General features: G+C 66.9%; 105 protein-coding genes, 6 tRNA genes, 1 other RNA gene and 1 pseudogene (1 of these 113 cut by a window edge). 46 read left to right on the top strand and 67 right to left on the bottom strand.

All coding sequences use genetic code 11. The features are described 5' to 3' along the window. Positions 1-490: 490 nt before the first annotated feature. Positions 491-883: a hypothetical protein gene (locus tag ACYQ26_RS04635; protein WP_459807505.1), complete on the bottom strand. Its 393-nt coding sequence runs from the start codon at positions 881-883 to the stop codon at positions 491-493. Between the two features lie 181 nt (positions 884-1,064). Continuing rightward, positions 1,065-4,139, bottom strand: a complete 3,075-nt coding sequence (locus tag ACYQ26_RS04630) for an FAD-binding and (Fe-S)-binding domain-containing protein (protein WP_459807503.1) — start codon at positions 4,137-4,139, stop codon at positions 1,065-1,067. Positions 4,140-4,492: 353 nt separating this feature from the next. Between ACYQ26_RS04630 and ACYQ26_RS04625 the strand changes: the two genes are divergently transcribed. Beyond that, entirely contained in the window at positions 4,493-5,686 is a 1,194-nt protein-coding gene (locus ACYQ26_RS04625; protein WP_459807501.1) for an acyl-CoA dehydrogenase family protein, read from the top strand. A gap of 57 nt (positions 5,687-5,743) precedes the next feature. On the opposite strand, the gene ACYQ26_RS04620 is transcribed toward ACYQ26_RS04625, so the two are convergent. Both ACYQ26_RS04620 and ACYQ26_RS04615 read right to left on the bottom strand, forming a co-directional pair. After that, entirely contained in the window at positions 5,744-6,205 is a 462-nt protein-coding gene (locus ACYQ26_RS04620) for an SHOCT domain-containing protein (RefSeq protein ID WP_459807499.1), read from the bottom strand. 139 nt (positions 6,206-6,344) lie between these two features. Then, positions 6,345-8,333: an archaea-specific SMC-related protein gene (locus ACYQ26_RS04615; RefSeq protein WP_459807498.1), complete on the bottom strand. Its 1,989-nt coding sequence runs from the start codon at positions 8,331-8,333 to the stop codon at positions 6,345-6,347. A 204-nt stretch (positions 8,334-8,537) separates the two neighbouring features. Between ACYQ26_RS04615 and ACYQ26_RS04610 the strand changes: the two genes are divergently transcribed. Further along, positions 8,538-8,963: a hypothetical protein gene (locus ACYQ26_RS04610; protein WP_459807496.1), complete on the top strand. Its 426-nt coding sequence runs from the start codon at positions 8,538-8,540 to the stop codon at positions 8,961-8,963. 39 nt (positions 8,964-9,002) lie between these two features. Here the strand turns inward: ACYQ26_RS04610 and ACYQ26_RS04605 are convergent, their stop codons facing one another. After that, positions 9,003-9,980: a succinylglutamate desuccinylase/aspartoacylase family protein gene (locus ACYQ26_RS04605; protein ID WP_459807494.1), complete on the bottom strand. Its 978-nt coding sequence runs from the start codon at positions 9,978-9,980 to the stop codon at positions 9,003-9,005. Between the two features lie 128 nt (positions 9,981-10,108). On the opposite strand from ACYQ26_RS04605, the gene ACYQ26_RS04600 reads away from it, so the two are divergent. The 5 genes from ACYQ26_RS04600 to ACYQ26_RS04580 all read left to right on the top strand — a co-directional run bounded on the left by ACYQ26_RS04600 (position 10,109) and on the right by ACYQ26_RS04580 (position 16,650). After that, complete coding sequence (locus tag ACYQ26_RS04600) at positions 10,109-10,627, top strand: peptidylprolyl isomerase (RefSeq protein WP_459807492.1); 519 nt, start codon at positions 10,109-10,111, stop codon at positions 10,625-10,627. 128 nt (positions 10,628-10,755) lie between these two features. Then, positions 10,756-15,003, top strand: coding sequence for a PAS domain S-box protein (locus ACYQ26_RS04595; RefSeq protein WP_459807491.1), 4,248 nt, complete (start codon positions 10,756-10,758; stop codon positions 15,001-15,003). A 49-nt stretch (positions 15,004-15,052) separates the two neighbouring features. After that, entirely contained in the window at positions 15,053-16,045 is a 993-nt protein-coding gene (locus ACYQ26_RS04590; protein WP_459807490.1) for an oxidoreductase, read from the top strand. Positions 16,046-16,136: 91 nt separating this feature from the next. Further along, the gene (locus ACYQ26_RS04585) at positions 16,137-16,484 is read left to right on the top strand and encodes a ferredoxin (protein ID WP_459807488.1); all 348 of its coding nucleotides are present in this window, start codon (positions 16,137-16,139) and stop codon (positions 16,482-16,484) included. Between the two features lie 82 nt (positions 16,485-16,566). Further along, a tRNA-Leu gene (locus ACYQ26_RS04580) sits at positions 16,567-16,650 on the top strand. A 252-nt stretch (positions 16,651-16,902) separates the two neighbouring features. Here the strand turns inward: ACYQ26_RS04580 and ACYQ26_RS04575 are convergent. From ACYQ26_RS04575 to nadA, 5 genes are all read right to left on the bottom strand, one after another. Then, the gene (locus ACYQ26_RS04575) at positions 16,903-17,337 is read right to left on the bottom strand and encodes a hypothetical protein (RefSeq protein ID WP_459807486.1); all 435 of its coding nucleotides are present in this window, start codon (positions 17,335-17,337) and stop codon (positions 16,903-16,905) included. Between the two features lie 140 nt (positions 17,338-17,477). Continuing rightward, on the bottom strand, positions 17,478-18,170 hold the full coding sequence (locus tag ACYQ26_RS04570; protein WP_459807485.1) for an RNA 2'-phosphotransferase: 693 nt from the start codon (positions 18,168-18,170) through the stop codon (positions 17,478-17,480). Positions 18,171-18,284: 114 nt separating this feature from the next. Beyond that, a complete protein-coding gene (nadC, locus tag ACYQ26_RS04565) occupies positions 18,285-19,100 on the bottom strand; it encodes a carboxylating nicotinate-nucleotide diphosphorylase (protein WP_459807483.1) in 816 nt (271 codons plus the stop codon). 6 nt (positions 19,101-19,106) lie between these two features. Further along, entirely contained in the window at positions 19,107-20,642 is a 1,536-nt protein-coding gene (locus ACYQ26_RS04560; protein ID WP_459807481.1) for an L-aspartate oxidase, read from the bottom strand. Positions 20,643-20,657: 15 nt separating this feature from the next. After that, on the bottom strand, positions 20,658-21,791 hold the full coding sequence (gene nadA, locus ACYQ26_RS04555; RefSeq protein WP_459807479.1) for a quinolinate synthase NadA: 1,134 nt from the start codon (positions 21,789-21,791) through the stop codon (positions 20,658-20,660). A gap of 204 nt (positions 21,792-21,995) precedes the next feature. Here nadA and gfo6 point away from each other — a divergent pair, with 204 nt between their 5' ends. Further along, the gene (gene gfo6 / locus ACYQ26_RS04550; RefSeq protein ID WP_459807478.1) at positions 21,996-23,066 is read left to right on the top strand and encodes a D-xylose 1-dehydrogenase Gfo6; all 1,071 of its coding nucleotides are present in this window, start codon (positions 21,996-21,998) and stop codon (positions 23,064-23,066) included. A 62-nt stretch (positions 23,067-23,128) separates the two neighbouring features. Next, on the top strand, positions 23,129-23,704 hold the full coding sequence (locus ACYQ26_RS04545) for a lamin tail domain-containing protein (protein WP_459807476.1): 576 nt from the start codon (positions 23,129-23,131) through the stop codon (positions 23,702-23,704). 66 nt (positions 23,705-23,770) lie between these two features. Here ACYQ26_RS04545 and ACYQ26_RS04540 read toward each other — a convergent pair whose 3' ends face one another. From ACYQ26_RS04540 to ACYQ26_RS04525, 4 genes are all read right to left on the bottom strand, one after another. Then, the gene (locus ACYQ26_RS04540; protein WP_459807474.1) at positions 23,771-24,235 is read right to left on the bottom strand and encodes a DUF2267 domain-containing protein; all 465 of its coding nucleotides are present in this window, start codon (positions 24,233-24,235) and stop codon (positions 23,771-23,773) included. Between the two features lie 95 nt (positions 24,236-24,330). Then, positions 24,331-24,726, bottom strand: coding sequence for a HalOD1 output domain-containing protein (locus ACYQ26_RS04535; RefSeq protein WP_459807472.1), 396 nt, complete (start codon positions 24,724-24,726; stop codon positions 24,331-24,333). Positions 24,727-24,830: 104 nt separating this feature from the next. Beyond that, positions 24,831-25,490, bottom strand: coding sequence for a helix-turn-helix domain-containing protein (locus tag ACYQ26_RS04530; protein ID WP_459807470.1), 660 nt, complete (start codon positions 25,488-25,490; stop codon positions 24,831-24,833). 122 nt (positions 25,491-25,612) lie between these two features. After that, complete coding sequence (locus ACYQ26_RS04525) at positions 25,613-27,175, bottom strand: amidohydrolase (protein ID WP_459807469.1); 1,563 nt, start codon at positions 27,173-27,175, stop codon at positions 25,613-25,615. A gap of 136 nt (positions 27,176-27,311) precedes the next feature. On the opposite strand from ACYQ26_RS04525, the gene ACYQ26_RS04520 reads away from it, so the two are divergent. Continuing rightward, the gene (locus ACYQ26_RS04520; protein ID WP_459807467.1) at positions 27,312-27,731 is read left to right on the top strand and encodes a hypothetical protein; all 420 of its coding nucleotides are present in this window, start codon (positions 27,312-27,314) and stop codon (positions 27,729-27,731) included. A gap of 87 nt (positions 27,732-27,818) precedes the next feature. Next, on the top strand, positions 27,819-29,069 hold the full coding sequence (gene hmgA, locus ACYQ26_RS04515; protein WP_459807465.1) for a hydroxymethylglutaryl-CoA reductase (NADPH): 1,251 nt from the start codon (positions 27,819-27,821) through the stop codon (positions 29,067-29,069). A 664-nt stretch (positions 29,070-29,733) separates the two neighbouring features. Here hmgA and ACYQ26_RS04510 read toward each other — a convergent pair. Continuing rightward, positions 29,734-30,258: a DUF5817 domain-containing protein gene (locus ACYQ26_RS04510; RefSeq protein ID WP_459807463.1), complete on the bottom strand. Its 525-nt coding sequence runs from the start codon at positions 30,256-30,258 to the stop codon at positions 29,734-29,736. Positions 30,259-30,398: 140 nt separating this feature from the next. On the opposite strand from ACYQ26_RS04510, the gene ACYQ26_RS04505 reads away from it, so the two are divergent. After that, the gene (locus tag ACYQ26_RS04505) at positions 30,399-30,740 is read left to right on the top strand and encodes a cupin domain-containing protein (protein WP_459807461.1); all 342 of its coding nucleotides are present in this window, start codon (positions 30,399-30,401) and stop codon (positions 30,738-30,740) included. Between the two features lie 201 nt (positions 30,741-30,941). Further along, positions 30,942-32,324, top strand: a complete 1,383-nt coding sequence (locus ACYQ26_RS04500; RefSeq protein WP_459807459.1) for an NRAMP family divalent metal transporter — start codon at positions 30,942-30,944, stop codon at positions 32,322-32,324. A gap of 67 nt (positions 32,325-32,391) precedes the next feature. On the opposite strand, the gene ACYQ26_RS04495 is transcribed toward ACYQ26_RS04500, so the two are convergent. From ACYQ26_RS04495 to ACYQ26_RS04485, 3 genes are all read right to left on the bottom strand, one after another. Continuing rightward, on the bottom strand, positions 32,392-32,844 hold the full coding sequence (locus tag ACYQ26_RS04495) for a GNAT family N-acetyltransferase (protein WP_459807456.1): 453 nt from the start codon (positions 32,842-32,844) through the stop codon (positions 32,392-32,394). A 136-nt stretch (positions 32,845-32,980) separates the two neighbouring features. Continuing rightward, positions 32,981-34,258 (bottom strand): isocitrate dehydrogenase (NADP(+)), encoded by a 1,278-nt coding sequence (gene icd, locus ACYQ26_RS04490; protein ID WP_459807453.1) that lies wholly within the window; start codon positions 34,256-34,258, stop codon positions 32,981-32,983. Between the two features lie 263 nt (positions 34,259-34,521). Continuing rightward, positions 34,522-34,830 (bottom strand): hypothetical protein, encoded by a 309-nt coding sequence (locus tag ACYQ26_RS04485; RefSeq protein ID WP_459807450.1) that lies wholly within the window; start codon positions 34,828-34,830, stop codon positions 34,522-34,524. A gap of 92 nt (positions 34,831-34,922) precedes the next feature. On the opposite strand from ACYQ26_RS04485, the gene ACYQ26_RS04480 reads away from it, so the two are divergent. Both ACYQ26_RS04480 and map read left to right on the top strand, forming a co-directional pair. After that, on the top strand, positions 34,923-35,849 hold the full coding sequence (locus ACYQ26_RS04480; RefSeq protein ID WP_459807448.1) for an isoaspartyl peptidase/L-asparaginase: 927 nt from the start codon (positions 34,923-34,925) through the stop codon (positions 35,847-35,849). Positions 35,850-36,158: 309 nt separating this feature from the next. Next, positions 36,159-37,067, top strand: a complete 909-nt coding sequence (gene map, locus ACYQ26_RS04475) for a type II methionyl aminopeptidase (protein WP_459807445.1) — start codon at positions 36,159-36,161, stop codon at positions 37,065-37,067. Positions 37,068-37,180: 113 nt separating this feature from the next. Here the strand turns inward: map and ACYQ26_RS04470 are convergent, their stop codons facing one another. After that, a complete protein-coding gene (locus ACYQ26_RS04470; protein ID WP_459807442.1) occupies positions 37,181-37,381 on the bottom strand; it encodes a DUF7835 family putative zinc beta-ribbon protein in 201 nt (66 codons plus the stop codon). Between the two features lie 277 nt (positions 37,382-37,658). On the opposite strand from ACYQ26_RS04470, the gene ACYQ26_RS04465 reads away from it, so the two are divergent. Further along, positions 37,659-38,198 carry an HIT family protein gene (locus tag ACYQ26_RS04465; RefSeq protein ID WP_459807439.1) on the top strand — a complete coding sequence of 180 codons (540 nt, stop codon included), beginning with the start codon at positions 37,659-37,661 and terminating at the stop codon, positions 38,196-38,198. Positions 38,199-38,325: 127 nt separating this feature from the next. Here ACYQ26_RS04465 and ACYQ26_RS04460 read toward each other — a convergent pair whose 3' ends face one another. Next, on the bottom strand, positions 38,326-38,562 hold the full coding sequence (locus ACYQ26_RS04460) for a glutaredoxin family protein (protein ID WP_459807436.1): 237 nt from the start codon (positions 38,560-38,562) through the stop codon (positions 38,326-38,328). Positions 38,563-39,020: 458 nt separating this feature from the next. Here ACYQ26_RS04460 and ACYQ26_RS04455 point away from each other — a divergent pair, with 458 nt between their 5' ends. Together ACYQ26_RS04455 and ACYQ26_RS04450 are read left to right on the top strand one after the other, a co-directional pair. Continuing rightward, positions 39,021-39,965, top strand: a complete 945-nt coding sequence (locus ACYQ26_RS04455; protein WP_459807433.1) for a nucleotidyltransferase domain-containing protein — start codon at positions 39,021-39,023, stop codon at positions 39,963-39,965. Between the two features lie 620 nt (positions 39,966-40,585). Then, positions 40,586-41,401, top strand: a complete 816-nt coding sequence (locus tag ACYQ26_RS04450) for a DNA-directed RNA polymerase subunit epsilon (protein ID WP_459807430.1) — start codon at positions 40,586-40,588, stop codon at positions 41,399-41,401. Between the two features lie 18 nt (positions 41,402-41,419). Here the strand turns inward: ACYQ26_RS04450 and ACYQ26_RS04445 are convergent, their stop codons facing one another. Further along, a complete protein-coding gene (locus ACYQ26_RS04445) occupies positions 41,420-42,901 on the bottom strand; it encodes a M28 family peptidase (protein WP_459807428.1) in 1,482 nt (493 codons plus the stop codon). A gap of 101 nt (positions 42,902-43,002) precedes the next feature. On the opposite strand from ACYQ26_RS04445, the gene pepF reads away from it, so the two are divergent. From pepF to ACYQ26_RS04425, 4 genes are all read left to right on the top strand, one after another. Beyond that, positions 43,003-44,796, top strand: coding sequence for an oligoendopeptidase F (gene pepF, locus ACYQ26_RS04440; protein WP_459807425.1), 1,794 nt, complete (start codon positions 43,003-43,005; stop codon positions 44,794-44,796). Between the two features lie 214 nt (positions 44,797-45,010). After that, positions 45,011-46,243: a proteasome-activating nucleotidase Pan2 gene (gene pan2 / locus ACYQ26_RS04435; RefSeq protein ID WP_459807422.1), complete on the top strand. Its 1,233-nt coding sequence runs from the start codon at positions 45,011-45,013 to the stop codon at positions 46,241-46,243. Positions 46,244-46,535: 292 nt separating this feature from the next. Next, positions 46,536-47,021 (top strand): pyruvoyl-dependent arginine decarboxylase, encoded by a 486-nt coding sequence (locus tag ACYQ26_RS04430; RefSeq protein WP_459807420.1) that lies wholly within the window; start codon positions 46,536-46,538, stop codon positions 47,019-47,021. A 95-nt stretch (positions 47,022-47,116) separates the two neighbouring features. Then, positions 47,117-47,515, top strand: a complete 399-nt coding sequence (locus ACYQ26_RS04425; RefSeq protein WP_459807417.1) for a DUF5811 family protein — start codon at positions 47,117-47,119, stop codon at positions 47,513-47,515. 161 nt (positions 47,516-47,676) lie between these two features. Here the strand turns inward: ACYQ26_RS04425 and ACYQ26_RS04420 are convergent, their stop codons facing one another. The 3 genes from ACYQ26_RS04420 to ACYQ26_RS04410 all read right to left on the bottom strand — a co-directional run bounded on the left by ACYQ26_RS04420 (position 47,677) and on the right by ACYQ26_RS04410 (position 49,237). Then, positions 47,677-48,099, bottom strand: a complete 423-nt coding sequence (locus ACYQ26_RS04420; RefSeq protein ID WP_459807414.1) for a DUF6276 family protein — start codon at positions 48,097-48,099, stop codon at positions 47,677-47,679. A 98-nt stretch (positions 48,100-48,197) separates the two neighbouring features. Then, positions 48,198-48,947, bottom strand: a complete 750-nt coding sequence (locus ACYQ26_RS04415) for a V-type ATP synthase subunit D (RefSeq protein WP_459807413.1) — start codon at positions 48,945-48,947, stop codon at positions 48,198-48,200. Positions 48,948-49,033: 86 nt separating this feature from the next. Further along, positions 49,034-49,237 carry a zinc ribbon domain-containing protein gene (locus tag ACYQ26_RS04410; RefSeq protein ID WP_459807411.1) on the bottom strand — a complete coding sequence of 68 codons (204 nt, stop codon included), beginning with the start codon at positions 49,235-49,237 and terminating at the stop codon, positions 49,034-49,036. Between the two features lie 58 nt (positions 49,238-49,295). Between ACYQ26_RS04410 and ACYQ26_RS04405 the strand changes: the two genes are divergently transcribed. Further along, positions 49,296-49,643, top strand: a complete 348-nt coding sequence (locus ACYQ26_RS04405) for a DUF8143 family protein (RefSeq protein WP_459807409.1) — start codon at positions 49,296-49,298, stop codon at positions 49,641-49,643. A gap of 130 nt (positions 49,644-49,773) precedes the next feature. Here the strand turns inward: ACYQ26_RS04405 and ACYQ26_RS04400 are convergent, their stop codons facing one another. Genes ACYQ26_RS04400 through ahaH form a run of 8 tightly spaced genes read right to left on the bottom strand, consistent with a single transcriptional unit; the run spans position 49,774 to position 57,790 of the window. Further along, complete coding sequence (locus ACYQ26_RS04400) at positions 49,774-51,183, bottom strand: ATP synthase subunit B (protein WP_459807407.1); 1,410 nt, start codon at positions 51,181-51,183, stop codon at positions 49,774-49,776. A gap of 2 nt (positions 51,184-51,185) precedes the next feature. After that, positions 51,186-52,949, bottom strand: coding sequence for an ATP synthase subunit A (locus ACYQ26_RS04395; RefSeq protein WP_459807405.1), 1,764 nt, complete (start codon positions 52,947-52,949; stop codon positions 51,186-51,188). A 3-nt stretch (positions 52,950-52,952) separates the two neighbouring features. Continuing rightward, positions 52,953-53,291: a V-type ATP synthase subunit F gene (locus ACYQ26_RS04390; protein WP_459807404.1), complete on the bottom strand. Its 339-nt coding sequence runs from the start codon at positions 53,289-53,291 to the stop codon at positions 52,953-52,955. Further along, positions 53,288-54,340 carry a V-type ATP synthase subunit C gene (locus tag ACYQ26_RS04385; RefSeq protein ID WP_459807401.1) on the bottom strand — a complete coding sequence of 351 codons (1,053 nt, stop codon included), beginning with the start codon at positions 54,338-54,340 and terminating at the stop codon, positions 53,288-53,290. The genes ACYQ26_RS04390 and ACYQ26_RS04385 overlap by 4 nt, the downstream gene beginning before the upstream one ends. Next, entirely contained in the window at positions 54,337-54,918 is a 582-nt protein-coding gene (locus tag ACYQ26_RS04380) for a V-type ATP synthase subunit E (RefSeq protein ID WP_459807398.1), read from the bottom strand. The genes ACYQ26_RS04385 and ACYQ26_RS04380 overlap by 4 nt, the downstream gene beginning before the upstream one ends. A gap of 24 nt (positions 54,919-54,942) precedes the next feature. After that, entirely contained in the window at positions 54,943-55,212 is a 270-nt protein-coding gene (locus ACYQ26_RS04375) for a hypothetical protein (RefSeq protein ID WP_459807395.1), read from the bottom strand. A gap of 3 nt (positions 55,213-55,215) precedes the next feature. Further along, positions 55,216-57,453 carry a V-type ATP synthase subunit I gene (locus ACYQ26_RS04370; RefSeq protein WP_459807392.1) on the bottom strand — a complete coding sequence of 746 codons (2,238 nt, stop codon included), beginning with the start codon at positions 57,451-57,453 and terminating at the stop codon, positions 55,216-55,218. A gap of 4 nt (positions 57,454-57,457) precedes the next feature. Continuing rightward, positions 57,458-57,790 (bottom strand): ATP synthase archaeal subunit H, encoded by a 333-nt coding sequence (gene ahaH, locus ACYQ26_RS04365; RefSeq protein ID WP_459807389.1) that lies wholly within the window; start codon positions 57,788-57,790, stop codon positions 57,458-57,460. Between the two features lie 160 nt (positions 57,791-57,950). Between ahaH and ACYQ26_RS04360 the strand changes: the two genes are divergently transcribed. Next, complete coding sequence (locus ACYQ26_RS04360) at positions 57,951-58,574, top strand: methyltransferase domain-containing protein (RefSeq protein ID WP_459807386.1); 624 nt, start codon at positions 57,951-57,953, stop codon at positions 58,572-58,574. Position 58,575: 1 nt separating this feature from the next. On the opposite strand, the gene ACYQ26_RS04355 is transcribed toward ACYQ26_RS04360, so the two are convergent. Both ACYQ26_RS04355 and ACYQ26_RS04350 read right to left on the bottom strand, forming a co-directional pair. Next, complete coding sequence (locus tag ACYQ26_RS04355; RefSeq protein ID WP_459807383.1) at positions 58,576-59,070, bottom strand: type IV pilin N-terminal domain-containing protein; 495 nt, start codon at positions 59,068-59,070, stop codon at positions 58,576-58,578. 110 nt (positions 59,071-59,180) lie between these two features. Next, positions 59,181-60,437, bottom strand: a complete 1,257-nt coding sequence (locus ACYQ26_RS04350; RefSeq protein ID WP_459807380.1) for a DUF7096 domain-containing protein — start codon at positions 60,435-60,437, stop codon at positions 59,181-59,183. Between the two features lie 392 nt (positions 60,438-60,829). Between ACYQ26_RS04350 and ACYQ26_RS04345 the strand changes: the two genes are divergently transcribed. After that, the gene (locus tag ACYQ26_RS04345; protein ID WP_459807377.1) at positions 60,830-61,966 is read left to right on the top strand and encodes a helix-turn-helix transcriptional regulator; all 1,137 of its coding nucleotides are present in this window, start codon (positions 60,830-60,832) and stop codon (positions 61,964-61,966) included. 142 nt (positions 61,967-62,108) lie between these two features. On the opposite strand, the gene ACYQ26_RS04340 is transcribed toward ACYQ26_RS04345, so the two are convergent. After that, the gene (locus tag ACYQ26_RS04340; RefSeq protein ID WP_459807374.1) at positions 62,109-63,104 is read right to left on the bottom strand and encodes a radical SAM protein; all 996 of its coding nucleotides are present in this window, start codon (positions 63,102-63,104) and stop codon (positions 62,109-62,111) included. A 246-nt stretch (positions 63,105-63,350) separates the two neighbouring features. Between ACYQ26_RS04340 and ACYQ26_RS04335 the strand changes: the two genes are divergently transcribed. Next, positions 63,351-64,487, top strand: coding sequence for a DUF373 family protein (locus ACYQ26_RS04335; RefSeq protein WP_459807372.1), 1,137 nt, complete (start codon positions 63,351-63,353; stop codon positions 64,485-64,487). Positions 64,488-64,507: 20 nt separating this feature from the next. On the opposite strand, the gene ACYQ26_RS04330 is transcribed toward ACYQ26_RS04335, so the two are convergent. From ACYQ26_RS04330 to ACYQ26_RS04315, 4 genes and pseudogenes are all read right to left on the bottom strand, one after another. Continuing rightward, positions 64,508-65,350, bottom strand: coding sequence for a polyprenyl synthetase family protein (locus ACYQ26_RS04330; protein ID WP_459807370.1), 843 nt, complete (start codon positions 65,348-65,350; stop codon positions 64,508-64,510). Between the two features lie 516 nt (positions 65,351-65,866). Beyond that, positions 65,867-67,216, bottom strand: a pseudogene (locus ACYQ26_RS04325) (methyl-accepting chemotaxis protein); the annotation flags it as partial. A 399-nt stretch (positions 67,217-67,615) separates the two neighbouring features. After that, a complete protein-coding gene (locus ACYQ26_RS04320; RefSeq protein ID WP_459807367.1) occupies positions 67,616-68,572 on the bottom strand; it encodes an electron transfer flavoprotein subunit alpha/FixB family protein in 957 nt (318 codons plus the stop codon). Then, positions 68,569-69,360, bottom strand: a complete 792-nt coding sequence (locus tag ACYQ26_RS04315) for an electron transfer flavoprotein subunit beta/FixA family protein (protein ID WP_459807364.1) — start codon at positions 69,358-69,360, stop codon at positions 68,569-68,571. The genes ACYQ26_RS04320 and ACYQ26_RS04315 overlap by 4 nt, the downstream gene beginning before the upstream one ends. 297 nt (positions 69,361-69,657) lie before the next feature. Here ACYQ26_RS04315 and ACYQ26_RS04310 point away from each other — a divergent pair, with 297 nt between their 5' ends. Beyond that, a complete protein-coding gene (locus ACYQ26_RS04310; protein ID WP_459807361.1) occupies positions 69,658-70,143 on the top strand; it encodes a TRAM domain-containing protein in 486 nt (161 codons plus the stop codon). 257 nt (positions 70,144-70,400) lie between these two features. Then, positions 70,401-70,859 carry a Tfx family DNA-binding protein gene (locus tag ACYQ26_RS04305; protein ID WP_459807761.1) on the top strand — a complete coding sequence of 153 codons (459 nt, stop codon included), beginning with the start codon at positions 70,401-70,403 and terminating at the stop codon, positions 70,857-70,859. A 196-nt stretch (positions 70,860-71,055) separates the two neighbouring features. On the opposite strand, the gene ACYQ26_RS04300 is transcribed toward ACYQ26_RS04305, so the two are convergent. Both ACYQ26_RS04300 and ACYQ26_RS04295 read right to left on the bottom strand, forming a co-directional pair. After that, positions 71,056-71,331, bottom strand: coding sequence for a PadR family transcriptional regulator (locus ACYQ26_RS04300; protein ID WP_013879332.1), 276 nt, complete (start codon positions 71,329-71,331; stop codon positions 71,056-71,058). 262 nt (positions 71,332-71,593) lie between these two features. Beyond that, positions 71,594-71,788, bottom strand: coding sequence for a cold-shock protein (locus tag ACYQ26_RS04295; RefSeq protein ID WP_013879331.1), 195 nt, complete (start codon positions 71,786-71,788; stop codon positions 71,594-71,596). Positions 71,789-72,264: 476 nt separating this feature from the next. Here ACYQ26_RS04295 and ACYQ26_RS04290 point away from each other — a divergent pair, with 476 nt between their 5' ends. The 3 genes from ACYQ26_RS04290 (at position 72,265) to ACYQ26_RS04280 (ending at position 75,171) form a co-directional block, all read left to right on the top strand. Next, entirely contained in the window at positions 72,265-72,990 is a 726-nt protein-coding gene (locus ACYQ26_RS04290; protein WP_459807356.1) for a queuosine precursor transporter, read from the top strand. A gap of 88 nt (positions 72,991-73,078) precedes the next feature. Continuing rightward, positions 73,079-74,176, top strand: coding sequence for an aminopeptidase (locus tag ACYQ26_RS04285; RefSeq protein ID WP_459807353.1), 1,098 nt, complete (start codon positions 73,079-73,081; stop codon positions 74,174-74,176). Between the two features lie 380 nt (positions 74,177-74,556). After that, the gene (locus ACYQ26_RS04280; protein ID WP_459807350.1) at positions 74,557-75,171 is read left to right on the top strand and encodes a DUF309 domain-containing protein; all 615 of its coding nucleotides are present in this window, start codon (positions 74,557-74,559) and stop codon (positions 75,169-75,171) included. Between the two features lie 307 nt (positions 75,172-75,478). Here the strand turns inward: ACYQ26_RS04280 and ACYQ26_RS04275 are convergent, their stop codons facing one another. Both ACYQ26_RS04275 and azf read right to left on the bottom strand, forming a co-directional pair. Then, a complete protein-coding gene (locus ACYQ26_RS04275) occupies positions 75,479-75,682 on the bottom strand; it encodes a DUF7333 family protein (RefSeq protein ID WP_459807347.1) in 204 nt (67 codons plus the stop codon). A 53-nt stretch (positions 75,683-75,735) separates the two neighbouring features. After that, positions 75,736-76,479: an NAD-dependent glucose-6-phosphate dehydrogenase Azf gene (azf, locus tag ACYQ26_RS04270; protein WP_459807344.1), complete on the bottom strand. Its 744-nt coding sequence runs from the start codon at positions 76,477-76,479 to the stop codon at positions 75,736-75,738. 138 nt (positions 76,480-76,617) lie between these two features. Here azf and ACYQ26_RS04265 point away from each other — a divergent pair, with 138 nt between their 5' ends. Both ACYQ26_RS04265 and ACYQ26_RS04260 read left to right on the top strand, forming a co-directional pair. Then, the gene (locus ACYQ26_RS04265) at positions 76,618-76,992 is read left to right on the top strand and encodes a dihydroneopterin aldolase family protein (RefSeq protein WP_459807343.1); all 375 of its coding nucleotides are present in this window, start codon (positions 76,618-76,620) and stop codon (positions 76,990-76,992) included. A gap of 167 nt (positions 76,993-77,159) precedes the next feature. Further along, a complete protein-coding gene (locus ACYQ26_RS04260; RefSeq protein ID WP_459807340.1) occupies positions 77,160-77,618 on the top strand; it encodes a DUF5790 family protein in 459 nt (152 codons plus the stop codon). Between the two features lie 97 nt (positions 77,619-77,715). On the opposite strand, the gene ACYQ26_RS04255 is transcribed toward ACYQ26_RS04260, so the two are convergent. Next, the gene (locus tag ACYQ26_RS04255) at positions 77,716-78,459 is read right to left on the bottom strand and encodes a creatininase family protein (RefSeq protein ID WP_459807337.1); all 744 of its coding nucleotides are present in this window, start codon (positions 78,457-78,459) and stop codon (positions 77,716-77,718) included. Between the two features lie 147 nt (positions 78,460-78,606). Between ACYQ26_RS04255 and ACYQ26_RS04250 the strand changes: the two genes are divergently transcribed. Next, on the top strand, positions 78,607-78,954 hold the full coding sequence (locus ACYQ26_RS04250; protein ID WP_459807335.1) for a DUF5789 family protein: 348 nt from the start codon (positions 78,607-78,609) through the stop codon (positions 78,952-78,954). Between the two features lie 30 nt (positions 78,955-78,984). Here the strand turns inward: ACYQ26_RS04250 and ACYQ26_RS04245 are convergent, their stop codons facing one another. Both ACYQ26_RS04245 and ACYQ26_RS04240 read right to left on the bottom strand, forming a co-directional pair. After that, on the bottom strand, positions 78,985-80,949 hold the full coding sequence (locus tag ACYQ26_RS04245; protein ID WP_459807332.1) for an ABC transporter ATP-binding protein: 1,965 nt from the start codon (positions 80,947-80,949) through the stop codon (positions 78,985-78,987). A gap of 75 nt (positions 80,950-81,024) precedes the next feature. Further along, positions 81,025-81,516: a DUF192 domain-containing protein gene (locus tag ACYQ26_RS04240; RefSeq protein WP_459807331.1), complete on the bottom strand. Its 492-nt coding sequence runs from the start codon at positions 81,514-81,516 to the stop codon at positions 81,025-81,027. A 60-nt stretch (positions 81,517-81,576) separates the two neighbouring features. Between ACYQ26_RS04240 and ACYQ26_RS04235 the strand changes: the two genes are divergently transcribed. Then, positions 81,577-81,650 (top strand) — tRNA-Val (locus tag ACYQ26_RS04235). 600 nt (positions 81,651-82,250) lie between these two features. Here ACYQ26_RS04235 and ACYQ26_RS04230 read toward each other — a convergent pair. Then, entirely contained in the window at positions 82,251-82,697 is a 447-nt protein-coding gene (locus ACYQ26_RS04230) for a DUF7344 domain-containing protein (RefSeq protein ID WP_459807330.1), read from the bottom strand. A 226-nt stretch (positions 82,698-82,923) separates the two neighbouring features. On the opposite strand from ACYQ26_RS04230, the gene ACYQ26_RS04225 reads away from it, so the two are divergent. Continuing rightward, positions 82,924-82,997 (top strand) — tRNA-Phe (locus ACYQ26_RS04225). 242 nt (positions 82,998-83,239) lie between these two features. On the opposite strand, the gene ACYQ26_RS04220 is transcribed toward ACYQ26_RS04225, so the two are convergent. Continuing rightward, positions 83,240-85,225, bottom strand: coding sequence for an ABC transporter ATP-binding protein (locus ACYQ26_RS04220; RefSeq protein WP_459807328.1), 1,986 nt, complete (start codon positions 85,223-85,225; stop codon positions 83,240-83,242). A 326-nt stretch (positions 85,226-85,551) separates the two neighbouring features. Here ACYQ26_RS04220 and ACYQ26_RS04215 point away from each other — a divergent pair, with 326 nt between their 5' ends. Then, positions 85,552-86,412, top strand: a complete 861-nt coding sequence (locus ACYQ26_RS04215) for an aldo/keto reductase (protein ID WP_459807326.1) — start codon at positions 85,552-85,554, stop codon at positions 86,410-86,412. 5 nt (positions 86,413-86,417) lie between these two features. Here ACYQ26_RS04215 and ACYQ26_RS04210 read toward each other — a convergent pair whose 3' ends face one another. Then, positions 86,418-87,707, bottom strand: a complete 1,290-nt coding sequence (locus ACYQ26_RS04210) for a DUF2238 domain-containing protein (RefSeq protein ID WP_459807324.1) — start codon at positions 87,705-87,707, stop codon at positions 86,418-86,420. Positions 87,708-87,995: 288 nt separating this feature from the next. Then, positions 87,996-88,067, bottom strand: a tRNA-His gene (locus ACYQ26_RS04205). 174 nt (positions 88,068-88,241) lie between these two features. Between ACYQ26_RS04205 and ACYQ26_RS04200 the strand changes: the two genes are divergently transcribed. Beyond that, entirely contained in the window at positions 88,242-88,697 is a 456-nt protein-coding gene (locus ACYQ26_RS04200) for a DUF5814 domain-containing protein (protein ID WP_459807322.1), read from the top strand. A gap of 8 nt (positions 88,698-88,705) precedes the next feature. Here the strand turns inward: ACYQ26_RS04200 and ACYQ26_RS04195 are convergent, their stop codons facing one another. Further along, positions 88,706-89,128, bottom strand: a complete 423-nt coding sequence (locus ACYQ26_RS04195) for a DUF8146 domain-containing protein (protein ID WP_459807321.1) — start codon at positions 89,126-89,128, stop codon at positions 88,706-88,708. Positions 89,129-89,272: 144 nt separating this feature from the next. Here ACYQ26_RS04195 and ACYQ26_RS04190 point away from each other — a divergent pair, with 144 nt between their 5' ends. Further along, entirely contained in the window at positions 89,273-90,247 is a 975-nt protein-coding gene (locus ACYQ26_RS04190; RefSeq protein WP_459807319.1) for a VOC family protein, read from the top strand. 3 nt (positions 90,248-90,250) lie between these two features. Further along, positions 90,251-90,958: an alpha/beta hydrolase gene (locus ACYQ26_RS04185; RefSeq protein ID WP_459807317.1), complete on the top strand. Its 708-nt coding sequence runs from the start codon at positions 90,251-90,253 to the stop codon at positions 90,956-90,958. Between the two features lie 51 nt (positions 90,959-91,009). Here ACYQ26_RS04185 and ACYQ26_RS04180 read toward each other — a convergent pair whose 3' ends face one another. From ACYQ26_RS04180 to ACYQ26_RS04165, 4 genes are all read right to left on the bottom strand, one after another. Beyond that, positions 91,010-91,645 (bottom strand): RPA family protein, encoded by a 636-nt coding sequence (locus tag ACYQ26_RS04180; protein WP_459807315.1) that lies wholly within the window; start codon positions 91,643-91,645, stop codon positions 91,010-91,012. A gap of 1 nt (position 91,646) precedes the next feature. Next, positions 91,647-92,576, bottom strand: coding sequence for a replication factor A (locus tag ACYQ26_RS04175; protein WP_459807313.1), 930 nt, complete (start codon positions 92,574-92,576; stop codon positions 91,647-91,649). 137 nt (positions 92,577-92,713) lie between these two features. Further along, entirely contained in the window at positions 92,714-93,307 is a 594-nt protein-coding gene (locus ACYQ26_RS04170; protein ID WP_459807312.1) for a MogA/MoaB family molybdenum cofactor biosynthesis protein, read from the bottom strand. Between the two features lie 175 nt (positions 93,308-93,482). Beyond that, positions 93,483-93,555, bottom strand: a tRNA-Asn gene (locus ACYQ26_RS04165). A gap of 126 nt (positions 93,556-93,681) precedes the next feature. Between ACYQ26_RS04165 and cca the strand changes: the two genes are divergently transcribed. Continuing rightward, entirely contained in the window at positions 93,682-95,055 is a 1,374-nt protein-coding gene (gene cca, locus ACYQ26_RS04160) for a CCA tRNA nucleotidyltransferase (protein WP_459807310.1), read from the top strand. 42 nt (positions 95,056-95,097) lie between these two features. On the opposite strand, the gene ACYQ26_RS04155 is transcribed toward cca, so the two are convergent. The 3 genes from ACYQ26_RS04155 to ACYQ26_RS04145 form a co-directional block, all read right to left on the bottom strand. After that, positions 95,098-96,126: a histone deacetylase family protein gene (locus tag ACYQ26_RS04155; RefSeq protein ID WP_459807308.1), complete on the bottom strand. Its 1,029-nt coding sequence runs from the start codon at positions 96,124-96,126 to the stop codon at positions 95,098-95,100. A gap of 7 nt (positions 96,127-96,133) precedes the next feature. Beyond that, the gene (locus tag ACYQ26_RS04150; RefSeq protein WP_459807306.1) at positions 96,134-96,565 is read right to left on the bottom strand and encodes a histone; all 432 of its coding nucleotides are present in this window, start codon (positions 96,563-96,565) and stop codon (positions 96,134-96,136) included. Positions 96,566-96,631: 66 nt separating this feature from the next. Beyond that, the gene (locus ACYQ26_RS04145; RefSeq protein ID WP_459807304.1) at positions 96,632-98,092 is read right to left on the bottom strand and encodes a single-stranded DNA binding protein; all 1,461 of its coding nucleotides are present in this window, start codon (positions 98,090-98,092) and stop codon (positions 96,632-96,634) included. Between the two features lie 381 nt (positions 98,093-98,473). On the opposite strand from ACYQ26_RS04145, the gene ACYQ26_RS04140 reads away from it, so the two are divergent. Beyond that, a tRNA-Arg gene (locus tag ACYQ26_RS04140) sits at positions 98,474-98,546 on the top strand. 223 nt (positions 98,547-98,769) lie between these two features. Here the strand turns inward: ACYQ26_RS04140 and ACYQ26_RS04135 are convergent. The 3 genes from ACYQ26_RS04135 to ddfA (ACYQ26_RS04125) form a co-directional block, all read right to left on the bottom strand. Then, positions 98,770-99,105 carry a DUF7344 domain-containing protein gene (locus tag ACYQ26_RS04135; protein ID WP_459807302.1) on the bottom strand — a complete coding sequence of 112 codons (336 nt, stop codon included), beginning with the start codon at positions 99,103-99,105 and terminating at the stop codon, positions 98,770-98,772. A 105-nt stretch (positions 99,106-99,210) separates the two neighbouring features. After that, complete coding sequence (locus ACYQ26_RS04130; protein WP_459807301.1) at positions 99,211-99,882, bottom strand: helix-turn-helix domain-containing protein; 672 nt, start codon at positions 99,880-99,882, stop codon at positions 99,211-99,213. Positions 99,883-99,931: 49 nt separating this feature from the next. Then, positions 99,932-100,303 carry a DdfA family disk-determining factor gene (gene ddfA, locus ACYQ26_RS04125; RefSeq protein WP_459807299.1) on the bottom strand — a complete coding sequence of 124 codons (372 nt, stop codon included), beginning with the start codon at positions 100,301-100,303 and terminating at the stop codon, positions 99,932-99,934. A gap of 294 nt (positions 100,304-100,597) precedes the next feature. Between ddfA (ACYQ26_RS04125) and ddfA (ACYQ26_RS04120) the strand changes: the two genes are divergently transcribed. Then, positions 100,598-100,903: a DdfA family disk-determining factor gene (ddfA, locus tag ACYQ26_RS04120; protein WP_459807297.1), complete on the top strand. Its 306-nt coding sequence runs from the start codon at positions 100,598-100,600 to the stop codon at positions 100,901-100,903. A gap of 4 nt (positions 100,904-100,907) precedes the next feature. Here ddfA (ACYQ26_RS04120) and ACYQ26_RS04115 read toward each other — a convergent pair whose 3' ends face one another. Beyond that, positions 100,908-101,240, bottom strand: coding sequence for a DUF7344 domain-containing protein (locus ACYQ26_RS04115; RefSeq protein WP_459807295.1), 333 nt, complete (start codon positions 101,238-101,240; stop codon positions 100,908-100,910). A 133-nt stretch (positions 101,241-101,373) separates the two neighbouring features. After that, an RNA gene (gene rnpB, locus ACYQ26_RS04110) (RNase P RNA component) lies at positions 101,374-101,887 on the bottom strand. Positions 101,888-101,992: 105 nt separating this feature from the next. Here rnpB and ACYQ26_RS04105 point away from each other — a divergent pair. Beyond that, positions 101,993-102,592: a TIGR00296 family protein gene (locus ACYQ26_RS04105; protein WP_459807293.1), complete on the top strand. Its 600-nt coding sequence runs from the start codon at positions 101,993-101,995 to the stop codon at positions 102,590-102,592. A gap of 207 nt (positions 102,593-102,799) precedes the next feature. On the opposite strand, the gene ACYQ26_RS04100 is transcribed toward ACYQ26_RS04105, so the two are convergent. From ACYQ26_RS04100 to ACYQ26_RS04090, 3 genes are all read right to left on the bottom strand, one after another. Beyond that, the gene (locus ACYQ26_RS04100) at positions 102,800-103,954 is read right to left on the bottom strand and encodes a nicotinate phosphoribosyltransferase (RefSeq protein WP_459807292.1); all 1,155 of its coding nucleotides are present in this window, start codon (positions 103,952-103,954) and stop codon (positions 102,800-102,802) included. 95 nt (positions 103,955-104,049) lie between these two features. Continuing rightward, positions 104,050-105,597 (bottom strand): Hvo_1808 family surface protein, encoded by a 1,548-nt coding sequence (locus ACYQ26_RS04095; protein WP_459807290.1) that lies wholly within the window; start codon positions 105,595-105,597, stop codon positions 104,050-104,052. A gap of 7 nt (positions 105,598-105,604) precedes the next feature. Beyond that, positions 105,605-107,419 carry an Hvo_1808 family surface protein gene (locus tag ACYQ26_RS04090; protein ID WP_459807288.1) on the bottom strand — a complete coding sequence of 605 codons (1,815 nt, stop codon included), beginning with the start codon at positions 107,417-107,419 and terminating at the stop codon, positions 105,605-105,607. 162 nt (positions 107,420-107,581) lie between these two features. On the opposite strand from ACYQ26_RS04090, the gene ACYQ26_RS04085 reads away from it, so the two are divergent. Both ACYQ26_RS04085 and ACYQ26_RS04080 read left to right on the top strand, forming a co-directional pair. Continuing rightward, positions 107,582-108,160: a cysteine hydrolase family protein gene (locus ACYQ26_RS04085; protein ID WP_459807287.1), complete on the top strand. Its 579-nt coding sequence runs from the start codon at positions 107,582-107,584 to the stop codon at positions 108,158-108,160. 146 nt (positions 108,161-108,306) lie between these two features. Continuing rightward, positions 108,307-108,468, top strand: coding sequence for a hypothetical protein (locus ACYQ26_RS04080; RefSeq protein WP_459807285.1), 162 nt, complete (start codon positions 108,307-108,309; stop codon positions 108,466-108,468). 19 nt (positions 108,469-108,487) lie between these two features. On the opposite strand, the gene ACYQ26_RS04075 is transcribed toward ACYQ26_RS04080, so the two are convergent. Next, on the bottom strand, positions 108,488-108,597 hold the final stretch of the coding sequence (locus tag ACYQ26_RS04075; RefSeq protein ID WP_459807283.1) for a nitrous oxide reductase accessory protein NosL. The gene runs 460 nt beyond the window's last position; the window shows 110 of its 570 coding nt (coding positions 461-570); its start codon lies off the right edge, out of view; the stop codon is at positions 108,488-108,490.

The following is a 108,597-nucleotide window of genomic DNA, read 5'->3' as shown; positions in this document are numbered from 1 at the left end:
TAGTCGGACGAGGGCGGAAACGAGCGTCGGACGACGGTACAGCGATTCTACACGGTTTGGAACGGGAGCGCAGAACCGGCGCAGCGTCGTTTGGAGAAGGTCGCGAGAGCGAGATCCAGGGTACTGCAACTCTGGGTCGCCGGTCACCGGATCGGCGCTCCGATATATGTATTCTACTATACTAATCTCCACTCTTATCAGTTTAAATACTATCTGGTCGAATTACGAGAACCGCGGCGGAGCCACTGCCGGTCGAGTACGAACGGCCGGTGGTGGATCGATTCTCGTCCGCCGCCGTGCGATACTGGGGACTCGAGCGGCCACTCGCCGAACTCCCGCGTCGTCTGCGTCACGTCCGGCGGTTCGACGCGCGTCGCAAAAGGGTTCCGTCCGGCGACGCATCGGACGTTCGATACGCCTGCTGTACGAGTCCGCGGACGGTAAACCGAGAAAACGAGGAAACGAGGATTTCAGTTCCGAATCGGTCCCATCAGTTCCGCGCCCAGTCCATCCCTTCGTCGAAGGTGTTCGCCGTGTTCGTCTCGAGCCCTTCCACGTCGCCGACCTGGCTCTCCAGCGCCATGTGCTTGATCCCGTCGGAGACCATCACCCACTTGGTGATGTCGTACTCGAGGCCGATCGCCGCGGCCTCTTGGGCCTTCTCGAAGACGTCGGCGTTCAGCGCGGAGTCCATCTTCAGCCACGAGAGGTGCGCGTGGACGTTCGGTCGCGCGGCCAGGGTTTCGAATCGCTCGTTGACCTTCTCGTACTCGGATCGTTCCGAGGGCATTCCCTCGGGGAACTCGGCGATGAGGACGCCGTCTTCGACGTAGAGACTCCAGTCGGATTGCGAACCGTCTCGACCGCGGTCGGATTTCGACATGGATAGCTCGTTTCGGTGGTGCACTCTTAACCGGTCTGGCCAACAGTGCACACCGGCCCGTTAGAGCCGCTCGTTGCGACGTGCTGTAGCCGCTTAGTGACCGCCGCCTACGTCTGACCCGCCTGTTGATATGCGACGCGGTCGGCGACTGGCCGATTAGTATCTTTTCGGGATCGAGGCGTTACTCGAGCGCCGCGGCGACGGCCTCGATCGGCGTCGGGGGCTTCTCGTCGGCGCCCGGTCGACCCTCGAGTTGGGTGCGACACGAGGCGCCGGGGGCGACGACGCGGTCGCCGTCGCTCTCGGCCACCTGCTCGTAGAGGATGTCGGCGATCGCGTCGCTCATCGAGGCGTGTTCGGCCTCGTACCCGAAGCTCCCGGCCATACCGCAACAGCCCGAATCGAGCGGATCGACGGCGTACCCCGCGCGCCGGAGGACGCCGACGGCGTGGTGGTCCTTCGCCGTCGACTTCTGGTGGCAGTGGCCGTGGTAGGTCAGCGTCTCCGCGGGCGCGTCGAACTCGATTTCCTCGTCCAGCCGGAAGGTATCGAGGTACTCGCAGACCCCGTAGGTTCCGCTCGCGAGGGTGTCGGCGGCCTCGTCGTCGAGCAGATCCAGGTAGTCAGACTGGAACATGACCGCGTCCGAGGGCTCGACGACGACGACGTCCCAGCCGTCGGCGACCCGCGGCGCGAGCGCCTCGACGTTCTCCGCGGCCGTCTCGCGGGCCCGCTCGAGGAACCCCTTCGAGAACGCCGGACGGCCGGTGTCGCCGAGGTCCGGATCGTCGGGAACGGCCACGTGGACGCCCGCGGCCTCGAGCACCCTGACCGCGGCCTTGCCGGCCTCGGGGTAGCTGTAGTTGGTGTACGTGTCGGGGTAGAGGATCGCCTTGCGGTCGGCCTCGGCCGCCGGAACCCGCGAGCCGCCGCGCTCGGCGAACCAGTCGCGGAACGTCGTCGACCGGAACTCGGGCAGCGGACGCTCAGAGTCGATCCCGACGGTCGCCTCGAGGAGTTTGCGCGCGCCCGGCACCTTCGAAGCGAGGTTCGAGAGCGGCGCGAACCGACTCCCCAGTTTCGAGAGCGTCGCGACGTTGGCGAACAGCCGATCCCGGAGCGTCGCGCCGTTTCGCTGATGGTACTCGTGGGTCACTTCGGCCTTGAGTTTCGCCATGTCGACCTCGCTCGGGCAGTCGATCGAACACCCCTTGCAGCCGATACAGAGGTCCATCACCTCCTCGACGAACTCGTCGCTGAACGCCTCCTCGGGCTCCAAGCTGCCGCTCATGGCCTGCCGGAGCGCGTTGGCCCGCCCGCGGGTAGCGGTGATCTCCTCCTGGCTCGCCCGGTAGGTGGGACACATCACGCCGCCGGTGGTGGACTGCTCGCCGCGACAGCCGCCGCAGCCGTGACAGAGTTCGACCATTCCCTGAAAGCCGTTGTCGTTGTCCCACTCGAGCGCGGGTTCAAAGTCGGCCTCGAACTCGTAGTCGGGGTCGAACCGGAGGTGCTCGCGAAGGTCGGTCGGGTTCTCCTCGCGGAAGACGACCTGACCTGGGTTCAGGATCCAGTCGGGGTCGAACGCGGTTTTAAGGTCCTGGAAGGTCGCCCAGAGCTCCTCGCCGTAGAGCTTGCGGTTCCACTGCGTGCGCGCGCGGCCGTCGCCGTGCTCGCCCGAGACGCTGCCGCCCAGTTCGACCACGAGGTCAGTTACGCCGTCGGCGATCCCGTGGAGCTGCTCGAGGCCCACGTCGGTCTTCGTGTTCACGAGCGGCCGGACGTGGAGCACGCCGGGACCGGCGTGGGCGTAGAAGCTGGCGTAGGTGTCGTGTTCCTCCAGGATTTCCTCGAACCCTTCGACGAACTCGGGGAGCTTCTCGGGGGGGATCGCGGTGTCCTCGATGAAGGAGATGTGCTTCTCGTCGGTCGTCCGCGAGAGCAAGATTGGGAGGCCGGACTTACGTAGCTTCCAGAGCTTCGCGCGCTCGGCGTCGTCGTAGGCCTCGAGGGCGTCGATCGCGAGCGTCTCGGCGTCGGTTCGGGGCGCGTCGGCGGCCGGTTCGCCCTCGGCGGTCGCGTCCGGACAGCGGTCCGCGAGCAGCCCGGCGACCTGCTCGCGGCCGTGATCGGCGTCCTCGGCGTAGAATTCCACGAGGAGGACGGCGTTGGTGCCGTCGGGTAGGATCTCGGTGACGGGCCCGAACTCCGCGGTGTCGCGCGCGAGGTCGATCAGCACGTCGTCTAACACTTCGACCGCCGCGGGGTCGTGCTCGAGGATCGCCGTGACGTCTTCCATCGCCTCGTGGAGATCGCGGTAGCAGAGCAGCGAGACGGCCTTCGTCTCGGGCACCGGTTCGAGGGAGACGGTGACCTCGGTGACGATCGCCAGCGTGCCCTCGCTGCCGGCCAGCAGGCGCGCGAGGTTGACGGTGCCGGGCTCGCCCGCGTCTTCACCGCCCGGCAGTTCCGCCCCTCGAGCCTCCGCGACGAGGCGATCTAGGTTGTATCCCGACACGTTTCGCTTGAGATCGGGATACGTTTCCTCGATCAGGTCGGCCTCCTCCTCGAGAATGCGGTTCACCTCGGCGTAGATCCGCCCCTCGAGGTCGCCGTCGGGGTCGGCGCGGGCCTCGATCTCCTCGAGGGTCACTTCGCCGAACTCGGTGACGGTTCCGTCCGCGAGGACGACTTCGGCTTCCTCGATGTAGGCGTCGGTCTTGCCGTACTTCAGCGAGTGCGATCCCGTCGAGTTGTTTCCGATGGCGCCGCCGATGGCGCTCTTGTCCCCCCATGCGGGGTCGGGCGCGAACTTGAGGTCGTGGGGGGAAAGCGCCTCGTTTAACGTCCCGAGGATGGTCCCGGGCTGGACCGTCGCCGTCCGGCCGTCGGGATCGATCTCGAGGATCGCGTCCATGTGGCGGGTGAAATCGAGCACGACGGCGCGGTTGACCGTCTGGCCCGCGAGGCTCGTTCCCCCGCCTCGGGGAAGCACCGGAATCCGTCGCTCGGCGCAGTACTTGACGATGCCGGCGACGTCGGCCGTCGACTCGGGGAAGGCGACGGCGATCGGCGTCACCTCGTAGGGACTCGCGTCGGTCGCGTACAACTGACGCGAGTACGAGTCGGCCCGTACCTCGCAGTCGACGAGTCGTTCCAGATCGTCGACCAGCGCCGGACGATCGACGTCGTCGCTCTGATAATCGTAGTTCGCGCGTCGATCTGCGGCGGGGTCGACGCTCGGCTCCAGCGACATATCGGCCCCTTAGGCGCGGAGGGTAAAAGCATCGCCCCTCTCGGGCTCGCACGAAGGTAGGGGCGGCGGCGACCGACGGGGGAATCGGTCGCCGACGAACGCCGGTGGGCAACGCCTACACGAGGATTCCCCGACGAATACCATGTGTGACCGCGGGGTCGGGGTGCCGTCCGCCGGTGCGGACGGTGACGAGCGATAACACGTGCCGAGACTCAAGCGGCATGCCTAACAGGTTGGGTGGAATCGGGCTCGCCGGCACACGAGCCGAGAGCGGCTTCGGGCGACCGCGACCCTTCCCGTAGGCCGGTCGGGACGACCGCAATCCCTATGCCGACGGTTGGAGACGACCACGTATGCTCGATTTCGTCGACCTCGAGGCCGACCTCGACGAGGAGGAGCGGCTGATCCGGGACACGGCGCGGGAGTTCGTCGCCGACCGGGTCAAACCGGAGATCGCCGACCACTTCGAGGCGGGAACCTTTCCGACCGACCTCGTCCCCGAGATGGGCGAGCTCGGGTTTTACGCGCCCAACCTCGAGGGGTACGGCTCGCCGAACGTCTCCGAGACGGCCTACGGACTGCTGATGCAGGAGCTCGAGGCCGGCGACTCGGGGCTACGGTCGATGGCCTCGGTGCAGGGGGCGCTCGTGATGTACCCGATCCACGCCTACGGCAGCGAGGCCCAGAAGGAGCGGTGGCTCCCCCCACTTGGCGAGGGCGAGGCCGTCGGCTGCTTCGGGCTGACCGAACCCGAGCACGGCTCGAATCCGGCGGGCATGGAGACGACCGCGTCTCGAGACGGGGACGGCTACGTCCTCAACGGCTCGAAGACGTGGATCACGAACGCGCCGATCGCCGATCTGGCCGTCATTTGGGCGCGGGAGCGCTCGAGCGACGAGAGCGGCCAGAGCACCGAGAGCAACGGCGACGGTCCAGTCCGTGGCTTCCTCGTCGAAACCGACCGCGACGGCGTGACCACGACCGAGATCGACGGCAAGCTCTCGATGCGGGCCTCGATCACCGGCGAGATCGGGCTGAACGACGTCTACGTTCCCGCGGAGAACGTCCTGCCGAACGTTTCGGGGATGAAGGGGCCGCTGTCCTGTCTCACGCAGGCCCGCTACGGCATCGCCTGGGGCGCCGTCGGCGCCGCCCGCGATTGCTTCGAGGACGCCCGCGAGTACGCCCTCGAGCGCGAGCAGTTCGGCGGGCCGATCGGCCGGTTCCAGCTCCAACAGGAGAAACTCGCCGAGATGGCGACCCAGATCACGCTCGCGCAGTTGCTCGCCTACCGCCTCGCCGATCTCAAGGAACGCGGCGACCTGCGGCCCCAACACGTCTCGATGGCCAAGCGGAACAACGTCCGGATGGCCCGCGAGCAGTCCAGGGTCGCCCGGGAGATGCTGGGGGGCAACGGCATCACGGCCGACTACTCCCCGATGCGCCACATGGCGAACATGGAGACGGTCTACACCTACGAGGGGACCCACGACATCCACACGCTGATCCTCGGCGAGGAGCTGACCGGGTTGCAGGCGTACCGCTGACGCCGCCGTCGATCGGCCGACGCCGGCGCGATCCCGCGACGCGTCAGCCGTCTCGAGCTACGCTCGATCGTACGTTTCCTCGGTCTCGGATGACGGTTCGTCGTCCGACCGTCGCCGATCAGGCCGGCCGATCCCGCTCTCGCCGCCCGAGCGTCCGGTACCGCCGTGGTCGAAGACTCCCTCGAGCGCGTCGTCGACCGCGACCAGGCGCTCGAGTCGGCGCTCGAACTCCGCGTCGTCGATCTTCCCTTCGGCGTAGCGGCGTTTCAGTTCCTCGATCGCGTCGCCGTCACGCCCTCGCTCGGCCGCGGCCGGTTCCCGATCGGTGAGCGTCCAGTCGGCGATCTCGTCCCCCCAAAAGAGGAAGATTGGGGTCAGCAGAAACCAGCCGACGATCGTGATCGCGGCCGCGAGCGCCTCGAATCCGGCGGCGCCGACGAGGCTCACGAGAGCGAACGTGACGATCGCGATCAGGAGCCACAGGTCGTCGGCGACGAATTCCTGACGACTCAGTGCCATATTTCACCAACGATCGGCGACGGGTATAATGGTTCGTCCGCCGTCGCCGGACTCGATCCGACACAGAACCGTTGAGGCTCGGCGTCGGGCCGGTTCGAGATTCCACGGCGTCCGGCCTCGGCTCGAGTTCCGCGTGACTTCAGATACTCCTGATCCGCTCGTGGCGGTCGTCGATCGCCTGGGCGTCCTCGGGGAGCAGGGCGACCACCAGGAAGTCGGTGTACTCCTCGAAGTACTCGACCAGCGCCGCGATCCGCTCGGAATCGATCGCCTCGAGGGAGTCGAGCAGCATGAACGGGACGTCCTCGTAGACCTCGTGGACGAGATACCCCGCCAGCGCGAAGATCAACCCCGTCACCTCGCGTTCGCTCTCGCTCAAGTGGTCGATCGTGTCCTCGTAGGTGCTCCCCTCCTCCGTACTCCGGACGATGTGGAGGTCGAAGGCCGTCTGCTCGACCTTCCGGCGGCCTTCCCGGACCGTCTGACCGACGCGTTCGATCCAGATCCGATCGATGTTCTCGTACTCGAGGATCTCGAGGACGGTGTCCATGTGGTCGTTGAAGGAGTCGACGGCCTCGCGCTCGATCCGATCGATCCGCGTGCGCAGCTCCTCGAGTTCCTCGCGGATCTCCTCTCGGCGAGCCTCGAGGTCGTCCTGCTCCTCGAGGGCAGATTCGATCTCCTCGATCTCCTCGGTCGTCGTCTCCAGTTCTCGCTCGAGGCGTCCCAGCGAAAACTCGAGTTCGTTGGCGCGCTGGTTGAGCTCCAGCAGGCTCTCCCCGTCGTCGTCCGCGTCTTCCTCCGGGTCGGCCTCGGCTTCCAGCTCCGCCGCCTCCTCCTCGAGGGCGTCGATCTCACTTTCCAGTTCCGCCTGCCGTTCACTGAGTTCCTCGAGGCGGTCCTCGCGGCGGTCGATCTCGTTTTTGACGTCGGCCAGCCGCTCGCGCAGCTGGCGGCGCTCGCGTTCGGTCTGTTCGATCTCCCGGCGGTCGGCCCGCAGCGATTCGATCCGCTCCTCGAGGTCGGTGCGCTCGCTGCGTTTCTCCTCCTGGAGCGAGCGCAGGCGCTCGATCGTCCCCTCGATCTCGCTGCGCTGGACCTCGCTCCCGCAGGTCCAGCACCGCACCGTCTCCTCGTCCTCGAGCAGCGCGTCGGTGACCGTGCCGTCAGAACTGGCCCCGTTGTCGCCCTCGGCCAGCAGCTCCCGGATCTCGGGATGGGAGCCCTCGAGCATCTCCTCGTTGAACTGGACGATGCTCTGGAGCTGGTTGACGACGGCGTCGATCGACTGGGACTGGCGCTGCAGGCGGTCGATTTCCTCGTCGATCGCGTCGGGATCCGTCGCGTCGGGTTCGGGGAGGGCGTCGCGCTCGGCCTCGATCTCCTCGCGTTCCTCGCGCAGCGCCGCCAGGCTCTCCCGTTCGGTCTCGAGGTCGAAGCGGACGTCTTCGAGTTCGGAGCGGCGCTCGCGCAGTTCCTCGAGTTTCTCCTCGAGTTCGTCGGACTGGGCCTGCTGGTCGTCGGCCTCGTCCTCGGCGGCCTCGATTGCGGCCTTGACGTCCTCGAGTTCGGCGCGCTTTTCCTCGATCTGGGTTTGGATGTCGGTGCGCTGGCGCTCGAGGTCGGGGAGGTCGCGTTTGAGCGACTCGAGGCGCTCGAGTTCGTCGGTGATCTGGTCTTTTTCGGCGGTTAGCCGGGAGATTTCGGCTTCGATCTGGTCGGTGTCGACCGGCCGAAGGATGATCTCGCGGAGGTCGTCCTGCGTCGTCACCGCCCGACGCGCCGGATTCGACTCGAGCAGGAAAGCGAAGAGCTCGGCCAGTTCCGGATCCTCGAGGTAAGGGTCGCCGTCTGTGACGACGGTGTTGCCGGCCCGCCGCAGCTGGCGGGTGTACGTGTCACCGTCGAGCTCGAGTTCGACTTCGCCTTCGTCGGCGTCGGCTTTGAGCGAGGCCGATTCGCCCCCGAGGGCGGCCATAAACGCCTGCAAGAGCGAGGTCCGGTTCGTCGCGTTCTGCCCCGCCAACACCGTGACCCCCGACTCGAGTTCGACCGTCGTTTCGTCGATCCCGCCGATGTTTCGGGCCCATAACCGGGCCTCGCGTGGTACGGACTCCTGAGTAGCCATTGTTAGTTACTTTCCTATCCGGGTGATAAACCTTTGGTGAAAGGCGAAGCCGACGCCTTCGTGCGATACTCTCACGAGCGAATTCGCGTGAACCGGGCCTATGCTTATCCCCGGAATAAGAAAGGTCGCCGGCGGTCGGTACGCCGATCGGGTGCCGCGGATCCGGTGCTGCCGTTTATATAGGACCGCGCGGCCAAGCGCGGTATGACGATTCGTCACCGACGGTCGCGGCGAACGACGCTACGGACGATCGGCTCGCTCGGCACCGCGGCGCTCGGCCTCGGCGGTTCTGCGGGCGTGAGCGTCGGCTCGAGCGCCACCGGAGACAGCTGTGATGTCGACGGTGCCGGCGACGGCGACGGTGCGGACGATGGTGAGAATGGTGACGCCGGCACTGGCGACGACCTCCCAGACGGCGCAACGCGATACGCGGCCGTCGTCGATCGGATCGTCGACGGCGAACGGGTCGTCCTCCTGCTCGAGAAGGACGACGAACCGGTCGACCAACTCGTGGTTTCGGTCGACGAGTTCGACGACGTCGCGGAGGGTGACCGACTGACCGTCGACGCGAGAGACAGCGAGTTGCTCGACTACTGCCACGTCGACGAGCGGCCGCCGGGCGGCGTGTGAGCGGACGCGTACGAGCGGTCGTATGCGTGACGGGACGGGCTACGCCTCGCGCACCAGCGCGACGCTCGCCAGCTGGTCGCCGGCCACGACGGTCGCCTCGCGCGTGAGCGCGTAGAGGATCCCGTCGCGGTCCGCGACCGCCTCCTGCAGCGGCTCGTAGGTCGTCGGATGGTACACCGTTCCGAGGGCCGTTCCCTCCGTCACCCGGTCGCCGACTGCGAGCGACGAGTTCGGCCGGAACAGGCCGGAGTCGGCGGCGGACACCTGCCCGAGGTGGTTGCGCGCGAGCGTCTGGTCGCGGTCGGGGACCTCGCCCGGCAGCATCTCGAGGGACCGAAGCACGTCGAGCAGTCCCTCGACGCCCTCCTCGACGACGTCGTCGAGAATCTGCTTGTTGTAGGCGAGTTCGGGCGTGATCGAGGGAATGTCTTCGTTCGAGGCGGCGACCCGAAGTTTCCCCGCGAAGTTCCGCCGGTGCCACTCGTCGTCGGCGTCCTCGTCGGCCTGCTCGCCGAGCAGGAGGTCGGTGCCGAACGCCTCGGCGAGCCGGCGGGAGCGCTCGTCGCCCTCGCGGAAGACCACGTGGGGGTGCATGTCCGGGCTGCCAGTGTGGAGGTCGACGATGGCGTCGGCCCGGCCGGCGTACTCCCAGAGGCGGGCGGCCATCCGCTGGTGGAGGCTGCCGTCGGCGTCGCCGGGCCAGACGCGGTTCATGTTGGGGTTGACGCTGTCGAGGATCTCGGGAGTCGTGTAGGAGACGCGGTCGAACGTGAGGGGATTGGCGACGGGAACGGCGATGACGGTTCCCGAGAGCGACTCGAGCGGGAGGCGCTCGTGAAAGCGCCGGAGGACCTCGGTGCCGTTGATTTCGCGGCCGTGCTGGGCGGCCTGAACGTAGAGGGTCGGTTCGGCGGCCGATTCGTCGCCGCGGTAGGTGTGGACGGTCGTCTCGAGTTCGACGCCGGAGGGGAGTCGCGCGAGCGTCACCGTCTCGGACGTGTGCGTCCCGGTTCCCATATCGATCCTTTGCGATCCGGCGGTATGTAGCTGCGGGGGCCGCTCGCCGGCAGGGACGGGGACAGTCCGCCGAGCCGTCGAACCGCGAGACCACTACCGTTTTCAGGCCCGCTGCCGTCCCGGTGGGTATGGGAGACCTTACTGCAACCCTGCACACGAGCAAGGGCGACATCGACGTCGAACTGTACGACGAGCGCGCACCGCGGACCGTCGAGAACTTCGTCGGCCTCGCGACCGGCGAGCGGACCTGGACCGACCCCGAGACGGGCGAGGAGGTCGACGGCGAGCCGCTGTACGACGACGTCCTCTTTCACCGGATCATCGAGGGCTTCATGATCCAGACTGGCGACCCGACCGGCACCGGGCGGGGCGGCCCCGGCTACCAGTTCGACGACGAGTTCCACGACGAACTGCGCCACGACGACGCGGGCATCCTCTCGATGGCCAACTCCGGCCCGAACACCAACGGCTCGCAGTTCTTCATCACGCTGGACGCCCAGCCCCACCTCGACGACCGCCACGCCGTCTTCGGCAAGGTGACCGACGGCATGGACGTCGTCCGCGAGATCGGCAGCGTCGACACCGACGCCAACGACCGCCCGAACGAGGAGGTCCTCCTCGAGTCGGTCACCGTCCACGACGAGTAAGACGCACTTCTCGTACCGACGGCCGCGACGGCGCGCCCGCTCTCGGCGGTCCGGCGTCCGTTCCGATCGTTCCGGCCGACCGTGAGAGACAAAGACGTTTTACCGTCTGCACCGCTGTATATCGGTGAATGGGATCGCCGTCCACCGACGCGGACCACCGCGCGCAACTTCGTCGTCAGGAGGCTATCGCGGACCTCAGTCAGCAGGCGCTCGAGACGGGAGCAGCGGCCGTCGATCGGTTGTTGGACGACGCGACGCGCACCGTCGCGGAGACGCTGGACCTCGAGTGCTGTACGATCGTCGAGGCGCGAGGCGACGGGGACGCCGTCCGCCGAGCCGAAAGCGGCCTCGAGACGGACCGTCTCGGATCGCCCGCGACCGCGGGTGAGCGGGCGCGGATCGAACGCGCCCTTCGTTCCGAATCGCCGGTCGTCGACGAGTTCACCGAGGGTGAGGGCGTCCCGGCGCCGCTAGCCGGGTCCGGCGTCGTCGACGGCGTCGCCGTACGGATCGGCCCGCTCGACGACCCGTGGGGCGTCCTGAGCGCGTACGCGACCGATCGGCGCGCGTTCGACGATGACGACCTCACGTTTCTCGAGCGCGTCGCGGCCGTCCTCGCCTCGGCGGTCGACAACGCCGACACGCGGCGCGACCTCGAGCGGACGGAGCGGCGCTTCGAGGCGATTTTCGAGGATCCGAACATCCTCGTCGGCCTGCTCGAGCCCGACGGGACGGTGATCGACATCAACGGGACGGCGATGGAGTACGTCGCCGCCGATCTCGCGGACGTGACCGGCGAACCGTTCTGGGAAACGCCGTGGTGGGGCGACGGCGACGAGATCCGGGCCGACGTTCGGGAGTGGACCGAGCGCGCGGCCGCGGGCGAGTACGTGACCTTTGAGGCGGACCTCGTCCAGCCGAACGGGGACCGGTACGCAATCGAGGGTGCGTTCCGCCCGGTGACGGACGACGATGGCAACGTGACGTCGATCGTCGTCTCCGACCGCGACGTCACCGAGCGCAAGGAGCGCGAGCGCCGGCTCTCGACGCTGATGGACAACGTTCCCGGGATGGTCTATCGCTCCGAAACCGAACGCGAGCCAATGGCGTTCGTCAGCGACGCCTGCGCGACGCTGACCGGCTACGAGCCGGAGGCGTTCGAGCGCGGCGATGTCGATTGGGGCGAGGACGTGATGGTACAGGCGGACCGCGAGGAACTCTGGGAGACGGTCCGGGGGAAGACGGCCAACGCTGGCGAGAACACGTTCTCCGAGACCTACCGCATCGAGACGGCCGACGGCGACCGGCGCTGGGTCAGAGACTACGGGCGGGGAATTTTCGACGACGACGGCGATCTGGTGGCCATCGAGGGGATCGTCGCCGATATCACGGAGCGAAAGCGATTGGAAGCCGACCTCGCGGAGAGCGAGCAACGGTACCGGACCCTGGTCGAACACTTCCCGAACGGTGCGGTGGCGCTCGTGGACGAGGACCTCACCTACCGGACCGTCGGCGGTCGATCGACCGACACGGCCGGCGCTACGCCCGACGAGATCGAGGGGAAACCGGTCGGCGAAGCCATTCCCCGGTGGCTGGCGGACGACCTCGTGCCCCGCTACGAAGCGGCCCTCGAGGGCGAGGCGAGCGCGTTCGAGGCGGAAATCGACGGTCGCATCTTCGACTTCAGAACCGTGCCGGTGCGCGACGACGACGGCGAGGTGGTCGCCGCGCTCGGCATGTCGCAGGACGTCACCGAGCGCTACGAGTACGAGCGGGAACTCGAGGACGCCAAATCCCGCCTCGAGGCGGCGACCGAAGCGGGCGCGGTCGGCACCTGGGAGTGGGACGTCCGCGAGGATCGGATGGTCGTCAGTACGACGTTCGCCGAGACGTTCGGTATCGACCCGGCGGCAGCGCGCGACGGCGTGTCGCTCGATCGATTCCTCGAGGCGATCCACGAGGACGACCGCGATCGGGTCGAACGCCAGATCGAGGCGGCCCTCGAGTCCTGCGGCGACTACGAGGCCGAGTACCGCGTTCGCAACGCCGACGGCGAACGCCGCTGGCTGGTCGCCCGCGGTCGCGTCGAATGCGACGCGGACGGCGAACCGGTTCGGTTCCCCGGCGCAGTCACGGACATCACGGAGCGCAAACGCGCACAGCTGCAACTCGAGCGCACCAACGAGCAACTCGAGACGCTGTTCGACGTCCTGCCGGTCGGCGTCTTAGTCGCCGACGCCGACGGCGAGATCCTGCAGGCCAACGACACCGCCACGGACATCTGGGGCGTCGAGTTAGCCGCTGACTCGATCGACGAGTACGAGACGTACCCGGTCTGGTGGGCCGACTCGGGCGAGCGGGTCGCGCCCGAGGAGATGACCCTCGCGCGCGTCCTCGACGGCGAGGAGGTGACCGAACCCGACGTCTTCGAAATCGAAACCGGCGACGGCGAGCGACGGATCATCCGTGCGGAAGGGATGCCGGTCCGGAACGAGCGCGGCGACGTCGTCCGCGGGGTCGCCACCATCACCGACATCACCGAGCGCAAGGAGCGCGAGCAGAAACTGCGCGAGCGCGAGCGGCGCCTCGAGCAGTACAAGGAGTACACCGACGCGATCCTGAACGCGATCGACGACGTGTTCTACGTCGTCGGCGAGGGCGGTGACCTCCAGCGGTGGAACCACAGCGTGACAGCGGTGACCGGCTACGCGGACGAAGAGATCGACGCGATGGGACCGGCCGGGCTCATCGCCGAGGACGACCACGACGCGATGTTCGAGGCGATACGGCGGGGGTTCGAGACGGGGACGACCAGTGCGGAGCTGACGGTCCGGACTAACGACGGCGAACGCATCCCCTTCGAGTTCAACGCCTCGCGGCTCGAGGATCCCTGGGGCAACACCGTGATCGCAGGCATCGGACGCGACATCTCGGATCGGCTCGAGCGCGAGCGCCACCTCGAGCGCTACGAGACGATCGTCGAGGTGGTCGACGACGGCGTCTACGTCGTCGACGAGGACGGCCGCTTCAGGATGGTCAACGAGACCTACGCCGAGATGCTCGGCTACGAGCGGGACGAACTCGTCGGGGAACACGTCTCGCTGGTCGCCGACGACGACGTGGCCGACCGTATCGCCGAACTGGAAGCGACGGCGGCGAGCGGCGACGAGTGGCCGACGGTGGAGGCCGAACTTCGGACCGCCGACGGCGACACGATCCCGGTCGAGGCGAACTTCGCGATGCTCCCCGAGGACGACGGCGACTGGTACCGGGTCGGTATCGCCCGCGACATCAGCGAGCGGAAGGAACGAGAGCGCCAACTCGAGGAGTCCGAGCGCCGCTACCGGACGCTCGTCGAGAACTTCCCCGACGGCGCGGTCGGGCTGTACGACGAGAACCTCGAGTACCTCGTCGCCGGCGGCGAAGCGTTCGACCAACTCGGCGTCGAGGAGTCGGACGTCACCGGATCGACCCTTCAGGAGCGGTTTTCCGACGACCTCGTCGCGGAGATCGAGCCGTACTTCCGGGCCGCCCTCGAGGGCGAATCGAACACCTTCGAGTACCAGGCCCACGGGCGAGACGTCTGGGCCCACACGCTGCCCGTCCGAAACGAGGAGGACGAAATCTTCGCCGGGATGATCATGGCTCAGGACGTCACCGAACGGCGGGAGTACCAGCGCAAGCTCGAGCAGTCCAACGAGCGCCTCGAGCGGTTCGCCTACGCCGCCTCCCACGACTTACAGGAGCCGCTGCGGATGGTGACGAGCTACCTGCAACTGCTCGAGAAGCGGTACGCCGACGCCTTCGACGAGGACGGCCAGGAGTTTCTCGAGTTCGCCGTCGACGGCGCCGAGCGGATGCGCGAGATGATCGACGGTCTGCTCGAGTACTCGCGGGTCGAGACGCGGGGCGATTCGTTCGAGCCGACGGACCTGAACGCGGTCGTCGAGGAGGTGCTCGCCGATCTGCAGTTCAGCATCGAGGAGAGCGACGCCGAGATCGCGGTCGAGGACCTGCCGCAGCTCGAGGCCGACGCTAGTCAGCTGCGGCAGGTGTTCCAGAACCTGCTGTCGAACGCCATCACCTACAGCGGCGACGAGCCGCCCCAAATTCGGATCGCGGCCGACCGACGGGGCAACGAGTGGGTTATTTCGGTCGAAGACCGGGGGATCGGTATCGACCCCGACGATCAGGACCGCGTGTTCACGATCTTCGACCGGCTCCACAGTCGCGCCGAGTACGACGGGACCGGGATCGGGCTGGCGCTGTGCGAACGGATCGTCGAGCGCCACGGCGGCGAGATCTGGGTCGACTCTGAACCCGGCGAGGGGTCGACGTTCTCCTTCACGCTCCCCGCGTCGCGCGAACACCGGTAACGACTCGAGCTACCCCATCAGTTTACTCGAGCCGGGTCGTACTGGACGTATGGGCTGGACTGCCGACGACATCCCCGATCAGAGCGGACGCACCTTCGTCGTCACCGGCGCGAACAGCGGCATCGGCCTCGAGGCGACCCGCGAACTCGCGCGCAACGGCGGCCGCGTCGTCATGGCCTGCCGGAGCGTCGAGCGCGGCGAAGACGCGGCGGCGGACGTCCGCGACGACGTTCCCGACGCCGACCTCCGCGTCGAGGAGCTGGATCTCGCGGATCTCGAGTCGGTGCACGCGTTCGCGGATCGGCTGAAAGACGAGGACGTGACGATCGACGTGCTGATCAACAACGCCGGGGTCATGGCGATTCCGCGTAGCGAGACCGCGGACGGGTTCGAGACGCAGTTCGGCGTCAACCACCTCGGTCACTTCGCGCTCACCGGACTCGTGCTCGAGCAGTTGGCGACCGGGAGCGAGGGCGGTGATGCCGACGGCGACGCCCGCGTCGTGACCGTCTCGAGCGGCGTCCACGAGCGCGGCGAGATCGACTTCGAGGACCTGCAGGGCGACCGGACCTACGACGAGTGGGACGCCTACGCGCAGTCGAAGCTGGCCAACGTCCTGTTCGCGTACGAACTCGAGCGGCGCTTCCTCACGGGCGACGTCGCCGCCAAGAGCATCGCGGTGCATCCGGGCTACGCGGACACGCAGTTGCAGACCCGCGGCCCCGAGCAGCGCGGCGATCGGGTCCGCGAAGCGACGATGCGGCTCATGAACGCGCTGTTCGCCCAGTCGGCGGCGATGGGCGCCCTGCCGACGCTGTACGCCGCGACGTCGCCCGAGGCCGAGGGCGGCGCGTACTACGGCCCGGGCGGCCTCATGAACATGCACGGGACGCCCGAGCGGCAGGCCTCCTCGGACCGCTCCTACAACGAGGCGACCGCCCGGCGGCTGTGGGCCGTCTCCGAGGAGCTGACCGGCGTCACCTACGACCTGCCGCGCCCGAAGGGGAGCGACGACCTCGAGGCGGCCGTCGCGACGTCGTAGTGTGGGCCCTGGCGCGCTCGAGCGTCGCCGCAGGGACGCGACGTTCGCCCCGACCGTAACGCGAAAGGCCGCGCGCTCGAACGGACGGATAATGACCGACGACAGCGAGCGGGGAATCCAGCGCGCCAGCGACGTCGGCTCGTCGGACGCACCGCCGGTCGAGGAGAAGCCCTACAAGATCATCTTCGAGGCCAACAAGTGCTTCGGCGCGGGCAAGTGTGCCGAGGTCAGCGACAACTGGGAGATGTCGATCGCCTCCGGAATGGCCCAGCCGAAGGAGTACTTCATCGGGGAGGAGGACCTCGCGCACAACGTCCGCGCGGCGGAGGTCTGCCCGGCCAAGAAGGACGACGGCTGCATTCACGTCGTCGACCGGCGGACGGACGAGGAGATCGCGCCGGATCCTCACGGGGACGGCACGCTGAGCGTCGACTGGTAGGACGGGGGCGCGACGATCGACTCGCTCGAGACACACCGAAACGCACATCCCGACCCGGCGTCAACGCCCGACTGCGTTCTGCGCGAGGGTAGCCAAGCAGGCCAACGGCGGTGGGCTTAAGACCCGCTCCCGTAGGGGTCCTTGGGTTCAAATCCCAACCCTCGCATACCGACTCGAACGACCGTGAGAGTCGCGTATACGAGACGCGGGATTTGAACGAGAGGAGTCGCAGTCCGGACGTGAGCGAACGCGAACGTTCTGACCGTCTTCGCGTTGTTCAAATCCCACCCCTCGCATGTCCCGCAAACGAATCGTCAGCGGCGACCGCGTTCTCGAGAGTGATAGGCGACCTCATTCCTGGCAGCGCCCTCGAGTCGATTCGAACTCGCGGAAACGGACGGCGAGGCGCCCTCGAGCGTCACGGTACCTGTGCGTTCGGCAGGGCGAATCCGCCGACGAGGTAGACGGCGGCGGCCGCGGCCAGCGCCGCCGGCAGGCCGACGGCGAGTCCGACCTCGGCGAAGCCGGTCGCGAGCAACACGATCCCTGCACTCGAGAGGCCGAAGCCGGCGGCGAGGCGGTGAAACGCCCGGAGCGGCGCGCCGTCGTCGACCGGCGCCAGCTCCTCGAGCGCCCCGTCTTCGTCGACGTGCATGAACAGCGGGAGGAAACAGAAGACGCCGGCCCCGACCAGAAGGCCGGCGATCCCGCCGATCGCGATGTCGTCCAGCGCGAGGTACCCGACCGTCGCGAAGACGACGACGTCCATCACGGCCGCCGCCGCGGCGATTCGCGTCGGCGTTACGGGGCTGTCCTCGAACGAGTCCGTCCCGGTTTCCTGCGTCGATCCCATACGCCACTTGTAAACGAGATGTAATTTATATCTACCTATTACTTCGGCGCGGAAATATCGCGCGGCGTCGGCGGGTCGACGCATGTCCCGTCGCAACGGTCGAAGGGAGGGGAGGCACTCGCTCGCCGGGTTTCGAGTCCTCAGCGTCCGCTCGCGTCCGCGGGGACCTCGAGGTATTCGGGCGGCACCGCGTCGGTCGTGTACGTTTCGTTGCCGCGTTTGGTGATCCGATGGCCGTCTGCGACCATCGCCGCGGCGTCGACGACTAACACGACCGGGTCGGCGGCGTGGCGCCGTCCGACTCGCCGGGCCGCCTCGCGGCTCTCCGAGAGGTGGACCTGCTGGCGCGACATCGGTTTGAGCCCCGCCGCGCGGATCGACTCGAGGTTCTCGGGCGCGGTGCCGTGGTAGAGGGCGTCAGGTACCGGCGCGTCGGTCGGCTCGAGGTCGACGTCGACGGAGTGACCGTAGGCGGCACGGACGCGGTCCGAATCACCCGCGCCTGCGCCGGTCCCGTCGTCGCTGCCGGTCCGCTCGAACCGCCCCTTCGGATCCGTCGCGATCACCGCCGCGACGTGCCGTTCGTCGGCCCAGTCGTACTTGCGCTCGACCGCCGCGACGAGGTCCTCGTAGGCGGTCCAGCCGCGCTCGTCGAGGTCGATGCCCGCGTCGTCCGGGAAGTGCCGGAGCGCGCCGCTCATGAACTTCGAGAATCGCCGGCGGCGCTCGCTCGAGAGCAGGACGGATCCGGCGTCGCCGCAGGCGGGACAGCCGTCGCCGTCGTCGGCGGAAAACGGTCCGTGCGTCGGGCAGGTGCGAATCGGTGCCGTCACGGGTATCCGGAGGTGCGCGCTCGAGCGGAAAAGGTCGCTTGGTCGCCGGCGTCGTCAGCGGTCGCCGTTCGGCGGTCGGCGTTCGCGTTCGACGCCGCTCGGGATTTACCGTCGCTACTCGCCGGTCCGAAACGACAGATCCAGCGCCGGCGCCGAGTGGGTCAGCGATCCCATCGAGACGACGTCGACGCCCGTCGCGGCGTAGTCGGCGACCGTCTCGAGCGTAATGCCGCCGCTGGCCTCCGCGAGCACGCCCTCGTACTCGGCGAGGGCGTCGACGGCCTCGCGCGTCTCCGCGGGCGTCATGTTGTCCAGCAGGACGATGTCGGCGCCCGCCGCCGCGGCCCGCGGCGCGTCCGCGACCGACTCCACCTCGACGTCGATCTTCGTCGCGAACGACGTCCGGTCCCGGAAGTGGTCGATCGCGTCCTCGAGGCCCATCTCGGCGACGTGGTTGTCCTTGACCATCGCCATGTGCGAGAGGTCGAGCCGATGAGTGTCGCCGCCGCCGGCGACGACCGCGCGCTTCTCTATGCCCCGCAGACCGGGCGTGGTCTTCCGGGTCGCGGCGATGCGGACATCGTCGGACTCCGCGCGAGCGGCCTCGACCGCCCGTCGGGTCCGCGTCGCGATTCCGGCGGCGTGGCCCGCGAGGTTGACGGCGACCCGTTCGCCCCGCAGCACGTCGCGGGCGGCGCCCTCGACCGCGAGTAGCTCGTCACCCACATCGACTCGCGTGCCGTCCTCGAGGCGGTCGACCACATGGACGCCGAGATAGTCGAAGACGGCCGCCGCGGCCTCGAGACCGGCGACGACGCCGGATTCTTTCGCGACGAGCCGCCCGTCGGTTTCGCCGGGGAGCTCGTTCGTGACGTCGTGGTGGCCGACGTCCTCGCGGAGCCAGCGGTCGATCTGTGCGTCCGTAATCATGGCAGGTTAGTCGTCCGCCGGCTGCTCCGCGGTCGGCTCATCGCCATCGTCGACGACGTAGTGACACCCCCGCGACTCGGTGTTCTCGCTCGCGGCCCGGGCGATCAGCAGTGCGACGACGCTGGCGTTTCGGAGTTCGTAGAGGTCCCGCGACGTCCGCGTCCGGATGTACGCGTCGACCTCGCCCTTGAGCCGCCGGAGGACGCCGCTCGCGCGGGCGATCTCGTCCGGATCGCGCTCGAGGCCGAGGTACTCGTCCATCGTCGCCTGCAGGCGGGTGAACTTCTCGGCGGCGAACCGCTCGGGGAGGTCGGGATCGCGGTTGAGGAGGTCGGGCGCTTCGACGACCTTAGGCGCGGCGTCTGCGGCGGCCGCATCCTCGCCCGCTCGCAGCCCCCAGACGAGCCCCTCGAGCAGGCTCGTGCTCGCTAGCCGGTTCGCGCCGTGGACGCCGGTCCGGGCGCACTCGCCGACGGCGTAGAGCCGGTCGAGCGTCGCGCGGCCGCGGTCATCGACATCGATTCCGCCGCAGCAGAAGTGCTCGCAGGGCGCGACCGGAATCTCGTCGCCCTCGAGGCCGCGCTCGCGGCACTTCTCCGCGAGGTCGGGGAAGTCGGTCTCGAATGCGAGGGGGCTGACGTCCAGCACGACCTCGCCGGTTTCCGCGCGTTCGGTCGCGACCGCGCGGGCGACGACGTCGCGGGGCGCGAGTTCGGCGTCGGGGTGGTAGTCGGGCATGAACCGTTCGCCCGCAGCATTTCGGAGGACGGCGCCCTCGCCGCGCAGGGCTTCCGAGAGCAGGAACGGATCGTCCCCCACGTAAGCGGTCGGGTGGAACTGCACGTACTCCATGTCCGCCACGTCGGCCCCTGCAAGCGCGGCCATCGCGATCCCGTCGCCGGTCGCGTCGTCGGGGTTGGTCGACCGCGAGTAAAGGGCACCGATGCCGCCGGTCGCCAGTACCGTCGCGCCGGCGTAGATCGGGTGGCCGTCGGGCTCCTCGTCGCTGACGACGCCGTGGACCCGTCCCTCGTGGGTGATGAGCTCGAGCGCCGCGGTGTCCTGCCGGACCGCGATGCGCACGTGGTCGTCGACGTAGTTGAGGAACGGCCGCAGGATGTGCGAGCCCGTCGAGGCGTCGACGTGGAGGATGCGCTTTTCGGAGTGGGCGGCCTCGCGGGCGTAGTCGAACTCGTCGTCGCCCTCGGCCTCGTCAAAATCGATTCCCAGCGTATCGATGAGGACGTCCTCGACCGCATCGTCGGCGTGGTCGACGAGCACGTCAACTGCCTCGGGGTCGGCGGTGCCGTCGCTGGCCGCGATGATGTCCCGCTTGAGCGATTCGGGGTCGCCCCGCGTCGTCGAGATGCCGCCCTGTGCCCAGTCGGTGCTGGCGTCGTCGGGGCGTTCGGCCTTGGTCAGGAGTAGTACGTCGGCACCCTCACGAGCGGCGGCGAGCGCGGCCGCGCAGCCGGCGATGCCGCTGCCGACGACGAGGACGTCCGTCGTTTCGGGTTCGCGAGTTTGAATAGTATCAGTCATCGATCTCCGGTGTCGTTAGATCTCGAGCATTCGATCGAGCGCCACTTCGGCCAGTTCCTTCTCCTCGGGGGCGACCTCGATCACGTTGCGTTCCCGGCCCTCGACGAGCTCCTCGAGCACCCACGCGAGGTAGTTGGGATCGATCTGGCGCATGGCGTTGCAGTCCATGCAAGCCTCGCCGCAGAGCGGCAGCACCTCGACCTCGGGGTGCCAGCGCTGGAGGTGGTTGGTGAGGTGGATCTCGGTGCCGATGGCCCACGTTTCGCCGGGAGCAGCGGTTTCGACGGTCTCGCAGATGGTGCTGGTCGAGCCGACGACGTCGGCGGCTTCGACGACCTCGCGGCGGCACTCGGGGTGGACGACGACGTTCGCGTCGGGGTGGTCCTCGCGGATCTGTTCGATGTGATCCTCGCGGAAGCGCTCGTGGACCTGGCAGTAGCCGTCCCAGAGGATGATGTCGCTCTCGGCGACTTCCTCGGCGTCTTTCCCCTCGGGATCCCACGGGTCCCACTCGGCGATTTCGTCCTCCATACCGAGTCGGTGCGCGGTGTTCTCCCCGAGGTGCTTGTCGGGCAGAAAGAGGACTTTGTCGCCCTTCTCGAAGGCGTACTCGAAGGCCTTGTGTGCGTTCGAGGACGTGCAGACGAGTCCGCCCTGACTCGCACAGAAGGCCTTCAGGTCGGCGTAGGAGTTCATGTAGGTGATCGGGACGATGTCGGCGTCGGGTGCGGCCGCGGTGATCTCGGCCCACGCGCTGTCGACCTGCAGGGCTTCGGCCATCCCGGCCATCGGACACGACGCCTCCATCGACGGGAGGATCACCGTCTGGTCGTCGTCCGTGATGATGTCGGCGCTCTCGGCCATGAACGTCACGCCGCCGAAGACCACGTACTCGGCGTCGGCCTCGGCGGCCTGCTTCGAGAGCTGGTAGGAGTCGCCGACGAAATCGGCGTGCTCGACGATCTCCCGGCGCTGGTAGTTATGTCCCAGCACGACGACGTCGTCGCCCAACTCCTCGAGCGCCGCTTCGATACGGTCCGTTCGCTCGTCCTCCTCGAGCTCGCGATAGCGGGGCGGTAACTGCTCGAGGTTGTCGTATTTGAACAGACTCAGATCGGTCTCCAGTTCCGTCGTTTCCATTGTGACCATCGTGCGACACCTGTGGGTACTCTCACCTCACAGGCCACTATTGAATAATTTTTTCCTTCGATACCCGATTCCGGGAGATTACCACCGGCTAGTTTCGGTACCGAAGCGTAGAATGTCGTCTTTCGCGCCGAGAGATAGGTTCTCGAGCCGGATTGTCCGGCCGTCGTGGATTGGCGTCTTTTCGATCCAGTTCCTAGCGGGGGTATGGGACTCGAGGACGCGTTCGATCACTTCACGCGCCGCGACTGGGAGCAGAAAGACGTCGACGGCACGGTTCGGCTCGCCGTCGTCGGAATCGGCGGCTTCGCTCGCAACCGCGCGATCCCCGGCATCGCCGACGGCCGGTACTGCGAGACGACGGCGCTGGTCACGGGATCGCCGGACCGAGCGCGGACGCTCGCCGAGCGGTTCGACGTCGAACACGTCATCGATTACGACGCGTTTCGAACCGGCGATCACGCGGAGACGTACGACGCAGTCTACGTCGCGACGCCGAACGCGACCCACGGCGAGTACGCGATCGCCGCCGCCGAGCACGGGAAACACGTCATCTGCGAGAAACCCCTCGAGACGACGGTCGACCGCGCCGAGGAGATCGTCGACGCCTGCCGGGACGAGGGCGTGACGCTGATGACGGCCTACCGACTCCAGACGGAGCCGGTGGTCCGCCGGACCCGCGAGTGCGTCCGCGACGGCGTCATCGGCGACGTCGTGCAGGTCCACGGCGGATTCGCGCATCCGCTGTTGGACCACGCCGGCCCCGACACGTGGCGGCTCGACCCCGACCTCGCCGGCGGCGGGGCGCTGGTCGACCTCGGCGTCTACCCGCTGAACACCACGCGATACATCCTCGAGTGCGATCCGACGGCCGCCTACGCGACGACCCACTCGAGCGGCGGCCCGTTCGCGGACGTCGACGAACACGTCGCCTTCCAACTGGAGTTCCCGACGGGGGCGACGGCCTCGTGTACGGCGAGTTTCGACGCCCACGCCAGCAGCCAGCTCGAGCTGGTCGGCACCGACGGGAAGATCGCGATCTCGTCGCCGTTTGGCGGCGTCGTTCCACAGGACATCGTCGTCGAGAGCGGCGAGATGCGAACGGAGTACACCGGGCCGCCGGTCGACGAGGTCCGCGAGGAGTTCGACTACTTCGGCTACTGCGTGCTCACGGACACCGAGCCGGAACCGGACGGTGTCGACGGCCTCGCAGATCTGCGCGCGATCGAAGCCGCCTACGAGTCGGCCGAGACGAGACGGCGGGTCGCCCTCGAGTGATCAGTTGAAATCGCAATTTAACCTTGGACCAGGGCTTTAGTCTGACCCAACGAGAACTACCCGTGAACCGACGCGAACTCCTCGCGGCGAGCGCCTCCGGGGTCGCCGTCGGCCTCTGTGGCTGCCTCGAGACGGTCAGGAGCCGGAACCAGTCGGCCGGGACCGACGGCGGCCTTCGCGTCGCCGGCGTCTACGCGGCCGACGCGGATCGCGAGTTCATCGACGGCCCGTACGTCGTCCTCGAGAACGACGCCGACGAACCCCGGAACGTCTCGGGATACGTCCTCGAGTACCCCGCCGATCGGCGGTACCGGATTACGGACCTGACGCTCGAGGCCGGTGCGCAACTCGCGGTCGTCCGCGGCGGCGGGGACGATTCGACCCTCCTGTCGAGTCCGCCGGTCTACCTCCGGTACGCGGGCGGCGGAACCAAGGGTGGTGCGGCCGGAACCGCCCTGGAGCCGAACGGAACCGTCCGCGTCAGGGACGCGACCGGCGCCGTCGTGGCCGCGGCTCGCTACGAGGGGTTCGGCTGCGACGGCGGGACCGTGACGACCGGCGCGGGTGACGACATCGAGTGTTTGCACGGAGCGTCGGATCGCGCTCCGCGCCGTGGCAGCGGGAGCCGAGAACGGTAACGGATCGGGACGGAATCAGAAACGAGGGCGCTGCTCGAGGTCGACGCCGCCGTCGCGCGCGACCCGCTATCCCTGCTGCTCCCAGGGCGTCGTCTCGGCGTCGACGAGTTCGAACAGCTCCCCGTACTCCCCGGGCAGTTGATCCTCGACGTTTGCCATCTCGTCGCCGGGCACCTGCTCGCTCAGCAGCGCGACGACCGCCTTGGCCCGGTACACCGCATCGGACTCGTCGACGCCCGAGGGCTGACCGTACCCCGTCTCGAGGTCCAGATCCTCGTAGTTCAACCGCTCGTGGACCCGCGTGACGAACTCGTCGAAGTCGAACTGCTGGCCGTGATCGACCTCGAGCAGGTACCGGTCGATCTCCATCGGCAGCGGGCTCGCGACGTCCGTCGCGGCGCCCTCCTCGATGCGTTCGCCGAGCGTCTCGAGGACGGCCCGGGTCGTGCGGACGGCTTCGGCCTGCCTGCCGGCCTCGATTCGGTGCTGTACCTCGCCCACGAAGTCGGTGTAGCTCGTATCGGACGCCATAGTAGATCGGTGACGCTCGACACTGAGGACGGCACCCGGGAAAGCCGCTCTACCGGAATGCGCAAGCGGAAGCGGCCGACGTGACGGGAGCGCCCTCAGTCGCTTTCGGTGTCGGCGTCGGCGTCGGTGTTGGACCCCGACTCGCACGCCGCTTCGGACCCGGACGGTGACGACTGCGGCAACGCGGGCGCCGCGACGGCATCCTCCCCCGGACGATCGTACACCAGAATTCGACCGTCGGAGCGCACCCGAACGTCTAGTCCTTCGACGATGGCGGTCGCCTCGATCGGAGACCCGGTTCGCCGTGCGTGGTCGATCAGCGCCCCGAGCGCGCCGAAATCGGCCGTTTCGGCCAGCGGCGGAATCGAGGCGGGGTCGCGGTCGGCGACGGTCGCGACCGCGGTGACGACGGCGTCCAGCAGCTGGTCGGGCGCGGACGGATCGAAGTGCGTGCGATGGACGGGTGACCGATCGGCGAGGACGGAGCGCATGAGAAGTGTACGCGCGTCGAACGATTGAATCGGCGTGCGGCATATGCCCGGCTTTATGTGCCGACCCCGTCCCGAAACCCGCGGCGATCGCCGGCGAACCGGCGTCACCGGCGGAGCGTATTTTCGATGAGTACGCGCATCCCCCGGCGGAGTCGGCTGCTGACCGCGGACGACGAGACGTCGAGCCGTTCCGCGAGGTCGTCGATCGAGGCGTCCCGCGGTTCGTTGAAGTAGCCGGCGTCGTACGCGGCCGCGAGGGTTTCCCCCTGAACCGGCGTCAGCCCGTAGGCGCCGCCCGATTTCGGGCCGGTATCGTCGGCGTGATAGAGCCGGTCGACGATAACGTCGACGTCCTTCGCCCGGCAGTGATCTCGAAACGCACGCAAGTCGTCGAGATCGGGCACCTCGAGCGTCGCCGCCCAGCCGCCGGGGGCGCTCTCCGCGCGGAGGACGCGCATGCCGAGTTCGGCGGCGCGGGGCAAGACGAGTCGCTCCCTCGACGTCAGGCGCATCCGGTACACGCGGAAGTCACCGCCGTCGATGATGATCGACGGCTCCGACACCGTCGGATCGTCGGCAAGCGCCCGGTCGAAGCGATCGAAATCGCCCCCGTGGACTTCGAAGAAGAGGTAGTACTCGCCCGGCCCGGCGATCGTCTGGTACTCGAGTTCGGCGGTCACCTCGGGCACGGCCTCGATCGTCGGCGCGAGCACGAGCTCCGGATGGGCGAGCGTGAGTTCGGCGATGACGCGCGAGGCGCTCATACCTCGAGGTTGTCCGCCGGGGGCAATGAGGCTTGGTACCGGTTCTGACACCGAACGGTCTACTCGGTTCTGGCGCTCACGCTCTCGACTGGAGAACTCGCCCCGCCACGCCGCGGGACCCGCTACCCGTCGCGACCGTCGAAGACCGGCTCCCCGTCGACGACGGTCATCGCCACGTCGATCTCGTCGATTCGGTCGGCGTGCTCCCACGGCGATTCCTCGAGCACGACCAGATCCGCCCGCTTGCCGACCTCGAGGGTACCGACCCGGTCCTCGTCGAAGCCGGCGTAGGCGGCGCCGCGCGTGTACGCGCGCAGCGCCTCGGTGACGGACAGCCGCTGAGCCTCGGTCGGCGCGTTGACCGCGTGGTGGACGCCAAGCAGGGGATCCAGCGGCATGCAGTCCGAGCCGAACGCGAGGGGAGCACCCGCCTCGAACGCGCGTCGGAAGCGATTCGTCCGCTTGCGCCGCTCCTCCCCGAGTCGCTGATCGTAGAGACCGCCGTCGTCCGCCCAGCGGTGGAAATTCGGCTGCATGGAGGCGACGATGCCTGCCTCGGCCATGCGCTCGAACTGCTCGTCGGTCGCGAGTTCGGCGTGCTCGATCCGGTGGCGGCTTCCGGCGGGATCGGCGGTCTCCTCAAGTCGCGTCAGCGTCTCCTCGATGGCCTCGTCGCCGATGGCGTGGACGGTGAGCTGGAAGTCCTCCTCGTCGGCGCGCTCGACGAGGGCGGCGAGGTCGTCGGGGTCGACGACCCACTGGCCGCGCTCCGCTCCGTCGTCGGCGTCCGCGTACGGCTCCCGGAGCTTCGCCGTCTGGCTCCCCAGGCTGCCGTCCGAGAAGGACTTGATCGCCCCCGTCTGCACCAGGTCGCCGCCGGCGTTGGTGGTCAGTCCGACATCGACCAAGTTCTCGAGGTGGTCGCTCCAGTAGTCGATCCGCACGCGTAGCGGGAGGTCGCCGTCGGCGGCCAGTTCGCGGTAGACGCGGGGCGCCTTGGAATTGCGGACCTTATCGTGGACGCCGGTGACCCCGAGTTCCACCGCGCGTTCAGTCGCCGCCGTAAGCACCTCGCGCATCGCCTCGCGATCGGCCGTCAGCTCTCGGCGGACGGCTTCGGCGGCGTCCTCGACGGCGACGCCGGTCGGCTCGCCGTCCTCGTAGTGGAGGTCCGACTCCGGCAGGTCGTCCGCGAGTCGCTCGAGGGCGACCGAATTCAAGGAGGCGGTGTGCAGGTCGACCCGCAGGGCGGCGACCGGCCGCTCCTCGCTGACCGCGTCGAGGTCGGCGCGGGTGAGCCGGCTCGAGCGGTCGCCCCACTCGCTTTCGTCGTAGCCGAAGCCGAGGATCCAGTCGGTGGCCGAGTCGTCGGCGGTGCGCTCCGCCTCCGCGGCGAGCAACTCGAGACACTCGTCGACGCCGTCGGCCTGCGAGAGGTCCGCGTGGACCAGATGCTGGCCAAGTTGTTCCATATGCGTGTGGGCGTCGATGAATCCGGGGAGGACGACCCGTCCGCCGCAGTCGATCACCTCGGTCTCGACGCCCGCGAGGAACTCGACTTCGTAGGCGTCCGCGAGGCGGACGATTTCGCCGTCGCGGACGGCCATCGCTTCGTAGACGGTATCGGGCTCCGTCAGCGAGTGGATCTCCGCGTTCGTAAACAGGCGGTCAGCGGCCTCGGTCATGCTTGCAAGCGCGCGTGCGAGGCGCAAAACGGTTGTGAAGGCGGCCGTTCGCTCGCGGTAGCACGAGAATCAAGAGGTACGTGTCTATCGGTAGACAAAAAGCAACGTTGATAGTTCCGCGCCCCGATTCGTTCGTATGGTCTCCTGCGAGAACCGCGTCATCGCCGGTTCGTTCGTCCTCTTCGTGCTCGCGGTCGTCGGACTGCTCGTCCTCGAGAACGCGATCGGAGTCCCAGTCAGCAACAACCCGCTCGTCACGTTTCTCGTCGTCTACGGACTGCCGGTCGTCCTCCCGCAGTTGTACCTCGCGGCCGCCGGCGACGGGGATGTGTCACCGCGGACGCGAGTGCGGTTCGCCGTCGCCTTCTGCGGCGTGTTCGCACTCGTAAGCGTCGGTAGCGCTGACGTCCACTGGTCGTGGACGACCGCGTTCGCCGACCTCGAGATGCTCCAGTACACACTGCTCGGCGCGATCGGCATCGCTGCAGTCGTAGGCCTGTTCTGTTACGAAGTGCTAGAGGGATACCGCTCGAGTATGGCGGATACTGCGCCGTGAGCGGGACCGGCGCCCAAGCAGTATCACCGCGTCGACCCAACGCTGAAATCAGCAATCCTTAGGACCGGGCGGCCGCTCCTCTGACTCATGACTAGCGATTCGGACACCGATCCGGACCCGTCAACCCTCGCCGACCGGGTGCAGGACGGCGACCTCCGCATCCACGAACTCGAGGAGCACGCCGACTACGACGTCGCGGCCGAAGCGCGCCGGCGGCTCGTCGAGCGGGAGACGGACGCCGACCTCGAGGCGGTCGGCGATTACACGTTCGACGCCGAGCGGGCCGACCCGAACATCGAGAACATGATCGGCGCGGCGCAGGTGCCAATGGGCGTCGTCGGTCCCGTCCCCATCGAGGGGGGTGCAGCCGACGGCGAGCACTACCTCCCGCTCGCGACGACCGAAGGCGCGCTGTTGGCCTCGGTCAATCGCGGACTCTCGGTGATCCGCTCTGCGGGCGGCGCCGACGCGCGGGTGACGAAAAACGGCATGACCCGCGCCCCGGTCTTCCGGGTCGAGGGCGTCGCCGAGGCCGCCGAGACGGTCGAGTGGGTCGATGACAACGTCGAGGCGCTGCGCGAGGCCGCCGAGTCCACGACGAGCCACGGCGAACTGATCGACGTCGAACCCTACGTCGTCGGCGACTCGGTCTACCTGCGGTTCGCCTACGACACCAAGGACGCGATGGGGATGAACATGGCCACGATCGCGACCGGCGAGGCCTGCGAGGTCGTCGAGAACGAGACGCCGGCCGACCTCGTCGCGCTCTCCGGAAACCTCTGCTCGGACAAGAAACCCGCCGCGGTCAACGCCGTCGAGGGCCGCGGTCGCTCCGTGACGGCCGACGTCGTCATCCCCGGCGAACTCGTCGAGGAGCGCCTGCACACGACCGCCGAGGCCATCGTCGAGGCAAACACCCGGAAGAACCTCACAGGCAGCGCCAAGGCCGGCAGCCTCGGTTTCAACGCCCACGCCGCCAACGTCGTCGCCGCGGCCTTCCTCGCGACCGGTCAGGACGAGGCCCAGGTCGTCGAGGGCGCGAACGCGATCACGACGATGGACACGCGCGACTCAGACGGCGACGGCCCCGCAGACCTCTACGCCAGCGTCTCGCTGGCCTCCCTCGAGGTCGGCACCGTCGGCGGCGGCACCAAACTGCCGACGCAGGCCGAGGCGCTGGACATCCTCGGCCTGCGGGGCGGCGGCGATCCGCCGGGCTCGAACGCCGACGCGCTGGCCGAGATCATCGCGGTCGGCGCGCTGGCCGGCGAACTCTCCTTGCTCGCGGCGCTCTCGTCGCGACATCTGGCGAGCGCACACGAGGATCTCGGGCGGTAGCGACTTCGATACTGCACCCGTCTCGAGGGCAATGTGATATGGAAATGACGCGATAGAATCAGGAGAACGGCGAGTCAACACTGCATCGAACCCATATACTGATTTAGAGCCAACTGTTCGCCGTCGTACCGAATTTCCAGACGGGGACACACCGCCTCGACACCCTCCTCCTCCGCGGGATCCACGACCGGACTCGCGCTGTTCGCGCGGTCGTTGACTACGGCGTGGAGCGTAAACGGACCGTGCGCTTCGGCTTCAGAGGGAGACACCGTCAGTTGCTCCTCCGAACCTCCCGGTACCGTCCGAGAGTGCCAGTCCCCGAGGCCAATCGCCGTTTCGATGGCCAGGTGGAAGACGTGCGATTCGTCGCTCCAGTTATCGAGCGTAACGGTCACCTCCGGAATTGGTATCGAATTGTCCGTTTGGAACCCCAGACAGCCGGCGACCAGCGACCCGAAGACGGTCCCGCCGAAAGCAATCGCTTTGCGCCGCGTCAGCCGTCGCGGACGAGACTCGAGCGCTCGCGAAGCGCGCGTCTCAGTTTCCGGATGCAATCTCCATCACCTTCGCGAAACCAGTGGCTGTTAATACTAATTACCTTTTTGATAGGTCGCAACCCACCGACGCAGAATAACAGACAGCTCTCGAGTCTACCGTGATAGGATTACAGTAGTCGGTACCGGCCCCGACTCTCGCTCACGTCGCCGCGCCGGGCGAGTTTCTCAAGGCCCTTCCGAACGTCCTCGGCCGAGACGCCGCGCTCGCCGGCGTACTCGATTACCTCGTCTTCGGTCGGCCGCTCGAGTTCCCGCAGCGCGTCCCGGATGATCTCCTTCTTGCTGCCGCTGCGGGTCGGCCCGCGCGGATCGCGGTCGCCGGCGGCTTCGACCTCGTCGACATCCAGTCCGGACTGCTTGAGGTACTCCTCGTCGTCGACGACGCCGTCGGCGACCTCGTCCTCCAGGGCGTCGAAGGAGTCGAGTTCGGCGAAGGCGTCGCCCTCGCCCTGGCGGTTCGCGAGCATCGAGGCGCGCACGTCGCGGGCGTGGCTCGCGTCGTCGGTCTCGACGAACTTCTTGCGCTTCTCGTAGGCCTTCCGGGCGCCGCAGCGGGGACACTGGGTCGTCTCCGAACGGCCCTCGATGATCCAGAGGTTCGAACACTCGCTACAGCCGACGACGGCGTACATGCTCGTCTCGAGGTGGGTGCGGGCGGTAGTTGAACCTTCGGTACGCGCGGCGGAAGTGGTTCCCACTGCTTCCGATTGGACCGACACCGACGCCACCGGGACCCGAGGAACTATGTCCGAGACCGTCGCTGCTAGCCGGTATGGAACGCGTCTCACTCGACGACCTCGAGGCGACGGAAGCCGCTGACGGCGTCAACCTGGCGCTGCTGGCCGGCACCGAGTCGATGAACGTCCAGCACTTCGAGATCGAACCGGGCGCAACCGTCGAGGAGCACAGCCACCCGCACGAACAGACCGGTTTCATCTACGAAGGTGAACTGACCTTCCTGACCGACGGCGAGGAGCTCACCTGCGGTCCGGGCGACTCCTACGCGATCCCGGGCGACCAGCCCCACGCGGCCGAGAACCGCGGCGACGAACCGGTCCGCGGCGTCGACATCTTCAGCCCACCGCGAGAGAATCCGAGTTGGCAGGACGAGTAGAGCGCGAACAGCGGTGCTTGCAGCCTTCTTTTCGCGGGCCGCACGCTCGAGTGCGGTCGTTGTACTCGCCGACAGTGAACGGTTTGATCGCGGTGGACCGCTGGTTCGACTCGAGTCGGACGAATCCACTCGGCCTGTGATCAACCCCATACCACGTCCAAATACTATCCAGTTATATAGCTCAGTTCGCAAGTACTGGCGATGGAAACCGAGACGCAGACGGAGGGATGGACGCTCGGACGGATCGGACGGTTTTGCAGACGACTGGGGCCGACCTGGCTCGCCGGCGCGATCGCGGCCGGGCCGGCGACGATGGCCAGTCTGGTCGTCGCGGGGGCGAGTTACGGCTACGCGCTGCTGTGGGTCGTCCTCCTCTCGGCGGTGTTGGGCGCGACCGGCCAGTACCTCGCGATGCGGCTGGGACTGCTGACCGAGCGGGGCATCGTCGCGGTCGTCGAGGAGCACCTCGGCTCGTTCTGGGCGTGGGCCCTCGTGATCGACGCCGTCCTCGCGGCGGGACTGGCCCAGCTCGCGATCATGCTGACGCTGGCGGACGTCAGCGCGACGATCGTCGGCAGCGCGGGAATCGGAATCGCCGCGCTGTCCGATCCGCGGTTCTGGGGGATCGCGTGGGCCGTGATCCTCGCACTCGGCCTCGCGGGCGGCGGCTATCGCATCGCCGAACTGGGCGCCAAGGTGCTCGTCTCGCTGGTGGTCCTCGCCTTCATCGCGTCGGCGCTCGTTGCGCCGATCGATCCCGCGGCGGCGGCGGCGACCGGGCTCGTCCCCGAAATTCCGGGCTCGGGTCTCGGCGGCGCGGCCGTCGCGGCCGGCATCCTCGGCGGCGCGGTCCACATCACGCTGCTGACGATGCAGAGCTACACGATGGGCGCCCGCGGTTGGACCGAGCGCGACCGCGACATCGCGACCTTCGACGTCGTCAGTTCGATGCTGGTCGCGTTCGGCGTCTTCAGCCTGGCCGTCTTCCTCGTCGCGGCGAGTATCCTCCCCGAGGCCGGCGTCGATCCGGCCTCGGTCGACGAGATTCAGGCCGCTCAGGCGCTCGAGCCGGTCGCCGGCGAGTACGCGATGTGGCTCTTCCTGCTCGGCCTCTGGGGCGCCGCGGTGTCGACGCTCGGCGGCAACACGATCGTCCCGCCGTACCTGCTTGCCGACAAACTCGGCTGGGACCGATCCGTCGAGGACCCGCGCTACCGCGGCGCGGTGGTCGCCGTCGCGCTCGCGTCGGCCGCCGGGGCGTTCCTGCAGGGCGCGTTTCTGCAGGTGCTCGTCCTCGTGCTGGCGTTCGGCCTCGTCGGGACGCCGTTCGCGCTGGCCGTCATCCTCTACCTGCTGAACGATTCCGACGTCGTCCCCGAGCATAAAACGAACTCGCTCCTCGAGAACCTCGGCGGCCTCGTGCTGTTCGGCGTCGCAGCCGTCCTCGCCGGTGAGTTCGTCCTCGAGGAACTCGGGACGGCGACCGAGCCGGCTTCGGCGTTCGTGATCGTCTTCGCGGCCGCGATGGCGCTGGCGATCGTCGGGCTCGTCGGGAAGTACGCTCGAGCGCAGCTATCGGAGTGAAGAAGACACCGTCGAACGCTCACGACCGACCCTACTGCGCTATCGCGCGGTCGGTTCCGTTCCCGATTCAGTCGAGCGACTTGTGCATCTCGACGTGTGGAATGCCGGCTTCTTCGAACTCCTCGCCGCGACTTTCGTATCCGAGCGAACGGTAGAATCCCTCGACTCGCGTCTGAGCGTGGAGTTTAATCTCCCCGAATCCCCGTTCTCGAGCCGCCGTCTCAGTAGCATCCATTAGTTCGCGGCCGACGCCGGCCTCGCGGTGGGACTCGAGGACGGCGACGCGTTCGACTTTGCCGACGACGTCGCCGTCGTCGGTCTCGTACTCACGCAGCCGCGCGGCCCCGACCGGCTGGCCGCCGGCGTAGGCGACGAAGTGGACCGCGTCCGCGTCCGGTTCGTCGTGCTCGTCGTACTCGAGGTCCTCGTCGACGCCCTGTTCCTCGACGAAGACGGTTTGGCGGACGGCGAAGGCGTCCGTCCGTTGCTCGTCGTCGTCGACGACGTATACGTCGGTCATCGCGACGGGGTAGGGAGTCGCGTCGTGAGAACGTTACGACACGGCTCGAGCGGTGCCGGAGCGCACAACGCTCTCAGCAGACGGGAGAGCGATAAAGACGAAATAGAGTGATGACTGCGGTCGTCGGTGGCGCGACTTACGACAGCTTCTGAATGTTGTCGACGACTTCAGCCGTGTACTCGCTGGTCGCGAGCTTCTCGGCGTCCTCGCGCTGGCGGGCGAGGTCGTAGGTGACCTTGCCCGAGGAGATGGTCTCCTCGACGGCGTCGCGTACGAGGTCGGCGGCGTCGTCCCAGCCGAGGTAGTCGAACATCAGGCGACCGGAGAGGATCATCGCAGTCGGGTTGGCCATGTCCTGGCCGGCGCGCTTGGGCGCGGAGCCGTGGACGGGCTCGGCGAGCATGCGACCCTTGCCGAAGTTGCCACCAGGTGCGATGCCGAGGCCGCCGATCTGGGCGCCCGCGGCGTCGGAGAGATAGTCACCGTTGAGGTTCGGCATGGCGAGCACGTCGAACTCGTCGGTGCGCAGCTGCATCCACTGGAGCATCGCGTCGGCCAGTCGCTCCTCGACCATGACGGCGCCCTCGGGGATGTCGATGTCGTCCTGCTCCTCCCACAGCGAGTCGGGTGCGGCGAAGACCTCGTCGTCGGGGTACTCCTCGTCGGCGACCTCCATGCCCCACTCGGAGAACTGCCCCTCGGTGAACTTCATGATGTTACCCTTGTGAACGAGCGTGACCTTGTCGCGGTCGTGCTCGAGGGCGTAGTCGATGGCCTCGCGGACCAGTCGCTTCGAGCCCTTCTCGGTGATCGGCTTGATGCCGATGCCGACGGGGCCTTCGTGGATGGTCGAGTCGAAGCCCATCTCGTTCTCGATGAAGTCCCGGACCTTCTCGACTTCCTCGGTGCCTTCCTCCCACTCGATGCCGGCGTAGACGTCCTCGGTGTTCTCCCGGAAGGTCACCATGTCCATCTGCTCGGGCTCGGACATCGGCGACGGGACGCCCTCGAGGTAGTAGGTCGGCCGGACGTTCGCGTACAGGTCGAGCGTCTGGCGCAGCGCGACGTTCAGCGAGCGGAAGCCGGCGCCGACGGGCGTCGTCAGCGGGCCCTTGATCGCGACGCGGTGTTCCTTGATGGCTTCGACCGTCTCGTCGGGGAGGTTGACGTCTTCCCCGTACTTCTCGCGCGCGGACTCGCCGGCGTAGACGCGCATCCAGTTGATCTCGCGGCCGGTGGCCTCCGCGGCGGCCTCGAGGACCTCCTGTGCGGCGGGGCCGACGTCCTTGCCGATCCCGTCGCCGTGGATGATCGGGATGATCGGGTTGTCGGGCACCTCGAGTTCGTCCTCGGAACCCTCTTTCAGCGTGATCTTCTCCCCGTCGTCAGGGACCTCGATCTTGTCGTAGCTCATCTCGTCTGCACGGTGTCCCGATGGGGGTAAAAGACCTACCATTTCTCTCGCGGTCCGTAAACGTCGTTCGTCGATTAGCAGGGGTCGTATTCGTCGATAACGGTGGGAGACAGCGCGTATCGGCGCGAAAATCCCGTCGGAGGTCGGATCACCGCATTATAAACATTCGTTGTATGACGGGTGCGTTGAAACTGAAAATCCCAATTTCAGACCGGCGGGAATCGCCGGAGAACGGCGGTAGAACGGCGCACATCCGTATTCTATTATCGTGAAGATTTGTCTCGATCGCACCGCGGTCCCCTTCCGACGACGGCGTCGTTCCAGGACCGAACGATCCTCGCGACGCCGAGACCGATCGCCGTCGCCCCGAGGATCGCGACGGCGCTTCCTTCGACGGCCGTCAGCCAGGATTCGAGGATACCGATCCACAGCGCGCTCCCGATCGTGATCCCGACGGTGACCAGCGCCGTCCCGACGTCGATCGGATCGCGGGTCTCGCCGAGCACCGCTCGGCCGAGCGCGATCGCCGACATGGCGGCGCAGAACGCGACGAGCAGGGCGACCGGCGTCATCGTCGCCGTCGGTTCACAAGCCGCCGTCGTAAGTGTGGGGGTTTTGGTACGATCCCCGAAAACCGTTAGTCCGGGCGTCCGTCGGACCGCGTATGCAGGTACTCGTTCACGGCGGCGCCGGCGGCAATCCCGACGAGCCGGAACCCAGAGCGGCGGTCCTCGAGCGCGCAGCGGAAACCGGCGCGGAGCGGTCGACGGCGGTCGAGGCGGTCGAGGAGGCTGTACGGGTCCTCGAGTCCTCGCCGCGGTTCAACGCCGGCGTCGGAAGCGCCGTCCAGAGCGACGGCGAGATCCGGACGGACGCGGGGATCATGACCGACGACCGATCGGTCGGCGCGGCCTGCTCGATGCCCGGCGTCGAGCGCGCGGTCAGCGTCGCCCGCGTCGTCATGGAGGAAACGCCCCACGGCTTCGTCTCGGGCGAGCACGCCGTCTCGCTGGCCGAGGCGTTCGATATCGAAACCGGCGTCGACCTCTGGACGGACCGCACGCGCGAGCAGTGGGCCGCCCTCGAGCCCCCGACCGGCGGGACCCTGGCGGAACTCGAGTGGATCCGCGAGCGGTACGGCCGGTCGGAATTGGACCCCGACGGCCGCGATCAGGACGACGGACGAGGGCCGACGAGCAACGATCCGACGGCTCACGACACCGTCGGCGCGGTCGCGACCGACGGCGACGCCCTCGCGGCGGCGACCTCGACCGGCGGCCGCTGGCTCGCGCTCGCCGGACGCGTCGGCGACGTCCCGCAGGTCGGCGCCGGCTTCTACTGTTCGCCCGCCGCGGCCGTGAGCGCGACGGGCGCGGGCGAGGACATCGCTCGAGTCACCCTCTCGCGTCGGGTCGCGGGCCACGTCGAACGCGACCTCGAGGCGCAGACGGCGGCCGAAACCGCGATCGAGGAGTTCGCCGAACTGACCGGCTCGAGCGCCGGCGTCATCGCCGTCGACGCGGACGGGAGACTTGGCTCGGCGTACAACAGCGAGGCGATGCAAACGGCGCGAGCAAACCGCCGGCGTTGATCGTCCGCGCTCCGAATCCGAACGGATCCGCCTCGAGACCGCGAACGGGCCCACCTGCGGACGGACGAGGACGAGGACGACCGGCGGTCTCGAGGCGTCCGATTCACGATCACGACGCTCGTCGTAACTGATCGCCCGGGGGACTGGCGCTCTCGCGCCGTCCGGGAGGACGGTGCCGTGCGGCATAATTCGTCGCGACCGTTTCGTCACGTTCCGGTCGGTTTACGCCACGCTAGCGGCGCAAACGACGGCATTCTCCGGCCGGTCGGAGGCGGAACCTCTTTTTGTCGACCGGTCCAACCCGGGAACATGGCCGAATCCGACGCAGACGTGGACCTCGAGTCCGAGAAGTACGAGAAACACCGCGAAGCGGGCGAGATCCTCGCGCAGGTTCGCCAGGAGGCGGCCGAACGCGTCGAGGTCGGTGCGAGCCACCTCGAGGTCGCCGAGTTCGCCGAGGAGCGCATCCGCGAGCTCGGCGGCGAGCCGGCGTTCCCCGTCAACATCTCGATCGACGAGGAGGCCGCCCACGCCACGCCGTCGATCGACGACGAGACCACCTTCGGCGAGGAGATGGTCAACCTGGACATCGGCGTCCACGTCGACGGCTGGCTCGCCGACACCGCAATCACCGTCGACCTCTCGGGGAACCCCGAACTGGCCGAAGCCTCCGAACAGGCCCTGGAGGCCGCCCTCGAGGTCGTCGAACCCGGCGTCGAGACCGGCGAGATCGGCGCCGAGATCGAGGACGTCATCGACGGCTACGGCTACAACCCCGTCGTCAACCTCACCGGCCACGGGCTGGGCCACTGGGAACAGCACACCGGCCCCAACATCCCCAACCGCGCCGTCTCGCAGGGGGCGACCCTCGAGGTCGGCGACGTCGTCGCCATCGAACCCTTTGCGACCGACGGCGGCGGCAAGGTCACCGAGGGCGCCAGCGAGGAGATCTTCGCGCTCGAGCACGAGGGCACCGTCCGGAACCGACAGGCCCGCGAGGCGCTCGACCAGATCACCGAGCAGTTCCGGACGCTGCCGTTCGCGACGCGCTGGCTCGAGACGGACCGGCCGGAGATGGCGCTGCGCCGCCTCAAGCGCAACGACATCGTCCACGGCTACCCCGTGCTCCAGGAGGACGACGGCTACCTCGTCAGTCAGAAGGAGCACACGATCATCGTGACCGAGGACGGCTGTGAAGTAACGACGAAGGGCCAGTAACCCAGCGTCACGGTTCCCAACCGGTGCGCCCCCGCGGGCGGCGACCTGGAGTACTGAAGCGGAGAGAGATCAGGGTCGACAGTTCGGTTTTGATTCGGTACGGCGCCGCCGGCTCAGGCGTTGTTCATCCGCTGGCTCGTGCGATTGCCACAGCGCTGGCACTCGCTGACGCGGTAGGGCTCGCGGGAGAACTGCGAGTTCTCCTCCTTGAGGCTCTCCGTTCGGATCTGGACGGACACTTCGTGTAGCGTCTCCAGGTCGCAGTCATCACAGTATTCGGTCATCCCATTGAATGAGTCATCTGTCGTTGCCATTACCGGTTTACTTGCGTTAGTCTTAGCTTAAAGGCCCGCTTCATTTCGAGTCGTGAGTCGAAACGGGCCGGAGCAGGCCGCTCCGGCACGAAACGCGCTGAGATAGTTCGATATCGTTTATGTGTGTTTCTCAGCGCGTATGTAACGCAGACAGGAATTTCCTGAAATAGTAGTAATTTGCTATTACCGGCGGCCGCCGGCGGCAGTTCTTGCCACCGCTCGCCCCACGGCGCGCTCGTGCGCAACCAGTATAGGGTCGGCGCGAATGCCCCCGCGTATGGAGCAGGTGTTCGCACCGTGGCGGATCGAGTGGATCAGACGCGACGATCAAAACCCCGACGTTGAGGACTGCGTCTTCTGCGAGCTGCCCGAGCAGGAGACCGATCGGGAGAACCTGCTCGTCGCGCGCAGCGAGCACGCCTTCGTCATGCTGAACAACTACCCCTACAACCCGGGGCACGCGATGGTCATCCCCCGGGCGCACACGGGTGACTACGGCGAACTCGACGACGAGCAACTGCTCGACCACGCGCGACTGAAACAGCGCACCTTCGACGCGCTCGAGACGGCGCTCGAGCCCGACGGGTTCAACGCCGGGCTGAACCTCGGCGACGGCGCCGGCGGCTCGATCGACGATCACCTGCACACCCACGTCGTGCCCCGCTGGGAGGGGGACACGAACTTCATGCCGGTCATCAGCGACACGACGGTCATCGTCGAGGCGCTCGAGGACACGTACGACGAGCTCCGCGAGGCGTTCGCCGCACAGGACGGGGCGACCGTCCCCGACGAGAACGGCGCGGTCGTCTTCGAGTAACTGTCGTCCCGAGACGGCCAGAGTCAGGCTCGGACAGGCGGCTCCGCAGGCGCTCGAGGTGGCGGTCGGCGGGGGTCCGACTCCGGGTGCGGAGTCGGCGTCGGACACGGAATCGGACGCGACGTAATCAGACGTAGCTCGTCTCGAGGAAGTCGAGAATGCGCTCGGATTCGGCCATCGTGACGCCGTGCTCCTCGTCGACGATGACCGGTACCTGCCGCTGGCCGGAGACGCGCTTGACCTCGTCGCGCTCGGAGTGGAGCGCGTCGACCCAGACGCTCTCGTAGTCGACGTCGAGTTCCTCGAGCCGGTCGGCGACCGCCTCGCAGTACGGACAGCCGTCGAGCTGGTACAGCGTTACCATGGTCGGGCGTTCGCGTCGAATCGACAAAAGGGTGGGTGCCAACTTGGACGTGGGCCCGGACGCGGACCGCGATTGACCGGCGAACGCGCACTCCGTCTCGGACCGGTGAGCAACCTCGCTCCGCTTTAAGTGGTTTTGGTCACAAGGTGGAGCTATGACGGGAGATCACCGCTTCTCGAGACAGGGTTCGTTTCCAGTGTCGACTCTCGAGTTCGACGGCCCATCGCACCGGAACTCGCGTCGCTTTCCGTGTCTCTGCTCGCAAGGGGAAGATGCGACGGACTGCATCCGGCCGAATTTTCGTCTCCGAATCTCCGTCGCTACCGATGACGCTCGAGCACCGGCCATCCTACTGAGTCGGTCTTCCTTTAAGTGATTCTGGTCACAAGGTGGAGCTACGAAGGGAGATTCTCCCAGTCCTCGCTGTCCTTTCCGCAGCACAGTATCCCGATCAGCCGATGGTACCCGTTCCGGACCGCGTCCGCAAGCGGATCGACGAGCGACTCACCGCCCTCGAGCGGCGCCGCGAGATTACCGTCGCGTTCGCGGTCGCCCGCGGGAGCCACGCCTGGGGCGCCGCGAGCCCGGCAAGCGACTACGACGTCGGCTTCGTCTACGTCCCCGACGACCTCCGGACCTACGCACATCTCGAGGGTGCGAGCGAGACGATCGCCGACGGCGCTGGCGACGTCGAGTTCCAGGGGCTGAACGTCCGCAAGTTCGCGGAGTTGCTCGCCGACTCCAACGAGAGCGCGATCGAGCTCCTGCGGAGTCCGATTCGGTACCGCGTCGCCTACGATCCCGACGACCTGGCGAAGTACATCACGCGCGCGTACAACCCGATCGACTGCTACCACGACTGGCGGGCGATCGCCGCGAACAACTACCGGAAGTACCTCTCCGATCACCTGGTCCGCAGCGACGACGTCGTCTTCCCGATCCTCGAGCGGACCGCGAACGGGTATCTCGTCGAAGCGGCCGAGAGCGACGGCGGAACGCGGACGATCGCGGCCGACGACGACCGATTCGAGGAAACGCAGACCCGGCGAACGGTCAAACGGAACCTCACGGTGTGCCGCGCGGCGATGTACGCCCGCTACCTGACGGCGACCGGCGAACGGGGCGCGCACGAGCTGTCGGCGATCGATTTCGAGGAGTTCCTGACCGAACAGGCGCCGGCGGTCTTCGACGCCGATCGAATCGAGCGAGCGAAGGCGCTCCTCGAGCGGAAACGGCGGGGAGAAGGCGGCGTCCGCGTCGGCGATCAGGTCGGACGCGAGTTCGCCCACCCGCCGAAGCGAATCGATCCCGCAGTGCACGCGCGGGACGGACCCGATCGCGAGCGGCTGAACGCGTTCATCGACGACGTAATCGCGGCGGTGGGACGATCGGACTCGTCGTAACGTGACAGTCGGTCGCTGATCGTCGACGCTCCTTTAAGTCACTCTGGTCACAAGGTGGTGCTATGACGGGAAGCGTTCTACAGTACCCTGTTCTCAGCAGTGATATCGCTCAAGCGAGGGTATCCGCCGGCTGCTAGCAACTCCTGACAGCACCAACGGCCGTGCTGCTGATTGCGAGCCGAACGGCGTCGCTCGCTTAAGTGGTTCTGGTCACAAGGTAGAGCTATGACGAGAGGTCGTCGCTTCTCGAGTTCCGAATTCGATAGCGACGGCCGTCTCTCTGCATCTCGTCTCGAGCCGTCCCGTTCCCCGCGGCCCTTTAAGTCGTTCTCGACACAAGGTAGAGATACGAAGGGCATTCTCGGGAATCCGATCCGTCCGAGCCGCCGGCTCGTCGCTGCCGCGACGTCGGACGGATCGAGTCCGAACTCGATCCCGTTCTCCGCAGTTCTTTAAGTGCCTCTGGTCACAAGGTGAAGCTACGAAGGGCTTCTCGCGACGGCGACACCGATCGATCAGCGACGGCGCTGACTCGCTCGCGGACGATTATTATCAGACTCGTAATACTGGACGGAAACGAGCGAGCCTTTTTCCGTCTCCCTGTCTGAGCGAATACCAAGATGAGAGACGACGGTTCCGAACCTGGCCCGGGCGGTCCAGACGGTGTCGGCCGCGACGCGGCCGTCGCCGACGAGTACGGCGACGCGTCGTACGGAGCGTCCGGCACCGGCGTCGACCCCGACCCCGAACGCCGCCTCGAGACCCGCCCCGGGTCCGGATCGCTCTCCCGCGCGGACGTCCAGCGCGACTCGACAGTCCGCCAGTGGGGCGTCGTCACGCCCAGCGCGACCGTCATCGGTCGCGCGGAGTCCCCCGACGCGGACCTCTCCGAGAGCGTCCGCCGCCTCCACGACGAACAGCACGCGGCGACGCCGGGCTACAGCGAGCGCGCCCACCGGCTGGACCGCCTGCGAACCACGCAGGCGCTGTGTAACGCGCTCGAGGTGACGCCGTGGCAACGGGACCTCGCGCTCGGCGTCATGGACGAGATCGACCTGACGGAGTTCGGCAGCCAGCGCGCGATCGAGAAGGTCGCGCTGGTCGTGATCCGCCATGTGGTCGACGTCGACCGGCGGTCGTACTTCGGGCTGGACGACATCGACGCGCAGGCGCTGTCTGCCGACCGCATGGAGGAACTGTTCGCGCAGTATCGGGCCCACGACATCACCGAGGAGGAGACGTTCAAGCGGCTCGCCTCGAAGTACGGGCTCGATACGACGAGCCTGAACCGGCTCCGGCGCGTGCTGAAGGAGCAACTGGACGACGACCTCCCGGCCTACGGCCGCAACCCGTACCGCGACCCAAACCTGCCGGGCGTGACCGACCGCAACGAGTCCCCGAACGCGGCGGACGAGGCCGACAGCGAACCCGCGTAAGCGGTCCGAACGTCGCGCTCAGTCCCACGCCGGCGGCCAAATTTCTGCAGCCCGCATCCCCGGCTCGTACTCCTGTTCTCGAAGCCGCTCGCGCAATTCGTCCTCGTCGATTCGCGGCACCGACCGGTGCGTTAACTCGCGTACCAGCAACGCCGTCAGCATGGCGTGCTCGCGCAGGTTCCGCCGATCGACTTTGTCCCGCGTGTCCGCGGTCGTGTGACCCCAGCCGCGACCCCGTTCGCGTCCCTCGGACGGTTCGCTGTGAAGTTGCAGCGACGGAACGCCCGCGCGCAGGAACGGCCAGTGATCGCTGAACGGGTGCGGATCGGGTTCGCGAACGATCGGCTGTCCCGCCTCGCTCGCGACCGCCTCGGCGAGATCGGCGAGCGGCTCGGAGCCGTGGGCGAGCGCCCGCAGATTGCGGAACCGACCCGCGCCGTCGACGTTGACAACGGCCCGCACCGACTCGAGGTCCAGCCGGTCGGCCAGCGCCTCGGCTCCCAGCAGGCCGATCTCCTCGCAACCGACGCCGACGATCCGGACCGTGCACTCGAGGTCGTCCTCGACGTCGGCCAGGATCTCGCTCGCGGCGGCGACGGTCGCGATGCCGCAGCCGTTGTCCAGCGCGCCCTCGGTGATGTCGTGGGCGTCGTAGTGGGCGACGACGACGATTTCTTCCTCGGTTTCCGGGCCGAGTTTCCCGTGAACGTTCTGGCTCGAGCCGGCCTCGATCCGCGCGTCGACGCGGACCCGGACGCGGGTGCCGCGCTCGGCGTACTCCGAGAGCCAGTCGCCCGTTTCGGCGCTGACGCCGATCCCGGGGACGGCCGCCTCGGCGTTGAACTTCAACGCGCCCGTCGGCGGGAGCTGTCCGGGAACGTGGTTGGCGAACACGAACGCCTCGGCGCCCGCGTCGACGGCGTGGCCGAACTTCTCCATGCGGTGGACGAACCGCTGGCCCTGCGGCGTGGTCGTGCTCGCGAGGGCGATCGCGCCCCCCAGATCGGCGTCCTCGATCTCCGCGGGCGTTCCATGGCCGACGTCGACGAGCGGCCCCTCGACTTCAGCGGGCGGCGAGTACGGGAGCGCGAGCGCCTCGAACGAGCGCTCGACCCGACCTGCGTCGGTCGCGTCGCCGTCCGATCGTCCGTTCTGGTCGCTTTGCCCGTCGTCGGTCGTCGGACTGCCGCCTAAAACGGCGAACTCCGTCGTGCCACGTTCCCACCGCTGCATCGGAAACTCCTCGAGCCGGACGTCCGCGAGCCCGGCCGCCGAAAACGTCTCGCGGACGATTTCGGCTGCGCGGCGCTCGCCCACGGAGCCGCCCATCCGGTGGGGGAGTTCGGTCAATCGCGTCAGCAGCTCCCAGGCTCGATCGTCGATCCACGCGCGACCGAGCGCGCGCTCGAGCGTCGCAATCGTCTCGCCGTCGCGATCGCCATTCGGCTCTCGGTCCCGGTCAGACTCCTGATCGCCGTCGGTGTCGTCCGCCCCGTCCATACGAACGCATACCGCCTCGAGCGGCAAAAGCCACCGGCGCGCACCGGTTGCGTTTGTGGGGCTTCGACACGCTTTACCACCTTCGTTCCGAAACGGAGGCTATGAGTTCCGTACCCGAACGCTCCGAGATCGACGAGGAGTACACCTGGGATCTCGAGAGCATCTACGCGACCGACGAGGACTGGGAGGCGGCCTACGAGGCCGTCGCCGAGCGCGTCGAGGAGCTACAGACCTACGAGGGGCAGGTCACCGACGACGCCGAGACGCTGCTTGCAGTGCTCCAGCTGCGCGACGAGATCATGCGGGAGGTGTCGACGGTGTCGGCCTACGCTCGGATGCGCCGTGACGAGGACACGACGAACCAGCAGTACCAGGCGCTGACCGCCCGGGCCCAGTCGCTGGCGGCCGACGCCCAGTCGGCGGCCTCCTTCATCGACCCCGAAATCCAGGAACTCACCCGCGAGGAGTTCGACGAGATGGTCGAGGCGGAGCCGGAGCTCGAGACCTACGACCACTACGTCGACGACGTCCTCCGGATGAAACCTCACACCCGCTCCGCGGAGGTCGAGGAAGTCCTCGCGGAACTGAGCGAGGTCACCGGCGCGACGGGCGAGGTGTACAACATGCTCTCGAACGCGGACATGGAGTTCCCGACCGTCGAGGATCCCGAGGGGGACGCGGTCGAGATCACCCAGAGCAACTTCACGAACCTGCTCAAGCGGCCCGACCGGGACTTCCGCCGGCGCGTCTACGAGGGCTACTTCGACGAGTGGGAGTCCGTCCGAAATACGGTCGCCGCCGCCTACAAGAACAGCGTCAAGGCGGACGTGAAGACCGCTCGGGCCCGAAACTACGACACCGCGCGAGAGGCCGCGCTGGACGGCCCGAACGTCCCCGTCGAGGTCTACGACACCCTCGTCGACACCGTCCACGATAACCTCGACAAGCTCCACCACCACACCGAACTCAAGCGCGAGGCGCTGGACGTCGACGAGTTGCAGATGTGGGACCTCTACATGCCCCTGACCGGCGACGAGGGTCCCGACGTGGAGTACGACCAGGCGACGGAGTACGTCGTCGATTCGCTCGCACCGCTGGGTGAGGAGTACCAGTCCCGCGTCGCCGAGGGGCTCGACTCGCGCTGGGTCGACGTCTACGAGAACGAGGGCAAGCAGTCCGGCGCGTACTCGGGCGGCACCTACGACACCCAGCCGTTCATCCTGATGAACTACCAGGACGACATCACCTCGATGTACACGCTGGCCCACGAACTGGGCCACTCGATGCACTCGGAACTGACGAAGGAGGAACAGCCCTTCGTCTACTCGAGCTACGAGATTTTCGTCGCCGAGGTCGCCAGCACCGTCAACGAGGCGCTGCTGACCAAGCACCTCCTCGAGACCGTCGAGGATCCCGAGTTCAAGAAACACGTCCTCAACGAGTTCCTCGAGCGCGTGCGCTCGACGCTCTACCGGCAGACGCTGTTCGCCGAGTTCGAACACGAGGCCCACCGCCTCGAGGAGGAAGGCGAGGCGCTTACCGCCGACCGACTCGACGAACTCTACCGCGAACTCAAGGCCCAGTACTACGAACCCGCCGCCATCGATGACCGGATCGCGCGCGAGTGGATGCGCATCCCGCACTTCTACCGGGCCTTCTACGTCTACCAGTACGCGACCGGCATCTCGGCCGCGCTCGCGATCACGGACCGCATCTTCGACGAGGGCGAGCGCGCCGCCGCGGACTACCTCGAGTTCCTCCAGCAGGGCTCCCGCGAGTACCCCCTCGAACTGCTGCGCATCGCCGGCGTCGACATGAGCAGTTCCGAGCCGATCGACCGCGCGCTCGAGACCTACGGCGACCGGCTGGACGAACTCGACGCCCTGCTCGAGTAACGGGGTCGGTCCGACGCGTCCGAGCCGCGGACCGCGGACCGCAGACCGCGAACCGCGAACGGTCCGGGCCCGCCCGCCGAGTCGCCACCCGCTCCGTCACCCCCGGGATCAGTCCGACGCCGTCATTTGCAGGCTCCGCACACGCCCCTAACCCGAAATCCGTCCGCGACCCAAAGGCACATTTATCGCCGGGGACTTATCCGTGTACGTCAAGATGTCTCGAAGCCCCTCTCTTCCCGAACGACCCCATCGCGATATCGACCCCGATCTGCCCGACGACGAGCGGCTCGAGGCGCTGCGCGATCATTTCGAGGATATCGTCGACGTCCACGAACAGCTGTCCGAACAGCTCGACGAAGCCGAACAGCGGCGCGAGCAACTGCGCGAGAAAGTCGACCGCGTCGAGCGCGAGAACGAGACGCTCAAGAGCTCCTCGCTGTACATCGCGACCGTCGAGGACGTGATGGCCGACGACGAGGTCGTCGTCAAGCAACACGGCAACAACCAGGAGGTCCTCACCGAGGTCTCCCCGCGCGTCGCGGACCGCGTCGAACCCGGCGACCGCGTCGCCGTCAACGACTCCTTCGCGATCCAGACCGTGCTGGACGCCGAGACCGACGCGCGCGCCCAGTCGATGGAGATCACCGCGAAGCCCGACGTCGGCTACGAGGACATCGGCGGCATCGACGAGCAGGTCCGCGAGGTCCGCGAGGCCGTCGAGCAGCCCCTCTCCGAGCCCGAAGTCTTCGACGAGGTCGGTATCGAACCCCCGAGCGGGGTCCTCCTGTACGGCCCGCCGGGCACCGGGAAGACGATGCTCGCGAAGGCCGTCGCCAACAAGACCGACGCCACCTTCATCAAGATGGCCGGCTCCGAACTCGTCCGCAAGTTCATCGGCGAGGGCTCGCGGCTCGTCCGCGACCTCTTCGAGATGGCCCGCGAGCGCGAGCCAGCCATCATCTTCATCGACGAGATCGACGCCATCGCGACGACCCGCTCCGAGTCCAAGACCTCCGGCGACGCCGAGGTCCAGCGGACGATGATGCAACTCCTCAGCGAAATGGACGGCTTCGAGGCACGCGGCGAAATCCGCATCATCGCCGCCACCAACCGCTTCGACATGCTCGATCGCGCCATCCTGCGCCCCGGTCGGTTCGACCGCCTCATCGAGGTCCCCGAACCCGACCGCGACGGCCGCGAGCAGATCCTCGAGATCCACACCCGCGACATGAACGTCGCCGATGGGGTCGACTTCGACGCCCTCGCCGACGAGACCAAGGGCTACTCCGGGGCCGACATCGAGAGCCTCGCCACCGAGGCCGGCATGTTCGCCATCCGCAACGAGCGCAACGAGGTCATCCACCAGGACTTCGTCGACGCCTTAGAGAAGATCGAGGACGACGACTCGAGCGACGTGGTCTCCTCGGCGGGCTACTTCTACCAGTAACGAACTTTTCCGCTGCGGGTGCGCCTGCGGCGCACCCTCGGGAAAATCTCGATGAAAAGCACTCTTCCTTCCTCTCCGCTCGCTGCGCTCGCTTCGAGTCAGTCGTCGGCCCGCTCGCTCCCTCCGGTCGCTCGCGGTTGATTTCGGTGTGAGAGCCTGCCCTTCCCCGGCTCGCAGCGGCCTCGGTTCTTCGGCCGCTACTCGCGGCCGCGGGTTCGGTTTCCCGTCTCGAGCCCATCTCGAGTTGCCCTCAAATCGCAAGCCCTTACGCCGCTCGTCTCCGAACACGGATATGACCTCGAGTACGATCCGCGTCGTCTGGGGGACCGCCTCGGCGCCCACGGCGATGGCCTCCTACGACGCCGCGCTGGCGGAAGCCGGCGTCGAGAACTACAATCTCGTCTCGGTCTCCTCCGTGATCCCGGCCGGCGTCGACGTCGAGGCCGTCGGCACCGCGCCCGACCTCGGGCCTGCCGGGGAGCGGCTGACCGTCGTCGAGGCCCGGGCCACCTCCGCGGGACCGGGTCGGGTGAGCGCGGCGCTGGCCTGGTCCCAGTCGGTCGACGACGGACCGGGGCTGTTCTACGAGACGGCCGGCGAGATGGACCGCGAGGACGTCGAACGACGCGTCCGCGAGGGGCTTGCCGCGGGTCAGGAGCTTCGCGACTGGGAGTTTACCGAGCCGCGAGTCGCAGTCGAGAGCAGCCGGGCCGACTCGGGAACGTACACGACGGCACTGGTGCTGGCCGTCTACGGCGAGAGCGAGCCGATCCTCTGACGCCGCGGGCGACGGGCGCCTCGATCGCGGCTCGAGACTGTGCGAAGCCGAACCCTTTTGATCCGTCGGCACCATGATATCCATACACACTTCTCATGAACGGAAATACGCCGTACGCAGGGTTGCCGGGGGAGACGGCCGCAGGGCAGCGCGCCGCAGCGGACGTTCCGGACATCTCGAGCGCACAGAAACGGCTGCTCCACCGCGACGTCTCCCGGATCGCGGCCCGAACGCGGGAGTACCTCCCCGACGAGTACGTCGTCGACTCGCGGATCTCGACCGGCGCGACCGGGCCGCAGGTGACCGTCGCCGTTCGCCCGCCGGTCGGTCACGCCGTCAGCGCCGGCTTTACGCCGACTTTCGACGAAGATACGTCCGAGGACGAGGTCATCGATCCGGACGAACGCGACGAAGTCGCCCGCGGCCTGGCCGCCAGCGCCGCGCTCCAGATGAAGCAGGCGATGAACGATAACGTCGAGCCGACCGCGAAGTAGCCGTAGCGCCGGCCGCCGCTCTGCGTCCGCGTCGCCTTCTTACTCTCACGTCGACCGTCAACCGCTTCCGACCGTCCTACCTGTCGTCTCGCCGCCAGTCTCCCCTCGCCCGTCACCCGGCGGCACCGCTTCTCTATCGCGCCACGAGTCGAAAACGAGCGTCAGTACAACAGTTGCTCGAGCTGGTGCTGGCGTCGGTCGAGATCGACCGCCGGATCGATCGACGGATCGGCCCGAAGGCGGTCGATCACGAGGAGCGGATCCGCACCGGCCCGTTCGACCGCGCGGAGCAGCGACTCGATCGCCGAGCGGTTCGTCGCCAGCGACGAGCACAGCCCCAGCGCGAGCGCGAGCGGGATCGCCCGCTCCGAGCGGGTGGGAAAGGCGTCGCCGACTTGGCGAAAGTCGGGGTCGGAGTCGTGATCGGCCGGGACGTCGTCGGACTCGAGGGGAGCAAGCGTGAGACAGTGCGGACAGAACGCGACGGCCGGCGCGTCGTCGGGCGCGTGCTCGCGGTACTCGTCGGGCACCGAGAATCGAATCGTCTCGGAACTACACTCGGGACAGGAACAGGATCGAGCCATCGGAAGTGGAAGTGAAACTGTCGCGGACCTGAAATCGACCCACGCGGAGACGGGGTCGGACGGTGGGGACGAATCGGGACGGGATCGAGAGCGGGACGTTACTGATTGGCCGCCGGGGACTGCGCCGCGGTGTCCGGCTGGACGTCCTCGAGTTCGTCCTGCTCCGCCTCGGCTTCCTCGGCCTCGGCTTCCTCCGCTTCCTGGCGCCGTTCTTCCTTCTCCTCGGCTTCCTTCTTCTCCTTGATCTTCTTCAGGCGGAAGGTCTCCTCCCGCTCCTGCTCCTCGAGTTTCTGCTCGATGTACTCCTGGCTCTCGTAGAGTTCGGGCAGGAGCTTGAACTCCAGCGCATTGACGCGGCGCTTGGTCGTCTCGATCTCGCGGAGCATCTTCTTCATCGCCGTCTCCACTTCCGCGGCGAGGATGATGCTCTCGAGGAGATCCTCGTAGGCCTCGGCGGCCTCGTCGATGCGGGCCGACGAGCCCATGATCCCGTAGCCGCGCTCGTCGAGGCTCTTGGAGACGCGGGAGGATTCGATCTGCGGGACGACGACGCCCATGATGTTCTTGGACTCGGTAGTGATCTCGGGGTGTTCCTGCAGCGCAGCAGCGGCCCCGCGAACCGCGACATCGCCCTCCATGGCGCGGGCCATGTTGATCTTCTTCTGGGCCTGTTCGTAGTCGTCGGCCAGATCACCGCGGACGTCCTGGGCCTTGTCCAGGATGTCCATGAACTCCATGATCAGCCCGTCCCGTTTCTTTTCCAGCGTGCCGTGCCCCCGCTCGGAGAGTTCGATGCGGTCCTCGATCTCCATCAGGTTCTTGCGGGTGGGCTTGACGTCCTTGGCCATCTTGGGGGAACGTTGCGCCCCCAGTCGGATAACTGTTTACAGTTTTTCGCGGGCCAATCGTCGGACGGGGCGTACAGGAGGGCGGTTTACCCCAGAAAGAGGTCGACCATGTTCCCCGACGACTGCCCGCGGTACAGCTCCGAGTAGCCGCAGTTCGTACAGCTGACGACCATGAACTGACGGTTCTGGATGTCGAACATCTTCGACAGCCCGGAGCCGGTCGTCGCGATCTCGTCCATTTCGGTCTCCGTGTGGCCGCACTTCGGACAGCCGCGTTCGTCGTCTTTCATATCTCGACGTTCGTGTCATCCGGTAAATCCTTTGTGCTCGAGCGGACGAGAGCTAGCTATGTCAGCCGCGTTCGTCGTCCTCGTGCTCCTGTTCGCGGTGCTGATCCCGCTCGCGCTCTGGGTACCGATCGAGAACGAGACGTCGACGACGACCGTCGTCGACCGCGCGGACGCCGAGCGGATCGCGAAAGAACGCGGTGGACGCGGCGGTTCGCGATCGACCGCGTCGGACCCGAATCGAGGGCGGGACTCGAGCGAGTCCGACCGAGAGCATACGATCGCAGATCGCGTGGACGACGACAGCGGCGCGGCTACCGACTGGAGTAGTCCACCAGAAGATCGAGAGACTGGTTCATCGTGGGACGGCGAGCGGGACGAGGGGACTCGAGACGACCGACACCGCTAGTTTCACCGGAGTTTCTCCGTCCGTGCATCTCGGCAGCGAGCTACCGCTGACTGTGAGGCGGTGAAACAAGCGAAAAACGGTCGTCGAACGGACGATTCGAGAGCCGGAAGTGACGAGTGACGAACCGCGATCAGTCGGCCGTCACTTCGGCCGCTTCGGTCTCGTCTTCGCGGTAGTGCTCCTCGATGAGTTCCTCGTCGATGCGGTTGAGTTCCTCCTTCGGGAGATCCGACAGCAGGTCCCAGCCGAGTTCGAGCGTGTCCTCGATGGAGCGGTTGGTGTCGTACCCCTGCTGGACGAACTCCTCCTCGAAGCGGTCGGCGAAGTCGAGGAACTTATTGTCCCGCTCGGAGAGGGCCTCTCGACCGACGATGTTCACGAGGTCGCGCAGGTCCTCACCCTCTGCGTACGCGGCGTACATCTGGTCGGAGACGTCGCCGTGGTCCGCGCGGGTCAGGCCCTCACCGATCCCGTCGTCCATCAGCCGCGAGAGGCTGGGCAGGACGTTGATCGGCGGCTCGATACCCTGGCTGTTCAGATCGCGGTCCATCACGATCTGGCCCTCAGTGATGTAGCCGGTCAGGTCCGGGATCGGGTGGGTGTCGTCGTCGCCGGGCATCGTCAGGATCGGGATCTGCGTGACAGATCCTTCCTTGCCCTCGATACGACCGGCCCGCTCGTAGAGCTGGGCCAGGTCGGTGTACATGTACCCGGGGTAGCCACGGCGACCCGGGACCTCCTCGCGTGCGGCGCCGATCTCACGGAGCGCCTCACAGTAGTTGGTCATGTCCGTGAGGATGACCAGCACGTGGTAGTCCTTCTCGAAGGCCAGGTACTCGGCCGTGGTGAGCGCGAGTCGCGGTGTGACCTGGCGCTCGACGGCCGGGTCGTCCGCGAGGTTCATGAAGACGACCGAACGCTCGAGCGCGCCGGTGCGCTCGAAGTCGTCCATGAACTCGTTTGCCTCTTCCTGGGTAATGCCCATCGCGCCGAAGATGACGGCGAACTCGGAGCCGCCCTCGCCCTCTTCTTCCGGCACGGTCGCCTGTCGGGCGATCTGGAGCGCGAGTTCGTTGTGGGGCAGGCCGGAACCGGAGAAGATCGGCAGCTTCTGGCCACGGACCAGCGTGTTCATGCCGTCGATGGCCGACACGCCGGTCTGGATGAACTCCTCGGGGTACTCCCGCGAGTAGGGGTTGATCGCCTTGCCGACGATGTCCTGGCGCTTGTCGGGAACGATCTCCGGACCGCCGTCGATCGGGTTCCCGGAACCGTCGAGCACCCGTCCAAGCAGATCCTCGGTGACGGGCATCTTCATCGTCTCGCCCAGGAAGCGCACGGAGGCGTTGCGGTCGATGCCGCCGGTCCCCTCGAACACCTGGATCGAGACGATCCCGTCGCTCGACTCCAGTACCTGTCCGCGCAGGGTCTCGCCCTGCGGCGTTTCGATCTCGACGATCTCGTCGTACCCGACGGGCTCGTCGACCTCGGCGAACACCAGCGGACCGCTGATTTCCGTGATCGTTTGATATTCTTTCATCGTTAGTACAGTGCTCGCAGTTGTTCCTTGAGATCCGCTTCGATCTCGTCGATGAACTCGTCCCAGTCCTCGGCGGTACCCATCCGGTTGAGCCGCGGCGCGGCGTCGACGTCCTGGATCTCGTCGACCGGGACGCCCGCGTCCAGCGCCTCGAAGGCCTCGTCGTTGAACGTCTTGATGGCCTGGAGCATCCGGTAGGTCTTCTCGGGTTCGCAGTAGGTGTCGACGTCGTGGAGCGCGTTCTGCTGGAGCCAGGCCTCACGCAGGTAGCGAGCGACCTCGAGCGTGAGCTGCTGGTCCTCCGGCAGGGCGTCCTTCCCGACGAGCTGGACGATCTCCTGCAGCTCGTCCTCCTCGTCTAACACGTCGACCGCCCACTGGCGGGTCTCCGCCCAGTCGTCGGCGACGTTGCTCTCCCACCACGGGTCGAGCTGGTCCTTGTACAGCGAGTAGGACTCGTTCCAGTTGATCGAGGGGAAGTGCCGACGCTCCGCGAGGTCGGCGTCCAGCGCCCAGAACGTCTTGACGATACGCAGCGTGTTCTGGGTGACCGGCTCGGAGAAGTCCCCGCCCGGCGGCGAGACGGCGCCGACGACCGAAATCGAGCCCTCGCCGCCGTTGATCAGTTGGAACTTGCCCGCGCGCTCGTAGAACTCCGAGAGCGCAGCCGCCAGATACGCGGGGTACCCCTCCTCGCCGGGCATCTCCTCGAGACGGGAGGAGATCTCGCGCATGGCCTCGGCCCACCGGGAGGTGGAGTCGGCCATCAGCGCGACGTCGTAGCCCATGTCGCGGTAGTACTCCGCGATCGTGATGCCCGTGTAAATGCAGGACTCACGGGCCGCGACGGGCATGTTCGACGTGTTGGCGATGAGACACGTTCGGGCCATCAGCGGGTTTCCGGTCTGCGGGTCCGGCAGTTCCGGGAAGTCCTCGATGACCTCGGTCATCTCGTTGCCGCGCTCGCCACAGCCGATGTAGACGACGATGTCCGCGTCGGACCACTTGGCGAGTTGCTGCTGGGTGACGGTCTTCCCGGAACCGAACGGACCGGGAATCGCGGCCGTCCCGCCCTTCGCGAGCGGGAACAGGCCGTCCTGGACGCGCTGACCGGTCACCAGCGGCTCGTCCGGCGTCTCCTTGGTGCCGGCGGGGCGGGCCTCGCGGACCGGCCACTCCTGGCGCATCTGGATCTCCTCGCCGGAGGAGAGTTCGGCGACGGTCTCCTCGACGGTGAACTCGCCGCTCTCGATCGAGGTCACTTCGCCGCCCTCGTAGTCCGGCGGCACCATGACCTTGTGGTCGATGGTGACCGTCTCGGGGACGACCCCGACGACGTCGCCGGGCTCGACCTCGTCACCCTCCTCGACTTCGGGGGTGAACTCCCACTGCTTCTCGAGGTCGATCCCGGGGGCGTCGACCCCGCGGTCGAGGAACGCCGTCCCCATCTTGTCCTCGAGGACGTCCAGCGGGCGCTGGACGCCGTCGTAGATGGAGTCGAGCATGCCGGGTCCGAGGTCGACGCTCAGGGGCTCGCCCGTGTTCTCGACGGGTTCGCCCGGGCCGACGCCGGACGTTTCCTCGTAGACCTGAATCGTGGTCAGGTTCCCTTCGATCTCGATGACCTCGCCCATCAGCCCTTCGTCGCCGACGTAGACGACGTCGTTCATCCGGGCGTCGAGGTCCGTGGCGGTCACGACCGGACCGCTCACGCTTTCGATTACACCGTCTTCGTCGACGGATTCGATGTCTTCTGCCTGGCTCATAGTTTAGCTCTCTTCGTCGGCTTCCTCTTCCATCAGGTCGATACCGATCGCACGCTTGATCTGCTCGCGCAGTCCGCCGCCACCGGTGCCGCTTCCGATGGTGACGACGACCGGCTCGACGCTCGTCTCGACGTCCTGGCGAACGCCTCGAGAGAGATGCTCGAGGTCGTCGTCGTGCATGACGACGATGCCGACGTTGTCGTCGTCCAAGACGTCCGTGACGGCGTCGTCCAACTCCGCGTCCTTCTCGTCGTCGGGCACGTTCTCGAAGCGACGGACTCCCGCGAGGCGGAAGCCGGTCGTAAACTCCGGACTGCCGACGACTGCGATTTCCTGGCTCATAGGATCACCAGTTCCTCCTCGATCTCGCTTTCCTCGAGTCCGACCTCGCGACCTCGCGCGATCGCGCGGATGTTCTCGACCTCGCGTTCCTTCGCGAGGATGTACGACAGCACGGCCGAAACCGACACCGGGTAGATACTCGAGAGCGTGTCCGCGTACTCGAGCAGTGCAGCGTCTAGTGCGTGCTCGAACTGGATAAGGCTGTCAGCGTCGCGCAGCCGATCCAGCGCTTCCGAGAGCCGGTCGCCGTACCGACCGCTATCGGCGATGTGATCGACGAGTTCGTCGTAATCGGTCACGAGGCGGCTCAGTTCCGACTCGTCGAACAGCACGCCGCCCTCGATGTAGTAGGCCGCGGGGTCGAGGTCGGCGCCGCTGCGAGCGAGTCGCAAGGCGTTGCGGGCGTTTCGGAAGTCGATCTCCGCCTCCAGGAACTCGACGTACTTCGCTTCTGGTCCCTCCTCGGGGCGACCGAGATCCTCGAGCAGCCGCTCGTAGAACTCCCGGTCGAGGGCGTTCTCGAGCGGCACGAGCGTGCCGGTCTCCTCGAACTCGTCGAGACCCTCCGAGAGGGGCTCGTAGTAGATGGTGTCCGAGAGGAGTTCGACGACGTCCTCGATCTCGTCGACCTCGAGGAGCCGGTCGAGCGTCGCGTCGTCGAGTTCGCCGGCACGGATGAGGTCCGTCTGGATCTCCTCCGTGGGCGTGTCGGTGTAGATCCCGCGGATGATCGTCTTGACGTTCCAGACGTCGAACTTCCGGAGGTAGCGGCTGATCAGGTCGTAGAGTCGCCCCTCCGACCAGTCCAGCAGATCCTGGAAGTGCTTCGCGAGATTGCGGTTCAACGCGTACTCGATCAGATCGACTCCCGAAAAGCGTGCCCCGAGCTCGTTGATCTCGCGTTCGTACTCCGACTCCTCCATGAACCGGGCGATCTCGCCCGGTCCCATCCGGACCAGCTTGCGGTAGTCTTCGTCGTCGAACAGCTTGGCTCGTCGCGACCGAACGCGAGCGTTGACGTACTCCGTGTTCGAGGCACCGAGGCTCATTGTTCGAAGAGTCGGTTGCTGATTGCCTGGAGGTTGTCTTCCCAGACGTCCTCGAGCACCGAGTCGAACGTGTTGTTGACCCGAACGCGGGACTGGTCGCTCTCGACGACGACGCCGCCGAGACAGTCGACCTCGCCGGCGTACTCGTAGCCGTCGTAGTCCTCGAGGATCGACTCGATCAGTTCCCGGTCGTCCTCGCGACCGTAGACGCTGACGTCGTCGCCCGCGTCGAACTCAGTGCCGGCGGCTTCCAGCAGCTCGCGGGTGAGCTCCTCGCGGGTGTCGCCCTCGAGGGTCGCGAGCTCCTCCTCGACCTGCTCGCGGACCTCGCCGAGGACGTCCCGGCGCGCCTCCAGGCGCTTCTGTTTCGCCTCCAGCTTGGCGCTGGAGAGGCGCTGTTCGCGGAGTTGGTCGATCTCGCGTTCGACCTCCCGCTCGGCCTCCTCGAGGGTCGCCTCGGCGTCCTCCTCGGCCGCCGACACGATCTCGTCGGCGCGAGACTCGCCCTCGGCACGGATTTCCTCCGCACGCGCGTGGGCCTCTTCCCGAATGTCTTCAACGACTGTGTCCAAACTCATGGTGAAAGAAGGGAAAGGGCGTTGTTAGACGATGAAGACGACGACCAGAGCCAGGATCACGAGCGTCTCAGGCAGGACGGTCATGATCAGGCCCGGGACGAACAGGTCGTCGTCCTCGGCCAGTGCGCCGACGGCAGCCGCACCGATACCGCGCTCGGCGTAGCCCGATGCGAGCGCAGCGAGGCCGACGGCAATCGCGGCCGCACCGCTGTTGTTCAGGAAGGGCGCGGCGTTTCCGGCGGTTTCTCCGTTCTGCAGTACAACTTCCGTGAGCGCTGTCAGTGGTTCCATCATTGGTTAGTCCTCGCTGTAGGTTCGATCGTGTCCGAACGGTTCGTATTTCTCCCCACCGCCATCATAAAACTTGTTAAAGAACTCGACGTACTCGAGGCGCACAGCCTGTAAGCCGGCGCTTGTCACGCCAAGCGCTAACACGACGAGGTGTCCGACGACTAGAATGACGAGGCCGCCGATCAGCCCCGCGGTCCCCGTGTGCATCAGGCCGCCGAAGATGACCTCGGCGCCTTCGCCGTAGTGTTCATGGACGTAGTGGGGTTCGTGCGTCCGGAGGAAGTGGAACGCACCCTCCGGATCCTGGTACCCGCCGAAGAACAGCAGGTTGACCACGAAGGCCATCCCGGCCTTCGCGAGCAACACTGCGCCCATTCGGGTGTACGAGACGACGTTGACGACGACGTCGAGGAACTCGACCGCCTCGACGGGTTCGCTCACGATCAGCAGGGCGAACCCGATCAGGAAGAGCAGCAACGGCGCCGAAAGCGGGAAGTCGGCGATTCCCAGCGGGATCGTTACAAGCACCCACTCCGGGAAGCCGGTAAACCCAATCGGGAACGGGCCGTTGCTCGAGAACGTCTCGAACAGGAACTCGGGTTTCGTCCCCGCTGCCTGTCGCGAGAAGATCCAGATCCAGACGCCGTTGAGCATCAGGAGCCACGAGCCGCTGTGGAGGACGGCGTCCTTGAGGCCGTGGCTGAGGTTCTCGAAGAAGTCCAGGATGTACCCGATGTTCAGGTGGACGATCCCGGCGAGCACGCTCACGACCATCCAGCCGAGCGCGAACTCGGCGGCCGCCGGCTCGAGACCCTTGTTCAGCGGCAGCAGCTCGACGTGCAGCAGGTCGTGCCAGAGCACTTCGCCGAGCACGTGCAGTCCGAATATCTCGCCGTAGATGAGACCGAACAGCATCGTGAACAGGCCGGCCCAGATGGCCACGCCGCCGAGGCTGGTGATCCCGTCGCTGTCGAACTGCGTGGCCATGTACGCGCCGATGGCCACGTACATGGCGCCGTACCCGAAGTCCCCGATCATGAACCCGAAGAAGGCCGGGAACGTCAGGAACAGGAAGATCGTCGGATCGAACTCGCTGTACTTGGGGCGGTTGACCGCCTGCACCAGCACCTCGAACGGTCTGGCCGGTCCGGGGTTCTGCTGGATCGTCGGCGGCTGGTCGTCCATCGTGACCGCGGAGCCGCCGTCGGTGACGGCCTTCTGGGGCTCCTCGTCGGCCTCGGGGGACGGCTCGTCGTCCTCCTCGTCGCCCTCGGCTGCGGGCGCGCCCTTCTGGATCTCTTCCGTGCCCGTGTGGGCGCCGTGGCGGTCGTAGTCGGCCCGCTCGAGCTCCTCGACGTCGACGCTGTCGCCGACGGCGTCCCGCAGCGCGGAGCGGAGCCGGTCGTACTCGTCGGTCGGGATCCAGCCCTCGGCGACGAAGGCTCGATCCGTCGTCGCGAACTGCAGCGGCGCCTCCGCGCGCTGGACCTCGATCGACAACTCCTCTTCGGCCTGCAGGAGGAACGGCCCCTCCTGGCGGCGGATCTCCGCGAGTTCGGCGTCGATCTCCTCGATGCGCGACTCGAGGTCGGCCTTGCGCGACTCGAGGTCGTCGACGTAGGCCGACGGGCTCTGCTCGGTGTCGGGCACCTCGTAGCGGGTGAACTCGACGCCGACGAGCGCGTCCTCGATCGGGTTCGCACCGGCGTCGTCGGTCGGTGCGGCCGCGACGGCGACGACGTCGCCGCCGGTGAACGTCTCGTACGCGCGGATCTCGTCGGAGGCCGCGACGGCCGCCTCGATCGCGTCGACGCGGCCCTCGCCGACGACGACGTCGATCGTCTCGTACCCCGACAGCAGGTCGAGGTCGATCCCCAGCTCCGCGAAGGGCGCGACGCGGTCGATCCGCTCCTCGATCTGCCGCAGGTCGTCTCGCACGTCGCTGCGCTGGTCGTCGAGCTCGTTGACCCGCGTGCGGATCTCTTCGAGCCGATCCTCCCAGTCCGCGGCGAGCTGTCCTCGTTGCGGTTCGACGTCGTACTCGGACAGATCGAGCGTGCTCTCGAGGGCGCGAACGGTCACCAGCTTCTCGGAGGCGTTCTCGGCCCCCTCGATCGGGTTCCCGTTGTCGAAGCCCTCCCAGGAGCCGTCGTAGTCCGAGAGGTGCACGAGGTTCAGCTCGTGGATCGTCTCGATGACCGTGGGCATGACGCCCTTGGAGCCGGTCACCGAGACCTTGCTCATTCGTTCAGGTCTGAGCATGGACGTCCTCCTGGAACAGTTCGACGACGTGGTCGGTCACTTCGTCGACCCGATCCCGCGCGCGGTCGGCGAGTTCCTCCCGCTCGGCTTCGCCCTCCTCGAGGACGCGTTCGCACTCTCGGTCGATCTCCTCGCGCGCCTCCTCGAGGCGGCGCTCTTTGAGTTCCTGTGCCTCTTGGTCCGCTTCGGCGCGAATCTCCTCGGCTCGTTCCCGGGCCTCGGCTATTCGCTCGTCGCGGTCCTGTTCCGCCTTTGCGACGATTTCGTCGGCGTCCGACTCCGCCGACTGTATTCGTTCGAGAACCTCTGGCCTCGGCATACTCTAAGCAAGCGAACGTTTGATAGAGCGCGTATATGGTAGTTGCGAAAGCCACCTGCGCACCGGTCGCGCGATCGGCGAGTAGTAGCGGATTACCGATCGGGGCCGAACCGAACCGGGAACAGCAGACATATCCCGATCGCCCCGAAAGTCGCTTCCAATGGGAATTCTCGAGAACAAAGCCCGGGCTCGGCTGTTCTACAAGTACCTCTCGAAGGTCTACGACCAGGTGAACCCCTTCGTCTGGACCGAGGAGATGCGCGAGGACGCGCTCGGTCTGCTCGATCTCGAGGAGGACATGACCGTGCTCGACGTCGGCTGCGGCACCGGCTTCGCCACCGAGGGGCTGCTCGAGCACGTCGACGAGATCTACGCGCTCGACCAGAGCGAACACCAGCTCGAGCAGGCCTACGCGAAGTTCGGCAAGCGAGCGCCGCCGGTCCACTTCCACCGCGGCGACGCCGAGCGGCTCCCCTTCGCGACCGACACCTTCGACGTCGTCTGGTCCTCGGGCTCGATCGAGTACTGGCCGAACCCGATCCTCGCCCTGCGGGAGTTCCGCCGCGTCCTGAAACCCGGCGGTCAGGTGCTGGTCGTCGGCCCGAACTACCCGGACAACCTCCTCGCCCAGTATCTGGCGGACTCGATAATGCTGTTTTACGACGAGTACGAGGCCGACGCGATGTTCAAAAGAGCCGGTTTCGAGGACGTGAAACACGCGTTCATGGGACCGTCCTACGATCCCGACGTCGCGATCACGACGATCGGCCGCGCGCCGGAATAAGCTACCTCGCGATCGCCTCGAGGTCCGCGATCACCCGCCCGTCGACGACAAGCCTGACCCGCACCGAATCCCCCATCTCGATCGGCGGCTCGTTCGTCGCGGCGACGGCGAACGACGCTCGCTCCCCGGCGCTCCACTGCGGATCGCCTTTCGCGTTGAACGGCCCCGTCGGCGCGCCGTCGAAGCCGGCCGCGCCGACGAACGGGACCGGGGGCTGCTCGGCCAGTTCCGTCCCGTCGACGATCACCGTGACAGACAGCTCGCGAACGTCGATCGCGTCGCCGACGCGGTGTTCGATCGTAACCGTCGATCGGTCGCTATCGGCCGAGAGTTCGAACGCCGTCGTCGCCGCCGGTGACGCGGGCGTCCACGTCGAAACGCCGGCCAGAACGACGCCCGCGACACAGACCGCGATGACGAGCAGGAGAACCGTGCCGACGACGGAACTGACGCTTCGATCGGGTGGAGACCTGCGAACCGACGCTCGCCTGATCACGCCCGTTTTGGTCGCGGATACCGATATAAACAGTCGGATCGAAGCGGCGGCTCGAACGTTCGCCTTTCACCGCACACGGCACGAAACGACGATCGAGAATAGCCGTCCGCTCAACGACTCGCGTTCGTCCCGGAATCAGGAGACGAAACGGTCACGTTGAACGTTTCGGATGACGTCTCGACCTGCAGTTCGTACTGGTCGCCGCTCGGCGGAACGATCCAGCGCGTCCCATCGTCGGGATCGGTCGTTCCCACTTCGAACCCGTCGATCGAGATCGTCGCCGATATCGGGTCGTCGGTCGCCGAATCGGTGACGGTGATCTCGGCCGGTCCGTTCACGGCCGTTTTGTCGATCGATAGTTCGATCCCGTCCTCCGAGTGCGTCCGTTCGTCGGTCACGGGCAGCGCACTGACGGAGAGGACCTGGATCTCCCGGTACACGTTTCCGGTTCCGCCGTCGAGATACACCTCGAGGTTACCCTGCTCGTGAGCGTATTCGATCCAGTAGAGGTTCTTCAGCGTACTGTGGTCCTGCGAACTCGGGAAATCGCCGCTGATCGAGTCGGCCGCCCACGGATAGAGCGAATCGGCGCGATCGATCGACTCGTACTCGACGAACAGGTCAGATTGGGATAGATCGCGATTATCGAACCGAACGGTCTCGACGAGATAATTGCTGCCGTCGATCGCCGAGAGACGGTATCCGCTTCCGTTCGCCGACGCCTCGAGCAGGAGCGAGTACGTCTCCGATTCGGACGTCATCGCGATTTCCGCTCGAAGTTCCGTCCGGTGAGCCTCGAGGATCGTTCGATCGGCTCGCACCTGATCGGACGGTAACGAGTAGCCGGACGTCCGGTAGGACTTGGTCTCGAGGTCGTTGATCGCCTCGTCGAGCAACACCGCCTCGTGGTAGTTTCGGGCGATCGTTCCGAGCACCTCGGTTTCGCTTCGTTCCCCGGCGACGTACGCGTCGATGGCGCTCTGTTCGCGGTCCTCGAGCGCCTCGACGCGGTCCTGAATCCGGTCGTAGGCGGCTTCGATCATCTCCTCGCGCTCGGCGGCGCTGGCTTCGTCGAAGCCGTCCTCGGCGATGACGTACTGTTCGTGATCGATTCGAAGCTCGTCGTCGGCGTTCGCCAGCGCCGTACCGAGGTTCGGAGAGTACTCGACGTATCCGCCGGTCGTTTCGCCGGCGAGCTGAAGCCGGTTCGTCGTGTTCTCCACGCTGACCGGCGTCCGTTGCTGATCGATCTGTTGTCCGTCCGATTGACTCGCCAGTTCGACGGGAGCGTCCGCCCCGACCGGAGCCGTCGCAGGAAGAGAAAAAAGAACGACTACTGTGAGGAGGGCAGGTAGCGCGCGGGTCATCGCCGTACCGTATGCCCTCCTGATATAAAAGAGGGTCGCACCAGTTACCGACCGCCTATTGCGACGTTACCGGAACTAACGTATTTACATCATTAACTGTGATGACGTTTCACGACGTTTTACGAGGGCCAATGACGTTTTATTTTCGATGGAAAGGGTTTTTTCCCCGGGGGGACCACCCGTTGGTACGCATGCGGTTATCCACCGCCGTTACGATCGCCCTTACTGCCCTCCTCGCGACGGCCGCGCTGGGACCGGCGGTCGCTGCCGCTTCGGTGCCGGCGGCCAGTTCGGAAGCAGTTTCCGATCGGTCCCCCTCAGCGGCAGTCACTGGCCCCGATACCGGTGCTACCGGTTTCCCCTCCACCTCCAATGACTACGATCACTACTCCGTGTCCCCTTCGAGTCACGCCACGGTCCAGTCCCAGACGCAGACGCCGCTCCCCGCCGCCGACCCGAAGCAGATCATTCGGCTGAACGTCTCGAGCGACGGTGACGTCCGTTGGGAAATCGAGTCCCGCTTTCTCATCACCGACGACGACGACGCGGACACCTTTCGCGAGTTCGCCGACGCCGTCAAAACGGGACGAATAGACTCAGGGTACGACGTCCAGCTATTCGAACGGTACGTCACGCAGGCGGAAACGGCGACGGGGCGAGAGATGGAACTCCGGAACGCCGGCTGGGACGAACCGGAGATCAGACAGCCCGAAAGCGACGAGTTCGACGACGGGACGCGAATCGGCGTCATCACCTACTCCTTTACGTGGACGAACTTCGCGACCGTCGACGGCGACCGTATTTACTTCGGTGACGCGTTGCAAACGCCCGACAACGAGACCGGAAGCTGGTTACCGTTGTACGACGGCCAACGGCTCGTCGTCGAAGCCCCGCCAAACTACGCGCTCGAGACGCCGACCTCGCTCTCGTGGGACGGCCCCCATCAGTTCGAGGAGGGGGACCTCGAAATCGTGTTCCTCCGGGGTCCCTCGGATATGGGAGCGATGCTGCCCGGTTCGGTCTGGCTCGTCGGGTCAGCGATCGGAGTTCTAATCGCCGCCGGGATCGGCGGCTACTTCGCCTACCGATATGCGACCCGGTCCGACCGCTCCGAACTGCCGATCGATCGCATTCCGCTCCTCGAGCGGGTACAGGGCCACACGTCGTCGGCGACGAACGCAGGATCCGACCCCGACGTTGGCGGCGACGGTACCGAATCGGCGACCGATATCGGCGCTCATTCGACGAGCGAGACGGCAGCGGCGTCCCAGACTCAACTCGAGTACGAGGAGGCCGACGACGATATCGATCCGGAGCTGTTAAGCGACGAGGAGCGCGTCCACCGGATGCTCAAGCGAAACGGCGGGCGGATGAAACAGGCGACGATCGTCAAGGAAACCGGCTGGTCGAACGCGAAGGTCTCGCAGTTGCTCTCTCAGATGGACGAGGACGGCGAGATAGACAAGCTGCGCATCGGACGGGAGAATCTCATCACGCTGCCCGAAGTCGATCCGACCGAAGTTGACTGACGGCCCGCTTGCAGGTAGCCTCCTGAAGGGTTGCGGTCCGCTCACCGCTCTTTAATCCGAGACTCATACTTGCGATTCGAACTGAAACGCCGCTCGAGAACTCGAACGAAACTATAGGCGCCGCTCGCGGAATGGCACGTCCCTAAGCCAGCGGCGTCCGCTCGACGACCTGGCCGTCGTAACTCGGATACTGCTCGACGATTTCGCCGTCCTCGAGGTCGCCCTCCTCGATCATCTCCTCTAGGAGCCACCAGGCGACCTCGATGTGGTTCGATTTGACGGTGTAGAACTCCTCGGGGACGCCGAGTTCCTCGAAGCGCTCGGGGTCGGCGTACGTTTTCCCGTAGACGAGCGTCCCGTCGTCGGTGACGTCGTCGAACTCCCGGCGGACGTTGCGGGCCATGCGCTTCAGGCGGCGCCGGTGTTGGGCAGCGTCTTTGAACACCGAGGTGCAGAAGTAGACCTGTTCGTGGTCGCCCATGACCTCGAGGATCTCCTCGCGGGAGCCCTCGACGGCGCTCATGTGGTCTTCCTTGAGTTCGAAGCCCTGCTCCTGCATCCGGCGGTAGTTCCCCTGGGACATCTCGAACTCGTTGACGTTACAGAAGTCGGCGGCGCCCTCGTCCAAGAACTCGAGGAACTCCTCCTCCGCACGAATGCCGGGAATCTCGAAGGCGGGCGTCAGGCCCTCCTCGCGGGCGATGTAAAGGATGTCCTCCCACTCGGTCCCGTGGAGGTCGCCCCACTGCTCGTAGGGCGGGTGGAACCGGATCTCGTCGAGGCCGGCCTCGGAGAGGCGGCGCATGTTCTCGCGGCCGCCGGTGATGCCGGTGTAGAGGTGGGTGTGGTGGTCCTCGCCGAACTCGTCTTTCAGCAGCGAGAGGTAGTGGCAGGTCCGGTCCAGCGCCTCCTGGGGTTCGCCACCGGTGATCGAGGTTCCCAGGGCGTCCATCCGCTTGGCCTCGGCGATGACGTCCTCGTCGGCCTCGACCTGTCGCTCGTTCGCGTAGACGTCGGTGACGTTCTTGCGGTTCTCGCCGAGCGGGCAGTAGAAGCAGTCGCGCTGGTCGCAGTAACCGTAGACGAATAGGACCATCTTGCCGCCTTTCGCGCACTGCTCACAGCCCTTTGAGATCATCTACTCGCACTGAGCGGTTCCAGCGGAATAAGCGAACCGGGTTCGAAACGGTGTGTGAGTGGGTGTCCTCCGTCTCCCCGCACCGCTCTCGGACGGCCCGCCGCCGGGGCCGGACGGCGGCGAGAACCGCACGCGGTAATATCGGCTTACGACCGGCCGCGCCGCAGTCGACGCGATCACCGCGGCAGGCGGCGATCGCTCGCAAACCCAGAAAACGGAAATACCGCGCCCGCGAACCACCGGACGATGCTGCTGGTCCTGTGCGTCGACCTCGACGACGACCTCGGTCGCAAGACCGGCTTCACGACGCCGGTGATCGGCCGCGACCCCGTCGAAGAGGCGGCGATCGCACTGGCGACGGAAGACCCCGAGGACTCCGACGTCAACGTCATCTTTCAGGGGCTCCACGTCTACGACGATCTGGACGAGCGCGACGAGAGCGTCGAAGTCGCCGTCGTCACCGGCAACGAGGACGGCGACGTCGCCGCCAACCGCGAGGTCGGGGACGAAGTCGACACCGTCCTCGCGAGCCTCTCGACCGCCGAGGACGTCACCGCCCTCGTCATCACCGACGGCGCGCAGGACGAATCCGTCATTCCCGTCATCCGGTCGCGAGTCCCCATCGACGGCGTCCGGCGAGTCGTCGTCCGGCAGGCCCAGAACCTCGAGTCGATGTACTACACCATCAAACAGGTGTTGGACGACCCCGAGACCCGCGGGACCGTCCTGATCCCGCTCGGCATCCTGCTTCTCATCTACCCGCTCGCGCTGATCGGCAGCGCCCTCGAGATGCCCGGCTTCGTCCTCGGGTCGACCTCGGCGCTGCTCGGACTCTATCTCATCTCCCGCGGGTTACGGCTGGGCGATCGCCTCGACATCGCGGTCGAACGCGCCCGGCGCTCGCTGTATGCCGGCCGGACGACGTTGCTCGCGTACGTCGTCGCCGCCGCCCTGTTCGTCCTCGGCGGCGTCAGCGGCGTGAACGAACTCGAGGCCGTCCGGGAGTCGACGGCCGGCGAGGTCAGCGCGCCGGTCATGCTCGCCGCGCTGGTCAACGGCTCGATCCGGTGGCTCGCCGCCGCCGGCGTGACGACCAGCCTCGGACAGATCACCGACGAGTACATCGCCGGCGCCCTCGAGTGGCGGTACCTCAACGCGCCGTTTTACGTCGTCTCGATCGCGCTCGTCCTGCACGCGGTCAGCGCCTTCTTCCTCGATAAGGTGGAGATCAGCTACCTCGCGACGGCGCTGACCGCCGGCACGTTGCTGGGAATCGCGAGCACGCTCGCATTCGCCGTCCTCGAGTCGCGGTACGCGGATTCGGAGGGCGACTCGGAGGGGGAAACGGACGCGGACGGACGGCGTCAGGCCGACAGCGTTTGACGGCACCGGCAGAACGGAACTTATCGCTCGCGCTCGACGACGAACTCCGCCAGTTCGAGCAGGTACTCCTCGGCTTCCGGATCGGCGACCTCGATCCGGTCGAGCGCGTCGATCGCGCGGTCGGCCTCCGCTCGCGCGCGTGCGTTCGCTTCCTCGGGCGTGAGGTCCGTCACCTGAACGACCGAGGGGCGCTCGAGGGCGGCGTCGTGGCCGGTCGGTTTCCCCAGTTCCTCGGGGTCGGCGACCGCGTCTAACACGTCGTCCCGGATCTGGAAGGCGATCCCGACGCGCTCGGCGTACTCGCCCAACGCCTCGACGGTGACCGGGTCGGAGTCGGCGGCGATCGCGCCAAGTTCGGCCGCGGCGCGAAAGAGTGCGCCGGTCTTGCGGCGAGCCAGCGTCATGTACTCCGCCTCGTTATCGGGTTTGGCGGAGAGTTCAGTCGCCTCGCCGATGCCGAGTTCGACCATCGCGTCGGCGACGACCCGCGTCGCGTCCGGATCCGCCGAAAAGAGGCTGAAGGCTTCGCCGAGCAGTCCGTCGCTGGCGATGATCGCGGGCCCGTGGCCGAACTCCGCCCAGGCGCTGGGCGTCCCCCGGCGCAGCTCCGAGCGGTCGATGATGTCGTCGATGACGAGCGACGCGTTGTGGACGAGTTCGATCCCGACGCCGAACTCGACGGCGTCCTCGGCCGTCCCGCCGACCGTCTCGCAGGCCAACACCGTCACCATCGGCCGCACGCGCTTCCCGCCGGACAGCGCGACGTGGCGAACTTCCTCGTTGAGCGTCTCGGGATCGACCCCGTCGATGACGTCGGTGAGACGCTCCTCGATTAGCGCCCGACGGCGCTCCAGAAGTTCCATTGGCGGGCGTAAGGGGAGGGTGAAAAAGTAGGTGACGGTTCGGCGGCTCGATTACTCGTCGTCCGAGCGGTCGAACTGGAACGAGTCCGAGAGCGGATCGGTCCCGTCGTCTGTCTCTGTCGCGTCGGAGTCGTCTCGCGCGTCGCCGTCCTCCGCGTCCTCGATCGCGTCGGCGCCGTCTCGATCGTTCTGGTCGTTCTGGTCCGTCGTGTCGTTCCGATCGTCCGCAGCACCTGCATCGCCCGCATCGCTCGAGAACCCCTGCGACGGTTCAGATTCGGACTCGTTCAGCCCGACGCCCGACTCGTCGAAGGAGATCACTTCGTCGTCCCCGGCGGCGTCGTCGCTCGCCCACGTTTCGTTCGAGAAGTCGGCCTCGAGCGGGTCGTCGCCGTCGGCCTCGCCAGGGCCGGCGTCCGAATCGACGGGCGACTCCGACTGGAGGTCGGCGAGGGCGTCGGCCGCGGCGTCCGCGGTTCCGATATCGGCGGTCCCGACGTCCGGAGTTCCGACGTCCGCGGTCTCGACGTCCGCGTCGGTCTCGAAGCTGTCGAGGGTCTCCGAGAGGTGCGCGGCCCGACTCGCGAGTTCGCTGGCGCTGCGAGAGACCTCCGTCAGCGCGGTCGTCTGCTCCTCCGCGGCGGCGGCGACCGTCTCGCTCTCCGCGCTCGTCCGTTCGGCGATCGTCGCGACCTCGTCGACCATCGCCACGACCTCCTGCGTCGAGGCCGCCTGCTCGTCGCTGGCGTCGGAGATTTCCTGAACGCCGGCGTTGGTCTCGGTCGCGTAGTCGGCGATCTCGTCGAGCGCGTCCGCGGCCCGTTCGATCGAGTCCGTGTGTTCGGAGACCCGGTCGCTGGTCCGCTGGACCTCGGTCGCCGTCCGGTCGGTCTGTGCCTTGATCTGCTCGAGGCGATCCTCGATGTCGGCCGCCGCTTCGCGGGTGTCCTCCGCGAGTTCCTTGACCTCGCCGGCGACCGCCGAGAACCCCTCGTTGGAACTACTCGAGCGCGAGGCCTCGATGTTGGCGTTCAGCGCCAGCATGTTGGTCTGCTCGGCGACCTCGGTGATGAACTCGAGCAGCTCGTCGATCTGGTCCATCTCCTCCTCGAGCCGTTCGATCTCCGCGACGGCCGACTCGGAGTCGGTTTCGATCTCCTGCATTCCCTCGATGGCCTCCTGAGCGGCTTCGCGGCCGCGCTCGCCGGTCTGTGCGGTTCGCTCGGCGAGCTCGGCGACCTGGTTCGAGGACGCGGCGATTTCCTCGATCGTCGTCGAGAGGCCGTTGATCTCCCGGGTGACCGACTGGAGACTGTCGTTCTGTCGGTCGGCGCCCTCGGAGATCTCCTGGATCGACTCCGCGACCTGCCCGGAGGCCGACCGGACCTCCTCGCTGGAGGCGGTCACCTCCTCGGAGGCGGTCGCGACCTCGGTCGCGAAGGACTTGACCTCGGCCGTCGTCGCCTCGAGCTCGGCGATCATCGCGTTGAATTCGGTCGCGATCGCGGCCATCGCCTCGTTCTCGGCGTCGGGATCCATCCGCGCGGTGAGATCGCCCGCGGCCGCGGTCTGCATCACGTCGCTGTACTCGTCGGCCGTCGCCTCGAGGCGGGCGTTGAGGCGTTCGGCTTCGTCGCGGGCCTCCTCGGCCTCCTCGCGGGCCTCGATCGCCGTCTGGATTTGGGTCCGCAGCGAGGTGCGCATCCGGTCGAAACTATCGTACAGTCGCCCGACGCTGTCGATCCGATCGGACTCGAGGTCGACGCTCAGGTCGCCCTCTTCGAGGCGCGCCGCCTGCCGCTCCAGCCGGCCGATCGAGCGGGAGACGTTCCAGCCGACGGCGGCGCCGACGAGTCCGGTGAGGAGCCCGCCGCCGCCGACGACGGCCCCGTACAGTTGCAGTTCGGCCTCGGTGGACGGGTAGACGGCGGGTCGGATCTGCCCCGCGCCGAGGAGAACGGTCGCGCCGATCGTACACCCGAAGACGAAAAAGACGAGCCCGAACTTCACGGCGTACCGCCGCCGGACGAAGTTCGGCACGAGTTTCCGCAGTACTCCAGTCATGATGGATAGAGACTAACACCGGACAATAAATGTTTTTTATATCTACGTGAACATGTCTCGAAAAGATTCAGAGTAGAACGCGGCTCGGGCGGCCGTCGATCGGACGCTGAGACGCGTCCGAGGTCCGATACGACGCGTTCGGCGCCGACGGCCCCCTCGCAGCCGCGACCGCGGCGCCGGAGCCGCGAGCAGCGAGCGGCGTCAGTCGCCGAACTGTTCGGTCAGCGCCGGGACGACGTCGAACAGGTCGTCGACGATCGCGTAGTCCGCGATGTCCATGATCGGCGCGTTGGGGTCGGTGTTGATCGCGACGATCGTGTCCGATCCCTTCATGCCGGCGACGTGCTGAACCGCCCCCGAAATGCCGATCGCAATGTAGACGTCGGGCGTGACGACCTTCCCCGACTGGCCGACCTGCCGGTTCTTCGGCAGCCAGCCGTTGTCGACGATCGGCCGCGACGCGGAGACCGTCGCGTCCAGCGCCTCCGCGAGGTCGAAGATGAGATCCAGATTCTCCTCCTCCTCGATTCCCCGACCGACGGAGACGAGCACGTCGGCCTCGCTGATGTCGACGTCGCCGCCGGCGACCTCCTCGAAGCCGTTGACGGTCGAGCCCAGTGCGTCCTCGTCGATCGTGACGTCGGCGGGCTCGATCGTAGCGTCGCCGGTTCCCTCGGCCGCGGGCCACTCCGCGCCGCGGATCGTGACGACCGCGGGGCCCTCGAGTTCGGTCGTCGTCTCGACCTTCCCGCCGTACATTTCGCGGGTGGCGGTCAGGGTCTCGTCGTCGGTCTCGAGGTCGACGACGTCGGTGACGATCGGAAGGTCGAGGGCGGTCGCGACGGCCGGCGCGTAGTCCAATCCGTTGACGCTGTTGGGCGTGAGGACGTACCGGGGCGCGAGCCGGTCGTAGAGCTGGGTGACCGACTGCGCGTAGACGCCGTGGTTGAACTCCTCGCCGTAGTCGACGGTGTGGACGACGTCGACGCCCTCGCGGTCGAGTTTCGATGCGAAGTCGTCGACGGTGCCGCTGATGACGACCGCGTGGAGGTCGCCGCCGGTCTCGTCGGCGAGTCGCCGACCGGCGGTGAGCAGTTCGTAACTGACGTCGCGCAACTCGCCGCGTCGGTGGTCGGCGACCGCGAGGACGTCGGTCATTGTGCCACCCCCTTGTCGCGAAGCAGGTCGGCGAGCTCCGCGGCCGTCTGCTCGGCGTCGCCCTCCCAGACCGTCACGTCGCTCTCGCTTTCGGGTTCGTACATGTCCGTCAGCGAGAGTTCCGGATCGATCGCCGCCTCGTCGAGGCCGAGGTCCGCGAGTCCGACGACGTCGAGTTCCTTGCGCTGGGCCTGACGAATTCCCCGGAGGCTTGCGTACCGGGGCTCGTTGATCCCCGTCTGAACGGTCAGGACCGCCGGCAGTTCGACCTCGGTCAACTCTTCGACGCCGCCCTCGAGTTCGCGCCGGACCGAGGCGGTGCCGTCCTCGAAGTCGTGCTCGAGGTGGTTGACGACAGCCGCCCACTCGTAGCCAAGCGCCTCGGCGACCGAGACGCCGGTCGCGCCGAAGCTGTCGTCGCCAGCCTGAACGCCGGTTAGGACGAGATCGGGGTCCTCGTCCTCGATGACGGCCCCGAGGAGTTCGGTCTTGGCGCCGACGTCGAGGAGATCGATCCCCTCGAGCGCGTCGTCCCAGACGCGGATCGCACGGTCGGCCCCCTTCGCGAGCGCCTGCCGAATCGTCTGCTCGCAGTCTTCGGGGCCGATAGTGACGGTGACGACCTCGTCGGCGATCCCCGCCTCCTGGAGTTGGACGGCCTCCTCGACGGCGTAGTCGTCCCACTCGTTCAGGTCGGCGCCGAGGTACCGCTCGGCGATCTCGGTCCCCTCGATCTCGAACTCGTCGTCCACGGTGGCGACTTCCTTGACGGTGACGAGTATTTTCATGGGGTATGGCTCCACGTCCCAGCCGTAAACGTTTTCGAAACAATCCACGCCGCGTTTACCGTTTCTTCGTCGGACGCCGCAGCGGAACCGACGGCGTCGAACGGTGTCAGCGGCTCGAGGATGTCGGCGGAACGGCACCGCACCGGCTCGAGGAGGCCCCGACGGAACGCGAGGAGCAGTCGAGAGACGGGAGCGGTCACCGCCGGCGATCAGTAACAGCGGATTAGGCGAGCGGACGGTCGTTCCCGCCGCATGCGAGACGGAAACGGTTTAACGTCGCCACCGGTACTACGATCCATGGCAGACTGTCCGCTCGCCGACGACTGTCCGAGCTTCTCCGAACGGATCTCGGGAATGGGGTGCCAGCACTACGGTGACCGGGGGGGCAAGGAGTGGTGTCAGCACTACAACCAGCCCATCGAGGACCTGAAGACCCAGCCGGTCAAAGCCGGCGAGGAGGTCGAACTCGACATCGTCGACATGCACGAGAGCGGCGCCGGCGTCGGCCGCACTGAGGACGGCTTCATCGTCCTCGTCGACGGCCTGCTGCCCGAGTGTCGCGCTCGCGTCGAGATCACGCAGGTACACAGCAACCACGCTCGCGCGGAAACGCTCGAGCAGTTGCCGATGGACGCAGACGCGGACGAGGGCGAGGACGAGGAGGCGGACGACGGTGCAGACGGCGACGCGGACGCAGACGAGGCCGCAGCGGACGACGAGGAGACGGACAGCGCGACCCGCCGCGAACGGCTCGGCAGCCGCGAGAACTTCTGGGGCTCGTAGTCGGGCGGACAGCGACAGACAGTCGCCGGTCGTCGCGTCGCGAAACCGCGGCGGTCGATCGGATTCAGCGCTTCGGCGCTCGCTTTTCGGGCGTGAACGCCCTCGGCTCTCGATCCTTGACCCTCGAGCCTCGAACTGCACCCGCGAACGAGCGACGCGGACGCCTCGAGACCGGGGAAGCTTTGATCCTACCGCGTCATAGGACCGGGTATGAGCGCGCGGCCGAGTCGATTCGACCGACGGTGGTCACCGTGGCCATGATCGAAGACGTCGAGGAGCTCCTCGAGGAGATCGGGTTCGATCCCGACTCGAGCGTGTTGACGTACCGCCAGGCGCAGGTACTCGCACTCCGAGAGCGGGGGATCTCCCAGGCGGACATCGCCGATGCGCTCGGCACGTCGCGCGCGAACGTCTCCTCGATCGAGTCGAGCGCGCGCGAAAATCTGGAGAAGGCCCGCGAGACGGTCGCGTTCGCGGAGGCGCTTCGGGCGCCGGTTCGCGTCCGCGTGCCCGAGGGAACCGACCTGTACGACGTGCCCGATCTCGTCTACGAGGCCTGCGACGAAGTCGGCGTCAAGGTCGATTACACCGCGCCGGACCTGATGAAGGTCGTCAGCGACGCCGCCGGATCGGCCGTCACGGGACGCGAGGTGTCGACGCCGCTCATCATCGGCGTCACCTCGAGCGGGATGGTGCGCGTTCGACACCAGGAGTAAGCGACTGGCGCGGACGGTGACGTCGACGACCGTCGCGCTCGCTCTCACGCACGCTCCGCTCCGGACACCGGTCCAGCTGACGGATCTCCACGAACGACGCGCTACCGCGGCCGTGTTCGGCGCTGCGCCCGTCGGAGCGCGTTCCGGAGGCCGTCGAGCTACACCAGCTAGAACGGACGGCGAAGGGACATCAGGATCACTCCTCGATGTACTGTCGTTCCCACTCGCGGCGCTCCTCGATCGCCTGTACCCCCTGATCGCTGATCTCGTAGTAGTTCGTCCGACGATCGAGCTGTCCCTTCTCGACGAGTCCCTTGTTGACGAGGGTGTCCAGGTTCGGATACAGTCGTCCGTGATTGATGTCGGCGCTGTAGTACGACTCGATTTCGTCTTTGACGTCCTGGCCCGACGGCTGGTCGGCGCCGGCGATGACGTACAGGAGATCCCGCTGGAATCCGGTCAGATCGTCCATGTTTCACCCGTGTGATCACACCAAGAGAGCGACTATTTGTTATCTATGGCGTATCAGGCCCCTGCAGACGGTTTCAAGCGGACTAATACAGCGTTAGACCGCGTACTGGGCGTTTCCGGTATCGTAATAACTCGTGTTCGTGACACGACGGACCGGCGCTCGAGCGGGCATCGGTCGGTCGGCCAGCGTCGTCACTGACGCGGTAGCGTCCCAAAAAACGAATTCGTCCGCTGAAACCCGTTACCGAACGCGAAGCACCGTGTTACAGGCGGGTGACGTTGGTGGCGCGGGGGCCCTTGGGGGCCTGTTCGATGTCGAATTCGATCTCTGTGCCTTCTTCGAGGTCCGGGCCGCCAACGTCTTCCATGTGGAAGAATACGTCCTCGTCCGCGTCCTCAGTCGAAATGAAACCGTAACCGCCTGTGTCGTTGAAGAAATCAACGTTGCCTTTCGCCATTGCAACCGTACGGACCGGGGCCACACGTATAACAGTTGTGCTACGGTTAGAATTCTGAAAGAAATACAATTTTCGGTAGAACTGGGCAAACGGTACTCGGGCGGAGCGAAATCGGTCGGAAACGATCGTATTCGAACTCGATACGACGCCGTTACTCGCTCCAGCGATCGGCCGTCGTCCGTCCGCGAGCGGCGTCCGTCGCGACGCTCGAGCGAGTTCCGGGCGTGGCGTCGATTCGTCCCGAAAGGGGAGGCGGCGATACGGGCGGTGATGGCGGCGATTTCGGAAGTGGCCAATCGGTCAGAAACCACCCTCGATCGAGCGGGGACGAACGGGTCCGCGTTCGATCGGTCGGTCACGATCATCGCTCGATCATCGTTCGGCCACCCTTCGATCCGCACTCGAGAGTAACGACGGCGTACTCGAGTCCGACTCGAATAGTATCGTTTAGGTGTATCCGACTGCGAGCCGACGATATGAGTCACTCACGAGCCGGTTCCGCGCCGACGGTCGCGCAGGTCGCGCTGATCGGCCTGTTCGTCGCGGCGCTCGTCACCGCCCAGCTAACCGCGTCGAAGGTGCTCGCGTTCGAACTACCCGTTGCGCTGCCGATCACGGGCTCGCAGCTCGCGCTGCCTGGCGCCGCGCTCGCGTACGCGCTCACGTTCCTCGCGAGCGACTGTTACACGGAGCTCTACGGCCGCCGCGCGGCCCAGATCGTCGTCAACGTCGGGTTCCTGCTGAACTTCGTCGTCCTCGCGCTCGTCTGGTCGACGATCGCCGCACCCGCCGCGCCCTCGAGCGTCGATCCCGCCGCCTTCGAGACGGCGCTCGGCGCGTCGACGAACGTCGTCATTGGGAGCCTGTTGGCCTACGTCGTCAGCCAGAACTGGGACGTGATCGTCTTCCACCGCATTCGGGAGGCGACCGGCGCGCGGATGCTCTGGCTTCGCAACATCGGCTCGACGGCCACCAGCCAGGCGATCGACACCGTCATCTTCGTCTCGGTCGCCTTCGCGATCGCACCCACCGTGCTCGGCGTCGGCGCCGTCCTCCCGACCAACGTTCTCCTCTCGTTGATCGTCGGCCAGTACCTGCTGAAGTTCGCGATCGCGGTGCTGGACACGCCGATCGTCTACGCGATCGTCTCGCTCGTCCGCTCGCGGGAAGGAATCGCAGCCGACGACGCCCACGCCGCCTGATTTTCCGGCTCGATTCGATCCCGCTTTCGCGGCCTGCGGCCTCGTTCCGAACGGAGAGCGTTTAGTGGCGCGCTCGAGAGGAACGGGTATGGACGAACGCGTCCGCGAACACGCCGAGGTACTGGTCGACTGGAGCGCTCGCGTCGAGGAGGGGGACGACGTCGTTCTCTCGGTCGGACCCGACGCCCACGAACTGGCCGTCGCCGTCGCCGAGACGCTCGGCGAGCGGGGCGCGAACCTGCTCGCGACCTACGGCTCCGGGGAGATCACGCGCGCCTACCTGCGGGCCCACGACGGCGACTTCGACGAGAACCCGGCCCACGCGCGCGCGCTGTTCGAAAACGCGGACGTCTACCTCTCGCTCGGCGGCGGCCGGAACACGAGCGCGACGGCCGACGTGTCGAGCGACACCCGGAAGGCCTACGGGAACGCCCGCACCGAGATCCGCGAAGCCCGCTTCGACACGCGGTGGGTCTCGACGGTCCACCCGACGCGGTCGCTCGCCCAGCAGGCCAACATGGCCTACGAGGAGTACCAGGAGTTCGCCTACGACGCGATCCTCCGCGACTGGGAGTCGCTGGCCGAGGAGATGGCCCAGTTGAAGGACCTGCTCGACGACGGCTCGGAGGTTCGGCTCGTCTCCGGGGACACCGACCTCACGATGGCGATCGACGATCGCACTGCGGTCAACAGCGCCGCCTCGGTCGCCTACGACTCGCACAACCTCCCCAGCGGCGAGGTCTTCACCGCGCCCTACGCCACCGAGGGCGAGGTCACCTTCGACGTCCCGATGACGCTGCGCGGCGAGGCCGTCCGGAACGTCCGCCTCGAGTTCGCGGACGGCGAGGTCGTCGACTACGGCGCCGAGCAGGGCGCGGACGTGATCGGCGACATCCTCGAGACCGACGACGGTGCGCGCCGCCTCGGCGAACTCGGTATCGGGATGAACCGCGGCATTGACCGCTACACGGACAACATCCTGTTCGACGAGAAGATGGGCGAGACGGTCCACCTGGCGCTCGGCCGGGCCTACGACGCCTGCCTCCCCGAGGGCGAGTCGGGCAACGAGTCGGCGGTCCACGTCGATCTGATCACCGACGTGAGCGAGGATTCGCGGCTCGAGATCGACGGCGACGTCGTGCAGCGGAACGGGACGTTCCGGTGGGAGGACGGGTTCGAAGGATAGCCTCGGCCGGCGACCGATATTGAGCGACGCGAGCGAATGAATTCGGTTAGACGGCAGTTACGCTCGGCGTTGCCGGCACCTAGAGGCGGAACCCGGCCCATACTAATGGGCGATATCGCCGTTTCGTCGAGTACCGCCTTGACCGGTGGCGGCGAATAACCGGTCGGGATGCTCGGCGTCCCGCTCCCCGTTTCGACAGTTGTCTGCCCGCCCCGCCGGAGGCGGCACGTATCCGGCATTTTTTATACCCCGTCCCCACCCCATCCGATCCCCGTCGACGGCGACGCAGTACCGCGTACGGTCGGCCGCGGAGGACGCTTCGCGCGGGCGCAACCGTAGCCGTCCGTGACGTTCTCGAGTCTCGAGCCCCAACTGCGGATATGCGCGAGTTGCTCCGGGCCGGCGCCGCGATCTACAACGACGGCCGCTACCACGCCGCCCACGACGCCTGGGAGGACCGGTGGCTCGAGTGCGAGGACGGGACCGACGACGAGCGGCTGCTACACGGACTGATTCAACTCTCTGCAGCGATCCACCACGCCCGCGACGGCAACTGGGAGGGCGCCGTCGGCCTGGCCGAAAGCGCCGGCGAGTACCTCGAGGGGCTACCGGCGGACTACCGCGAGCTGAATCTCGAAGCGGTCCGCGCGTACCTCGCCGCGCTCGCGGCCGACCCGGAGGTGATCGAGCGGCGCCCGCCGGTGCGCCTCGAGCACGAGGGGACGACGCCGCGACTCGCGGACCTCGCGTTCGGGCCGACCGCGATCGCGGCCCCGATCCTCGCCGACGAGCTGGGGTTCGACCTGGACCCGGTCGAGCAGGCGCGGGAATACGCCGAACGGGATCTCGAGCAGGGTGCGGACGACAGTCAGTTCATCACGCTGCTGTTCGACTTCGTTCGCGAAGCTGCACACCGCGGGATAATCTTTCAACGGCTGACCGACCACGTCGGACGTCGGCAAGCGAAGGAGGAAGACGTCGAGGGGCTGTTTTAGCGCGAGTGCGAGCGCAGGCGGAGAATCCAGTACGTTTTCGTATTCGAGACCGAATGTTCGGACGAACCATGTCCGACTTCGTTTCCGTCACGTGCGAACAGTGTGGAGACGAATTCAAGGCCTATCCCGACGCCAACGCGGCGCAAAAGGAGTTCTGTAGTCCCGCCTGCGAACTCGAGGGATAGTACCGTCCGACGGTAACGAACCGTCACCGAACTCGCCGCTTCCGTTTTCGGTCGGTTCCCGTCGATCCGTTCACCGGGAGGCGCGACTGCGCCGTCCGAGTCCGTCGACACCCGGCGGACGCTCACTCGAGTGACGCTCTCGCGGTCCTCCCGCGGTACGTGCCATACATGACGCCGAGCGTGAACACGATCGCGCCGAACGACAGGAAACTCGCGAGAACGATCAGTACGGCGTACGTCGGCATCGGACTCGCGGAGAATAGCGCCACCAGGATTCCGATCGTCGCGAACAGTCCAAGCACCGTCTGTCGACCGTTCAGTTCCATGCGCTCCCGTCGACGGACGAAACGATATCGATTGCGGCTGTTGGTCGGGCCGGTCAGTCGTGGCGCGCGGAGTTGTCCTGCGGGTCGTAGCCCAGCACCTCTCGAGCGCGCTCGAGGGAGTAGTACTTGCGGTCGTTGTCGGAGATGCCGTAGACGATCTCGTAGCCGTAGTCGGCCGCGATGCAGCGATCGAACAGGTGCGCGCAGTCGCGGTAGGAGAGCCACATCGCCTGTCCGCGCTCATAGTCGATCGGCGGGTGGTCCTTCGTGAGGTTACCGATGCGGACGCAGACGACCGACAGGTCGTACTCGTCGTGGTAGTACCGTCCGAGCGACTCGCCCGCGGCCTTCGAGACGCCGTAGAGGTTGCCCGGCCGGGGCAGTTCGGTGCCGTCGAGCAGGTAGTCGTCGTCCGCGCGGTACATCTCGGGCGTACGCTCGTCGGTCTCGTAGTGGCCGACGGCGTGGTTCGACGACGCGAAGGCGACCTTCTCGACGCCCGCGTCGACGGCGGCCTCGAAGACGGTCTGAGTGCCGTCGATGTTGTTCGTCAGGACGCTGTCCCACGGCGCGTCCGGACGCGGATCGCCGGCGAGATGGATCACGGCGTCGACCCCCTCCATCGCCTCGCGGACGGCCTCCTCGTCGGTGATGTCCGCGACGACGAACTCGCCCGGGTAGTCCTCCGTCGGCGGGTCCCGATCCAGCAATCGCCACTCGTACTCGTCCGCGAGGCCGCCGAGGATGGCGTCTCCGACCCGCCCCGCAGCCCCCGTGAGCAGGACTGACTGTGCCATTCGTTGTTGGGTGGAAGGGAAAGCGGCGATAAGTACCATGCGGTTCGGCGGCAGTGCGACCGGCGCTGACACGCGTCCCCGACCGGCGGCCTCGAGCGGACCGGAATTCCCTTCCCGGCCGCACGCGAGGGGTCCCGTATGGCAGACACCGCGCCGACCACCGCCGAAGCCGCCTGCTTCGAGGCCGGCATCAAGTTCGGCACGCTCTACCACCAGTTCGCTGGCACGCCGCTGTCGCCTGACAGCGCCGCGAGCATCGAGACCGCCATGGAGGAGGCGATCGAGAACCAGCCCCACTGTACCGACGTCACCGTCGAGGTTCGGCGCGACGCCCTCGAGGCGGAACTCGCCGACTCGGCGGCCGACTACACCGAACTGACGGGCCGCTTCCTCGAGGTCGAGATCGTCGTCGACTACGAGGACTGCGAGGTCGTCACTCGGATGGAAATGGAGGACGGCTACCCGCTGATGCGGGTGGTTTCGGTTCGCGACGCGGACGCCGACTCGAGCTAATACGCCGCCGATCGGCCGACGGGCGACCGCTCGGCCGTCGGTCCGATCGCCCCTCGAGAAGCCTTTCGAAATCCATCCGCAGTTCGGCGCGTATCGCCCCTCAAGGGCCCGGTTTCACTTTCACTTTCGGGCGACCTTTTAACCTCGGGCCCCGCAAAGGTGGTGACATGAGCCAAGCGACGTTCGGCGACGACGAGGAACTGTTCGGCGAAGCAGCCAACGAGATGCGCGAGGACGTCGAATCCTCGCTGGCCGAGGCCTGGGCGGCGCTGCCCGACGCCGACGACGTCTGGGAGGCCGACGCCGACAACGTGCTGGGCGTGCTCAACGGGCTCAACTCCGCACTAGACGCAGGCGACGCCGAGGATCACCTCCGCGACGCCAAGAAGTGGTTCACGATGGGCCAGCGCGCCGACGCGTTCGAGGACGCCGACGACCTCGAGGAAGAGATCGCCGACCTCGAGGAGGCCATCGAAGATATCTCCGAGGCGGGCGAGCAGGTGGGCGAACTCACCTCGACGATTCCGGCGCTTCGCGGAACGCTCGAGGGTGCAGGTCCGAGCGACGATGCGGACGCAGAGGATGAGGCGGAGGCCGAGTCCGAAGACGACGAAGACGAGGAGTAATCCCGCTCCGACCGACGAACGACACTGTATCGGACCACCGTTCACCAACTACTTCACCTGCACCTGCTCGAGCGTCCTGTAACGGCGTCGACTGTGACTACCGGCGCTCGGGTCGTGAGACGTCGCGCTCGGCGACCGCCTCGAGCAACCGCACTAGCGCGTCGGCCGCCAACTCGAGCAGTTCCTCGCCACGCCGCGCGTCGCCCTCGTCGGGGTCGCCGACCACCCCGTTTTCCGTGAACTCCGCCGAATCGTAGGCCAGATTCGCATAGCTGACCCACTCGCCCCACCGATCGGCGGCGCCGGCCTGCGCCTCGTCCATGCGGTCCTCGCGGACCAGGTCCGGCTCGAGGTGCCGGAGGAGGCTCGTCTCGAGGGGGCCGCCGTGGCCCATGTCGCTCGAGTGCTCGCCGACGGCCTCGAACCAGGTGAAGGGGACGGCGTAGGCGTCGGTGTCGTCGCTGCGCGTGATCGTGCCGCCGACCTCCCGCAGCGCGTCGACGTTGCCGCCGTGACCGTTGACGATGACGATCCGATCGAAGCCATGGAAGGCGAGGCTCTCGACGGCCTCGCGGACGTAGTTTCGGAACGTGTCCTCCGAGACCCACATCGTCCCGGGAAACTGGCGGTGCTCCTCGGCGATGCCGACGGGGATCGCCGGCGCGCGGACGACCTCGTGGTCGATCCGGTCGCAGCCGGCGTCGGCGATCGCTTCGGCGGTTACGACGTCGGTTCCGAGCGGCGCGTGGGGCCCGTGCTGTTCCGTGCTCCCGACGGGGACGACCGCGAGATCGGTATCGCAGTCCCGAACGTCCGTCCACGTCGCGGTGCGGAGATCCATGCGGGAGTACTCCGAACGCGCGGACATGAAACCGTCGGTGACGTCGGTTGCAGCGCCGCGCTCGACCGGCCAATGGGCAGCAGTCGACGCCCGTCCGTGGCGAACGCAGGGTCAACCCGTTTCCGCTCCGTTGACGTATTCCCGGCCATGCCAGACGAAGACCGCGAACTCGGCGTCGAACTCGGCGACCTCGGCGACGAACTCCGAAATCAGGAGTATCCGATCAGCCAGGACGACCTGCTCGAGAAGTACGGGGACGAGGAGGTCGGCATGGGCGGCGAGGAGACGATGACCCTCGAGGACCTCATCGGCCCGATGAACGAGGACGAGTACACCGAGTACAGCGAGGTCGAGCAGGCGATCATGACCATGGTCAGCGACGACGCGATCGGGCGGAAAAACTACAGCGACCGCACGCCGCCGGCCTCGGGCGAACAGCGTCAGGACGAGGGGGCGCCGGAGCAGGGCGGCCAGGAGGAACAAGAGTCGTTCTAACGGAACGTCGGTCGCCGACCGCGACCGTCGTCAGTCGTCATCGTCACCGACGTCGGCGTCCACTTCCGTCCGCGCCTGTCGGCGCTGGGCGCGCTCGATGAACTCCTGCGGTAGCTCGTCGATTTCGCCGGCCTGAACTCCCCAGAGGTGCGAGTACAGACCTTCGTTGTCCAGCAGTTCCTCGTGGGTGCCGCGTTCGACGATCTCGCCGTCCTCGAGGACGAGGATCTGGTCGGCGTCCTTGATCGTCGAGAGGCGGTGGGCGATGGCGAAGGTGGTCCGATCCGCGGCGAGTTCGTCGATCGAGCGCTGGATGAGCATCTCCGTCTCGGTGTCGACGTCGCTCGTCGCCTCGTCTAACACGAGGATGTCGGGGTCTTTGAGGATCGCCCGCGCGATGGAGATGCGCTGGCGCTGGCCGCCCGAGAGTTTGACGCCCCGTTCCCCGACTTCGGTGTCGTAGCCGTCGGGGAGGTTCTGGATGAAGTCGTGGGCCTCGGCCATCTTCGCGGCCTCGACGACGTCCTCGCGGTCGGCGTCGAAGGTGCCGTACTTGATGTTCTCCTCGACGGTGCCGTAGAACAGGAACGTGTCCTGGCTGACGTAGCCGATCGAATCCCGCAGGCTCTCGAGGGTCACGTCGCGGATGTCCTGGCCGTCGACGGTGATCGCGCCCTCGTCGACGTCGTACATCCGCAGGAGGAGTTTGAGGACGGTCGACTTGCCGGCGCCCGTCGGGCCGACCAGCGCCAGCGTCTCGCCGCCCCGAACGGTAAAGTCGATGTCGTCGACGATGCTCTCCTCGTCGTCGTAGCCGAACGTGACGCGGTCGTACTCGACGCGACCCTCCGTCACCTCGAGGTCGCTCGCGTTCGGATTCTCCCCCACGAGGTTCGGTTCGTCCATCAGGCCGAACATGCGCGCGGAGGAGGCGCGGGCCCGCTGGTACATGTTGATGATCTGTCCGAACTGCGCCATGGGCCAGATGAACCGCTGCGTGTAGAGGATGAACACGACGAACTCCCCCTCGCTCAGCGTGCCGGTGAAGGGGCCGGGCGGTCCCTGGAAGACCCACAGGCCGCCGACGAGGAACGTGACGACAAAGCCGATCCCCGCGAGGACGCGCAGCCCCGGGAAGAACTTGATGCGGGTCTCGATGGCGTCCCAGTTGGCGTCGAAGTAGTCCTGCGAAACGTCCTCGACGCGCTCGGACTCGTACTCCTCGGTGGTACTCGACTTGATCACCTGGATCCCGCCGAGGTTGTTCTCGAGGCGGGAGTTGACCTTGCCGACGGTCGAGCGGACGGCGGCGTACTTCGGCTGGATGATCTTGACGAACAGGTAGGTGAAGCCGGCGATCAGGGGCACCGGCAGTAGGGCCACCAGCGCGAGCTGCCAGTTGTAGGCGAAGAGGATGACGCCGATGCCGACGATCATCACCGCCATCCGGAACAGGGAGTTCATCCCGTCGTTCAGGAATCGCTCGAGGCGGTTGACGTCGTTCGAGAGGATCGACATCATCTCGCCGGTCTGCTTGTCGGCGAAGAAATCCATGTTCAGCCGCTGCATCTTGTCGTAGGTGTCGGTGCGGATGTCGTGCTGGATGTTCTGGGCGAAGGCGTTAAAGCCCCAGTTGCGGAGCCAGTGAAAGGTTGCGCCGAAAAAGAAGGCGCCGGCGATGACGCCGATGGTCAGGTAGAACTGTCCGAGCTGCGTCGCGGGGATATACGGTTCGACCAGGCTGCCGCCGAAGGGCAGCGCACCCGCGTAGCTGTCGACCTCGTTGCGAAACACCGCGTCGAGCGCGACCGCCAGCATGACCGGCGGCAACAGATCGAGGACGCGAGCGACGATGCTAGCAAGGATGCCGACGATCGCGGGAAACGCGTAGTCGCGCCCGTACTCGAGGAACAGCCGCTTCATCGGGTTCTCGATCTCCTCGCGCTGCTCCTCGAACGGGTCGTCCTCGTCCCAGTCGACGCCGCTCCCGCTCATCGAGCCGACTTCGGGGGTCCGCACCAATAAGGATTGCTACGAATCGAAACAATTCAGCCCGGTTCAGCCGCGTTGTTACTCGTACTCGATCTCGACCGCGTCGCCGACCGCCATGCCGGTCTCGTTCGCGTACCCGCGGGGCACTTCGAGCACCCACTTCGCCCGGCCGGTGTACCGCAGGTCCTCCCCGTCCTCGCCGGGTTCGGGGGCACGCGCGTGTTCGATGCCCGTAATCGTGCGGTCGGCGCCGATGAAGACGATGTCGATGGGGAAGTCCATCTCCCGCATGACGTACGTGCGCTCGCCCTCGCTCGAGTGGATGAACAACATGCCGCGGCCCGGCTCGAGGGAGTCGTGCTCGCTCAGGCCGGTGTACCGTTCCCGGCGGGTATCAGCGACGGAGACGTTGACGACGGCCGTCGGCTCGCCGCCATCGCCGAGCACGCGGACTTCGCCGCGGTCGGCGTGCCAGGGCGCGGAGACGAAACCCGCCTGTACCAAAACGACGCCGACGAGCAGAACGAGACCGACGGCGAGCAGCGCTTGTCGGACGCGCTCGAGTGCCATATCGGAACTGCGCAACGAGAAAGTAAAGGTTATTCGGACGGCGGGATTTGGTTCGAATGCGGGCTCGTGGTCTAGCTGGTCATGACGCGGCCTTTACAAGGCCGAGGTCGGTGGTTCGAACCCGCCCGAGCCCACTATTTCTGTCGCGAACAACTCGCGAGCGACGGTATCGTGATGTGAGTGGCGGTTCGAACTACGGAACGAGCGAGCAGCAGCGAGCGAAGTTCAGGTGGTTCGAACCCGCCCGAGCCCATTTCTGAGACGAACGATAGTGAGTCACAGAAATGTATCCGAGGGCGGGTTCTAATCAGGGAGGAGCTTGCTCCGACCGTGGTTCGAACTCGCCCGAGCCCATTTCTAGTTCAAACCAGCCCGAATCGTTCCGACGCCCCTCGAGCACGGTTACAACGCTGCCAGTGCCGGACGGAGCGCGCCGGGACCGCATTCAACGGCGGCATACTGGGTCGCGAGCGTGACCCAGCCGTGTCGGCTAATCGGGTAGTAATCAGGTGTAACATCGCGACGGCGGCCGTTTCAGGCGGTTTCAATCTACAGGACACGTTCGGAATCCGGGAACGAAGTATCGTCTCCCTTCCTATCGCAAGCAGCGGTACAAAAGCGAGCAGCCAGACCCTCCGATACGGCCTCGAGCCGGTAACTCCCACCCTCGAGTCCACCACCATCCGCTCGGCTATCCTCCCCCGATCGCACGCGGCGTGCGATCGCCGACCGTCTTACTGCTTGAGCCGCGCGACGTTCTCGCGGATCGAGCTGAAGAAGCCATCGCCGGATTCGGCCTCCAGCGCCGCGTGTAGCGTCGAGTTCTCCGGTTCGTCCTTGACGACCACGCGGAGGTACGGCTCGAGTTGCTCGAAGTTGTCCGCGAGGACGACCGTGTGGTTGTCCTCGTCGTGATCGACGACGCCCGCGTCGGCCAGTTTCGGCACGTGACACTGGACCGACGAGACGTAGACGCTCTTGTACTCGTTTTTCTCGACATCGTCCGGGTGGACGTCGTGTTCCCAGCCGGCGACCTGCTCGGCGAGGGTCGAGAGTTCGATCGGGTCCTCGCGACCCCGGAGCGCGTAGAGCAGGTACCGCCGACGCCGATTCGCGAGTAACTCGAGGATGGTGTCGGCCGAAAGCTCTTGCGCCTCCTGGCTCGAGGTAAGTGCTTCCATAACACGATGTTACTCCCCGGTGCGGAAAAGGGTGTCTTGAATATCCGCAAATCCGACAGGCGCTCGCTAATCGAGAGAAACCGGAGCCTATGGAGAAATATACAGGTCGTTTATCGGTTCCTCGAGACCGGGATATCGACGTGGTATCACGGCACCCGTGGGAACGAGTCGAACGGCGCTTCCGATTCGAAATCCTTTTTTATATCATCGACCGAGGCATGAGTAAGCCGCCTTAGCTCAGACTGGGAGAGCACTCGACTGAAGATCGAGCTGTCCCCGGTTCAAATCCGGGAGGCGGCATTTCTCTCGCGAACGAATTCGTGAGCGACGGAAATGGTATTCTGAACGGTTTGTAACCCCAGAAGTCGCAGCGGGAACGCAGCGAGCACTCGTCTTCTATCGGCTCGAATTCGGGGGCGGCATCCCGACTTTACCCGGCCTTACTCGAGGGGTCGCGAGAAAAACTCGTGGTCGATCGTAGCGATGGGTCCTGCCTGCAGGCAGCGGACGAGGCGCCCGACGCGAGACCGCGTACCGGCCACCTACCGGCCGGACGTCCGATCGATCGCGTCGTCGATGAACTCCTCGGGCAGTTCGTCGATCTGGCCCGCCTGGACGCGCCAGAGGTTCGCGTAGAGGCCGTCCCGCTCGAGGAGTTCGTCGTGAGTTCCCTGTTCGACGATCTCGCCGTCGTCGAGCACGAGGATTTTGTCGGCGTCGCGGATCGTCGAGAGCCGGTGGGCGATGATGAACGTCGTTCGGTCGGCGCTGAGGCGGTCGAGCGAGCGCTGGATGAGCATCTCCGTCTCGGTGTCGACCGCGGAGGTCGCCTCGTCGAAGATCAGGATGTCGGGGTCGCCGACGACGGTGCGGGCGATCGAGATGCGCTGGCGCTGGCCGCCGGAGAGGCGGACGCCGCGCTCGCCGACCTGCGTGTCGTAGCCCTCGGGGAGTCGCTCGATGAACTCGTGGGCCTCGGCGATCTTCGCGGCCTCGCGGATCTCCTCGTCGGTGGCGTCGAATCGCCCGTAGGCGATGTTGTCGCGGATCGTGCCGCCGAAAAGGTACGTTTCCTGGCTGACGTAGCCGATCGACTCGCGCAGGCTCGCGAGGGTGACGTCCCGCAGGTCGTAGCCGTCGATGCGGATCGCGCCCTCGTCGACGTCGTAGAGGCGGAGCAGCAGTTTGAGGACCGTCGACTTACCCGCGCCGGTCGCCCCGACGAGGGCGACCGTCTCCCCCGGTTCGGCCTCGAAGGAGACGTCCTTCAGCACCGGGTCGGTATCGTCGTCGCTCGAGTTCCGGCCGCCGCTGGCGGCGTCGGCCGCGACGGTGCCGCCGTCGGGTTCGGCGTCCGCCGGCGATGGGACCGCGTTCTCGTAGTCGAAGGTAACCGAGTCGTACTCGACGTGGCCGTCGACCGCGGGGAGTTCCTCGGCGTCGGGGGCGTCCGTGATCCTGATGGGCATGTCGAGCAGCCCGAAGACGCGCTTGCCGGACGCGCGGGCGTTCTCGTAGAGGTCGACGACGCTGGCGATGTCCCGCATCGGGTTGCGGATCCGCTGGCTCATGAACAGGAAGGTGACCAGCGTCCCGACCGACAGTTCGCCGGTGAACGGCCCCGGCGGTCCGCTGACGATCCAGACGCCGCCGACCAGGAACGTCATCCCGAACGCGACGTTGGTGAGGAACCGCGAGCCGGGGTGGTAGAGCAGTTCGAGCTTGATCCGCCACCAGTTCGACCGGAAGTAGTTCCACGAGACGTCGCGAACGCGCTCGTTCTCGTACTCCTCGGTCGCCGTCGACTTGATGAGTTGCATTCCGCCGAGGTTGTTCTCGAGGCGCGTGTTCATCGAGCCGACGGCCGACCGGATCGCGTCGTAGGCGGGTTCGACGAGGCGGTGAAAGAGGAGCGTCGCGACGGCCAACAGCGGGAGCGCGCTCAGGGTCACCAGCGCGAGTTGCCAGTTCAGGTAGACGAGGATGGCCGTGACGCCGACGAGAACGGCCGCGATCCGGGAGGCTCTAACGAACGCGTCGTCGAAGAACCGCTCGAAGTTCGAGACGTCGTTGTTGAGCACGCTCATCAGTTCGCCGGTGTCCTCGGACTCGAAAAAGCCCATGTCCAGCCGCTGGAGCTTCCGGTATGTGGCGGTCCGGACGTCGTGCATGACCCGGTGGGAGAAGTAGTCCATGCAGAGGCCGCGAGCCAGCGAGGATATCGCCAACAGGAGGTAGCTCCCGATGATCAGCCCGAAGGAGAGCCAGAGCTGCCCGGCCCGATCGCCCGGAATCCGCGCCGCGGGGAACAGCGGGAGCTCGTAGGCCCGCGTCTGGTTGAAGACGGCGTCGATCGCGACGCCGAGGATGAACGGCGGCACCAGCGACGCGCCCCGCTGAATCAGGTTCAACACCAATCCGACGCCGAAGACGGCCCAGTGGTCGCGACCGAACGTCGTAAAGATACGAACCAGCGGTCTGGAAACGCGGTCGCGATAGGCCTCGAACGTGCTCTTCTCGACAGCCATTCGGTCGTCCCGTCTTTTGGTACCGAGTACATAAAACCGCGGGAGGGTAAACGTCCCTTCAGTACCAGTACAGGCTCGAGCGCCGGCGTATTAGCGTCGAGTGTCCCGCGAAGCGACGCCTCGGACGGTACCGCTCGAGGCGCGATACCGACGCGCTGAGAACGGCGTTCGGTATCACTGGCGACGACGGCCGTCACATTCGTAGGGGATCGATCCGCGTTCGGCAGGGACACGGATCGGCGTCCTACGGCTAAACGCCCGCCGACGAACCCCACGAAGCTACCGCAACGACCACATCTATCAGCCTGTCGCACGGACCTAGCGCCGTGAGCAGCAACACGATCGAAAACGAGAGCGAGACGTTCGAGATCGGCGACACGACCGTCCACCGACTCGGCTTCGGCGCGATGCGCCTCTGCGGGGAGGAGATCATCGGCCCGCCGGACGACGAGGACACCGCGCGCGAGGTCGTCCAGCACGCGGTCGACCTCGGCGTCGACCTCATCGACACCGCCGACTCCTACGGGCCCGGCGTGAGCGAGCGGCTCATCCGCGAAGCGATCGGCGACCCCGAGGACGTGCTGGTCGCGACCAAGGCCGGCCTGCTTCGCAACCGCGAGGGCGACTGGCTCGCCCACGGTGACCCGGACTATATCCGTAACCAGGTGCTTACCTCCCTCGACCGGCTCGGGACGGACACAATCGACCTCTACCAGTTCCACCGGCCGGACGAGGACGTGCCCTACGCGGATTCCATCCAGGCCTTCGCGGAACTGCAGGACGACGGCCTCGTCGATCAGGTCGGCGTCAGCAACGTCTCCGTCGAGCAGCTCGAGACGGCCCGCGAACACGTCGACGTCGCCACGGTCCAGAACCGGTACAACCTCGACGACCGCTCGAGCGCCGACGTGCTCGAGGTCTGCGAGGAGAACGACATCGGCTTCATCCCGTGGGCGCCGATCGACGGCGACGACCTCGACGCCCACGGCGACGTCCTCGACGAGATCGCCGACGAGCACGACGCGACGCGCCGGCAGGTCGCGCTCGCGTGGCTGCTCGACCACTCCGACGTCGTGCTCCCGATTCCGGGCACCTCGGATCCGGACCACCTCGAGTCGAACGTGGCCGCGACGCAGCTGTCGCTGTCGGACGAGGAGGTCCAGCGGCTGACGGACGTCGCGGAGTAGTCGACTTAGCCGCTGTTTTCGCGTTCGAACCGACCGGCGATCCGGTGGGTGAGGTCGGTGAGGTAGAACGAGCCCCAGACCGCCGCGACGACGGCGCCGACGACGTCGTAGACGAGATCGACGATCGTGTCGCTCAGCCCGTGCTGGGAGACGACCGCCTGGATGCCGAGCACCCGCGCGCTCCAGTCGATACCGAACTCGAAAAGTTCCCAGACGACGCCGAACGCGAGGACGAACACGAGGATGAAAGCGAACAGCATCGCCGGCGGGAAGTAGACCTCGTCGCTGTGGAGGTCGATCGCCCGCACGACCGCGTAGCCGGCCGCGGCGACGATCGACGCCGACATCGTATGGGTCAGGCTGTCCCACTGCCCGATCAGGCCGTAGAACCCGGCCGAGCCGAGCGCGTGGAGGAAGACCGCCGCCGTCAGCCAGAACACGAGCCCCGGCTCGAGCGGCAGTTTCGCGTCGCGCTCGAGGACGGCGGGCAGGAAGGTAATCGCCAGCGCGATGGCGGCGTTGGCGATGGTCGGCAGATCCCGCGTGACGAGCCCATACAATAAGATTCCAGCAAGCGCGACCTGCATGACTCGAGCGAGGCGACGAACGATCTCGTCGGTGACGTCCAGCCGGTCGCGAAGCAGCGGCGGGACCGGATCGGATTCGGAGTCCGGCACCGCCCCCTCGGTCGCCGGCGATCGTTCGGAGACCGGCTCCGAGTACGTCTTGAAGTGACGATCGAAGAGCACGCCGGCGGCGAGGCCCGCGACCGCCGCGTACGCGAAGTCGATCATCATCGCGCGGTTGGCCGCGTCCTCCGTGGTCCCCGTCAGGATGTAGTCGGTTTCGAGCGTCACGTCGGCGACCCACTGGGCGACGTTCCACGCGCCGGCGGCGGCCAGCGTCGTCAGGACGACCAGCGCGATCGCGAACGCGTGGTTCATCCGAACCGCCGTGAACCGGTCGATCTCGACGACCGCGACGAGCGCGATCGCGGCGACCGCGACGTACGTCTCGACGGCCGTCAGGAACGACTCGCCGAGTACCGTCGCGTCGACGATGGGGAGGAGCACGAGCGCCAACAGCGTCCACGGCGGCATCGCGAACGGATCGCGACGCGCGACCACCGGGAGCAGGACGATTGCGACCGCGGCGATGGTGAAGGCGAACCAGCGGTACGAGCCTGCAACCGCGTGTCCGATCGCTAGGACCGCGAGGACGACCAGGACGAGCCACGCGAGCGCCGCGTTCCGTCTCGGCTCCTCGCGCCGCGCACCGCGCCGAACGTCGGCCATACTCGTCGGTACGAGACGCCCCGTCTAAACGCGAGGGCATGACTACGCCGCCGCCCTCGAGACGCGAGACGAACCTGATCGATCAGCGTGATGGCCGCTACGTCATCGCACCGCCTCGAGTCACGTTCTGACGATACTCGCGACTTGGCGGTTTGCTCGCGGCAAAACGTCAGGTGCGAGAATCGAACCGTAGCCAGACGGTCGGCCTCACTCCGTTCGGCCGCTGCGACTGGCAGGGTTCGATTCTCTGACGATTCCTTCGGCTCACGGGTTTGTTCGCCGAAGGAAGTCCGGGTGCGAGAATCGAACCCGCGTCTCAGCCTCCACAAGGCTGAAGGATAACCACTACCCCAACCCGGACACGCTTACGTGCTTACGTAGGACCGGTCGAACTGAAATACGTTACGACTCGCGAAACGCCGTGAGAAACCAGGACAGGGCACCGTCGAGTTGCACCGTCGTCTGCGTACACACCTCGGCCGCGAACCGCGACCGAGACGCTTTTCGGCAGTCCGGTCCTATCCCCGCCAACGCGTGGCCATCACCGACAAGATCTACGTCAAGAACCACCAGCAGTTGAGCTCCCAGCTCGAGACCTCGATTCCGAAAGGGGCATTCAAGGGGGCGACGCTGGACATGCTCTTTCAGGGGGACGGCCTCGAGAAGCTAGACGACGCGACCCAGGAGCGCGTGCTCGACTTCTCGAGTGACTTCCTCGACTGTAGCTGCGACAACAACCCCTACTGCGGTTGCCCCGAGCGCAAGTTCATCCGCTACTTACTCGAGTTGCGCGCGGAGGGGCTCGGCCCCGACGCGATCGTCGACGTGATGACCGACGACTACATGGTCTACGCCTACCCCGGCGACATCCTTTCGTTCCTCGACGACGCGGTTCGAACGCTCGAGGCCGCGGAGGGACTCGCGCGGGTCGACGGCGAAGACGAGAAGCGAGACGAGATTCGGCGGGCGAAACAGGATCTCGCGCGGTAAGCGGCGATTTAGCGGAGCGGATACGATTCGTCGTCCTCGTCGAGTTCGTCGAGCAACAGCACCTCGTCCTGTTCGTCCTCGAGCCGGTCCTGTAGCTCGGTTACGTAGGACTTGTACTCGTCGAGTTGTTCCCGGAGATGGTCGGCCTCGAGCTCGAGGCGCTCGTGTTCGCGGATGAAGCTCTTGGGAACTTCGACGGTCGGCGGGAACGAGAGGTCCTCGCCCTCGCCGTCCCCGTCGCCGGTCGCCGGGCCGGCGCCGAGTTCGTCCTCCGGGACGACCGCGACCTGCCCGTCGTGTTCGACGAGCTGGTCGACGTAGTCCCGGAAGACCGCGGACAACGAGATGTCGCGCTCCTCGGCGATGTCCTGGAGCGATTCGAACGCGTCCTCGTTGACGCGAAACGAGATTGTCTTGTTCTTGTTGCCCATTCTCACTAGGGATCTCGGTTCGTCTCACTTAACAGTTTGTCAGACCGGGCAGACGCGACGAAACGGTTTCACCGCAAATTGCCGGCGAATCCCCGCCGAGACCCGACACGCTATCCGCCTCGAGCCCCTACCCCGAGCCGGACTATGCTGACGGACACGCCGGGGATCCACCACGTCACGGGCATCGTCGGGGACGCCCAGGAGGCGATCGACTTCTACGCCGGCGTGCTCGGGCTGCGGCTCGTCACGCAGACGGTGAACTTCGAGGACATCCTCCAGCACCACCTCTACTTCGGCGACGCGGCCGGGTCGCCGGGGACGGTGGTTACCGTTTTTCCCGATCCCCACGGCGACGAGGGTCGCGTCGGGAAACCGCAGGTCGAGCGCGTCTCGTTTCTCGTTCCGAACGAGAGCCTCGAGTACTGGCGCGACCGACTCCGCGAGCGCAACGTCGCGCTCGCGGACGACGGGCCGATCGAACGCGAGCGGTTCGACGAACGCGTCCTCCGCTTCGAGGATCCGGTCGGAACCCGACTCGAACTCGTCGGCGGCTCGCCCGGCGAAATCGAAGCCGCGGCCGTCGAGCCGTGGACCGCCGGACCGGTCCCGGCCGACGCCGCGATCCGCGGCGTGCACGGCGTCTCAACGCTTTCGGTCAACCCCTACGCGACGGCGAGCACCCTCGAGACGCTCGGGTTCGAGTACGAGGCGGAAAGCGACGAGCGCGTGCGGTACCGGGCGCCGGGGACTCGAGCGACGGTCGTCGACGTCCTCGACCGCGACGCGTCGTTCGGCCGCGAGGGAATCGGCACGCACCACCACGTCGCGGTTCGCGTCCCGGCGGAGAAGGACCTCTACGAGTGGCGCAAGTTGTTCGACGACCGCGGGTACGACGTCTCCCGCGTGAAGGATCGCCACTTCTTCCACTCGCTGTACGTCCGCGAACCAGGCGGCGTGCTCTTCGAGTTGGCCACCGAAACCGACGGCATCGCGGCGGCTGGCGGCGACTCGTCGGAACCCGGCGCGTCGCTGTACCTCCCCGACTGGTTCGAGCGGGACCGCGAGCTGATCGAGAGCCAGCTCCCGGCGCTGACGGTGCCGGATTTCGATTCGGCGTGAGCGATGACTGACCCTCGCCGCCCGATGGATTCCGTCTCCGGCCCCCACGGCGGCCAGCCGCTGCTCACCGCCGGTGCGCCCGCCCTGGCCGCGGAGGCCGCCCTCGTCCTCTGTCACGGTCGCGGCGCCACCGCGCAGGGAGTCGTCAATCTCTTCGAACCCGTCTACCGCCACGGCGTCGCCGTCCTCGCGCCGCAAGCCGAGCGCAGCCGCTGGTATCCGAGGCCCGCGTCCGCGCCGCGAGCCGACAACGAACCGTGGCTCACCTCGAGCATCGAGTGCGTCGAGGCGGCGCTCGAGGTCGCACGGGACATCGATGTTCCCCCGGAACGAACCGTCATCGCCGGCTTCTCGCAGGGCGCCTGCGTCGCCGCCGAGTTCGTCCGCCGGAATCCGCAGCGGTACGGCGGACTCTGCTGTCTCTCCGGCGCGCTACCGGGGATAGCGGACGACGACTGGACCATCGGCGGAGACGGCAACAGCGACAGAAACGAGACTACCGCCGAACCGCTCGAGGGAACGCCGACCCTCCTCGGGTACGGCGAGGACGATCCGCACCTCGATCCCGAACGGATCGAGCGAACGGTCCGGACGTTCGCAGACGCGGGCGCAACCGTCGACGAGCGGGCCTATTCCGACACCGGACACGAGGTTACGGACGACGAGTTCGACGCGATAGCCGCGCTACTCGAGGGAATTCTGTCGACGTAGGCGCAAAAACGAAAACCGAAAACCGACCGCGTCAGCGTTCGACGACGATCGTCAGGCCGTCGCTTCCGCGTCCTCGACCTCCTCCAGACTCTCGAGCGCCTGAATCACGTCGCGGCGGTAGTTCTCGACGGGCGAGTCGTACCGGTCGCGGGCCATCTCGGCGTACTCGTTGGTCGGGGCGGTCGAGCCGCTCTCGGGCGCCTCCTGCTCCGCCTCCCACTCCTGGAAGGCCTCGATGCGCTCGAGCGTGCGCTCTGCGGTTTCGACGACCCAGCGGTCGCGGGTGTCGTCGTCGACGACCGCGATGTTCTCGGGGCGGAGAGAGACGTTGACCGTCCCATCCTCCGTTTCGTAGGTGCGGGGTTTGCCGACGACCGAGACGTAAGCCGGCGGCTCCGTGTCGCGAAGCGTCGCGGCCGCCTCGGGCTGATACTGGCCGGCGTAGACGAAGAACGTCCCGGTCGGGTCGACGACCCGGCCGCGCCAGTACTCGCTGTCCTCGCCGACGTCCTCGGTCTCAGTCAGCGTCCCGACGACGAACACGCGGTTCGCGCGGTCGCCCGTCGGGAGCAGGGCGTAGTTGGGGGCGCGTTCGTCGTCGCTTTCCTTGAACGAGTACGTCGCGTCGTTGAATTCCGATGCGAAGACGCGGCGGGCGACTTCGCGGGTGAGTTCTGCCTGGCTCATATCACATCGACCTCGCTTTGATCAGCAGGTCCTCCGCATCTGCCGGCCCGTCGAGTTCCTCGACCTCGTCGGCCAGCACGTAGCGGCCGAAGGTCGGCCCCTCGATGCGGTAGTAGGTGCCGACGATGTCGTCGGCAATCTCGTCGGCGACGATGGTCGTGTCCAATGCGTCCATCGCCATGTCTTTGGCCTCCTCGAGGCTCAGACCGGTCAGTTCCTCGGTGGCGTCCTTGTCGAAGATGACCTCGTGGGCGTCGATGCCGTCGTCGACGACGGCCTTGATCCGGAGGTCGAACTCGCCCTCGACCTCGCCGTGTTCGTTACAGCGGCCGTTCTGCAGGACGCGAGTGCAATCCTCCTTCGGGCAGCGCTTGATCAGGCCGCTACCGCTTTGCATGTCCACGAGCGCGCCCTCGATCTCGCTCGTGTCGTCGCCGACTTCGATGTCCTCGTCGAGTTCCTCGATCACCGTCGTCGAGTTGAGCTTGACCGAGTACCGGCCCTGATACTCGTCGGTGACGACGTTGCGGAGTTCGTAGACGCCGCCCTCCTCGAGCGTCGGCAGGTCGGATTTGGCCCACTTGGTGAACTTGATCGTCCCCGTCGGGTCGCCGAGCAGGCCGACCTGCGCGACGGAATCGCTGCGGGGATCCCACAGTTCGATGACCTTCGCGGTGAGGTCGATCCACTCCTCGGGCTCGTCGACGTCCTCGATCTTGGCGGCCTCGCTCGAGCCGCCCGCGATGTCCTCGCGCTCGAGGCCGGCTTCCTCGAGGTAATGGTTGGTGACGCTGCGTCGAGCCTCGTCGATCGGTACTTTGTATTCGTCGACGAGGGTCGTCAGCCGGTCCTCGATGTCGTCGACGCTGACGTCTATGTGGTCCGAAAACTGGTCGTGTATGTCGTCTGCGTGCTGTCGTACGTCGCTCATTGTGTCACGCCTCCTCTTTCGTTTCAACGGGAGGCATACGCCCATTCGCGCCGGATGGTATTTAAACCTCCGGCACCGGAGCGAAAGTGGACAGCGGGCCTGAGCGGGCGGAATTTCGCATACGGGCCGACGGTACGTTACTCGTCACCGTAGGCCGACAGCGACCGGTCCGTGGCGTCCTTCCGGTGGCGAGTCGCCAGCCCCGCGAGGTGTGGCGCTTCGGGGACGATCAGCTCCTCGCAGGCGGTTCGACAGGCGCTCTTGCTCCCGGGCAGGCAGAAGACCGGCGTATCGACCGCGATACCGGCCGTCGCACGCGAGGCCATCGCGCGGGTGCCGACCTCCTCCCACGAGAGCGAGCGGAACAGTTCGCCGAACCCCGGCAGTTCGCGCTCGAACAGCGACGACGTCGCCTCCGGCGAAACGTCGTCGGCGGTGACGCCCGTCCCGCCGGTCGTGAGCACGACGTCGATGTCCCGGCGTGCGACGAGGCTGCGCACGGCCGTCCGGATCGCCGAGTAGTCGTCGCGGACGAGCACTCGTTCCTGTACTTCGTGACCCTCGTCCTCGAAACACTCCTGAATGGTGTCGCCGCCCGGATCGTCCGGATCTTCCTCGTCCGCCTGCGCGCGCGAACTCGAGACCGTGACGATTCCGACGTAGAGGGGATCGATGACGTCGTGACCGTGGTCGTCCGTGCTCCGCCTGTCGCTGTGGTCCTGAGTCGTCATACGCGCGTGTGCGTGTCGGAGGCCGATAATAGCTCCCCTCGGATCGCTACAGGTTCGAAAACGTCCAGCACCGAATCAACGGTAGTAACTATTGGATCAAGGAGGGTTATGAAGAAACGCGACCGGAACACGTCATGTTCCGGTTAGCCCGAAAATTTCGAAGAAATTTATCGGACGCCGAAGCCAGGACTCGAACCTGGGACAACCTCGTTAACAGCGAGGTGCTCTACCATCTGAGCTACTTCGGCTTATCTCCAGATTGGGTGGAGGATTTGATAGGGCTTTCGTTTTCACTTCTTGCGATTCGATACCTCACCACCCGCCGTTCGGGCGGTTCGATATCCTTTCACCCGCCGCTCGAGTAGCCCCCGGTAATGAGCGACGAGCACGCAGACGCCGACGACCTCGAGCGCGTCCTCGCCACCGTTCGCGAGCGCGTCGACCCCGACGCGGACGAGCGCGAGCGGTTGCGCGAGGTCGCCGAGCGGCTCACCGAGCGCGCCGAGGCGGCCGCGATCGACCTGTGTCCCGACGCCGACGTGTTGCAGGTGGGTTCGACCGCCCGCGATACGTGGATCAGCGGCGACCGGGACATCGACATCTTCGTTCGCTTCCCCCCGGACCTCGATCGGGAGACCCTCGAGCGGTACGGCCTCGAGGTCGGCCACGCTACCCTCCCCGAGGGCCACGAGGAGTACGCCGAACACCCCTACGTCAAGGGGACCGTCGAGGGGTTCGACGTCGACGTCGTCCCCTGTTTTCGCCTCGAGTCGGCCACCGAGATCCGCTCGGCCGTCGATCGGACCCCGTTCCACACGCAGTACCTCGAGCAGCGGCTGGACGAGGATCTCGCGGGCGACGTGCGCCTGGCGAAGCAGTTCCTGAAGGGGATCGGTGCCTACGGCAGCGACCTCCGGACGCGGGGGTTCAGCGGCTACCTCACCGAACTGCTGGTCTGCGAGTACGGCGGCTTCCGCGAACTGCTCGAGGCCGCGGTCGACTGGCACCCCCAAGTGGAACTCGATCCCGAGGACCACGGGCGAGAAACCTTTGACGACCCGCTCGTCGTCATCGACCCGACCGATCCCGAACGCAACGTCGCCGCGGTCTGTTCGGCCGAGAACGTCGCCCGGTTCCAGCACCACGCCCGCGAGTTCCTCGCCGAGCCAAGCATCGATCCCTTCGAGCCGGACGAGCCTGCACCGCTCTCGGCGGCCGAACTGCGCGAGCACCTCGAGCGCCGCGAGACGACGCCGGTCGCGGTGCGGTTCGACGCGCCCGACCTCGTCGAGGACCAGCTCTACCCGCAGCTCCGGAAATCGCTGGCGGGGATCACGCAGGAGCTCGACGATCGCGGCTTCGACGTCTTCCGGTCGACGACGTTCGCCGACGACACCGCCGTCGTGTTCGCCGAACTCGCCGTCGCCGAGCGACCCGCCGTCGAGCGCCATGAGGGCCCGCCTGTCCACGTTCCAGGTCACGCGGAGGGGTTCTACGAGACGTACGCAGACGATCCAGACGCCTACGGCCCGTTCATCGCGGACGACCGGTACGTCACCGAGCGCGAGCGCGAGTTCACCAGCGCCCGCGAGTTCCTCGAGAGCGACCGCCTGTTCGACGTCGGGCTCGGCGCGCACGTCGAGACGGCCCTCGAGGACGAGTACGAGGTGCTGGTCGGCGACGAAATCGCGGCGCTGCTCGAAGAGTTCGGCCGCAAACTGCGGACGTACTTCGAGCCGGCGCCCTGATTGCGAGCGCCGCCGACGGCGGTAGAAAGAACGGAGAACCGGTTAACAGTCGATCTCGACATCCAGTCCGTGCGCGTCGACGACTTTCTCGAGCGTCTCGACGGCGTCGTCGCTGCACTCGCCGTCGGGGTCCATCGGTTCGCGGCCGTCGAAGGTCTCGTGGACCATCGCGACGCTGTCGGCGAGCACGTCGAGTCCGTAGCCGCCCTCGAGGACGAACGCGAGGGCGGCGTCGCAGTTCTCGGCGATGGTTCGCAGGCGATCGGTCAGCAGGGCGTACGCTTCCGTCGAAAGGCGAATGCGCGAGATGGGATCGTGACGGTGCGCGTCGAAGCCGGCGCTGACGAGCACCAGATCGACGTCGTGGGCCTCGAGGGCGGTCGCGATCGGGCCCTCGACGGCCGCGAGGTAGGCCTCGTCGCCGGTGCCGGCCGGCATCGGGATGTTCATCGTCGCGCCGCGGCCGTCGCCCTCGCCGATCTCGTCGATCTCGCCGGTCCCGGGGTACAGCCCCTTCTCGTGTACGGAGACGAAGAAGACGTCCTCGCGGTCGTAGAAGATATCCTGGGTCCCGTTGCCGTGGTGGACGTCCCAGTCGACGATCGCCACGCGGTCGACGTCGTACGCGTCGTGATCGAGCGCGTGCTGGGCGGCCACTGCGGCGTTGTTGACGAAGCAAAACCCCATCGCGTCGTCGACGACCGCGTGGTGGCCCGGCGGTCGGCCGATCGAAAACGGCGTCCGTCGACCCGTCGCCCCCTCGAGGGCGGCCTCGACGGCCCAGCAGGCCAGCCCGCTGCTGTGGCGGATCGCGTCCCAGGTTTCCGGGACGGCCGACGTGTCGGGGTCCCAGTCGCCGCCGCCGTCGGCGCAGAACTCCCGCACCGATTCGACGTACTCCCGGTCGTGGACGGCGGCGATCGTGTCGATGCCGACGGGGTCGGCGTCGACGTACTCGACGCCGTGTTTCCGCTTCAGTCGCTCCCTGATCGCCCGCAGCCGGTCCGGCGTCTCGGGGTGGCGCGACCCGGGATCGTGTTCGAGACAGACCTCGCTGTAGCCAAATTGCATCGCGCGGTCACTCGAACAGCGAGAAGTAGGTCTCGATGTCGTCGTCGGTGATGGTTCGCCGATCGGCGTGGCGCGCGAGGATCGCCGCCGACTCGGCGACGTTGTCGGCGTACGCCTCCAGAATGTCGGCCAGCGCGACCCGGGCGTCCATCGAGACGCGGTAGCGGTCGTCGATCTCCAGTCGCGCGATCCGGTCGACCGGGGCGACCGGGAGCTCGAGGTCGTCCTTGTCGACGACCGTCTCGACGCCGAAATCCTCGGCCATCAGCGTCTTGCGACCGTCTTCGGTCGCCTCCTCAGCGGCGTCGATGGCCAGTTCGCTCCCGTGTTCCTGAATCCGCTTTGCGAGTTCCTTCGACGCGTCGGCGCTCACCCGAAGATCGCCCGCGTTCCGCCGGATGATCGTATCGACCGGGGCGAACGGGAGTTCGACGTTCATATCATGATAGGCGAAGCTAACTCCCTTAACGCTTTTCCTAGCCGCTCGAGGAGGTTGCTCGGCGGTTCAGAAGACGTCGTTCGCATCGAGGCGACCGTCGCGGACGACCCCGCGGGCGGTGACCTCCTCGCCGAGGCCGACGTCGGCGTCGGTGGCGACGCTCATGGTGGTCTCGCCGTCGTCCAAGACGACCGGCTCGCCGGCCTGGACGACGACGCCGGTGAACTCGATCTCCTCGCCGTCGGCGGGTTCGTCGAGGTCGTCGTCGGCGCCGGCGGCCGTCGTGTCGTCGCTCGCGCTCTCGGTTGCAGTCTCGGCGGCGGCATCGTCGCTGCCGCCGTCATCGTCGCCGGCGAACGCCGACAGCCCCGCGTTCGCGTCGTCGGCTGCACCGCCGTCGCCGCCCGACTCGGCGGCGTCCGAATCGGACTCGAGGACGGTGATCGTCGACTGCCAGCCCGCGGAGGCCTCGAGGTCGTCCTGCCAGCCGTCCTGGATCTCGACGTCGCCGAGCGCGAGTTCGTCGCCGGGGCCGACGTCGATGTCGGCCTTCTCGCCCCACAGCGCGACGCGGATGTCACCGGTCGCATCCTGTACGCGGATGTTGCGGACCTGGCCCTCGGAGCCGTCGTCGCGGTCGAAGGTCCGCTTGGGATCGGCCGAGCGGACGACCCCCGCGAGGTCGACCGTCTGACCGATCTCGACCTCCTCGATCGGCGTGCTCTCCGGGACGTACTCGACGTCCGCGTCGACCTCCTCGACGGTGCCGCGGTTGCCGACGTGGAGCTCGAGGTTGCCGTCCCGCTCCTTGACGTAGCCGTCGACCACCTCGACGGTCGTCCCGGGCTCGAGTTCCGTCGCGAGGTCGGCCTGCTCGTCCCACAGCGTCACGCGCACGCGGCCGGTCTCGTCGCCGACCGCGAGGTTCGAGACCTTCCCCTCGGAGCCGTCGTCGCGGTCGAACGTGCGCACGCTGTCGGTGTCGAGCACGACCCCGACGAGGTTGACGTTCGAGAGGCCGAGCGAGAGGTCCTCGACGGTGTGCGTGTCCGATACTTGGACGTCGATCTCGGTGTCCGGATCCGGCTCGACCTCGTCGACGCTGACCTCGACGCCCGAGAAGCCCTCCTTCGGGCGGCCCTTGATCCGCAGCACCTGTCCCTCCTCGAGTTCCTCGGTCGCCGCCTCGGCGTGCTCGTCCCAGAAGGCCGCGCGGACGGAGCCGGTCTCGTCGGCGACTTCGACGTTGACGACGCGGCCGTCCTCGTCCTCGCCGTCGCGCTCGAAGGTGCGCACCTCGCCGATCGAGAGCACCTTCGCGACGAACTTCACCTCCTCCATCCCGGGTTCGATGTCGGCGACCCCGCCGACCTCGCTCTCGCCGACCTCGTGAGCGACGAGCATCGCCGCCGTCTCCTCGTCAGCGAGTCCCCCCATCTGCTCGACTTTCGCCTCGACGGCCTCGCGAAACTCCTCGAGAGAGACGTCGGCCTCGAGGTCCTCGTATACGCCCTCGATGTCGCTCATTCTATGCTCGTGCATGGGTAGGCCGCGCATAAGCATTGCCCATTCGGTGTGCGGTCCGCCCGGTGACACGGCGGTTCCGTCGGTCGACTGCGGCGCGGCCGCGCGGAGAGCGACGTCGAACTCGAGGCCGGCCGCGAGGCCGAGGGACCGATCCATCGACCCGCCGACGCGAGCGCTCGAGGCCTGCGTCCGATAGCATACCGCTGCTGGCCGCGCCCCGGTAGATAAACCTGCGGCTCGGGCCCGTCGTCTGCGGCTCGAGCCGACCGCCGGCGCGTCGGCGCTGTCGTGTGGGTATCGATCCCGTGACGGACGACAGTGCGACACAGAGCGGTGGACTTTCGAAAGGGCTTTAATGTCGAGGCGGGTACTGAGAGATGAGTCCTGATAGGGTAGTGGACTATCCTCTTGGCTTGCGGAGCCAGGGACCGGAGTTCAAATCTCCGTCAGGACGCTCACTTATCGCAGGCGCTTCGCATCGCTCAGCGCCTGCTCCTGCGTTCGGTCCTGACGTGCCCAACGCTCACTTCGTTCGCGTTGGACTCCGTCAGGACGCTCTTGAAATGGCCACTCGTTCTCGAGTGGCGGCTACAAATCCCGAAGTGCCACGAAAAGACGACAGGTAGCTAGCTTTCGAAGGTGAGACTCAACAGTAGTCCCGAGCGTCGAGTACGACCTTACTGCGGAGAACCGACCGGAGACTCCTGGTCGGCCACCACCGAGAGCAGTCGCGTGGCGCCCTCGAGGTCGAGTGCTTCGATTCGCTCCCGGTGGGGATCGTACTCGATCAGCCCCGCGTCCTCGAGCATCGGCACGTGGACGTGCAGCAGCGAGAGGTAGACGTCCGTGACGGCGTCCGACGGGACGTCGGTGAGCGGCGCTCCGTACGTCTTGTTGACGACGGTGTTGGAGACGTCCCGGAGCGTCATTGAGGTCGTGCTCGCAAGTGCGGCGATCGCGTGGCGACGATACGGGTGGCTGAGCGCTCGAAAGAGGTGATCGTCCGCTGACACGGTGTGAGACACGAGTAGACAATCTAGGCTTCCAACGGGGATGACGTCGCCGGCTGTATATACACGGGTATATATACCCGCTCGAGCCTCGAGTCCGCAGCGCGGTCACTCCTCGAGTTTCGGGTCCTCGCTCGGCGGCGTCACGGCCAGCGCGTGCTGGATCAGGTTCTCGTAGCCCCGCTGGAGCCGCCGGGAGAGCGACTGCTGGCTGATTCCCAGCGAGTCGGCGACGTCGGTCAGCGACACGTCCGTCGAGCGGTAGTACCCCATCTCCCAGGCGGTGACCAGCGCCTCGTGTTGTTTCGTCGTCAGCCCGTACTGACCGCCAGCGCGGGGATGGGCCCGTTCGTACAGCTGGGTGAGGCGGAAGGGAACGTCGTGCTCGTCGCAGTACTCGCGGAACTGGTCGAGCCGATCGCGGTTGTTGAAGCGGATGCTGAGTTCCCACTCGTCGCCCTGAGCGGAGGCCTCGAGGATCGTCGCTCCGACGGTCGTGTACGCGTAGACGATGGACTCGACGTTCTCGGTCCACTCGGCGCGGTACAGCGACGCCCGATCGACGTCGTCGATGTGTCGGAGATCGCGGATCGAGGGATCGTCGGCGGCCGCCGTCTCGAACGCGACGCCGCCGTCGCCCGAGACCCAGAAATAGGGGGTCAGTACTTCGTCGGTCGCGGCGACCCGTTCCGTCTCGATGACGAGTTCGGGCGCGGCCGCGAGCGTCTCGGCGAGCGCGAACGCCTCGGCGGGAACGTGGAATTCGCCGAAAAGGCTCATCGCTGGCGTCTCCCCGTACCCGCTCCCCCCGGAGCGTCGAACGGAGTCATCACGCCTCGTCCGGTCGATGCGGGGGCTCGAGCGTCGAGCATTGCCGGTGGATCCGCTCCGGCGCCTGCTCTCGCGATCGAATCCGCGCCGCATCGCCATCGACGTCGGAGACCGTGATGGTGAGCCGGTGGTCCGAATCGCCGGCTGCGTCGACGGTGACGCGATACTCGGCGTACGTGAACTCGACCCGTCCGCGCCGCGTCGTACCGCCTTCCGTCGGCGCGAAAAGCGCCTCGAGCGCGTCCGGATCGACGACGTCGTACAGCGGCGGCGACAGCTCGACCGGATCGACGTCGGCCGCGTCCGCGAGCGCTCGGACGAGCTGGACGGTCACGGACTCGTCGGTGGCGACGGGATACTGAGTTGGCACACCCCGTTTAGCGACCGGCTGCATAAAAGTATCACTGTCAGTATGAATACGTCACGATCTTTGAAACGCCCCGGTCGAATCGGCCGACCGATCGACGCCCGCGATCGGGGTCGGGCCGAAACGCGCCGAACGCTTCCCCGTTCCCCGAAGCGACGCGTCGGCGCCCCCGATACGAGCGGCGAACGCGCTCGCGTCGGGCCGGCGCTCGAGCGAGATCGTGACTATTTTTCGTGCGAGACGGTCCGTTTAGATAGTTTTTTATAAGACGGTGTTGGCTCTCTGGCAGAGAAGCGCATGGGACCGAAACTTCGTGACTCCTCCCGGAGCGAATCCGACCGCGAATCGCTGCTTCGGCGGACCTGCGACGACGAACCGGTTACGGTCGCCGTCATCGACGCCGTTGCGACGATGGCAGGCGTGGACCCGACCGCCCTTCCGCCGCTGTACGAAACGATCGATCCGGACGCGCTCGACGGGTTGTTCGATGCGGGATCGGCGGGCGCCCGATCGGTCCGCGTCTCCTTTTCCTACGCCGACTACGAGGTCGCCGTTCAGGGCGGGTCGACCGTCACCGTCACGGTGACGCCCGACGCGGCGTAGTTCGTCACTCGTTTTGCGGCGCGATCGAGACGGGAGTCTCGTCGACGGCGAGGTAGGGCTCGAGAGCGCTCGCGTCCTCTAGGACGACGTCACCGTTGCGCGCGTCGTAGTCGATGACGCCGTGGTCGGCCAACCGCGGCAGGTGATCGTGGATCAGTTCGATTTTCACGCGCTCGAAGCAGTCGGTATCCGGATCGCCCGCATCGTCTTGGCGGCGGTAGTCCACGAGCCGTTCGGTGAGGGCGTCGATCGTCGTCGCTTCGGTCTCGAGGAGGACGGCAACCGCGCGCCTGCGATCGGCATCGGCGAGGACGGTAAACGCCTCGGCAGTGTTCATGAGTGGAAATGGTTTCGAAGCGATGTGCAAAAGGGTCGCTCCAAAGTAATTTGGGTCGGCCACGGCGAACGGTGTGTTCGCGCGGACGCAGTGCTGAACTCATCGGAGAACGGCGCGGCTCGGCGGCGAAAAGCGGTGAGAGGAGTAAGCCCCCTTCTGTTCGTCCCGGCATTCGGCTGAGCGTCCGCGCCGTCCGCGACCCGAGGGCCGCGGGGCGTTCGGGCTACCACGGCGCGGACTTGCACCGGTGAGGGTTCGCCGTTCCATCGATCCTCGGCCGTCTGCGTGCGGTCGGTCGCGGCGATCGCGACCCGCGGTTTCGAACCACGGTTCGACGACCGCACGCGGCTCGCGGCGTCAGCCGCTCGCCTGTCGGCGGTTCTCGCATTAGGTACGAGAACCGCCCTCCCTCTGCGGGTTAGCTCCCCTTCCTTGCGGTCGGGTTCGCGCGCGTCATCGGTCGGGCCGAGACGTGTCGTTTCTGTTCCAGAGCCAGCGGTCTCCCGCTCCGGACTTGCGTCCGGTCACCTGCCCGAACAGGTGGGGGGACTTTCCTCGCATGCGTTGCGCGACTCGGAGAGTCGGGCAACGTTGTGTGGCCGCGCCGTCGCCGGCGCGGCCACCGCGGCAGCCGGGCTCTCTCTCCGGGTTTTCGTAGGGCCTTGCCCGGAATAAGTGCCCCGGTCGACCGGTGGTACGACTCTCGAACGGAATGGAAGCGTTTTAGGACAACTATTCCCATGTACACCTGTATGTCCCAGCGACAGGGCGTCGACCTCTCCTATGAGGACGGCGCGCGCGCCGTCGAACTCGCGCGCGAAGCCGTCGAATCCTACGTACAACACGGGCAGCGAGAACAACCGGGCAGCATGCGGGAAGCCTTCTACGAGCGAACGGGCGCGTTCGTCCGCCTCGAGTCGACGCGCGGCCGGGGGAGCCTGCGCGGCTGCGCCGGCGGCTACCGATCGGGCGACCAGCTCGGGCACGTCATCGTCGACGCGGCGATCGAGGCCGCCAGCGAGGACTCCTGCGGCTCCGAGGTCAGTCCCTCTGAACTGCCGAACCTCACCGTCTCGGTCTGTACCGTCAAGAACGTCGTCCTCACGGACGATCCGCTGGCGGATCTCGAGATCGGCACCCACGGCGTCGCCGTCGACGGCGGCGAGGGCGGCTGGCTCTATCCGACCGTGCCGGTCGAGAACGGCTGGAGCCCGCGCGAGTACCTCGATCGCACCTGCCGGAAGGCCAAGCTCGCGCCGGGGGCCTGGCAGGACGACGACGTGGTCGTGACGCTGTTCGAAGGGCAGGTCTTCCGCGAGCGCGAAGCGGACGGCAGCATCGAGGAAGTCTAGCGGAACGGCAGATACGAATACGGACACGGACACGGACACGGACGCAAGTGGGGATCAGGTCGGGGCCTCAAGGGCTATCGAATCGCTATTTCTACGCGGGGAGCGGCGCACCCGCAGTCGCGACCGGCTATCGGTTCGCGAGCGTCGTCGACGCCGTCGGCTCGAGCCGATCGCGACCGCCGAACGAGAAGCGACGCCCGTCGCGTTTCACGCCGAGTCGAACCCGACCGCCGCGGCGTCCTCGAGACAACGCTCGCTGGCGTCCTCGAGGTCGAACTCCCGGACGACCTCGCCATCGCGGACTAGGGGCTCGAGCAGCGCCTCGCCCTCCTCGGGGCCGTCGCGATCGGCGAGCGCGACGTGGTGGCCACCGTCGGGGGTCCGATAGACGTCCTTGACGCCCGAGAGCTTACCGCGCTTGGAGATCGGCTCGCCCTCTATTTCGACGATGTCGAGGCTGAAGTCCACCGAGTCGGCGCCCGTGATGTGGCTGCCGACGCCGAACCCGTCGGCGACGTCGCGCAGACCACGGATCGACTCGGGATCGAGCCCGCCGCTGCAGAAGATGTCGACGTCCTCGTGGCCGCGCGCGTCGAGTTCCCAGCGGACCTCGCGGATGATGTGCCGGAAGTCGCCGCGGCGAGAGCTAGTGGTGTCGATGCGAACCCCGTCGAGGTCGTCGCCGAGCGTCTCGGCCGCCAGCAGGCTCTCGCTTTTCTCGTCCCAGAAGGTGTCGACCAGCGCGATCCGGGGGACCTCCTCGGAGACCGCCTCGTCGAAGGCCGTCCAGGCGTCGGCCTGGTTCCCCTCGCCGAAGCAGAACATCAAGGCATGGGGCATCGTCCCGCTCGGCTCCCGGTCGAGGATCTCGCCCGCGGCGACGTGGGAGAACCCGTCGAGTCCGGCGAGGAGGGCGGCGCGTTCGACCGTCGCGGCGATCGAGGGGTGGACGTGGCGCGCGCCGAACGACAGGACCAGCGAGTCGGGCGCGGCCAAGCGCGCCTCGAGCGCGGCCGTCGCGAAGCCGCTGGGCTGAGACAGAAATCCCAGCAGGGAGGTCTCGAGTTCGGCGAACTCGAGGTACGGGCCCTCGATCCGCAGAACCGGCCCGCCGTCGAACAGTTGGCCGTCCGGCAGCGCGTCGACGTCGACGCTGCGCCCCTCGAACAGCGTCGCGACGTCTTTCACGCCGGTGAAGACGTCGAACTCGCCGGTCGGAAACTGGTCGGCGGTCACTTCGGCGACGACGGTCGGGTTCTTCTCCGCGTGCTCGAGCGTCGCCCGGGTGCGCTCGAAGTAGGCGTCGGTCGCGGTCCCCTCGAGAATCGACTCCGAGGAGACGGTGCCGAACGGGTTTGACATATCGGCGAGTTTCGGCGGGACGCAAAAAAGCTACCCGTCTGCGGCCGCTGCGGGTGCTGAACCGGCGCCAGCGGGACGGCCGAATCGGGGCGCGGTTACGCCGGCGCAGAGGCGGCGGACGGTCCGCCGGGAGCGGCGGTGACGGCGGCCGACGGCGTCGGTTCGGCGTGCGCGGCGTGGATCCCCTCGAGGGCGTCGACCGTCGGCGCGCCGACGATTTCGACGGTGTCGCCGGTCACGGTAAGGCGGTACGCGCCGGCGAACGGTTCGTCCTCGGGGATGCGGTAGACGTCACCGGCGGCCGTCGCGTCGGATTCGGCTGTGACCCGCTCGCCGCCGTGGGTCTCGAGCAGCGACCGGTAGGCGGCCGCGAACTCGTCGGCGTCGGCCTCGCTCTCCCAGGCGAGGCGCCAGACGTGGCCGGTTCGATTCTCGTCGTCCTGGTAGACGTGGAACGTGTCGCCGGCCCAGCCCGCCGTCGCGGGGGCGGAGTAGTTGTACGGCGACCGCTCGCCCGCGTCCTGCATGAGCGGCCGGTCGACGACGCCGTCAGCCCAAAGGGTCGCGAACAGGGTCGCCTCGCCGACCGTCTCCGCTCGGGGGTCAGCGCTATCGTTATCGTCACCGTCGCCGTCACCGCCGCCCTCGAGAACCGGGTCCCACGCGTCGCTCGACCGGTCGTCGATCTCGACGTCGACGGGTTCGACGTCGGGGTAGTGGTCGGGGTGGATCAACTGCGTCGTGCTCGCGGGCCGCTGGTCGTGGGCGCGGTCGACGGCGGCCCAGCCGTCGCGCTCGTACAGGGCGTCGACGAACGTCGGCCCCTCCGAGTAGGGCGCGTAGATCGAGAGGAAGAGGCCGACGTTGTACGGCCGCTCCTCGAGGGCGGTTCTGACCGTCTCGCCGCTCGAGGCGTTGGCGTCGGTATCGCCGTCGGTTTCGTTCCTGGCGTCGGCAACCGACCCCGGCCGAGAGAGACACTGCCACTCCGCGCCGCAGCGCTCGGCGTACAACTGGGGCACGTAGCTCGCCTCGCCCTCGATCAGCCCGGTCTCGGCGCGTCGCTCGTCGAGGGTCTCGGCGCTTCGTCCGAGGCCGAACCGCTGGTCCTGCAGGGCGTGGACCAACTCGTGGACCAGTATGCGCCGATCGATCCGAATCTCGTCGCTGTCGTCCGTGACGATGACGATCCGATCGTCGACGTAGTAGCCCTGAACGGCGCTTCCGTAGAGGTCGTCCATCGCCCGGGCGACGTCCGTCTCCCCGTCGACGACGAACGCGCCGCGCCAGAGTTCGTTCTCGAAGGCGGAGGCCGAGCCGTTCCCGGATCGCTGCTCCCGGAACTCCGACCGATCGATCACCTCGAGTCGCACGTCGTGTTCGAACTTCAGTCCGCGGAGCACCTCGATCCGCGCCATCGAGCGGTACTTGAGGTCCCGGAGCTGGGACTCGGTGAGCCCGTCGGTGGCGTCGAAGGTGAACTCGTCGTCGGGAGAATAATCGCCGATCTGGCCGAGCTCGCGGTCCGTGTCGAACTCGTCGGGCGAACTCGGCACCGTACAGCCCGCCAGCAGCACGAGCGCGACGACGGCGACCAGCCGTAGTTTCAGTTTCGTCCCGCCTCCGGGTCGAACTCCTCCCATTGGCGGCTCATTCGAGAGGAGCGGCAAAGTCCCGTCGGTCGCCCGTCGAGCGACGATCGCCCGAAGACGCCTCGAGACGACTGTGAACGCGAGCCGCGCTGCGGCCGCGGAGGGAGGCTATCGCGAGCGCGACCGTGAGCACGAGGCCGGCGGCGAGCCCGAGCAGCGCCAGCGGCGCGCCGAACCGACCGAGCGCGGCGAGCGCGCCGCCGTCGCGATCCCGATTCGCGTCCGCCCCGGCGCTCGCGGACTCGGTCGTGCTCCCGGATCCGCCGTCCGAGCCGAACGCGAGCGTGTCCTCCCCGCTCGGGGCGGCGCCCGCCTCGAGCGCGTCGAGATCGTCGACCGACGGCGCGCGGACGATCGTCACGGTTTCGCCGTCGCGGTCGACGTAGTAGGCGCCGGGGAAGTCGGTATCGTCGATTGCGTAGGTGTTCCGCCGGTCATCGACCGGCTCGGCGCCGTACCCCTCGAGCAGTTCGAGGTAGGCGTCGGCGAACTCCTCGCTCTCGGCGCTCGAGAGCCACTCGGTACGCCAGACGTAGCCGGCGTGGTCGACGGCCGCCATCGTCGCGTTCGCGTCCACGTTCCGGCTCTCGTTGACGTAGGTGACCAGCGTGTCGCCGGCCCAGCCGTCCGTCTGGGGCTGGTCGTACTCGTAGCCGGGATCGCCCGACGCGAGGAGCGCGTTCCGGTCGATCACTGACGGCTCGCCGGACTCGAAGGCGCCGCCGGCGAACATCGCGACCATGCCGGCCTCGCCGACGGTCTCGGTCGCGGGCCGGCCGTCGACCTCGTACTGGGTCCAGTCGTCGTTCGACCGATCCGGCACGTCGACGTCGGCCGGCTCGCGCTCCGAGCCGGGGTGGATCACCGCCGAACTGGTAGTCGGCGGATCGTCGTAGGCGCCGTTGAGCCGGTCCCAGCCACCCTGCTCGTAGAGGTAGTCGACGTACTCCGGCCCCTCGTCGTAAGGGAGGTAGATGGTGAGATAGAGCCCCCAGTTCGGCTCGAGCGCGCCGTCGCCGCTCGAGCCCGCGTTCCCGCTGTCGTCGGGGAGCACGCAGTCCCACTCGCTGCCGCAGTTGCGATCGTACTGCGACTCGATCCACGAGGCGTCGCCCTCGATGAGGCCGTTTTTGGCGTTGTCCTGATCGATGGTCGGGCGCTCGTAACTCGTCAGGTTGTAGTGCTGGTCCTGCAGCGCGTGGACCAGTTCGTGGCCCAGCACGACCTCGTTCAGCTCCGGCGTGTCGGGCGTGTTAGAGACGATGACGATCCGATCCTCTGTGGGCTCGTAGTAGCCGCCGACCGCATCCCCGTACAGCGACTGGGACTCGTCGATCGCGTCGGTGTTCCGATCGACCGCAAAGAGGGCCTCGTAGTTGACGTTCGCCTGCAGGCGCTGCTCGGCGGTCACGTTGACGAACAGGTCCTCGTTGTTCGCCCGAAACTCCGCCCGAGAGACCACGTCGACGGCAACCTCCTCGTCGAAGGTCGTGTTCCGCAGGCGCTCGACGCGGGCCATCGAGCGGTAGACGACCGGCTCGAGTTCGCCTTCCTCGAGGGCGGCGTCGTCGCGGTCGTCGGCGGGGAGGGAGTCGTCGTACCAGTAGCCCTCGACGTAGCCGATCGTCTCGTTCGTCGAGGGGTCGTCGGGGCGATCGTCGGCGGCCGCGCCGTTACGGTGGTCGACGGCGGTCGAATCGGCGGCACTGTCGTCCGATAGCGGGCCGACGCCGAACGCGGCGACGCCGACGACCGTCAGGAGGGCCAGCGCGACGACGAGCACGACGGCGCCGCGCGTTTGCGTCGAATTCATTCGAACTGAATGGAGTGCCGTACGGAAGCGGCCGCAAAAAGGACGGCGGTCGGCGGGACGGCGGCAGAACCAGCGGTGCGACGCGCCGTTCCGATGCCGAGGCGGCGCCGCGCGGGTCGCACTCGCACGAACGTTTTTACTGCAGCCTTCGTAGACTGACACATGAGCGTCCAAATCGAGCCGGGCAGCACCGCGGTCGTGGTCGTGGACATGCAAAACGGCTTCTGCCATCCCGACGGCTCGCTGTACGCACCGGGCAGCGAGGCGGCCATCGAGCCGATCGCCGACCTCGTCGAACGCGCCCGCGAGGCCGGCGCATACCTGCTGTTCACGCGGGACGTCCACCCGCCAGAGCAGTTCGAGGACGCCCACTACTACGACGAGTTCGAGCAGTGGGGCGAACACGTCCTCGAGGGGTCGTGGGAGGCCGAGATCGTCGACGAACTGCCGGTCGAGGCCGCCGACAACGTCGTCGAGAAACACACCTACGACGCCTTCTACAACACGGAACTCGAGGGGTGGCTGAACGCACGGGGCATCAAAGACCTCGTGATCTGTGGCACCCTCGCGAACGTCTGCGTGCTTCACACGGGCGGCAGCGCCGGCCTGCGAGACTTCCGGCCGATCCTGGTCGAGGACTGCATCGGCGCGATCGAGGACGACCACAAGGCGTACGCCCTGGAGCACGCGGAGTGGCTGTTCGGCGAGGTCGTCGACAGCGACGATCTCACGTTCGCGTAGGCGGGCGCCCCGCCGCTGCTCGCCCGCGAGCGTTCCGGCAGGGGCTCAAAGCGACGAGGCGAGAGGATTTTTATCGGCACCTCCGAAGGGAGGCGTATGCACCGAGACGTGACGGGTGAGGCCGACCGCGCAGCGAGTGATCGCGAATGAACCAGCGGCGACTCCGCTGGCTGTACGTCGTCGGCATCGCGTTCAACCTCGTCGCGCTGGCGAGCGCGGCCTCGGCCGGCGCGACGCTGTACGCCGCCACGTTCGGCCTCGTGACGGTCTACCTGGGAGCGCGGTACTGGATGGTCGCGCGGTCCTGATCGCGCCGCCAGCGACGCCCTAGTCTTCCGATAGAAGGTCGTCCCACGACACCACCGTCCCGCCGTGCTCGTCGGCGAACGCCGCGGCGTCGTCGGCGCTCGAGAACGGGACGATGTCCTCGCCCATCG

Source organism: Halopiger thermotolerans, assembly GCF_054654555.1.
Note: the sequence above shows the minus strand (reverse complement) of the source record. Positions and strands in the feature narration are given on the sequence as shown.

What these genes read in the sequence shown, in the direction of transcription:
- ACYQ26_RS04635 (WP_459807505.1), bottom strand. Translation starts at nt 883, where the DNA reads ATGTCGAAATCCGACCGCGGTCGAGACGGTTCGCAATCCGACTGGAGT.
- ACYQ26_RS04630 (WP_459807503.1), bottom strand. Translation starts at nt 4,139, where the DNA reads ATGTCGCTGGAGCCGAGCGTCGACCCCGCCGCAGATCGACGCGCGAAC.
- ACYQ26_RS04625 (WP_459807501.1), top strand. Translation starts at nt 4,493, where the DNA reads ATGCTCGATTTCGTCGACCTCGAGGCCGACCTCGACGAGGAGGAGCGG.
- ACYQ26_RS04620 (WP_459807499.1), bottom strand. Translation starts at nt 6,205, where the DNA reads ATGGCACTGAGTCGTCAGGAATTCGTCGCCGACGACCTGTGGCTCCTG.
- ACYQ26_RS04615 (WP_459807498.1), bottom strand. Translation starts at nt 8,333, where the DNA reads ATGGCTACTCAGGAGTCCGTACCACGCGAGGCCCGGTTATGGGCCCGA.
- ACYQ26_RS04610 (WP_459807496.1), top strand. Translation starts at nt 8,538, where the DNA reads ATGACGATTCGTCACCGACGGTCGCGGCGAACGACGCTACGGACGATC.
- ACYQ26_RS04605 (WP_459807494.1), bottom strand. Translation starts at nt 9,980, where the DNA reads ATGGGAACCGGGACGCACACGTCCGAGACGGTGACGCTCGCGCGACTC.
- ACYQ26_RS04600 (WP_459807492.1), top strand. Translation starts at nt 10,109, where the DNA reads ATGGGAGACCTTACTGCAACCCTGCACACGAGCAAGGGCGACATCGAC.
- ACYQ26_RS04595 (WP_459807491.1), top strand. Translation starts at nt 10,756, where the DNA reads ATGGGATCGCCGTCCACCGACGCGGACCACCGCGCGCAACTTCGTCGT.
- ACYQ26_RS04590 (WP_459807490.1), top strand. Translation starts at nt 15,053, where the DNA reads ATGGGCTGGACTGCCGACGACATCCCCGATCAGAGCGGACGCACCTTC.
- ACYQ26_RS04585 (WP_459807488.1), top strand. Translation starts at nt 16,137, where the DNA reads ATGACCGACGACAGCGAGCGGGGAATCCAGCGCGCCAGCGACGTCGGC.
- ACYQ26_RS04575 (WP_459807486.1), bottom strand. Translation starts at nt 17,337, where the DNA reads ATGGGATCGACGCAGGAAACCGGGACGGACTCGTTCGAGGACAGCCCC.
- nadC (WP_459807483.1), bottom strand. Translation starts at nt 19,100, where the DNA reads ATGATTACGGACGCACAGATCGACCGCTGGCTCCGCGAGGACGTCGGC.
- ACYQ26_RS04560 (WP_459807481.1), bottom strand. Translation starts at nt 20,642, where the DNA reads ATGACTGATACTATTCAAACTCGCGAACCCGAAACGACGGACGTCCTC.
- nadA (WP_459807479.1), bottom strand. Translation starts at nt 21,791, where the DNA reads ATGGTCACAATGGAAACGACGGAACTGGAGACCGATCTGAGTCTGTTC.
- gfo6 (WP_459807478.1), top strand. Translation starts at nt 21,996, where the DNA reads ATGGGACTCGAGGACGCGTTCGATCACTTCACGCGCCGCGACTGGGAG.
- ACYQ26_RS04540 (WP_459807474.1), bottom strand. Translation starts at nt 24,235, where the DNA reads ATGGCGTCCGATACGAGCTACACCGACTTCGTGGGCGAGGTACAGCAC.
- ACYQ26_RS04535 (WP_459807472.1), bottom strand. Translation starts at nt 24,726, where the DNA reads ATGCGCTCCGTCCTCGCCGATCGGTCACCCGTCCATCGCACGCACTTC.
- ACYQ26_RS04530 (WP_459807470.1), bottom strand. Translation starts at nt 25,490, where the DNA reads ATGAGCGCCTCGCGCGTCATCGCCGAACTCACGCTCGCCCATCCGGAG.
- ACYQ26_RS04525 (WP_459807469.1), bottom strand. Translation starts at nt 27,175, where the DNA reads ATGACCGAGGCCGCTGACCGCCTGTTTACGAACGCGGAGATCCACTCG.
- ACYQ26_RS04520 (WP_459807467.1), top strand. Translation starts at nt 27,312, where the DNA reads ATGGTCTCCTGCGAGAACCGCGTCATCGCCGGTTCGTTCGTCCTCTTC.
- hmgA (WP_459807465.1), top strand. Translation starts at nt 27,819, where the DNA reads ATGACTAGCGATTCGGACACCGATCCGGACCCGTCAACCCTCGCCGAC.
- ACYQ26_RS04510 (WP_459807463.1), bottom strand. Translation starts at nt 30,258, where the DNA reads ATGTACGCCGTCGTCGGCTGTAGCGAGTGTTCGAACCTCTGGATCATC.
- ACYQ26_RS04505 (WP_459807461.1), top strand. Translation starts at nt 30,399, where the DNA reads ATGGAACGCGTCTCACTCGACGACCTCGAGGCGACGGAAGCCGCTGAC.
- ACYQ26_RS04500 (WP_459807459.1), top strand. Translation starts at nt 30,942, where the DNA reads ATGGAAACCGAGACGCAGACGGAGGGATGGACGCTCGGACGGATCGGA.
- ACYQ26_RS04495 (WP_459807456.1), bottom strand. Translation starts at nt 32,844, where the DNA reads ATGACCGACGTATACGTCGTCGACGACGACGAGCAACGGACGGACGCC.
- icd (WP_459807453.1), bottom strand. Translation starts at nt 34,258, where the DNA reads ATGAGCTACGACAAGATCGAGGTCCCTGACGACGGGGAGAAGATCACG.
- ACYQ26_RS04485 (WP_459807450.1), bottom strand. Translation starts at nt 34,830, where the DNA reads ATGACGCCGGTCGCCCTGCTCGTCGCGTTCTGCGCCGCCATGTCGGCG.
- ACYQ26_RS04480 (WP_459807448.1), top strand. Translation starts at nt 34,923, where the DNA reads ATGCAGGTACTCGTTCACGGCGGCGCCGGCGGCAATCCCGACGAGCCG.
- map (WP_459807445.1), top strand. Translation starts at nt 36,159, where the DNA reads ATGGCCGAATCCGACGCAGACGTGGACCTCGAGTCCGAGAAGTACGAG.
- ACYQ26_RS04470 (WP_459807442.1), bottom strand. Translation starts at nt 37,381, where the DNA reads ATGGCAACGACAGATGACTCATTCAATGGGATGACCGAATACTGTGAT.
- ACYQ26_RS04465 (WP_459807439.1), top strand. Translation starts at nt 37,659, where the DNA reads ATGGAGCAGGTGTTCGCACCGTGGCGGATCGAGTGGATCAGACGCGAC.
- ACYQ26_RS04460 (WP_459807436.1), bottom strand. Translation starts at nt 38,562, where the DNA reads ATGGTAACGCTGTACCAGCTCGACGGCTGTCCGTACTGCGAGGCGGTC.
- ACYQ26_RS04455 (WP_459807433.1), top strand. Translation starts at nt 39,021, where the DNA reads ATGGTACCCGTTCCGGACCGCGTCCGCAAGCGGATCGACGAGCGACTC.
- ACYQ26_RS04450 (WP_459807430.1), top strand. Translation starts at nt 40,586, where the DNA reads ATGAGAGACGACGGTTCCGAACCTGGCCCGGGCGGTCCAGACGGTGTC.
- ACYQ26_RS04445 (WP_459807428.1), bottom strand. Translation starts at nt 42,901, where the DNA reads ATGGACGGGGCGGACGACACCGACGGCGATCAGGAGTCTGACCGGGAC.
- pepF (WP_459807425.1), top strand. Translation starts at nt 43,003, where the DNA reads ATGAGTTCCGTACCCGAACGCTCCGAGATCGACGAGGAGTACACCTGG.
- pan2 (WP_459807422.1), top strand. Translation starts at nt 45,011, where the DNA reads ATGTCTCGAAGCCCCTCTCTTCCCGAACGACCCCATCGCGATATCGAC.
- ACYQ26_RS04430 (WP_459807420.1), top strand. Translation starts at nt 46,536, where the DNA reads ATGACCTCGAGTACGATCCGCGTCGTCTGGGGGACCGCCTCGGCGCCC.
- ACYQ26_RS04425 (WP_459807417.1), top strand. Translation starts at nt 47,117, where the DNA reads ATGAACGGAAATACGCCGTACGCAGGGTTGCCGGGGGAGACGGCCGCA.
- ACYQ26_RS04420 (WP_459807414.1), bottom strand. Translation starts at nt 48,099, where the DNA reads ATGGCTCGATCCTGTTCCTGTCCCGAGTGTAGTTCCGAGACGATTCGA.
- ACYQ26_RS04415 (WP_459807413.1), bottom strand. Translation starts at nt 48,947, where the DNA reads ATGGCCAAGGACGTCAAGCCCACCCGCAAGAACCTGATGGAGATCGAG.
- ACYQ26_RS04410 (WP_459807411.1), bottom strand. Translation starts at nt 49,237, where the DNA reads ATGAAAGACGACGAACGCGGCTGTCCGAAGTGCGGCCACACGGAGACC.
- ACYQ26_RS04405 (WP_459807409.1), top strand. Translation starts at nt 49,296, where the DNA reads ATGTCAGCCGCGTTCGTCGTCCTCGTGCTCCTGTTCGCGGTGCTGATC.
- ACYQ26_RS04400 (WP_459807407.1), bottom strand. Translation starts at nt 51,183, where the DNA reads ATGAAAGAATATCAAACGATCACGGAAATCAGCGGTCCGCTGGTGTTC.
- ACYQ26_RS04395 (WP_459807405.1), bottom strand. Translation starts at nt 52,949, where the DNA reads ATGAGCCAGGCAGAAGACATCGAATCCGTCGACGAAGACGGTGTAATC.
- ACYQ26_RS04390 (WP_459807404.1), bottom strand. Translation starts at nt 53,291, where the DNA reads ATGAGCCAGGAAATCGCAGTCGTCGGCAGTCCGGAGTTTACGACCGGC.
- ACYQ26_RS04385 (WP_459807401.1), bottom strand. Translation starts at nt 54,340, where the DNA reads ATGAGCCTCGGTGCCTCGAACACGGAGTACGTCAACGCTCGCGTTCGG.
- ACYQ26_RS04380 (WP_459807398.1), bottom strand. Translation starts at nt 54,918, where the DNA reads ATGAGTTTGGACACAGTCGTTGAAGACATTCGGGAAGAGGCCCACGCG.
- ACYQ26_RS04375 (WP_459807395.1), bottom strand. Translation starts at nt 55,212, where the DNA reads ATGATGGAACCACTGACAGCGCTCACGGAAGTTGTACTGCAGAACGGA.
- ACYQ26_RS04370 (WP_459807392.1), bottom strand. Translation starts at nt 57,453, where the DNA reads ATGAGCAAGGTCTCGGTGACCGGCTCCAAGGGCGTCATGCCCACGGTC.
- ahaH (WP_459807389.1), bottom strand. Translation starts at nt 57,790, where the DNA reads ATGCCGAGGCCAGAGGTTCTCGAACGAATACAGTCGGCGGAGTCGGAC.
- ACYQ26_RS04360 (WP_459807386.1), top strand. Translation starts at nt 57,951, where the DNA reads ATGGGAATTCTCGAGAACAAAGCCCGGGCTCGGCTGTTCTACAAGTAC.
- ACYQ26_RS04350 (WP_459807380.1), bottom strand. Translation starts at nt 60,437, where the DNA reads ATGACCCGCGCGCTACCTGCCCTCCTCACAGTAGTCGTTCTTTTTTCT.
- ACYQ26_RS04340 (WP_459807374.1), bottom strand. Translation starts at nt 63,104, where the DNA reads ATGATCTCAAAGGGCTGTGAGCAGTGCGCGAAAGGCGGCAAGATGGTC.
- ACYQ26_RS04335 (WP_459807372.1), top strand. Translation starts at nt 63,351, where the DNA reads ATGCTGCTGGTCCTGTGCGTCGACCTCGACGACGACCTCGGTCGCAAG.
- ACYQ26_RS04330 (WP_459807370.1), bottom strand. Translation starts at nt 65,350, where the DNA reads ATGGAACTTCTGGAGCGCCGTCGGGCGCTAATCGAGGAGCGTCTCACC.
- ACYQ26_RS04320 (WP_459807367.1), bottom strand. Translation starts at nt 68,572, where the DNA reads ATGACCGACGTCCTCGCGGTCGCCGACCACCGACGCGGCGAGTTGCGC.
- ACYQ26_RS04315 (WP_459807364.1), bottom strand. Translation starts at nt 69,360, where the DNA reads ATGAAAATACTCGTCACCGTCAAGGAAGTCGCCACCGTGGACGACGAG.
- ACYQ26_RS04310 (WP_459807361.1), top strand. Translation starts at nt 69,658, where the DNA reads ATGGCAGACTGTCCGCTCGCCGACGACTGTCCGAGCTTCTCCGAACGG.
- ACYQ26_RS04305 (WP_459807761.1), top strand. Translation starts at nt 70,401, where the DNA reads ATGATCGAAGACGTCGAGGAGCTCCTCGAGGAGATCGGGTTCGATCCC.
- ACYQ26_RS04300 (WP_013879332.1), bottom strand. Translation starts at nt 71,331, where the DNA reads ATGGACGATCTGACCGGATTCCAGCGGGATCTCCTGTACGTCATCGCC.
- ACYQ26_RS04295 (WP_013879331.1), bottom strand. Translation starts at nt 71,788, where the DNA reads ATGGCGAAAGGCAACGTTGATTTCTTCAACGACACAGGCGGTTACGGT.
- ACYQ26_RS04290 (WP_459807356.1), top strand. Translation starts at nt 72,265, where the DNA reads ATGAGTCACTCACGAGCCGGTTCCGCGCCGACGGTCGCGCAGGTCGCG.
- ACYQ26_RS04285 (WP_459807353.1), top strand. Translation starts at nt 73,079, where the DNA reads ATGGACGAACGCGTCCGCGAACACGCCGAGGTACTGGTCGACTGGAGC.
- ACYQ26_RS04280 (WP_459807350.1), top strand. Translation starts at nt 74,557, where the DNA reads ATGCGCGAGTTGCTCCGGGCCGGCGCCGCGATCTACAACGACGGCCGC.
- ACYQ26_RS04275 (WP_459807347.1), bottom strand. Translation starts at nt 75,682, where the DNA reads ATGGAACTGAACGGTCGACAGACGGTGCTTGGACTGTTCGCGACGATC.
- azf (WP_459807344.1), bottom strand. Translation starts at nt 76,479, where the DNA reads ATGGCACAGTCAGTCCTGCTCACGGGGGCTGCGGGGCGGGTCGGAGAC.
- ACYQ26_RS04265 (WP_459807343.1), top strand. Translation starts at nt 76,618, where the DNA reads ATGGCAGACACCGCGCCGACCACCGCCGAAGCCGCCTGCTTCGAGGCC.
- ACYQ26_RS04260 (WP_459807340.1), top strand. Translation starts at nt 77,160, where the DNA reads ATGAGCCAAGCGACGTTCGGCGACGACGAGGAACTGTTCGGCGAAGCA.
- ACYQ26_RS04255 (WP_459807337.1), bottom strand. Translation starts at nt 78,459, where the DNA reads ATGGATCTCCGCACCGCGACGTGGACGGACGTTCGGGACTGCGATACC.
- ACYQ26_RS04250 (WP_459807335.1), top strand. Translation starts at nt 78,607, where the DNA reads ATGCCAGACGAAGACCGCGAACTCGGCGTCGAACTCGGCGACCTCGGC.
- ACYQ26_RS04245 (WP_459807332.1), bottom strand. Translation starts at nt 80,949, where the DNA reads ATGAGCGGGAGCGGCGTCGACTGGGACGAGGACGACCCGTTCGAGGAG.
- ACYQ26_RS04240 (WP_459807331.1), bottom strand. Translation starts at nt 81,516, where the DNA reads ATGGCACTCGAGCGCGTCCGACAAGCGCTGCTCGCCGTCGGTCTCGTT.
- ACYQ26_RS04230 (WP_459807330.1), bottom strand. Translation starts at nt 82,697, where the DNA reads ATGGAAGCACTTACCTCGAGCCAGGAGGCGCAAGAGCTTTCGGCCGAC.
- ACYQ26_RS04220 (WP_459807328.1), bottom strand. Translation starts at nt 85,225, where the DNA reads ATGGCTGTCGAGAAGAGCACGTTCGAGGCCTATCGCGACCGCGTTTCC.
- ACYQ26_RS04210 (WP_459807324.1), bottom strand. Translation starts at nt 87,707, where the DNA reads ATGGCCGACGTTCGGCGCGGTGCGCGGCGCGAGGAGCCGAGACGGAAC.
- ACYQ26_RS04195 (WP_459807321.1), bottom strand. Translation starts at nt 89,128, where the DNA reads ATGGGCAACAAGAACAAGACAATCTCGTTTCGCGTCAACGAGGACGCG.
- ACYQ26_RS04190 (WP_459807319.1), top strand. Translation starts at nt 89,273, where the DNA reads ATGCTGACGGACACGCCGGGGATCCACCACGTCACGGGCATCGTCGGG.
- ACYQ26_RS04185 (WP_459807317.1), top strand. Translation starts at nt 90,251, where the DNA reads ATGACTGACCCTCGCCGCCCGATGGATTCCGTCTCCGGCCCCCACGGC.
- ACYQ26_RS04180 (WP_459807315.1), bottom strand. Translation starts at nt 91,645, where the DNA reads ATGAGCCAGGCAGAACTCACCCGCGAAGTCGCCCGCCGCGTCTTCGCA.
- ACYQ26_RS04175 (WP_459807313.1), bottom strand. Translation starts at nt 92,576, where the DNA reads ATGAGCGACGTACGACAGCACGCAGACGACATACACGACCAGTTTTCG.
- ACYQ26_RS04170 (WP_459807312.1), bottom strand. Translation starts at nt 93,307, where the DNA reads ATGACGACTCAGGACCACAGCGACAGGCGGAGCACGGACGACCACGGT.
- cca (WP_459807310.1), top strand. Translation starts at nt 93,682, where the DNA reads ATGAGCGACGAGCACGCAGACGCCGACGACCTCGAGCGCGTCCTCGCC.
- ACYQ26_RS04155 (WP_459807308.1), bottom strand. Translation starts at nt 96,126, where the DNA reads ATGCAATTTGGCTACAGCGAGGTCTGTCTCGAACACGATCCCGGGTCG.
- ACYQ26_RS04150 (WP_459807306.1), bottom strand. Translation starts at nt 96,565, where the DNA reads ATGAACGTCGAACTCCCGTTCGCCCCGGTCGATACGATCATCCGGCGG.
- ACYQ26_RS04145 (WP_459807304.1), bottom strand. Translation starts at nt 98,092, where the DNA reads ATGAGCGACATCGAGGGCGTATACGAGGACCTCGAGGCCGACGTCTCT.
- ACYQ26_RS04130 (WP_459807301.1), bottom strand. Translation starts at nt 99,882, where the DNA reads ATGAGCCTTTTCGGCGAATTCCACGTTCCCGCCGAGGCGTTCGCGCTC.
- ddfA (WP_459807297.1), top strand. Translation starts at nt 100,598, where the DNA reads ATGGGACCGAAACTTCGTGACTCCTCCCGGAGCGAATCCGACCGCGAA.
- ACYQ26_RS04115 (WP_459807295.1), bottom strand. Translation starts at nt 101,240, where the DNA reads ATGAACACTGCCGAGGCGTTTACCGTCCTCGCCGATGCCGATCGCAGG.
- ACYQ26_RS04105 (WP_459807293.1), top strand. Translation starts at nt 101,993, where the DNA reads ATGTCCCAGCGACAGGGCGTCGACCTCTCCTATGAGGACGGCGCGCGC.
- ACYQ26_RS04100 (WP_459807292.1), bottom strand. Translation starts at nt 103,954, where the DNA reads ATGTCAAACCCGTTCGGCACCGTCTCCTCGGAGTCGATTCTCGAGGGG.
- ACYQ26_RS04095 (WP_459807290.1), bottom strand. Translation starts at nt 105,597, where the DNA reads ATGGGAGGAGTTCGACCCGGAGGCGGGACGAAACTGAAACTACGGCTG.
- ACYQ26_RS04090 (WP_459807288.1), bottom strand. Translation starts at nt 107,419, where the DNA reads ATGAATTCGACGCAAACGCGCGGCGCCGTCGTGCTCGTCGTCGCGCTG.
- ACYQ26_RS04085 (WP_459807287.1), top strand. Translation starts at nt 107,582, where the DNA reads ATGAGCGTCCAAATCGAGCCGGGCAGCACCGCGGTCGTGGTCGTGGAC.
- ACYQ26_RS04080 (WP_459807285.1), top strand. Translation starts at nt 108,307, where the DNA reads ATGAACCAGCGGCGACTCCGCTGGCTGTACGTCGTCGGCATCGCGTTC.